The organism is Stenotrophomonas sp. WZN-1 (assembly GCF_002192255.1).
Classification (GTDB): Bacteria; Pseudomonadota; Gammaproteobacteria; order Xanthomonadales; family Xanthomonadaceae; genus Stenotrophomonas.
In genome coordinates, this window is the sequence record NZ_CP021768.1 from 4,120,639 (window position 1) to 4,234,560 (window position 113,922).

Annotated in this window: 101 protein-coding genes, 1 tRNA gene and 1 pseudogene (1 of these 103 only partly in view); 51 read left to right on the forward strand and 52 right to left on the reverse strand. The window is 66.5% G+C overall.

Annotation, left to right across the window (positions count from 1 at the left end):
* Both CCR98_RS19260 and CCR98_RS19265 read right to left on the reverse strand, forming a co-directional pair.
* Window positions 1-475, reverse strand: the start of a protein-coding gene (locus CCR98_RS19260) for an oligopeptide:H+ symporter (protein WP_087923848.1). Its footprint begins 1,025 nt before the window's first position; the window shows 475 of its 1,500 coding nt (coding positions 1-475); the start codon lies at window positions 473-475; its stop codon lies off the left edge, out of view.
* A 181-nt stretch (window positions 476-656) separates the two neighbouring features.
* Window positions 657-1,532 carry a tryptophan 2,3-dioxygenase family protein gene (locus CCR98_RS19265; RefSeq protein ID WP_087923849.1) on the reverse strand — a complete coding sequence of 292 codons (876 nt, stop codon included), beginning with the start codon at window positions 1,530-1,532 and terminating at the stop codon, window positions 657-659.
* Window positions 1,533-1,867: 335 nt separating this feature from the next.
* Here CCR98_RS19265 and pdhA point away from each other — a divergent pair, with 335 nt between their 5' ends.
* Genes pdhA through CCR98_RS19285 form a run of 4 tightly spaced genes read left to right on the forward strand, consistent with a single transcriptional unit; the run spans window position 1,868 to window position 5,750 of the window.
* Window positions 1,868-2,950, forward strand: a complete 1,083-nt coding sequence (gene pdhA, locus CCR98_RS19270; RefSeq protein WP_087923850.1) for a pyruvate dehydrogenase (acetyl-transferring) E1 component subunit alpha — start codon at window positions 1,868-1,870, stop codon at window positions 2,948-2,950.
* Window positions 2,943-4,010, forward strand: a complete 1,068-nt coding sequence (locus CCR98_RS19275) for an alpha-ketoacid dehydrogenase subunit beta (RefSeq protein ID WP_198361036.1) — start codon at window positions 2,943-2,945, stop codon at window positions 4,008-4,010. The genes pdhA and CCR98_RS19275 overlap by 8 nt, the downstream gene beginning before the upstream one ends.
* A 1-nt stretch (window position 4,011) precedes the next feature.
* Entirely contained in the window at window positions 4,012-4,365 is a 354-nt protein-coding gene (locus tag CCR98_RS19280; protein ID WP_005411349.1) for an SH3 domain-containing protein, read from the forward strand.
* On the forward strand, window positions 4,362-5,750 hold the full coding sequence (locus CCR98_RS19285) for a dihydrolipoamide acetyltransferase family protein (protein ID WP_087923851.1): 1,389 nt from the start codon (window positions 4,362-4,364) through the stop codon (window positions 5,748-5,750). Before CCR98_RS19280 ends, CCR98_RS19285 begins: the two co-directional genes overlap by 4 nt.
* A 109-nt stretch (window positions 5,751-5,859) precedes the next feature.
* Here the strand turns inward: CCR98_RS19285 and CCR98_RS19290 are convergent, their stop codons facing one another.
* From CCR98_RS19290 to CCR98_RS19300, 3 genes are all read right to left on the reverse strand, one after another.
* Window positions 5,860-6,246: a VOC family protein gene (locus CCR98_RS19290; RefSeq protein WP_087923852.1), complete on the reverse strand. Its 387-nt coding sequence runs from the start codon at window positions 6,244-6,246 to the stop codon at window positions 5,860-5,862.
* A 325-nt stretch (window positions 6,247-6,571) separates the two neighbouring features.
* Window positions 6,572-7,279 carry a YafY family protein gene (locus CCR98_RS19295; RefSeq protein ID WP_087923853.1) on the reverse strand — a complete coding sequence of 236 codons (708 nt, stop codon included), beginning with the start codon at window positions 7,277-7,279 and terminating at the stop codon, window positions 6,572-6,574.
* The gene (locus CCR98_RS19300) at window positions 7,279-7,914 is read right to left on the reverse strand and encodes an NAD-dependent dehydratase (protein ID WP_198361037.1); all 636 of its coding nucleotides are present in this window, start codon (window positions 7,912-7,914) and stop codon (window positions 7,279-7,281) included. Before CCR98_RS19300 ends, CCR98_RS19295 begins: the two co-directional genes overlap by 1 nt.
* Before the next feature lie 105 nt (window positions 7,915-8,019).
* On the opposite strand from CCR98_RS19300, the gene CCR98_RS19305 reads away from it, so the two are divergent.
* Entirely contained in the window at window positions 8,020-9,558 is a 1,539-nt protein-coding gene (locus CCR98_RS19305) for a GGDEF domain-containing protein (protein WP_087923855.1), read from the forward strand.
* Between the two features lie 103 nt (window positions 9,559-9,661).
* Here the strand turns inward: CCR98_RS19305 and CCR98_RS19310 are convergent, their stop codons facing one another.
* Window positions 9,662-10,588, reverse strand: coding sequence for a DUF808 domain-containing protein (locus tag CCR98_RS19310; RefSeq protein ID WP_087923856.1), 927 nt, complete (start codon window positions 10,586-10,588; stop codon window positions 9,662-9,664).
* A gap of 201 nt (window positions 10,589-10,789) precedes the next feature.
* Between CCR98_RS19310 and CCR98_RS19315 the strand changes: the two are divergent.
* Window positions 10,790-12,445, forward strand: a pseudogene (locus CCR98_RS19315) (AarF/UbiB family protein); the annotation flags it as partial.
* A 244-nt stretch (window positions 12,446-12,689) separates the two neighbouring features.
* Window positions 12,690-14,795, forward strand: coding sequence for a phosphoglycerol transferase I (locus tag CCR98_RS19320; protein WP_087923858.1), 2,106 nt, complete (start codon window positions 12,690-12,692; stop codon window positions 14,793-14,795).
* Between the two features lie 505 nt (window positions 14,796-15,300).
* On the opposite strand, the gene CCR98_RS19325 is transcribed toward CCR98_RS19320, so the two are convergent.
* Window positions 15,301-17,730 carry a DUF3772 domain-containing protein gene (locus CCR98_RS19325; protein ID WP_087923859.1) on the reverse strand — a complete coding sequence of 810 codons (2,430 nt, stop codon included), beginning with the start codon at window positions 17,728-17,730 and terminating at the stop codon, window positions 15,301-15,303.
* An 87-nt stretch (window positions 17,731-17,817) separates the two neighbouring features.
* Complete coding sequence (locus tag CCR98_RS19330) at window positions 17,818-18,066, reverse strand: hypothetical protein (protein ID WP_087923860.1); 249 nt, start codon at window positions 18,064-18,066, stop codon at window positions 17,818-17,820.
* Window positions 18,067-18,247: 181 nt separating this feature from the next.
* Between CCR98_RS19330 and CCR98_RS19335 the strand changes: the two genes are divergently transcribed.
* From CCR98_RS19335 to CCR98_RS19345, 3 genes are all read left to right on the forward strand, one after another.
* On the forward strand, window positions 18,248-18,742 hold the full coding sequence (locus CCR98_RS19335; protein ID WP_087923861.1) for a lipocalin family protein: 495 nt from the start codon (window positions 18,248-18,250) through the stop codon (window positions 18,740-18,742).
* A gap of 12 nt (window positions 18,743-18,754) precedes the next feature.
* On the forward strand, window positions 18,755-19,963 hold the full coding sequence (locus CCR98_RS19340) for an FAD-dependent oxidoreductase (RefSeq protein ID WP_087923862.1): 1,209 nt from the start codon (window positions 18,755-18,757) through the stop codon (window positions 19,961-19,963).
* Window positions 19,964-20,089: 126 nt separating this feature from the next.
* On the forward strand, window positions 20,090-20,569 hold the full coding sequence (locus CCR98_RS19345) for a hypothetical protein (protein WP_087923863.1): 480 nt from the start codon (window positions 20,090-20,092) through the stop codon (window positions 20,567-20,569).
* A 198-nt stretch (window positions 20,570-20,767) separates the two neighbouring features.
* Here the strand turns inward: CCR98_RS19345 and CCR98_RS19350 are convergent, their stop codons facing one another.
* Entirely contained in the window at window positions 20,768-21,202 is a 435-nt protein-coding gene (locus CCR98_RS19350) for a PepSY domain-containing protein (protein WP_087923864.1), read from the reverse strand.
* Between the two features lie 151 nt (window positions 21,203-21,353).
* Here CCR98_RS19350 and CCR98_RS19355 point away from each other — a divergent pair, with 151 nt between their 5' ends.
* The 3 genes from CCR98_RS19355 to CCR98_RS19365 are packed head-to-tail and all read left to right on the forward strand — an operon-like array spanning window position 21,354 to window position 23,619.
* Window positions 21,354-21,644 carry a PepSY domain-containing protein gene (locus tag CCR98_RS19355; RefSeq protein WP_065198236.1) on the forward strand — a complete coding sequence of 97 codons (291 nt, stop codon included), beginning with the start codon at window positions 21,354-21,356 and terminating at the stop codon, window positions 21,642-21,644.
* Entirely contained in the window at window positions 21,644-22,303 is a 660-nt protein-coding gene (locus tag CCR98_RS19360) for a response regulator transcription factor (protein ID WP_087923865.1), read from the forward strand. Before CCR98_RS19355 ends, CCR98_RS19360 begins: the two co-directional genes overlap by 1 nt.
* Window positions 22,300-23,619, forward strand: coding sequence for a sensor histidine kinase (locus CCR98_RS19365; protein ID WP_087923866.1), 1,320 nt, complete (start codon window positions 22,300-22,302; stop codon window positions 23,617-23,619). The genes CCR98_RS19360 and CCR98_RS19365 overlap by 4 nt, the downstream gene beginning before the upstream one ends.
* 88 nt (window positions 23,620-23,707) lie before the next feature.
* Here CCR98_RS19365 and CCR98_RS19370 read toward each other — a convergent pair whose 3' ends face one another.
* Entirely contained in the window at window positions 23,708-24,028 is a 321-nt protein-coding gene (locus tag CCR98_RS19370; RefSeq protein ID WP_049417052.1) for a DUF6122 family protein, read from the reverse strand.
* A 43-nt stretch (window positions 24,029-24,071) separates the two neighbouring features.
* Entirely contained in the window at window positions 24,072-25,961 is a 1,890-nt protein-coding gene (gene speA, locus CCR98_RS19375; RefSeq protein WP_012512349.1) for an arginine decarboxylase, read from the reverse strand.
* Between the two features lie 191 nt (window positions 25,962-26,152).
* On the opposite strand from speA, the gene speE reads away from it, so the two are divergent.
* A complete protein-coding gene (gene speE, locus CCR98_RS19380; protein WP_049400802.1) occupies window positions 26,153-27,007 on the forward strand; it encodes a polyamine aminopropyltransferase in 855 nt (284 codons plus the stop codon).
* 204 nt (window positions 27,008-27,211) lie between these two features.
* Here the strand turns inward: speE and CCR98_RS19385 are convergent, their stop codons facing one another.
* Window positions 27,212-28,117, reverse strand: coding sequence for an aspartyl/asparaginyl beta-hydroxylase domain-containing protein (locus CCR98_RS19385; protein ID WP_024957655.1), 906 nt, complete (start codon window positions 28,115-28,117; stop codon window positions 27,212-27,214).
* 436 nt (window positions 28,118-28,553) lie between these two features.
* Between CCR98_RS19385 and CCR98_RS19390 the strand changes: the two genes are divergently transcribed.
* Window positions 28,554-29,213: an RIO1 family regulatory kinase/ATPase gene (locus tag CCR98_RS19390; RefSeq protein ID WP_087923867.1), complete on the forward strand. Its 660-nt coding sequence runs from the start codon at window positions 28,554-28,556 to the stop codon at window positions 29,211-29,213.
* Window positions 29,214-29,331: 118 nt separating this feature from the next.
* Window positions 29,332-29,979, forward strand: coding sequence for a hypothetical protein (locus CCR98_RS19395; RefSeq protein ID WP_232463050.1), 648 nt, complete (start codon window positions 29,332-29,334; stop codon window positions 29,977-29,979).
* Window positions 29,980-30,163: 184 nt separating this feature from the next.
* On the opposite strand, the gene CCR98_RS19400 is transcribed toward CCR98_RS19395, so the two are convergent.
* Complete coding sequence (locus tag CCR98_RS19400) at window positions 30,164-30,502, reverse strand: P-II family nitrogen regulator (protein ID WP_005411374.1); 339 nt, start codon at window positions 30,500-30,502, stop codon at window positions 30,164-30,166.
* Between the two features lie 155 nt (window positions 30,503-30,657).
* Between CCR98_RS19400 and CCR98_RS19405 the strand changes: the two genes are divergently transcribed.
* Window positions 30,658-30,909 (forward strand): accessory factor UbiK family protein, encoded by a 252-nt coding sequence (locus CCR98_RS19405; RefSeq protein WP_005411375.1) that lies wholly within the window; start codon window positions 30,658-30,660, stop codon window positions 30,907-30,909.
* A 124-nt stretch (window positions 30,910-31,033) separates the two neighbouring features.
* On the forward strand, window positions 31,034-31,468 hold the full coding sequence (gene arr / locus CCR98_RS19410) for an NAD(+)--rifampin ADP-ribosyltransferase (RefSeq protein WP_087923868.1): 435 nt from the start codon (window positions 31,034-31,036) through the stop codon (window positions 31,466-31,468).
* Window positions 31,469-31,506: 38 nt separating this feature from the next.
* On the opposite strand, the gene CCR98_RS19415 is transcribed toward arr, so the two are convergent.
* Window positions 31,507-32,028: a hypothetical protein gene (locus CCR98_RS19415; RefSeq protein ID WP_087923869.1), complete on the reverse strand. Its 522-nt coding sequence runs from the start codon at window positions 32,026-32,028 to the stop codon at window positions 31,507-31,509.
* Window positions 32,029-32,283: 255 nt separating this feature from the next.
* Window positions 32,284-33,249: a helix-turn-helix domain-containing protein gene (locus CCR98_RS19420; protein WP_087923870.1), complete on the reverse strand. Its 966-nt coding sequence runs from the start codon at window positions 33,247-33,249 to the stop codon at window positions 32,284-32,286.
* Between the two features lie 99 nt (window positions 33,250-33,348).
* Here CCR98_RS19420 and CCR98_RS19425 point away from each other — a divergent pair, with 99 nt between their 5' ends.
* Window positions 33,349-34,218 carry an MBL fold metallo-hydrolase gene (locus CCR98_RS19425; protein WP_087923871.1) on the forward strand — a complete coding sequence of 290 codons (870 nt, stop codon included), beginning with the start codon at window positions 33,349-33,351 and terminating at the stop codon, window positions 34,216-34,218.
* Between the two features lie 10 nt (window positions 34,219-34,228).
* Window positions 34,229-34,714, forward strand: a complete 486-nt coding sequence (locus CCR98_RS19430; protein ID WP_087923872.1) for an isochorismatase family protein — start codon at window positions 34,229-34,231, stop codon at window positions 34,712-34,714.
* A gap of 209 nt (window positions 34,715-34,923) precedes the next feature.
* On the opposite strand, the gene CCR98_RS19435 is transcribed toward CCR98_RS19430, so the two are convergent.
* Both CCR98_RS19435 and CCR98_RS19440 read right to left on the reverse strand, forming a co-directional pair.
* Window positions 34,924-35,289 (reverse strand): hypothetical protein, encoded by a 366-nt coding sequence (locus CCR98_RS19435; protein WP_087923873.1) that lies wholly within the window; start codon window positions 35,287-35,289, stop codon window positions 34,924-34,926.
* A gap of 55 nt (window positions 35,290-35,344) precedes the next feature.
* The gene (locus tag CCR98_RS19440; protein WP_087923874.1) at window positions 35,345-35,947 is read right to left on the reverse strand and encodes a DUF998 domain-containing protein; all 603 of its coding nucleotides are present in this window, start codon (window positions 35,945-35,947) and stop codon (window positions 35,345-35,347) included.
* A 644-nt stretch (window positions 35,948-36,591) separates the two neighbouring features.
* Here CCR98_RS19440 and CCR98_RS19445 point away from each other — a divergent pair.
* Both CCR98_RS19445 and CCR98_RS19450 read left to right on the forward strand, forming a co-directional pair.
* Window positions 36,592-36,948 (forward strand): hypothetical protein, encoded by a 357-nt coding sequence (locus tag CCR98_RS19445; RefSeq protein ID WP_087923875.1) that lies wholly within the window; start codon window positions 36,592-36,594, stop codon window positions 36,946-36,948.
* A 46-nt stretch (window positions 36,949-36,994) separates the two neighbouring features.
* Window positions 36,995-37,474 (forward strand): cold-shock protein, encoded by a 480-nt coding sequence (locus tag CCR98_RS19450; protein WP_087923876.1) that lies wholly within the window; start codon window positions 36,995-36,997, stop codon window positions 37,472-37,474.
* A 190-nt stretch (window positions 37,475-37,664) separates the two neighbouring features.
* On the opposite strand, the gene CCR98_RS19455 is transcribed toward CCR98_RS19450, so the two are convergent.
* Complete coding sequence (locus CCR98_RS19455; protein WP_087923877.1) at window positions 37,665-38,405, reverse strand: hypothetical protein; 741 nt, start codon at window positions 38,403-38,405, stop codon at window positions 37,665-37,667.
* A gap of 314 nt (window positions 38,406-38,719) precedes the next feature.
* Here CCR98_RS19455 and CCR98_RS19460 point away from each other — a divergent pair, with 314 nt between their 5' ends.
* Entirely contained in the window at window positions 38,720-40,219 is a 1,500-nt protein-coding gene (locus CCR98_RS19460; protein ID WP_087923878.1) for a YifB family Mg chelatase-like AAA ATPase, read from the forward strand.
* 124 nt (window positions 40,220-40,343) lie between these two features.
* Here the strand turns inward: CCR98_RS19460 and CCR98_RS19465 are convergent, their stop codons facing one another.
* From CCR98_RS19465 to yidA, 3 genes are all read right to left on the reverse strand, one after another.
* Window positions 40,344-40,730: a hypothetical protein gene (locus CCR98_RS19465; RefSeq protein WP_087923879.1), complete on the reverse strand. Its 387-nt coding sequence runs from the start codon at window positions 40,728-40,730 to the stop codon at window positions 40,344-40,346.
* A 119-nt stretch (window positions 40,731-40,849) separates the two neighbouring features.
* Window positions 40,850-43,168, reverse strand: a complete 2,319-nt coding sequence (locus CCR98_RS19470) for a TonB-dependent receptor (RefSeq protein WP_087923880.1) — start codon at window positions 43,166-43,168, stop codon at window positions 40,850-40,852.
* 376 nt (window positions 43,169-43,544) lie between these two features.
* Window positions 43,545-44,378, reverse strand: a complete 834-nt coding sequence (gene yidA, locus CCR98_RS19475; protein WP_087923881.1) for a sugar-phosphatase — start codon at window positions 44,376-44,378, stop codon at window positions 43,545-43,547.
* A gap of 149 nt (window positions 44,379-44,527) precedes the next feature.
* Here yidA and CCR98_RS19480 point away from each other — a divergent pair, with 149 nt between their 5' ends.
* Window positions 44,528-45,190, forward strand: coding sequence for an exopolysaccharide biosynthesis protein (locus CCR98_RS19480; RefSeq protein WP_087923882.1), 663 nt, complete (start codon window positions 44,528-44,530; stop codon window positions 45,188-45,190).
* Window positions 45,191-45,319: 129 nt separating this feature from the next.
* On the opposite strand, the gene CCR98_RS19485 is transcribed toward CCR98_RS19480, so the two are convergent.
* The 3 genes from CCR98_RS19485 to CCR98_RS19495 all read right to left on the reverse strand — a co-directional run bounded on the left by CCR98_RS19485 (window position 45,320) and on the right by CCR98_RS19495 (window position 47,571).
* Window positions 45,320-46,630 carry a sorbosone dehydrogenase family protein gene (locus tag CCR98_RS19485; protein WP_087923883.1) on the reverse strand — a complete coding sequence of 437 codons (1,311 nt, stop codon included), beginning with the start codon at window positions 46,628-46,630 and terminating at the stop codon, window positions 45,320-45,322.
* Window positions 46,623-47,063 (reverse strand): DUF2231 domain-containing protein, encoded by a 441-nt coding sequence (locus CCR98_RS19490; RefSeq protein ID WP_049400823.1) that lies wholly within the window; start codon window positions 47,061-47,063, stop codon window positions 46,623-46,625. Before CCR98_RS19490 ends, CCR98_RS19485 begins: the two co-directional genes overlap by 8 nt.
* Before the next feature lie 97 nt (window positions 47,064-47,160).
* Window positions 47,161-47,571, reverse strand: a complete 411-nt coding sequence (locus CCR98_RS19495) for a hypothetical protein (RefSeq protein ID WP_232463051.1) — start codon at window positions 47,569-47,571, stop codon at window positions 47,161-47,163.
* Between the two features lie 252 nt (window positions 47,572-47,823).
* Between CCR98_RS19495 and CCR98_RS19500 the strand changes: the two genes are divergently transcribed.
* Together CCR98_RS19500 and CCR98_RS19505 are read left to right on the forward strand one after the other, a co-directional pair.
* Window positions 47,824-49,590, forward strand: a complete 1,767-nt coding sequence (locus CCR98_RS19500) for a S8 family serine peptidase (protein ID WP_087923885.1) — start codon at window positions 47,824-47,826, stop codon at window positions 49,588-49,590.
* On the forward strand, window positions 49,590-50,168 hold the full coding sequence (locus CCR98_RS19505) for a DNA breaking-rejoining protein (protein WP_087923886.1): 579 nt from the start codon (window positions 49,590-49,592) through the stop codon (window positions 50,166-50,168). Before CCR98_RS19500 ends, CCR98_RS19505 begins: the two co-directional genes overlap by 1 nt.
* 136 nt (window positions 50,169-50,304) lie before the next feature.
* Here the strand turns inward: CCR98_RS19505 and CCR98_RS19510 are convergent, their stop codons facing one another.
* Genes CCR98_RS19510 through cyoA form a run of 5 tightly spaced genes read right to left on the reverse strand, consistent with a single transcriptional unit; the run spans window position 50,305 to window position 54,850 of the window.
* Window positions 50,305-50,985 (reverse strand): SCO family protein, encoded by a 681-nt coding sequence (locus CCR98_RS19510; protein ID WP_087923887.1) that lies wholly within the window; start codon window positions 50,983-50,985, stop codon window positions 50,305-50,307.
* An 11-nt stretch (window positions 50,986-50,996) separates the two neighbouring features.
* Window positions 50,997-51,329: a cytochrome o ubiquinol oxidase subunit IV gene (gene cyoD / locus CCR98_RS19515; RefSeq protein WP_006399830.1), complete on the reverse strand. Its 333-nt coding sequence runs from the start codon at window positions 51,327-51,329 to the stop codon at window positions 50,997-50,999.
* A 1-nt stretch (window position 51,330) separates the two neighbouring features.
* On the reverse strand, window positions 51,331-51,966 hold the full coding sequence (cyoC, locus tag CCR98_RS19520) for a cytochrome o ubiquinol oxidase subunit III (RefSeq protein WP_087923888.1): 636 nt from the start codon (window positions 51,964-51,966) through the stop codon (window positions 51,331-51,333).
* On the reverse strand, window positions 51,963-53,939 hold the full coding sequence (gene cyoB, locus CCR98_RS19525) for a cytochrome o ubiquinol oxidase subunit I (RefSeq protein WP_087923889.1): 1,977 nt from the start codon (window positions 53,937-53,939) through the stop codon (window positions 51,963-51,965). The genes cyoC and cyoB overlap by 4 nt, the downstream gene beginning before the upstream one ends.
* Before the next feature lie 5 nt (window positions 53,940-53,944).
* Window positions 53,945-54,850, reverse strand: coding sequence for a ubiquinol oxidase subunit II (cyoA, locus tag CCR98_RS19530; protein WP_087923890.1), 906 nt, complete (start codon window positions 54,848-54,850; stop codon window positions 53,945-53,947).
* Between the two features lie 183 nt (window positions 54,851-55,033).
* Between cyoA and CCR98_RS19535 the strand changes: the two genes are divergently transcribed.
* From CCR98_RS19535 to CCR98_RS19550, 4 genes are read left to right on the forward strand one after another with little or no spacing between them, the layout of a single operon-like run.
* Window positions 55,034-56,449, forward strand: a complete 1,416-nt coding sequence (locus tag CCR98_RS19535) for a PLP-dependent aminotransferase family protein (protein WP_087923891.1) — start codon at window positions 55,034-55,036, stop codon at window positions 56,447-56,449.
* 55 nt (window positions 56,450-56,504) lie between these two features.
* Window positions 56,505-56,783 (forward strand): hypothetical protein, encoded by a 279-nt coding sequence (locus tag CCR98_RS19540; RefSeq protein WP_005414763.1) that lies wholly within the window; start codon window positions 56,505-56,507, stop codon window positions 56,781-56,783.
* Entirely contained in the window at window positions 56,783-57,382 is a 600-nt protein-coding gene (locus CCR98_RS19545; RefSeq protein WP_087923892.1) for a DUF6436 domain-containing protein, read from the forward strand. The genes CCR98_RS19540 and CCR98_RS19545 overlap by 1 nt, the downstream gene beginning before the upstream one ends.
* 9 nt (window positions 57,383-57,391) lie before the next feature.
* Complete coding sequence (locus tag CCR98_RS19550) at window positions 57,392-58,906, forward strand: PLP-dependent aminotransferase family protein (RefSeq protein ID WP_087923893.1); 1,515 nt, start codon at window positions 57,392-57,394, stop codon at window positions 58,904-58,906.
* Between the two features lie 47 nt (window positions 58,907-58,953).
* Here the strand turns inward: CCR98_RS19550 and CCR98_RS19555 are convergent, their stop codons facing one another.
* The 3 genes from CCR98_RS19555 to CCR98_RS21360 form a co-directional block, all read right to left on the reverse strand.
* On the reverse strand, window positions 58,954-60,255 hold the full coding sequence (locus CCR98_RS19555; RefSeq protein ID WP_087923894.1) for an aminotransferase class V-fold PLP-dependent enzyme: 1,302 nt from the start codon (window positions 60,253-60,255) through the stop codon (window positions 58,954-58,956).
* Complete coding sequence (locus CCR98_RS19560) at window positions 60,255-62,657, reverse strand: TonB-dependent receptor (RefSeq protein WP_087923895.1); 2,403 nt, start codon at window positions 62,655-62,657, stop codon at window positions 60,255-60,257. The genes CCR98_RS19555 and CCR98_RS19560 overlap by 1 nt, the downstream gene beginning before the upstream one ends.
* Window positions 62,658-62,883: 226 nt before the next feature.
* A complete protein-coding gene (locus CCR98_RS21360) occupies window positions 62,884-63,489 on the reverse strand; it encodes a hypothetical protein (RefSeq protein WP_232463053.1) in 606 nt (201 codons plus the stop codon).
* Between CCR98_RS21360 and CCR98_RS19570 the strand changes: the two genes are divergently transcribed.
* From CCR98_RS19570 to CCR98_RS19580, 3 genes are read left to right on the forward strand one after another with little or no spacing between them, the layout of a single operon-like run.
* Window positions 63,458-64,285, forward strand: coding sequence for an AraC family transcriptional regulator (locus tag CCR98_RS19570; protein ID WP_087923897.1), 828 nt, complete (start codon window positions 63,458-63,460; stop codon window positions 64,283-64,285). The two genes, CCR98_RS21360 and CCR98_RS19570, sit on opposite strands and share 32 nt — an antisense overlap.
* Before the next feature lie 13 nt (window positions 64,286-64,298).
* Window positions 64,299-65,378 carry an alpha/beta fold hydrolase gene (locus CCR98_RS19575; protein WP_087923898.1) on the forward strand — a complete coding sequence of 360 codons (1,080 nt, stop codon included), beginning with the start codon at window positions 64,299-64,301 and terminating at the stop codon, window positions 65,376-65,378.
* Between the two features lie 54 nt (window positions 65,379-65,432).
* The gene (locus CCR98_RS19580) at window positions 65,433-66,104 is read left to right on the forward strand and encodes a VOC family protein (RefSeq protein WP_087923899.1); all 672 of its coding nucleotides are present in this window, start codon (window positions 65,433-65,435) and stop codon (window positions 66,102-66,104) included.
* Between the two features lie 25 nt (window positions 66,105-66,129).
* Here CCR98_RS19580 and CCR98_RS19585 read toward each other — a convergent pair whose 3' ends face one another.
* The gene (locus CCR98_RS19585; RefSeq protein WP_232463054.1) at window positions 66,130-67,962 is read right to left on the reverse strand and encodes a M3 family metallopeptidase; all 1,833 of its coding nucleotides are present in this window, start codon (window positions 67,960-67,962) and stop codon (window positions 66,130-66,132) included.
* Window positions 67,963-68,050: 88 nt separating this feature from the next.
* A complete protein-coding gene (locus CCR98_RS19590) occupies window positions 68,051-68,563 on the reverse strand; it encodes a hypothetical protein (protein ID WP_087923901.1) in 513 nt (170 codons plus the stop codon).
* 82 nt (window positions 68,564-68,645) lie between these two features.
* Between CCR98_RS19590 and CCR98_RS19595 the strand changes: the two genes are divergently transcribed.
* Window positions 68,646-69,272: a YiiX/YebB-like N1pC/P60 family cysteine hydrolase gene (locus CCR98_RS19595; RefSeq protein WP_087923902.1), complete on the forward strand. Its 627-nt coding sequence runs from the start codon at window positions 68,646-68,648 to the stop codon at window positions 69,270-69,272.
* Window positions 69,273-69,326: 54 nt separating this feature from the next.
* Here CCR98_RS19595 and CCR98_RS21365 read toward each other — a convergent pair whose 3' ends face one another.
* The 3 genes from CCR98_RS21365 to ubiA form a co-directional block, all read right to left on the reverse strand.
* Window positions 69,327-69,488 (reverse strand): hypothetical protein, encoded by a 162-nt coding sequence (locus CCR98_RS21365; protein WP_010482135.1) that lies wholly within the window; start codon window positions 69,486-69,488, stop codon window positions 69,327-69,329.
* Between the two features lie 273 nt (window positions 69,489-69,761).
* A complete protein-coding gene (locus CCR98_RS19600; protein WP_014038818.1) occupies window positions 69,762-71,186 on the reverse strand; it encodes a TIGR00366 family protein in 1,425 nt (474 codons plus the stop codon).
* Between the two features lie 168 nt (window positions 71,187-71,354).
* Window positions 71,355-72,248, reverse strand: a complete 894-nt coding sequence (ubiA, locus tag CCR98_RS19605) for a 4-hydroxybenzoate octaprenyltransferase (RefSeq protein WP_087923903.1) — start codon at window positions 72,246-72,248, stop codon at window positions 71,355-71,357.
* A 149-nt stretch (window positions 72,249-72,397) separates the two neighbouring features.
* Here ubiA and CCR98_RS19610 point away from each other — a divergent pair.
* The 3 genes from CCR98_RS19610 to CCR98_RS19620 all read left to right on the forward strand — a co-directional run bounded on the left by CCR98_RS19610 (window position 72,398) and on the right by CCR98_RS19620 (window position 75,637).
* Window positions 72,398-72,474: transfer RNA gene (locus CCR98_RS19610), tRNA-Arg, on the forward strand.
* A 9-nt stretch (window positions 72,475-72,483) separates the two neighbouring features.
* Window positions 72,484-73,677 (forward strand): helix-turn-helix transcriptional regulator, encoded by a 1,194-nt coding sequence (locus tag CCR98_RS19615; RefSeq protein ID WP_232463055.1) that lies wholly within the window; start codon window positions 72,484-72,486, stop codon window positions 73,675-73,677.
* An 82-nt stretch (window positions 73,678-73,759) separates the two neighbouring features.
* Window positions 73,760-75,637 (forward strand): aspartyl protease family protein, encoded by a 1,878-nt coding sequence (locus CCR98_RS19620; protein ID WP_087923904.1) that lies wholly within the window; start codon window positions 73,760-73,762, stop codon window positions 75,635-75,637.
* Between the two features lie 77 nt (window positions 75,638-75,714).
* Here CCR98_RS19620 and CCR98_RS19625 read toward each other — a convergent pair whose 3' ends face one another.
* The 8 genes from CCR98_RS19625 to CCR98_RS19660 form a co-directional block, all read right to left on the reverse strand.
* Window positions 75,715-76,173: a hypothetical protein gene (locus CCR98_RS19625; RefSeq protein ID WP_087923905.1), complete on the reverse strand. Its 459-nt coding sequence runs from the start codon at window positions 76,171-76,173 to the stop codon at window positions 75,715-75,717.
* Between the two features lie 170 nt (window positions 76,174-76,343).
* Entirely contained in the window at window positions 76,344-76,793 is a 450-nt protein-coding gene (locus tag CCR98_RS19630) for an adhesin (protein ID WP_087923906.1), read from the reverse strand.
* The gene (locus CCR98_RS19635) at window positions 76,790-77,287 is read right to left on the reverse strand and encodes a hypothetical protein (RefSeq protein ID WP_232463056.1); all 498 of its coding nucleotides are present in this window, start codon (window positions 77,285-77,287) and stop codon (window positions 76,790-76,792) included. Before CCR98_RS19635 ends, CCR98_RS19630 begins: the two co-directional genes overlap by 4 nt.
* A 645-nt stretch (window positions 77,288-77,932) precedes the next feature.
* Entirely contained in the window at window positions 77,933-78,400 is a 468-nt protein-coding gene (locus tag CCR98_RS19640; protein ID WP_232463057.1) for a hypothetical protein, read from the reverse strand.
* A gap of 14 nt (window positions 78,401-78,414) precedes the next feature.
* Window positions 78,415-83,121, reverse strand: coding sequence for an RHS repeat-associated core domain-containing protein (locus CCR98_RS19645; protein WP_087923908.1), 4,707 nt, complete (start codon window positions 83,119-83,121; stop codon window positions 78,415-78,417).
* A 315-nt stretch (window positions 83,122-83,436) separates the two neighbouring features.
* Window positions 83,437-84,792, reverse strand: a complete 1,356-nt coding sequence (locus CCR98_RS19650; RefSeq protein WP_087924246.1) for a Gfo/Idh/MocA family oxidoreductase — start codon at window positions 84,790-84,792, stop codon at window positions 83,437-83,439.
* A 65-nt stretch (window positions 84,793-84,857) separates the two neighbouring features.
* Window positions 84,858-87,833 carry a TonB-dependent receptor gene (locus CCR98_RS19655; protein WP_087923909.1) on the reverse strand — a complete coding sequence of 992 codons (2,976 nt, stop codon included), beginning with the start codon at window positions 87,831-87,833 and terminating at the stop codon, window positions 84,858-84,860.
* A gap of 133 nt (window positions 87,834-87,966) precedes the next feature.
* Window positions 87,967-91,326 carry a TIM-barrel domain-containing protein gene (locus CCR98_RS19660; protein ID WP_087923910.1) on the reverse strand — a complete coding sequence of 1,120 codons (3,360 nt, stop codon included), beginning with the start codon at window positions 91,324-91,326 and terminating at the stop codon, window positions 87,967-87,969.
* Window positions 91,327-91,648: 322 nt separating this feature from the next.
* On the opposite strand from CCR98_RS19660, the gene CCR98_RS19665 reads away from it, so the two are divergent.
* The 6 genes from CCR98_RS19665 to CCR98_RS19690 all read left to right on the forward strand — a co-directional run bounded on the left by CCR98_RS19665 (window position 91,649) and on the right by CCR98_RS19690 (window position 98,991).
* On the forward strand, window positions 91,649-92,803 hold the full coding sequence (locus tag CCR98_RS19665) for an SIS domain-containing protein (RefSeq protein ID WP_032127084.1): 1,155 nt from the start codon (window positions 91,649-91,651) through the stop codon (window positions 92,801-92,803).
* On the forward strand, window positions 92,796-93,734 hold the full coding sequence (locus tag CCR98_RS19670) for an ROK family protein (RefSeq protein ID WP_087923911.1): 939 nt from the start codon (window positions 92,796-92,798) through the stop codon (window positions 93,732-93,734). The genes CCR98_RS19665 and CCR98_RS19670 overlap by 8 nt, the downstream gene beginning before the upstream one ends.
* Before the next feature lie 16 nt (window positions 93,735-93,750).
* Entirely contained in the window at window positions 93,751-95,085 is a 1,335-nt protein-coding gene (locus tag CCR98_RS19675) for a D-tagatose-bisphosphate aldolase, class II, non-catalytic subunit (RefSeq protein ID WP_087923912.1), read from the forward strand.
* A 33-nt stretch (window positions 95,086-95,118) separates the two neighbouring features.
* Entirely contained in the window at window positions 95,119-95,895 is a 777-nt protein-coding gene (locus CCR98_RS19680; RefSeq protein WP_087924247.1) for a DeoR family transcriptional regulator, read from the forward strand.
* On the forward strand, window positions 95,892-97,019 hold the full coding sequence (nagA, locus tag CCR98_RS19685; protein ID WP_087923913.1) for an N-acetylglucosamine-6-phosphate deacetylase: 1,128 nt from the start codon (window positions 95,892-95,894) through the stop codon (window positions 97,017-97,019). The genes CCR98_RS19680 and nagA overlap by 4 nt, the downstream gene beginning before the upstream one ends.
* 169 nt (window positions 97,020-97,188) lie before the next feature.
* Window positions 97,189-98,991, forward strand: coding sequence for an MFS transporter (locus CCR98_RS19690; protein WP_087923914.1), 1,803 nt, complete (start codon window positions 97,189-97,191; stop codon window positions 98,989-98,991).
* A gap of 52 nt (window positions 98,992-99,043) precedes the next feature.
* On the opposite strand, the gene CCR98_RS19695 is transcribed toward CCR98_RS19690, so the two are convergent.
* The 5 genes from CCR98_RS19695 to CCR98_RS19715 form a co-directional block, all read right to left on the reverse strand.
* Window positions 99,044-99,514: a hypothetical protein gene (locus CCR98_RS19695; RefSeq protein ID WP_087923915.1), complete on the reverse strand. Its 471-nt coding sequence runs from the start codon at window positions 99,512-99,514 to the stop codon at window positions 99,044-99,046.
* Window positions 99,511-100,062, reverse strand: coding sequence for an HdeD family acid-resistance protein (locus tag CCR98_RS19700; RefSeq protein ID WP_087923916.1), 552 nt, complete (start codon window positions 100,060-100,062; stop codon window positions 99,511-99,513). The genes CCR98_RS19695 and CCR98_RS19700 overlap by 4 nt, the downstream gene beginning before the upstream one ends.
* Window positions 100,063-100,120: 58 nt before the next feature.
* Window positions 100,121-100,816, reverse strand: coding sequence for a ComF family protein (locus CCR98_RS19705; RefSeq protein WP_087924248.1), 696 nt, complete (start codon window positions 100,814-100,816; stop codon window positions 100,121-100,123).
* Between the two features lie 84 nt (window positions 100,817-100,900).
* The gene (locus CCR98_RS19710; RefSeq protein WP_087923917.1) at window positions 100,901-102,241 is read right to left on the reverse strand and encodes a chloride channel protein; all 1,341 of its coding nucleotides are present in this window, start codon (window positions 102,239-102,241) and stop codon (window positions 100,901-100,903) included.
* Window positions 102,242-102,482: 241 nt separating this feature from the next.
* Window positions 102,483-103,052 (reverse strand): DUF3658 domain-containing protein, encoded by a 570-nt coding sequence (locus tag CCR98_RS19715; RefSeq protein ID WP_087923918.1) that lies wholly within the window; start codon window positions 103,050-103,052, stop codon window positions 102,483-102,485.
* Between the two features lie 159 nt (window positions 103,053-103,211).
* Here CCR98_RS19715 and bioB point away from each other — a divergent pair, with 159 nt between their 5' ends.
* The 5 genes from bioB (at window position 103,212) to bioC (ending at window position 108,050) form a co-directional block, all read left to right on the forward strand.
* Window positions 103,212-104,255, forward strand: coding sequence for a biotin synthase BioB (bioB, locus tag CCR98_RS19720; protein WP_087923919.1), 1,044 nt, complete (start codon window positions 103,212-103,214; stop codon window positions 104,253-104,255).
* A 67-nt stretch (window positions 104,256-104,322) separates the two neighbouring features.
* Window positions 104,323-105,546, forward strand: a complete 1,224-nt coding sequence (gene bioF / locus CCR98_RS19725; protein ID WP_087923920.1) for an 8-amino-7-oxononanoate synthase — start codon at window positions 104,323-104,325, stop codon at window positions 105,544-105,546.
* Window positions 105,547-105,564: 18 nt separating this feature from the next.
* Window positions 105,565-106,344: a pimeloyl-ACP methyl ester esterase BioH gene (gene bioH / locus CCR98_RS19730; RefSeq protein WP_087923921.1), complete on the forward strand. Its 780-nt coding sequence runs from the start codon at window positions 105,565-105,567 to the stop codon at window positions 106,342-106,344.
* A 29-nt stretch (window positions 106,345-106,373) separates the two neighbouring features.
* Window positions 106,374-107,153, forward strand: coding sequence for an SDR family oxidoreductase (locus tag CCR98_RS19735; protein ID WP_087923922.1), 780 nt, complete (start codon window positions 106,374-106,376; stop codon window positions 107,151-107,153).
* A 12-nt stretch (window positions 107,154-107,165) separates the two neighbouring features.
* Entirely contained in the window at window positions 107,166-108,050 is an 885-nt protein-coding gene (gene bioC / locus CCR98_RS19740; protein WP_049444172.1) for a malonyl-ACP O-methyltransferase BioC, read from the forward strand.
* 121 nt (window positions 108,051-108,171) lie between these two features.
* Here bioC and CCR98_RS19745 read toward each other — a convergent pair whose 3' ends face one another.
* The gene (locus tag CCR98_RS19745) at window positions 108,172-108,816 is read right to left on the reverse strand and encodes a YdcF family protein (RefSeq protein WP_198361039.1); all 645 of its coding nucleotides are present in this window, start codon (window positions 108,814-108,816) and stop codon (window positions 108,172-108,174) included.
* Window positions 108,801-109,763 carry a pyridoxal-phosphate dependent enzyme gene (locus tag CCR98_RS19750; RefSeq protein ID WP_087923923.1) on the reverse strand — a complete coding sequence of 321 codons (963 nt, stop codon included), beginning with the start codon at window positions 109,761-109,763 and terminating at the stop codon, window positions 108,801-108,803. Before CCR98_RS19750 ends, CCR98_RS19745 begins: the two co-directional genes overlap by 16 nt.
* A 160-nt stretch (window positions 109,764-109,923) precedes the next feature.
* On the opposite strand from CCR98_RS19750, the gene CCR98_RS19755 reads away from it, so the two are divergent.
* From CCR98_RS19755 to CCR98_RS19765, 3 genes are all read left to right on the forward strand, one after another.
* Window positions 109,924-110,415, forward strand: coding sequence for a hypothetical protein (locus tag CCR98_RS19755; protein WP_087923924.1), 492 nt, complete (start codon window positions 109,924-109,926; stop codon window positions 110,413-110,415).
* A gap of 547 nt (window positions 110,416-110,962) precedes the next feature.
* Window positions 110,963-112,852: a tRNA uridine-5-carboxymethylaminomethyl(34) synthesis enzyme MnmG gene (gene mnmG / locus CCR98_RS19760; protein WP_087923925.1), complete on the forward strand. Its 1,890-nt coding sequence runs from the start codon at window positions 110,963-110,965 to the stop codon at window positions 112,850-112,852.
* A 179-nt stretch (window positions 112,853-113,031) separates the two neighbouring features.
* A complete protein-coding gene (locus tag CCR98_RS19765) occupies window positions 113,032-113,853 on the forward strand; it encodes a nucleotidyltransferase domain-containing protein (protein ID WP_087923926.1) in 822 nt (273 codons plus the stop codon).
* Window positions 113,854-113,922: the final 69 nt, after the last annotated feature.

A 113,922-nucleotide genomic window follows, 5' to 3' on the forward strand; every position in this document is an offset into this window, starting at 1 on the left:
TGAAGCCCGAGTCGCGGCGCTCATCCTTCAGCCCGTACAGCTTGCCGACCATGGTCGAGATGTTGGGCTTGAACAGGCCGTTGCCGACGATGATCGTGGCCAGGCCGAGCTTGAAGATGTGCTCCTGCGGCAGCGAGATCATGAACAGGCCGGCGGCCATGATGATCGCGCCGGTCAGGATCGAGCGCTGGTAGCCCAGTACCCGGTCGGCCACGTAGCCACCAAAGATCGCCGCGGCATACACCAGGGCCAGGTAGGCGCCGTAGATGCGGCTGGCGTCGCCTTCACCGGCAGCGCTGCCGTTGTAGAACTGGGCGACGATGTACAGCACCAAGGCCCAGCGGATGCCGTAGAACGCAAAGCGCTCCCAGAACTCGGTCATGAACAGCATCCACAACGGGCGCGGGTGGCCCAGCGTGGTCTTGAAGTCCGGCAGCGCCGGCTCTGGGGTGTTCGCAGTGGCGTTTACGCTCATGCGGATTTCCTGGTTCGGTGGATGACGAGCACGTCCGCTGTGCAGTTGGAGCAACGCGCGAGGATCACCGACTTCTGGCGTTCACGTCAAATACACGCCGTTTGAGGCAGGTCACGGCCTGCTCGCTGAACTTGCATCTGAAACGATCCAGCCAATCGCCGGGGCCCAAGCTGAATGGGGGTCAGCCCCGTTCCGCCGGGGGCGCCGCCTGCAGGCTGGTGCGCACCTGGAACAGTTCGGGGAAGAAGGTCAGCTCCAGCGCCTTGGCCAGGAAGCCCACCCCGGACGAGCCGCCGGTGCCGCGCTTGAAGCCGATCACGCGCATCACCGTGCGCATGTGTCGGAATCGCCACAGCTGGAAGGCGGTCTCCAGGTCCACCAGGTCCTCGCACAGCGCGTACTCGCGCCAGTAGCGGTCGGTGTCCTGGTAGATGCGCTCGAAGACCGGCTGCAGTGCGTCGTCGGCCACATGCGGCTGGGTCCAGTCGTGGGATTCATACACCGCCGGCACGGCATGGCCGAAGCGGGCCAGGTACTTCAGGAATTCCTCGTACAGGCTGGGCGCCTCCAGCACGATGCGCAGCTGCGCCTGCCCGGCCGGGTCGTGCTCGAACACCTGCAGCATCTGCGCGTTCTTGTTGCCCAGCAGGAACTCGATGTAGCGGTACTGCAGCGACTGGAAGCCCGAAGACGGGCCCAGCACGTCGCGGAACCCCATGTATTCAGACGGGGTCAGCGTTTCCAGCACCGACCACTGCTCGGTGAGCTGGCGCAACACCTGCTTGCTGCGCGCCAGCACCTTGCGGCACTGCCAGACCTCATCGCGCTGCAGGAAGCCGATCGCCGCGCGCAGTTCGTGGCCAAGCAGCTTCAGCCACAGCTCCGAAGTCTGGTGCTGGATGATGAAGAGCATCTCGTCGTGGTGCGGCGGGCTGGACAGCGGCTGCTGCGCGCTGAGCAGCTGGTCCAGCCGCAGGTAGCCGCCGTAGGTCAGGCGTCCCTGCAGGTCGGTGTGGATGCCGGCTTCGAGATCGCGTTGGTTGTTGTCGACGGACATGGGCGGGACCAGATCGGGGGCGGCAAGGGTAGCGCGTTGCCGCCGCGCTGGCAGCCGCCGGGTCCATACCGGGGCGTGCGGTTGGTCGTGGAGCATCTGCCGGTGCCGGGCCTGCGCGTGGAACCGTCCAGGCCGTTGTGCCGGGGGTCAGCCAGAGGCGTATTCTGATGCTTTGCAGCAACGACTGAATACGTTGTTGTTATTGGCCCCCCACCCGCCGGCAGGGGTAAAACGGGGAATCCCCGTGTTGCGGCGCAGGAAGGCTATTCCGTACGCGTTCCTTAACATGGCGATTCATATCATTTGTAACTTCTCTGTCGAAGGTGCAGTACGCAATGACGGTTGCCGCTGAATTCAAGATCGAATACCTGCAGTACCTGGACGCGGACGGCAAGCTCGTCCGCGATGACCTGCCCGCGTCGCTGCGCGACCCCAAGGTCCTGGTACCGCTGTTCAAGCAGATGCTGTTCGTACGTACGTTCGACAGCAAATCCATTGCGCTGCAGCGCACCGGCAAGCTCGGCACCTATGCCGCCTGCCTGGGCCATGAGGCTGCGCACGTGGGTATCGGCGCTGCGATGAAGAAGGACGACGTGTTCGCGCCTTCGTACCGCGAGTATGGCGCGATGTTCATGCGTGGCGTGCGCCCGCACGACGTGCTGATGTACTGGGGCGGCGACGAGCGCGGCAACGATTACGGCGGCAACGCGGCCAAGGACTTCCCGTTCTGCGTGCCGATCTCCACCCAGTGCCTGCATGCCGCAGGCGCCGCGCTGAAGTTCAAGCTCAACAAGGAACCGCAGATCGCCGTGGCGGTGTGCGGCGACGGCGGCAGCTCCAAGACCGACTTCTACGCGGCACTGAATTCGGCCGGCGCCTACAAGCTTCCGCTGATCCTGTGCATCGTCAACAACGGCTGGGCCATCTCGGTCCCGCGTTCGGCCCAGACCGGTGCCGAGACGCTGGCGCAGAAGGGCCTGGCCGGCGGCCTGCACTGCCTGCAGGTGGACGGCAACGACCTGATCGCGGTGCTGGCCGCCATGGAACAGGCGCGCGAACGTGCGCTGGCCGGCGACGGCGGCACCGTGCTGGAACTGATGACCTACCGCCTGTCCGACCACACCACCGCCGATGACGCGCGCCGCTACCGCGACGACGCCGAAGTGAAGGATGCCTGGCAGCGCGAGCCGATGCTGCGCCTGCGCAAGTACCTGATCAACGCCGGTGTGTGGAGCGAAGAAGAGGAAACCGCCTGGGTCGCCGAGTGCGGCACGCGCGTGGACGAGGAAGTGAACCTGTACCTCAACACGCCGGTGCAGCCGGTCGAGGCGATGTTCGACTTCCTGTATGCCGATCCGCCGCCGGACCTGCTGGCCCAGCGTGCCCAGGCGATCGCCCTGGAGAAGCGCCATGGATGAGATCAAGAACGGCGCGCCCGGCGCGCACACCAACGCCGCCGACAGCGCTGCTGTCGCGCGCGGAGAAGACAGCATGACCACCACCCCCATCACCCTGATCGAAGCCATCACCCAGGCACTGGCCTGGGAGCTGGAGCACGACCCGTCGGTGCTGGTGCTGGGCGAGGACGTGGGCGTCAACGGCGGCGTGTTCCGCGCCACCGCCGGCCTGCAGCAGCGCTTCGGCTCCGAGCGCATCCTAGACACCCCGCTGGATGAAACCACCATCGCCGGCCTGACCATCGGCCTGGCCGCACAGGGCATGAAGCCGGTGGCCGAAGCCCAGTTCGACGGTTTCATGTACCCGATGGTCGACCATATCGTCTGCCACGCCGCCCGCCTGCGTTACCGCACCCGTGGCCGCCTGCACTGCCCGATGGTGCTGCGCGTGCCGTGGGGCGGTGGCATCCGCGCGCCGGAACACCATAGCGAAGCCAACGAGGCGATCTTCACCAACGTGCCGGGCCTGCGCGTGGTGCTGCCGTCGTCGCCGCAGCGTGCCTACGGCCTGCTGCTGGCCGCGATCCGAGAGCCGGATCCGGTGATCTACATGGAACCCAAGCGCATCTACCGCCAGTACAAGGAAGTGGTCGTCAACGACGGCGAAGCCTTGCCGCTGGACGTCTGCTTCGTGCTGCGCGACGGCACCGACGTGACCCTGGTGACCTGGGGCGCGCAGGTGAAGGAAGCGCTGGAAGCGGCCGACAAGCTGGCCGGTGAAGGCATCAGTGCCGAAGTCATCGACGTGGCCACGCTGCGTCCGTTGGACTTCGCCACCATCGCCGAATCGGTGGCCAAGACCGGCCGTTGCGTGATCGTGCAGGAGGCCCCGAAGACCGCGGGCTTCGGCGCCGAGATCGCCGCGCGCCTGGCCGAGGAATCGATCTACGACCTGCTGGCCCCGGTCGAGCGCGTCACTGGTTACGACACCCACATTCCGCTGTTCCGCCTGGAAATGAAGTACCTGCCGAGCGTTGAGCGGATCGTGGCTGCGGCCAAGCGCGCGGTGGCGGCCGGCTGACATGCGGGCCCGCCTTCTGGGGGCTTACCGCAGCCAGTATCCCAACCCGCTCCGGTTCCACACCGGCCAGATCGTCGAAGTAGGTGTCCGTGACGAGGAATGGCCGGCGTTTGCCTGGGTACGCACCAACGATGGGCGCGCTGGATGGGCGCCCATCGCCTGGTTGCAGCTGCTGGACGAGGGTCGCGCCGAAGCGCTGTGCGACTACGACGCCCGCGAGCTGGATGTGGAAAGCGGCGAGATGGTGAAGCTTCATCACGAACACGGCGGGTGGTGGTGGTCCGAGCGCGCCAATGGCGCGACGGGTTGGCTGCCGGCCCGCGAACTGGAACTGCTGGAAGAGAACTGCAAATGAGCCAGACCAAGAACTTCAACCTGCCCGACCTGGGCGAAGGCCTGCCGGACGCGACCATCGTCGAGTGGTTCGTCAAGGAAGGCGATGTGATCAAGCTGGACGAGCCGCTGGTCTCGATGGAGACCGCCAAGGCCGTCGTCGAAGTGCCCTCGCCGTTCTCCGGCAAGGTGCTGAAGCTGTCCGGCGCTGCCGGCGACATCATCCCGACAGGTTCGGTGCTGGCCAGCTTCGAGCTGGACCCGAACCTGCCGCAACGCGCCGATGGCCAGGACACCGGCCACAGCCATGGTCACGCAGCGCCTGCCGCTGCACCGACGCCGCCGCCGCTTCCCGCTGCTGCCGCACCGGTGGCCGCAGAAGAAGCCAAGCCCGCCGCTGCCGAGCGTGATGACGCCGGTACCGTGGTCGGTGCGATGCAGAGCTCCAATGCCGTGCACGCCGAACAGGCGCTGGCCGTCGGTGGCGTCAAGGCCGTGCCGGCCGTGCGTGCGATGGCGCGCAAGCTGGGCGTAGACCTGAGCCGCGTGGCCGCTACCGGTACCGATGGCGCGGTCACCATGGCCGACGTCAAGCAGGCCGCCGCCAACGGCACCGCCAAGCTCGGCGCCGCGCCGGCACCGGTTGCCGCGGCTGCCTATGCCGCGCCGGCCCCGGCGCAGGTGTCGGCCCCGGTGCAGAGCGAAGCGCGCACCCCGCTGTCTGCTGCCGGCAAGCCGATGCGTACCCAGCCGCCAGGCGTGGTCGCCAAGGGCCAGCCGGAACCGCTGAAGGGCGTTCGCCGCAACATGGCGCGCGTGATGGCCGATGCGCACAGCAAGGTCGTGCCGACCACGCTGAACGACGATGCCGACATCCACGCCTGGCTGCCGGGCAACGACGTCACCGCGCGCCTGGTGCGTTCGATCGTGGTCGCCGCGCAGAAGGTGCCGGCGATGAACGCCTGGTTCGACGGTGAAGCGCTGACCCGCACCCTGCACGCGCAGGTGGATATCGGCATTGCCGTTGACACCGACGACGGCCTGTTCGTGCCGGCACTGCGCAATGCCGACATGCTCGACGCACGCGGCATCCGCGAAGGCGTCAACCGCCTGCGCGAGCAGGTGGAAGCGCGTTCGATCGCGGCCTCGGAACTGAGCGGCTACACCATCTCGCTGTCCAACTTCGGCATGTTCGCCGGCCGCTACGCGACCCCGGTCGTGGTGCCGCCGTGCGTGGCCATCGTCGGTGCCGGCCGTGCCCGCCACCAGATGACCCCGGTGATGGGCGGCGTGGAAGCACACAAGGTGATCCCGCTGTCGGTCACCTTCGACCACCGCGCGGCCACCGGTGGCGAAGCGGCCCGCTTCCTGCGCGCGATGATGGACGACCTGGCGCTGGCCAGCTGATCAGGTGGGTGCCAACCTTGGTTGGCACATGAATGGGAAAAACGCCGGGCAGTGCCCGGCGTTTCTTTTCCGCACCCACGCATGGCGTGGATCTACACAATGCGGGCGATCAATCGCGCGCGACCATGCCTTCGGCGCGGCTGTACACACGCAGGCGGTGGCCATCCGGATCGGCACCGACGAAGGTGTGGCCGAATTCCAATGTCACCGGTGCCTGCAGAATCCGCACGCCGAGCCCGCGCCACGCATCGTGCATCCGCTGCACGGCCTCCGGGTTGGCGACCACCATCGCCAGTTCGGCAGCACCGGCCTGTGCGGACACCGGCGGCTGCACGTCGTCGCGTTGCCACAGCCCCAGCGCAGCGCCATCGCCGAGCAGGAACAAGGCAAAGCCGGGCGACTGCTCGACCGGTGGCTTGCCGAGAATGCCGCTGTAGAAAGTGGCGCTGGTGGCGACGTCGCGTACATACTGCAGCAGGGTGCTGGGCGTGAACATGGGGAACCTCCGTTGTTGGGAGGCTTCATGGTGGTACCGGCCTGCTGACAGATTCTGTCAGTAGCGTCGAGCATGATCGACTGCTGTTGCCCTTGCCCTGGTAGATGTCGAGCTTGCTCGACTGCTGTTGCCCTTGCCCTGGTAGATGTCGAGCTTGCTCGACTGCTGTTGCCGTTGCTCTGGTAGATGTCGAGCTTGCTCGACTGCTGTTCGCGAAGATCAAAGGCGTTCGAGCAAGTTCGACCCCTACCAGGAGCAAAGTGCGAAGGCCGACCTCCCCCAGAAGCAGGAAGCGAAGCACAGAAGCAGTCGAGCAAGCTCGACGCTACGAACAGTCCAGCCAGTCCGGTGCGATGCCCTGCGCCTTCTGCCAACGCCGCAGCAGGGTGGCGCGCGGTACGAGATAGTGATCTTCCAGTGCACGCACCTGGCGGATGCGGTCCAGCCGGAAATGGCGGAAGTCCTCGCGGCCTTCGCACCACGCCGCCAGCATCGGAACTTCATCGAAATAGCCCAGCGCGAACGGCCAGACGATGCGCTCGGTACGTTGGCCCTGCGCATCCTGGTAGCCGAACTGCAGTCGTTGTTGTGTGCTCACCGCTTCGCGCACGGCCTGCAGGCGCGCAGCGGGTACCTTGGCTGCCGCACGCGAGGGCCCCACGCGCAGGCCACTGTCACGCAGTGCCTCGCGCCGCGCGGCAGGCAATACATGCGCGATGCGGGCCAGGGCATCGCGTGCGGCCTCGGCCAGCGCGGGTTCGGTGCGGGCCGCAACCCAGCGCAGGCCCAGCACCAATGCATCGATCTCCGCGGGTGGCAGGGTCATCGGCGGCAGGGTATCGCTCGGTGCCAGCTGGTAGCCGACGCCAGCCTCACCACGCAGGTCGGCGCCCTGCTCGCGCAGGGTCTCGATATCGCGGTACAGCGTGCGCAGGCTGATGCCCAGCGCTTCGGCCAGCACCTGCCCGGCTACCGGCCGCCGATGGCGGCGCAGCAGCTGTTGAAGCTGGGTCAGGCGCAGCGCACGCGACATCAGGCGGCCAGTGCCCTGGATGCCACCACGTGCTCACCCGGTTGCGGGGCCAGCGCGGCCTCGACCAGTGCGTTGGCAATCTCGCTGGCCGGATTGATCCGCCACGCGCGTGGCAACACCGGCCCCAGCGCGCCAAGTACTGCCAGGGCCAGGCGCTCGCCACGTCGCACCTCGTTGCGCTCGCCGCCGATCAGCCCCGGGCGAACCAGGGTCAAGGAGGCGAAGCCCAGCCCACGCAGGTCGTGCTCAAGCTCGCCCTTCACCCGGCTGTAGAAGATCGACGATTGCGGGTTGGCACCGGCTGCGGAATTCAGCACGTAGGTCTGCGCACCCCACGCCTGCGCCAGCCGGGCGAATGCCAGCGGGTAGTCGTGGTCGATACGGTGGAAGGCCTCGCGGCTGCTGGCCTGTGCAATGGTGCTGCCGAGCGCGCAGATGACCGCGTCCACACTCGCCCACTCGGGCGAGGCAGGCAACGCATCGAAGGCCAGCACCGGGTTCTCAAGCATCCCCTGGGTCACGCCCAGCGGGCGGCGGGTGGGAGCGACCACGGCGCTGCAGCGCGGGTCATCCAGCAGCCTGCGCAGGGTCAGCCCGCCAACCAGCCCGGTCGCCCCCAGCAACATCACGCGCATCACCACCTCCACTGCGGCATCCTGTCGCCCATCCTAGCCGTTCAAGCCGTCGGCGGCCGCGCCGATATGCTGGAACCAGTCCCTGCCAGCCCCAGGATTTGCTCCATGACGGACCAGCCCGACCACCGCCCTGCCCCCGGTACCGCCCTTGGGCCGCCGGCACGCGTGCGCGCGGTGGTGGATGACGGGCAGGGCGACCGCGTGGTGCTGCAGGGTGGCGGTGGCGTGGCCCTGCAGCAGCTGTTCGCCGGGGCCGACGCGCCGGAGCCGCTGCTGGCCGCGTTCGCCAACGGCATGGCCACCCTGCCCGGCGAACTGGGCGACATGGGCGACCGCCTGCAGTCGGCACAGGCCAGCGCTGACTGGCCGCGCTACGGGCGCGCGATGCGGCAGCTGATCGACAAGTACATCCGCACCATCGAGCAGCATTCGCCGGACGGGCAACCCGAAAGCCTGCGCCTGTCCGAACAGCTGCGGTTGCTGCTGGGTGGCGCAGTGGTGGCCCTGCTGCAGCACGACCCGGACCTGCGCGAGCAGGCGCAGACGCTTGCCATGCAGCTGCGCCAGTGGCAACCGGGCACCGCACTGGAGCCGATCGAACAGGGCGTGCGCGAACTCGGCCACCAGGTCGGCGTGCGCGCCGAGAGCTGGCAGGAGCAGCAGGCGCTGCTGCTGGAGCTGTTCGCACTGCTGCTGGAGAACGTCAGCGAGCTGCTGGACGACCGCAGCTGGCTACAGGGCCAGATTGCCGCAGTGCGCCACCTGCTGGACGGACCGCTGGAAGCCGAAGCGGTGGAACGTACCCGTGCCGAGCTGCGCGAAGTGATCTACAAGCAGGGCCTGCTGCGCCAGGGCATCGACGATTCGAAGGCAGCGATGCGCGGGTTGATGGGCGAGTTCATCGAGCGCATGGATGGCATGGCCACCAGCACCGGCGAATATCACGACCGCATCGGCAGCTACGCACTGCAGCTGCGCGAGGCACGCAGCATCGCCGACCTCAACCAGCTGCTGCAGGACGTGATGCGCGACACCGGCAAGGTGCAGCAGCAGGCCGCGCAGGCGCGCGATCACCTGGCCAACGCACGGCAGGAAGTGGAACGCGCCGAGCAACGCATTACCGAGCTGGAGCAGGAACTGCGCGCGGCCGGTGACCTGGCACGCATCGACCCGCTGACCCAGGCGCTGAACCGCCGTGGCCTGGACGAACTCCTGCAACGCGAGCTGGCCCGCGCCGCGCGCAACAACTCGCCACTGGGCGTGGCGGTGATCGACCTGGATGATTTCCACCAGACCAACGATGCGCATGGCCACGCTGGCGGTGATGCACTGCTGCAGCACCTGGTAGCTGTATGCAAGCTGCTGCTGCGCGCCACCGATGGCATCGCGCGGCTGGGTGGCGACGAGTTCGTGCTGGTGCTGCCGGAGACCCAGGGCGCCGACAGCATGGCCACCGTGCAGCGCCTGCAGCGTTCACTGGCGCACCGCGTGCTGACCGTGCAGGACCAGCGCGTGCCGGTGCATTTCAGTGCCGGGCTGGCGCAATGGCAGCCCGGCGACGATACCGAGACCCTGCTGCGCCGCGCGGACGACGCGCTGTATGCGGCCAAGCGGCAAGGCAAGAACCGGGTACAGGCGGGCTGATCGTCCGCCCCACCGCAATCCGCTTTGGTAGGTGCCAACCTTGGTTGGCACACGCGGAAACAAAGCGCCGACCAAGGTCGGCCTCTACCGGAGAATCCGCCGCCTACTTCCCGCGCAGCTTCTGGAACCCGGTCACCGCCGCCAGCACGATGGCACCGGCGATGATGCCGACCACCATGTTGGCCGCAGCACCGATCAGCCAACCCCACTGCCCCTCGCCGCCCAGCGCCTGCACCGCGTGGTGCAGCGCCGGCACGTTGTGCACCAGGATGCCGCCGCCGACCAGGAACATGGCGATGGTGCCGGCCACCGACAGGAACTTCATCAGCCACGGCGCCGACGCCACCAGGCCGCGACCGAAGGCGGCAATGGCGCCGCCCTTGCGCGACAGATACAGGCCAACGTCATCGAGCTTGACGATGCCTGCCACCAGTCCGTAGACGAACACGGTCATGGCCAGCGCAACCACGCTCAGGGTGAGGATCTGGTTGGTGAACGGCGCGGTGGCGACCACGCCCAGGGTCAGCACGATGATCTCGGCCGAAAGGATGAAGTCGGTGCGGATCGCGCCCTTCACCTTGTCCTTCTCCCACGCAACCATGTCCACCTCGGCATCGGCCAGCGCCTTGCGGCGCTCGGCCTGGCGTTCGGCATCGTCGTCGCTCGAATGCAGGAAGCGATGCGCCAGCTTCTCCACGCCCTCGAAGCAGAGGAAGGCGCCACCGATCATCATCAGCGGCACGATCAGCGGCACGTTCCAGCCACGGCTGTGCAGCCAGGCTTCCAGCGCACTGATCGCCAGCGCCGCCGGCACCAGGATCACCTTGTTCACCAGCGAGCCCTTGGCCACCGCCCACACCACCGGCAGTTCGCGGTTGGCGTTGACCCCGGTCACCTGCTGCGCGTTCAGCGCCAGGTCGTCGCCCAGCACGCCGGCGGTTTTCTTCGCCGCGACCTTGGTCAGCACCGAGACATCGTCGAGCAGGGAGGCGATATCGTCGAGCAGGGCGAACAGGCTGGCACCGGCCATGGGGCATCCAAGAAAGGGAATGAGCGGATTCTGACCGATCCGGCATGGACTGCGGAAGATATCGGGTTCACCACGTGACGACCCCGCCCCGGCCAGACTGGGGCGTGATCCCGTTCCGCCGGGCATGGCCCGCCGCTACCGGCCGTCGTCTGCAAGGAGTTCCGCTTGAGCAATCCGCCCACCGCCAATGGCAACCCTCCGCTGGTCAAAGGAATGAACCGGCGCAGCCAGATCCTGCGCCTGCTGATGCGCTACCGCCATTCGGGCGTGTTCTCGGGCATGAACCTGGACGCCGCCAGCAACCAGGCCGACGTGCCCGCCGATGGCAACCCGGAACAGTTCGTCAGCGACCTGGAAGCGCTGGGGCCGACGTTCGTCAAGCTGGGCCAGATGCTGTCCACCCGCCCGGACATGGTGCCGGTGGAATTCGCCACCGCGCTGGAGCGCATGCAGGAAAAGGTGGCCGAGATCCCGGTCGAGCGCATTCACGCCATCGTCGAGCAGGAACTGGGCGCGCCGGTGAACAAGCTGTTCGCCGCGTTCGATCCCGAGCCGCTGGGCTGTGCCTCGATCGCGCAGGTGCATCGCGCGGTGCTGCACGATGGCCGCCAGGTGGCGGTAAAGGTGCAGAAGCCCGAGGTGGCCGCACAGCTTCGTTCAGACCTGGAGGCGCTGCGCAGCTTCGCACTGGCCGCCGACCACCTGACCCAGGTCGGCCGACGCGTGCGCCTGCGCGACTGGCTCAACGAGTTCGCCAAGACCCTGATGCAGGAGCTGGACTATCACGCCGAGGCCGAGAACCTGGCCCGTTTCGGCCGGCACCTGAAGCCTTTCCGCCGCCTATGGATACCGCAGCCGCTGTGGGATTACAGCAGCCAACGCGTGCTGACCATGGAACTGGCCACCGGCGTGCGCGTGGATGCGATTCCCGATGTGCGCCGCACCGAACAATCGATGGACCCGCTGGCGGCGGCGCTGATCCGCGGCTACCTGGACCAGATCTTCGTGCATGGCGAGATCCATGCCGACCCGCACCCGGGCAACCTGCGGGTGATGCCCGACGGACGGCTGGCGATCTTCGACCTGGGCATGGTCGCGCACATGCCGCCACGCCTGCGCGAGCGGCTGCTGAAGATCCTGTTCGCTGCCGTCGATGGCCGCGGCGAAGAGGTGGCCGACGACCTGATCAGCATCAGCACGCGGCTGGAGGCATTCGATGAAGAGCGCTACCTGCGCGAGACCGGCCAGCTGATTGCGCGCTATGCCGCCAGCGGCAGTTTCTCCGAAGGCCGCGTGGTGCTGGACATGGTGCGCATCGCCACCGCCTGCGGCTTGCGCACCCCGCCGGAGCTGAGCCTGCTGGGCAAGGCCCTGCTCAACCTGGAAACCGTATGCCGGCTGCTGGCGCCCGAACTGGACACCCGCCGCATCGTCGAGCGCCAGCTGCAGCACGTGATGCGCGCACGCCTGAAGAAATCGCTGTCGGCCGCCAACATCGCCAGCGAGGCGATGGAGCTGCAGCAGCTGCTGCGCGATGGACCACGCAAGCTGTCGGACATCATGGCGCTGCTGGCCGAGAACCGCCTGCAGATGAAGGTCACCGGCCTGGAAGAATCGCGGCTGATGGAGAACCTGCAGAAGATCGCCAACCGCGTGGCGGCCGGCATCATCAGTGCGGCATTGATCATGGCCGCCGCGATGATGATGAAGATCGACACCGGCTGGCACCTGTTCGGCTACCCGCTCATCGCCCTGATCCTGTTGTTCATCGGCGTGGTGCTCGGCCTGGGCATTGTGACCAGCGCATTGCTGTTCGACCGTCGTGCGCGGGCACGCGAAGAACGCGGGCACCGTTAGTACATCGACGAAAACATCCGTATTCATGCGGTTTTTAATGCAATCCAACGAAGCCTTTCACGCTCGTTTTACCTTCTGAGCGCGATTGCGCGCGCGTCATTTCAACAAACATTTCAGTCAGGTTCGTGCATGCACTATCGGGTCATCGGCCTGTCATGTGCATGTGCTTGTGGCAGCGCCGGTCGGATGGACACGCGTCGGTACGACGTCCATCACCACCACCCCGTCACTGCCGAAGCTGCCTATGCTCTGGATACTGCTGCTGTCGTTGTTGCTGTTGTGCTGGTTGTTCCTCGCGTCCGACAAGTGGGTGTGGTGGAAGGCCGGTGCGTTCTCGCTGCTGCTGCTGATGCTCAGCGCGTGGTGGCTGATCGACAAGTTGTCCGGTGATGGGCTCAATGCCGCCACCCTGTACCACCTGGGCGCCGACATGGAAGGCGCCGGTGTCTCCGATTTCAAGGGCTATATCGCCGGCTTCATCGTGCTGGCGCTGGTCTCGCTGCTGCCGCTGTTCGCCACGCGGGTGAAGCGCTGGCGCCGGCCCAGCCACGGTGGCGCGTTGTTCGCCGGCTTCGCGGCCGTGTGGGTGGCCACGATCATGATCAGCCCGCTGGCCCGCGACGGCCAGCGCCTGTACCAGCAACTGCGTCCGGTCGACTTCGCCCGCATCGCCCCCGAGTACCAGGTGCCGACGCAGCCGCTGCAGCGTCCGCGCAACATCGTCTGGATCTACGGCGAAAGCCTGGAACGCACTTACCTGGACGACAACGTGTTCCCGGGCCTGATGCCCAACCTCAATCGCCTCGCCAGCCAGTCGCTGGACGTGCGCGGGCTGGCCTCGGCCGAAGGCAGCGGCTGGACCATCGCCGGCCTGGTGTCGTCGATGTGTGGCGTGCCGCTGACCACTTCGCAGGGCGATGAGAACAGCATGGACCGCATGGGCAGCTTCCTGCCCAAGGCGGTGTGCCTGGGCGATTACCTGAAGCAGCAGGGCTACACCAACCATTACCTGGGTGGTGCCAACGGCCAGTTCGCCGGCAAGGGCCAGTTCCTGGCCAGCCACGGCTTCGACGAAGTGCATGACCTGGCGTGGTTCAAGCAGCAGAACAAGATCGGCCGCATCCACTACTCGGCCTGGGGCGTGCACGACGACGTGCTGCTGGACACCGCCTACCAGCGCTTCGAACAGCTCTCGCGTGCGGGCTCACCGTTCATGCTGACCACGCTGACCATGGACACCCACCACCCGGCCGGCCACCTGCCGGTGTCGTGCAAGGGCGAGCGCTACCAGAGCGAGTACGGCAACATCAACATGCTCAATGCGCTCAAGTGCAGCGACCGGCTGATCTCGCAGCTGGTGCAGCGCATCCAGGCCAGCCCGTACGCCAAGGACACGCTGATCGTGATCGCCTCCGACCACCTGGCGATGCCCAACGATCTGACCCACATCCTGACCCGGCAGAAGCGCGAGAACCTGCTGCTGTTCCTGGGCGATGGCATTGCCCCCCAGCAGCTCAGCGCCGACGCCGGTACCACCCTGGATTCGGGTGCGACCCTGCTCAGCCTGCTGGACCCGAACCTGAAGACGATGGGCTTTGGCCGTTCGCTGATCGATACCCAGCGCGCGCCCAGCGCCAGCGTGGCCACCCAGCGCGATGGTGGCCGCGATTACCCGCAGTACCTGGCCTTCGCCCGTTCACTGTGGCTGGGCGAACCGACACGCGAACTGAAGATCGATGGCGATGACCAGGTGGTGGTCGGCCTGCAGCACGTGCAGCCACCGGTCTTGCTGGAGTACGACAAGGACTGGGGGTTGAAGTCGGTGTACCTGGAGAACACCTCGCGCCAGTTCGATGATGCCAATCCGGACAACACCCTGGCCTACGTCGACCGCTGCACCGCATTCGAGGATGGCTCGGCCGACGGCGACTGGTGCGCCCTGCTCGTCAACCGCGACAACGGCATCAAGCTGTACCGTGACAACGACCTGCGCGGCGGCATCGCGGTGGATGCACCGCTGGACGCATTCCAGGGCCCGCGCCCGAGCGTGCGCCAAGCGCACATGATCACCCAGAAGGGCCGCCGCACCCGTGCCGGCCAGTACATGCTGCAGCTGGTGGCGAGCACGCGCCCGGATCGTGGGTTCTGGATCGAGGCGGTGTCCTCGCAGCGCAAGGTGGTGCTGGCCCAGCAGTGGGTGCAGCCCGATGCCAACGGCAAGATCAACGTGTCGTTCGGGCTGGACCACGAAGTGGATGATCTGGAGATCCGCGCGTGGTTGAACCACGCCGAGAAGCTGGCGGTGGATACGTTCGCACTGGTGCCCTCGCGCAGCCGACCACGGGGGTAGGGTTCTTTGCAGGGCTGCGCCCTGCACCTGCCGAAGCAACAGCCAAAGCACAAGCAACGGCAACGGCAACGGCGTGCATTCCGTGGTTTGGCGGGACGGTGTCGGAGTGCGGGGTGTCAGCCGCATCCATGCGGCTGACACCCCGCACTCCGACACCGCCCCGCCTCTGACAGATTTCGTGTGCTGTTGGTGGGTGTCGACCTTGGTCGAAACAATCTGTCAGATATCGAAAATCAAAATGGGGTCAGATCCGTTTTCCTCCGGAAAACGGATCTGACCCCGAGAGCAATTCCGACAGACCGCAGCAAACTGTCGAAGGCGGGGTGGGTCCGGTTGCGGGAGTGTCCGCGGCATGGATGCCGCGGCCAAGCCCCCAGGGATGGGTTTACGGCGTCTCCCGCAACCGGACCCACCCCGCCATCCCACGGAATGCCCGCTGTTGCTGTCGCTGTTGCCTTTGCCCCGGCTCGTAGCGGGTGCAGGGCGCAGCCCTGCAAAGAAACCCCTACTCCTGCGGATCGCGGGTGATGTGGATGTCGGTCGGGGTCGACAGCTGGATGCTCCGCTCGGCCAGGATCTGCAGCAGGCTGAAGTACAGATCGCTGCGGGTTCCGTACACCTGCCGCGGGCTGGCCACGTACGCGAAGCTGTTGATGGTGATCTGGCCACCGGCGATGCTGTCGATGTAGACCGTCGGTGCCGGCTGCTGCAGCACGTTGGTGTGCGCGGTGTACGCATCCAGCAGCGCCTGGCGCAGGCTGCCGACATCGGTGCTGGGCGGCACCGCGAACTGGATCTGGATGCGGCCCTGGTTGTTGCCCATCGTCATGTTGCGCACGGTCTTGGTGACCAGCTCGGAGTTGGGCACGATCAGGGTGGACTTGTCGCCCACCTGGATCTCGGTCGAGCGCAGGCTGATGCGGCGGATGTCGCCTTCCTGGTCACCCAGCTTCACCCAGTCGCCGATCTTCACAGGACGCTCGGCCAGCAGGATCAGGCCGGAGACGAAGTTCTGCGTGATCACCTGCAGGCCGAAGCCGATACCCACCGACAGCGCGCTGACCAGCAACGCCAGCTTGCTCAGCTGCAGGCCCATCGCCGACAGCGCCCAGATCACCGCGATGATGATGCCCACATAGCGGGCAACCGTACTCACCGAGTTGCGTGCGCCCAGGTCCAGCTCGGTCTTGGGCAGGTAGGTGTCGGTCAGCCAGCGCTGCACCAGCTGGGTGATCGCCAGGCCGGCCAGCAGCACCAGCACCGCCAGCACGATCCGCACCGGTTCCAGCTTCGTTCCACCGACATCGAATCCTGAGGTGAACAGCGAAGAGAAGCGCTCCACCACCGCACCGATGTTGCCAAACGGCGCCACCAGCGCCAGCAGTGCGAGCAGCACGACAATCGTGCGCAATGCCGCCGACAGCAGCACGCCTGCCTGCTCCAGCCGCGACACGCTCAGGCCGGTGCTGAGCAGGATGGTCTGGCCGACCTTGCTTTCGGCGTTGAGCATCCACGTGCTCAGGTCATCGACGAACTTGAACAACAACGTCGCGGCCAACACCACGATGCTGCCGCCGATCAACTGCTGGTTCACGAACTTGGCGAAATTCAGATAGCCCAGCAACGTGGCAACGATGGCCGCCACCACCGCGATGTTGCCCGCCACGCGTGCCAGTACCAGCCAGCTGCTGCGGCGCACTGGCGTACTCACGCCAAGGCCATCGGCCTGTGCTTCCAGCTTGGCCTCGGCCTCGGCGGTCTGCCGCCGATGCAGGCGCGCCAGGGTCACCAGCATGGCCATGATCAGGCCGAGGTAGGTCAGCGCAATCAGGCCATCCAGCGCCACCGTGGTGACATCGCTGGTGCGCGTGGCCTGGTCGAGGGCCACCAGCACCGTGCTCAGCCAGGCCAGCGCCGCCGCGCCCCACGCGTACTTGCGCAGCTTCAGCGCGGCGGTGTCGTCCAGGTTCAGCAGCCGCCACGACGGGCGCTTGGGCACCAGCAGGCAGGCGCTGAGCGCTGCAATGAAGGCTGCACGGAACGTGGCGGTCTCCAGCCCGTCGGCCACCACCTGCAGGCGCGGCGCGATCGCATCGATGGCATCCAGCGCCGCCATCAGCACCACCACCGCATAACCGGGCAGCAGCGTACCCACCAGCAGCAGCCACATGGCCAGGCCAGACCGGCGCAGTCGACCGTCAGGCGCGCGCTCGGACGCGGCGAACCTGCGTCCCAGCGCGCGCAGCCACAGCCGCAGCGGGAACATCATCACCAACGCGGCCAGCAGGCCCAGCAACGGTGTGCCCCAGCCATTGGCCCGGACACCAGCGACCAGCGCGTCGCGCCCCTGCTGGGCCAACGGCGCAACGCGCGCGATATCGATCGGCAGGCGCTCGGCCACCTTGCTCCACAGCGCAGGCGACAGCGGCGAGGCGACCTTCTGGCCCAGTTCTTCCGTGCGTTGTGCGGTGCGCTGCTGCTCGATGTCGGTCGCCAGCTGCTGCGCACGCACGGCGCTGGCCTTGGCCTGCGCCACCGAAGCGGCCAGGCCGTCGCGCTGTTTGGTGAGGGCGCGCCGTTGCGTTGCCAGTTCCGGCGGTTCGGTCGTGCCTTCTGCCGGCGTCCCCAGCTGCGCCAGCTGTTCGTTGAGGCGATCCAGCTGTGGCTGCAGCGCCTTTTCCAGCGCCTCGGCATCGCGCCGTGCCTGCGAGGCATTCTCGGACAGCATCGCCAGCGTCTCGATGGCTTCCGCATCGCCACGCTTGCGCTCCACATCCTTCAGGCTGGAATCGATATCCGCCAGCTGCTGCTTGGGCGTAGGGTCCTCGTCCTGCGCCAGCACCGGCGCGGACAGCAGGAAGGCAGTGCACAGCAGCAGGACCCACCAAGGCCCCCGTGCACGGATCGATCGCAGGAAAGAAGACACGCCAGCCACACCGGTTCGCGCGGACCACCGCGCCTGCGCGCGACTATACGGCAGAGCCGGTCAAGGCCGGATGGGCGACCCCACCAGCGTCGCGCATCAGTACTTCAGGCGCAGCTCTTCCACCATCGGCTGCTGCAGCGCGTACCAGTCCTGGAACTCTTCCTCGGTGATCTCATCGGGCGCATACACCGCCACCGGGTGCCAGTCGTGGTCGGTCGGCAGCGGCTGCCGCGGGCCGGCGCGCAGGCTGTAACTCACGCCCTCGTAGTCGACCAGGTCGTCGACCTGCGGCCACTGTTCGCGCGCGAACGCGGATTCACTCTTCAACAGGATCACCTGGTACATCGGCACCTCCACCTCGGTTGGATCAGGAAAACACGGCGCTGGCGGCAGGATACCGCCATGCCGGTGACAACGGGCGCTCCGCAGGGGCGACGGAACGTTCTGGACACGGCCATCGCCCCGGCTTCACCCGCCCATGGCAAGGCCATCGGCATCGTGGAGGCCCCCCCTGCCACGACCGCCGATGACCGACCATCCGCCGCTGAAGACCGTCGCCGACCTCAAGCTGCCCCGCTACCTGGGCACCTGGTACGAGATCGCGCGCCTGCCCATGCGCCACGAGCCAGAGGGCTGCACCGACGTGTCGGCGCACTACACCCTGCTCGACAACGGCAACGTCGGCGTCACCAACCGCTGCCGCATGGACGGCGAGATCGAGGAAGCCAGCGGCGAGGCTTGTGCCGTCGACAACGACAGCGCGCGCCTGGAAGTGAGCTTCCTGCCCAAGGGCCTGCGCTGGCTGCCGTTCGCCAAGGGCGACTACTGGGTGATCCAGATCGCCCCGGACTACAGCGTCTCGCTGGTCGGCAGCCCGGATCGCAAGTACATGTGGCTGCTGGCGCGCGAGCCGCGCCTGGACGCGACCGTGCAGGACCATTATCTGGCCGCAGCCCGCCTGCAGGGCTTCGATCTGTCCGAACTGATCCAGACCCCGCATACCGGCCACCCGACCGCCTGAGCAGCACACTTCATGGACCTGAAAAGTGGCTACCCGTGGTGGGCCATACGCAACGGACTGATCCAGGCGTTCCCGCCGCTGGAAAAGGACCTGCGCTGCGACGTGCTGGTGGTCGGTGGCGGCATCACCGGTGCGCTGATCGCCGACGAGCTGTCCCGGCACGGCCACGACGTTGCAGTGATCGAACAGCGCGACATCGGCTGGGGCAGCACCGCTGCCAGCACCGCGCTGCTGCAGTACGAGATCGATACCCATCTGCTGGAACTGACCGAGCGCTACGGGCAGGACGCCGCTGCACTGGCGTACCGGGCCTGTGCGGAGGCAATCCCGGCACTGGCCGAGGTGGCGCGCGGGGTGAAGGACGTGGATTTCCAGCGCATGGACAGCCTGTACCTGGCCAGCCGCCATCGCGACGTGCCGCGCCTGATGGCCGAAGGTGACGCACGGCGCGGCATCGGCCTGGATGCCCGCTGGCTGGGCCCGGAGGCACTGCGGGAGCGCTTCGACGTGGACGCCGGCGGTGCCCTGCTCACGCGCCAGGCGGCGCGGGTCGATCCCTATCGCCTGACCTATGCGCTGCTGCAACGCGTGCGCCGGCGCGGCGGCAATGTGCATGACCGTACGGTGCTGCACACGCTCACGCGCAGCGCGCGCGGTGTAACCGCAGACACCGAAGGTGGTGCCACGGTCCACGCCCGCCACGTCGTGCTGGCGATGGGCTACGCCAACCAGGCATGGCTGCAGCAGCGCGTCGCACGCAACCGCAGCAGCTACGCTTTCATCACCGATCCCATCGATGCGGACGTGCTCGGCCGCCTGCGCAACACGATGGTGTGGGAAAGCGCACGCCCCTACCTGTACCTGCGTGCGACCGGCGACCGCCGCCTGCTGGTGGGTGGGCTGGACGACGCCATCGATATCCCGGCCCGCCGCGACCGGCGCGTACAGCGCAAGGCCGACAAGCTGATGAAACAGCTGCTGCACTGGTTCCCACGGCTGGACCCGGTGCCGGCCTTCTCCTGGGCCGGGACCTTCGCCGAAACTGCCGACGGCCTGCCGTTCTTCGGCCCCCACGCGCAGTGGGGCCCACGGGTGCATTTCGCCATGGCCTACGGCGGCAACGGCATCACCTATTCGATGATCGGCGCCCAGGTGCTGCGGGCCCGGATCGAGCGGCGCAAGCATGCGCTGGAGGGGCTGTTCGGGTTCGGCCGGTTGTAGCGCGCGGCCCGGAATGGCCCGGCTCTACCCCAATCCGGCACCGACAGGCATCATTCAAGCAACCCCTGCTAGCGTCGGCCTGTACCGCCGCGTGTTGCGCGGCCACCTGTCCGCTGGAGCGCCGTCATGATCCGCCCCCTGACCCTGCTGCTGTGCCTGGCCCTGCCGGGAACCGTGCTGGCCCAGTCCGCCGCTGGCGCCACCGCGCCGCAGGCCGCTGGCCTGGACCTGACGCTGCCGCAGGCGCCGATGCGCTACCTCAACGACCCGGCCCTGCAGCAGGACCCGCCCGGCACCTATTACGGTGACAAGAGTGGCCCGCGCGTGCATGACGACGCCAGGATCGCCGACGTGACCGACGACAAGGTCAAGGTGTCAGGCAGCTTCACCACCGGCATCGGCTATTCGAAGAACGGTGGCAACAGCCACTACAACGCGGCCACGCTGAACCTGAGCAAGAACTACACCACCGATGAAGGCAAGACCCACGGGGTCAACCTCAACATCCACGTGAGTGAAGGCAAGGGCCCGGGCTTCTTCGGCCCGTATGGCGGCTACTACGGCCGCGGCCCGGGCTGGGATTACCCGCCGCCCTACGGCTGGTAAGCCCCACGCCGGGCCTGGGCCGACCAAGGTCGGCCGCTACCGCTGCATGTGCGGGTGGGTGTCGACCTGGCATGTGCGGGTGGGTGTTGACCTGGCATGTGCGGGTGGGTGTCGACCTCGCATGTGCGGGTGGGTGTCGACCTTGGTCGACACGCTTCTCCATATGCCGACCAAGGTCGGCACCTACCGGCACGCGAATCAATCCAGCCAGCCATCGCGCTCGCTGTGCAGGATGCGGCCGTCATAACCGCTCAGGCGCACTTCCACCTTCTGGTTGCGGGCATTGCGCGCTTCCAGCGACCAGGTCGCACCATCGCGTTCCAGCGAATGGATCTCACGCAGGCCATGCGCCTGCGCCCGGGCCAGCACCTGCTCGGTGGTCAACAGTGCGCGCTTGCTGTGCTCATCGAAGATCTCGCCGGTCTTCGGGTCCACGTAGACCTCACTGAAGCGACCGTTGGCGCGGCTCACGTCGGCTTCCCACAGGCCGTCATCGCGTTCGATCTCGTGGATCTGGGTGTAACCGGCCTTGCGCAGGGTCTGTTCGACCTGGGCCATGCCCAGCGGTGCGGCCTGTGCGGCGGGAGCAATCACAAGGGCGACGACGGTGGCGAGGGTGAGCGACTTCAACATGGGGGTTCTCCTGTTCGTGTTCGTGGCCGGACCATTCCGGCAACGCCACGATGCACCCCATGGTTAACAACTCCTTAGCCGGCACTGTTAGCCAGCTGTTAGTCACCACCTGCACACTCACGCCTGTTCCTACAGCCCTCCCCACGCCCCGATGCTCTCCACCCTGCCCCTGCTGCTGGCCCTGGCCAACGCCCCGATCGCCGCCGCGCCCGTCCAGGACCCGGCGCAGCAGGTCGCGCGCCGCGCTGTGCAGCAGGGCCGCTACGTGCCGCTGGAAAGCGTGGTGCGCGATGCACTCAAGCGCTACCCGGGCCAGCTGCTGGAAGTGGAACTGGACGACGGCGTCTACGAAGTGGAAATCCTGCGCGGCGACGGCGTAGTGGTGGAGCTGGACTATGATGCGCGCAGCGGAAAGCTGCTGAAGACGGAGCTCGACGACTGATGCGCATCCTGTTGGCCGAAGACGATGCCGCACTGGCACAGCGCCTGGTTCCCCTGCTGGAACAGGCGGGTTACGTAGTGCACGTGGTTGCCGACGGTCGCCAGGCCGAGGAGATCGGCCAGATCGAAGACCTGCAGGCGGCTATCGTCGATCTGGGCCTGCCCGGGCTGGACGGATTGAGCGTGATCGAGCGCTGGCGCGGCAATGGCCGCAGCTTTCCGGTGCTGGTGCTGACCGCACGCGGGCGCTGGCACGACAAGCTGGCCGGCTTCGATGCCGGTGCCGACGATTACCTCACCAAACCCTTCCAGGCCGACGAACTGGTGCTGCGCCTGCGGGCCCTGATCCGCCGCAGCCATGGCCACGCCAGCCCGCGCCTGCACTGCGGCCCGCTGCAGCTGGACGTCAACGCCGGCCGCTTCGAGCTGGATGGGCAGGCGCTGCCGCTTAGCCCGCAGGAGTTCCGCCTGCTCAGCTACTTCATCCATCACAGCGGCCAGGTGATCGGTCGCGATCGCTTGGGCGAACAGGTGTTCGAGGGCGGCCACGACCCGGACTCCAATGCACTGGACGTGCTGCTCGGACGCGTGCGCCGCAAGCTCGGCATCGACCTGATCCAGACCGTGCGCGGCCAGGGCTGGCGGCTGGCCGCGCCATGAACCGGCAACCCTCACTGCGGCGGCGCCTGCTGCTGGCGGGCGGCGTCGGCCTGCTGCTGGTCTCGCTGCTGGCCAGTGCGCTGCTGGGCGAACTGTTCAAGCGCAGCGCGCGCGACCGCCTCGACCACGAACTGCAGCAGGACATGCTGACCCTGCTGGCGCAGGCCGAAGTAGACCCGGAGGGGCAGCTGCGGCTGCGCCAGGAACCGAATGACGCGCGCTTCCAGCGCGTGTTCTCCGGGGCCTATTGGCAGATCGCCGGCGCCGATGGCCGCGTGCTGCTGCAGTCGCGCTCGCTGTGGGATGAAACCCTGCCGGCGCCGGCTGCCGGGCCGGCTACGCGCAATCTGCCCGGACCGCTGCAGCAATCCCTGCGTGCACGCGTGCAGCAGGTTCGGCTGCCACGCGCCAGCGAACCGTTCGTGGCGGTGGTCGCCACCGACCGCAGCGCGCTGGATGCGGATGTTGCCGCGTTCCGTAAGCGCACCGCCATCGCCCTGGGCGTACTGGTTGCGGCGTGGCTGGCGGTGCTGGCCAGCCAGGTGCACTTCGGCCTGCGTCCATTGCATCGCCTCGGTGCACAGCTGGAACGGGTGCGGCGCGGCGACGCGCAGCGCATCGATACACAGGGGCTGGGTGCGGAGGTCGCACCGCTGGGCGAGGAGCTCAACGCGCTGCTGGAGCATCAGCAACGCATGGTCGCGCGCGCTCGCACCAGTGCACAGGATCTGGCGCATGCGCTGAAAACCCCGCTGAGCGTGCTGGCCACTGAGGCCGACGGCGACGGCGCGGACTGGCGCGTCACCGTACGCGAGCAGAGTGCGCGCATGCAGGCCAGTGTCGACCGTTACCTGGCCGCAGGGCTGGCCGCCGACCATCGCCAGCGCACCAACGTGTTGGCAGTCGCACAGTCGATGTGCCGGCTGATGGAACGCGTGCATGGCGAACGTGGCATTGCGTTCACGGCCGCGGATATCGATCCGGCGTTGCAGTTCGCCGGTGCCAGTGCGGATCTGGAAGAGATGCTGGGCAACCTGCTGGACAACGCCGGGCGCTGGGCGCAACAGCAGGCCACTGTCGAAGCGGAAACCAGCGAAGGGCAGTTGCGCATCGAAGTGCGCGACGACGGCCCCGGGCTGGCCGCCGACGCGCTGGAGCGGGTCACCCAGCGTGGTGTGCGGCTGGATGAGCGCGAGGGCAGCAGTGGGCTGGGGCTGGCGATCATAGGTGATATCGCCGCCAGTTATGGTGGACGCGTGGCGCTGGAGAATGCGCAGCCGGGCCTGCGCGCAACGTTGTGGTTGCCGGTGGCGTAAAGCGCCGCTGCGCTCGCCGGGCATGGCCCGGCGCTACCGGTTCACGCGCCCCCGGTAGGTGTCGGCCTTGGTCGACACGCACCCAGCATCACCGGTGATGCATCCACCAGCAGTCAATCGCGTCCAGCACGATGTGGATGATCAAACCGATGCCTACCAACCGCGTCTTCTTCGGCACGCACAGCCCGGCATAGACCGCGATGGCCGGTGCGGTGTGCAGCGGGTGGAACCCGATGCTGCAGCGGTTCGGTGCATAGATCGGATCGGCCAGCAGGTGGTCCAGGTCGATGATCCACCCCAGCAGCATCAGCAGCCAGGCCGAGGCGAAGCGCTTGCGCCAGAACAGCCATGCCAGCAGCGCTGGCACGGCGGCATGCAGGAACAGGTGGAAGATCGCGCGCGCGCTCATCGGGGCCGGTAGCGCCGGGCCATGCCCGGCGTTCCCGTTGACCTCAGACCAGCGGTTCGTCGGACAGGTAGGTGTAACCGGTCAGGCCGGCCTCCAGCGCCTCCGACAACTCCTGCGCGCGTTCCGGCGACAGTTGCGCCTCGGCCACGCGCTGCGCATAGGTGGCGCGCAGCTCGTCCAGGCGGTAACCCACGTAATCCAGCATCACGTCGGTGGTGTCGCCGCGGCGCTGCTGGGTGATGGCATAACCATCGGCATCGGCCAGCACTTCCACCGCGTCGGTATCGCCGAACAGGTTGTGGATGTCGCCCAGGATTTCCTGGTAGGCGCCGACCATGAAGAAGCCGATGCGGTAGCTCTCGCCCGGCTTCATCTTGTGCAGCGGCAGCGAGCTGTCCAGGCTCTCGTTCTCGACATAGGTTTCCACCATGCCGTCCGAGTCGCAGGTCATGTCGGCGATGATGCCGCGACGGTCCGGGGTTTCGTCCAGGCGCTCGATCGGCACGATCGGGAACACCTGGTCTATCGCCCACACGTCCGGGATCGATTCGAACACGCTGAAGTTGACGAAGTACTTGTCGACCAGGCGCTCGTTCAGTTCGTCCAGCACCGGGCGATGGCTCTTCTCGTCGTAGCTCAGGCGCGCACGCACGCCGTGGGCGATGGCGTAGAACAGATCGTCGATGCGCGCACGCTGCGGCAGGTCGATCTGGCCCAGCGCGTAGCTGGCCAGGCCTTCGGCGTGGAAATGCTGTGCTTCCTGGAACAGCTCCACCGCCGGGCGCACGTCCAGCTCGTCGTGGATCTCGCGCAGGTGGCGGATCGCCGCCGGCTCGTCGTCGTGCTGGTCCGGCACGCGGCCTTCCTGCGCCTCCTCCACTTCCGAGACATTGGCGATCAGCACCGCGTGGTGCGCGGTCATCGCGCGGCCGCACTCGGTGACGATGCGCGGCGGGGTCAGGCCGAACTCTTCGCAGGCATTGGCCAGCGGCTGCACGATGTTGCTGGCATAGGAATGCAGGCCGTAGTTGATCGAGCAGAAGCTGCGCGAACGGGTGCCTTCGTAATCCACGCCCAGGCCACCGCCCACATCGACGTGGGTGATCTTCGCGCCCAGGCGCGACAGCTCCACGAAGTAGCGGGTCGCTTCGCGCATGCCATTGGCGATGTCGCGTACGTTGGAGATCTGCGAGCCCATGTGGAAGTGCAGCAGGTTCAGGCAGTCGGCGTACTCGGTGTCACGCAGCGACTTCCACAGGTCCAGCAGCTGGCGCGGCGACAGGCCGAACTTGGCCTTGTCGCCACCGCTGTTCTGCCACTTGCCGGCGCCCAGCGAGGCCAGGCGCATGCGCACGCCCAGGCCCGGCTTCACGTCCAGCGCCTTGGACTCTTCCAGCACCAGCTTCAGCTCGGACGGCTTCTCGATGACGATGAAGGTCTGCAGGCCCAGCTTGCGGCCGATCAGGGCCAGGCGGATGTACTCGCGGTCCTTGTAGCCGTTGCAGACGATCAGGCCACCGGGGCGCGACAGCGCCAGCACGGCCATCAGCTCGGGCTTGCTGCCCGCTTCCAGGCCGAAGCCCTCGCCGTGGTGGCTGGCCAGGGTGCCGGCCACGCCGCGGGTCTGGTTGACCTTGATCGGGTACACGGCGGTGTAGCCGCCGCTGTACTCCCAGTCCTGCTGGGCCTGGCCGAAGGCCGCCTGCAGCTTGCCCAGGCGCTGGCCGAGGATGTCCGGGAAGCGCACCAGCAGCGGCAGCTTGGCGCCGGCCGCACGGGCCGCGTCCACCACCTTGGGCAGCGATACCACCGGGCCGTCCGCCCCGGTCGGTCTCACCACCATGTGCCCGGCCTGATCCACGTCGAAGTAACCGTCCGCCCAATGCGGGATCGAGTAGGTCTTGCGGGCTTGGTCGAGGGACCAATCGGTCATTTCAGTCGGCCTTGTTGGCAATAAAAGGGGGGGCATGATAACGCCTATATGCCCACAGGTTCGTTATCATGCGCGCCCGCGCCCGTGACAGGTTCCAACCTGAACGGGCCGATCCGTCCGGATGTGGCATCTGTGCCACGCGGCCCCGCCCGCCAGCCCGGCTCCACCCCTCCGAACAGGACTGTTTTCCAATGACTGACAGCAACAACTGGTACATCGAACACTTCGAGCGCACCGGCTCGGCCATCGGCTACCGCATCACCGGCAAGCTGGACGAGGTGCAGTCGCCGTTCCAGAAGATCGAGATCTTCCAGACCACCGACTGGGGCAACCTGATGACCATCGATGGGGCCATCATGCTGACCAGCAAGGACAACTTCTTCTACCACGAGATGATCAGCCACCCGGTGCTGTTCACCCACGCCGCGCCCAAGCGCGTGGTGATCATCGGTGGCGGCGACTGCGGCACCCTGCGCGAAGTGCTCAAGCACACCGGCGTGGAGAGCGTGACCCAGTGCGATATCGACGAGCAGGTCACCGTGATGGCGCGCAAGCACTTCCCGGAACTGTGCGACTCCAACGACGACGCCCGCGCCGAGCTGCTGTTCGACGACGGCGTGGCCTACATGGCCAACTGCCCGGCGGGCAGCGTGGACGTGGTGATCGTCGATTCGACCGACCCGGTCGGCCCGGGCGAAGGCCTGTTCAACAAGGCCTTCTACGAGAGCTGCTTCAAGGCCCTGAAGGACGACGGCATCCTGGTGCAGCAGTCCGAATCGCCGCTGATGCAGCTGGACCTGATCAACGAGATGCGCACCGAGATGGGCAAGGCCGGCTTCGGCTCGTTCAAGACCCTGCCGTTCCCGCAGCCGTGCTACCCCACCGGCTGGTGGAGCGTGACCATGGCGCGCAAGGGCGACAGCAGCTTCGACTTCCGCCAGGCCGACTCGGCCGCCAAGACCTTCAACACCCTGTACTACACCGCCGCGCTGCACACCGGCGTGCTGGTGACCCCGCCGTTCGTGCAGGCGGCGCTGAAGGGCTGATCGGAAAGCGTGCCAACCAAGGTTGGCACCCACCCAAAAGAAAACCCGCGCTGGCGACAGCGCGGGTTTTTGCATTCTGTAGAGCCGAGCCCATGCTCGGCTGCTCTTCGGACAGGTTGCGGCAAACCCAGCCGAGCACAGGCTCGGCTCTACAACTTCCCCGCGGATTCCGGTAGCGCCGGGCCATGCCCGGCGGCGGTTCGCTCAAAGCGCCCAGATACCCGCAATCACCGCCACCACCAGGCCCCACTTGATCAGCTGGTAGGCAACCACGCTGCGCTCGCGCAGTGCCTTGGCCTTCAGGCGCACCTTGTAGACGCTGCCGAAGGCCTTGTTGACGCCACCGGTCGGGTCACCCGGCAGGTTCGGCGAGGCACCACCGGCCAGCAGCGTGGCCGCCACTGCACGATTGAACAGCCCCGGCAGGCCGAAGCGCAGCGGGCGGGCGATGTCGCAGAACAGGATCACGCGATCATCCGGCGTCTCGTTGTGCGCGTGGTGGATGTAGGTCTCGTCGAACATCATCCACTCACCATCGCGCCAGCTCTTCTTGATGCCGTCCACTTCGATGTAGCACCCGTCGTTGTTGGGCGTGGCCAGGCCCAGGTGCAGGCGCAGCGAACCGGCGAACGGGTCGCGGTGCGGGCGCAGTTCGCTGCCCGACGGCAGCTGCGCGAACATCGCCGCGCGCACGTCCGGCAGCGACTCCAGCAGCGCGGTGGTCTTGGGGCACATCGCCTTCGCCGACGGGTGCGACGGGCCATACCACTTCAGGTAGAAGCGCTTCCAGCCACGACGGAAGAACGAATTGAAGCCGGCATCGTTGAACGTGCTGGAGGCGGCGATCTTCTGCGCATCGCGCAGCGCCAGCGCCTCGTCGCGGATCATCTGCCAGTTCTGGCGCAGCGGCTCCAGCTGCGGGAACTCCTTGGCTGGGTCCAGGAACGGCGTGGTCGGCACCTTCGAGAACATGTACATGACCACGTTGATCGGGGCCATGAAACTGGAGTGGTCCAGCAGCTGGCGCGACCAGCGCGCGCGGACCTTGCCACGGAAGTGGATGTACAGCACGCAGGCCACGAACAGCGCTGCAATGACGATTTTGATGATCAAAGCACTTTCCTCCAGCCGCGGCCGGAACGGGAAACGGGGCGATGCACGGCCAGGCGGCCAGCACCGGTTGGGAACGCGGCAGGGGACGGGGACGTGCCGGAGGGGGGCGGCCGCCGATGTCGCGGGTTAACAGCTTATGGTCGGCAGGCCGTGCGCCGGGGTCAAGCCGGACGTGCGTCGCGTTCAGCGCGGCGCCGATGAATGGGCCGGGAGCGCGCCCAACCCCTTGATTCAACAAGGCAAGCCTTATAAGTGAGACAGAATTGTCCGATTCTGCGTGACGAACTGTTCCAGCCACGACCCCGACATTTCTCCGACAAATCGTGGAATAGCGAACTGGCGAGTACTAAAATTAACGAAAACTTAGTAACTCCCTGTAACACCGGTTCGCTTGACGCTTTGCGCCACCCACCGGGTCGTCCGAGACCCCGACATGTATCTTCCTGCCCTGCCCCCCTCCTCCTGCGGCAATGACGCCGCCTCCCCGCTGCTGCTCAAGCGCGGCGAGCGTTTCCTGGCCCCCGACGTCTACCGCACCTGCCTGGACGGGCGCGAGGCGGTCATCAAGGACTATTCCCGCTATCGCGGCACTCCCGTTTCGCTGATCGCGCGGCTGATGGTGCGCCGTGAAGCACGCATTCTGCAGCGCCTGGGCGGCTGGAAGCATGCTCCCGCGCTGCTCGGCACCCTGGGCGGCCTGGCACTGGGCATGGAATTCATTCCCGGCCAGACGCTCAGCAGCGCACAGGCCGTCGGCAATGAGGTGTTCGAGCAGCTACAGCACGCGCTCAGCCGCCTGCATGCCGCCGGCATCACCCACAACGACCTGCATGGCACCAACGTGGTGGTCAGTGGCGGCGTGCCGGTACTGCTGGACTTCACCTCCGCCTGGCGCGCCCCGCGCTGGCTACGCCGCAACCCACTGAGCCGGCAGATGCGCCGCAGCGACATGAAGAACCTGCTGAAGATCCGCCAGCGCGTGACCGGCCAGGCGCCGAGTGCCGCGCAGGCCGCACTGGTGGCCGACCCGGGCTGGGTCGCCGCCGTGCGGCAGGGCTGGAAGCGGTTCTATAAGTGGGCGAAGCGTCGTTAAGCGCTGTTCGCCCCTGCATTGCTTGCGCGACTGCCGTTTGCCCCTGCATTTGCCCGGGGTCACACGCCCGATTTGCTCTGCGATACTCGTCGGCACGCCACTCGCAAGGACGCTGGGGATGCCGACACCTGAACACACCCGCCTGCTGACTGCAGCCGCAAGATCCATACTGCGCCCCTTGGGCTGCGTGCAAAAGGGCCGTTCGCGCACCTGGCTTGACGACCAGGGCTGGTGGGTCGGAGTGGTCGAGTTCCAGCCTTCGGCATGGGACAGGGGCAGCTACCTCAATGTCGGCGCCTGCTGGCTCTGGGAAGAAAAGGACTACCTGTCCTTCGACGTGGGCGGCCGCGTTGCCGGATTCGAACGCTTCACCGAAACCGCCGAGTTTGCCTCGGCCGCACAGGCACTGGCTGAGCAGGCAGCCGCCGAGGTACTGGCCCTGCGTGACCGTTTCCCCACCCCGGGGCATGTGCGTGCATTGATGAGCCGCCACCCCAAACCGGGCATCCGCGAACACATCCATGCGGGCATCACTGCCGGGCTGGCGGGCGCTTACGACGAGGGTCGCAGGCACTTGGCACTGGCCGCTACGGAGACCCACCCAGCGCCATGGGTCGATGTGCTGAAGCAACGCTGTGCCGAACTCATGCCGCTGCTGCAACGTGATGGCGGCTTCGAGGCAGAGATCGCCGCCACCGTGACGCGCACCCGCCGCGCGCTCGGTCTACCGGAGTGGCGGTCGTCCCCCCTCATTCCGCCGGGTTGATCACACTGGGAGGGCACTTCGTCGAACACGGGTGTTCGCGCCGCCCGATTCCGGTCGTAGAGTCGAGCTTGCTCGACCGCTTTGCCGCTCATTGTAGAGCCGAGCCCACGCTCGGCTGCTGTTCCTGCATCGCGCGAAATGCAGCCGAGCATCGGCTCGGCTCTACAACATCCCGCCAAACGGGTTACAGCGCGTCCGCGTCCAGCTCACCGGTACGAATACGCACCACGCTGCCCAGGTCGTACACGAACACCTTGCCGTCACCAATCTTCCCGGTGCCGGCGGCCTTCACGATCGCCTCAACCACGGCCTCAACCTGGTCATCGGTCACCGCCACTTCCAGCTTCACCTTCGGCAGGAAATCGACCACATACTCGGCGCCACGGTACAGCTCGGTATGGCCCTTCTGGCGACCAAAGCCCTTCACTTCCGTCACCGTGATCCCAGTGACCCCACGCTCGGCCAGCGCTTCGCGCACGTCGTCGAGCTTGAACGGCTTGATCACCGCCATGACCATCTTCATCGTCTATCTCCTGTCTTCCGGCGTGGAGGATAGCGCCTGAACGCGGCCCGTGCGAAGCCGCTGCGACCTGTCCGGGCGATGGGTGCCAGCAGTATCCTTGTGCCCGAATGGCCTGCCCGCGCCGGATGCACGGGCCCACCCCCACGGAGCACCCCATGATCGACCTGAACCAAATCGATGACCTCGCCCGTCGCCTCAGCGACCTGGTGCCGCCGGGCCTGCGCGAATCGCGCGAGGAACTGCAGGCCACCTTCAAGAGCGCGCTGCAGGCCGGCCTGGCCAAGCTCGACCTGGTCACCCGCGAGGAGTTCGAAGTGCAGCGCGCCGTGCTGCTGAAAACCCGCGAGAAGCTGGATGCGCTGGAAACCGCCGTGCGCGAACTTGAAGGGCGCGGCGCCGCAGAATAGAAAAGGAGGCGCACCGCGCCTCCCACTACAGAGTATTTCCCGAATGGGGCCTTGCAGCAAGGCCCACCGGGCGCCCTAGACTCGCCGGCCTGTCGATCCGGCAGGACACGCAGGGGCAGTGCCGATGGCGCAGGACACCGAATGGACACCCGTTTCGCATGACACCTGCCACCAGGTTGCCGGGCCGTTCTACCACGGCACCCGCGCTGATCTGGCGGTGGGCGAGTTGCTGAGTGCGGGCTTCCGCTCCAACTATCGCCACAGCGTGGTGATGAACCACATCTACTTCACCACGATTGCCAAGGGCGCCGGGCTGGCTGCGGAGATGGCCAAAGGTGAGGGGCGGCCGCGCGTGTATGTGGTGGAGCCGACCGGGCCGTTTGAAGACGACCCGAACGTGACCAACAAGAAGTTTCCCGGGAACCCGACGCGGTCGTATCGGAGTGCGCAGCCGTTGCGTGTGGTTGGGGAGATTGTGGAGTGGGAGCTGTATGACGCGGAATTCGTTCGGCAGTTGAGGGCGTTTGTTGCTTCGGGGAGTGGGGAGATCATCAACTGATACTGATAAGGAGGAAGATCAGCGCTTCCCCGCGGCCGTTACTTGCAGGGCGTGCTACCCGGTAGCTCGCCCTTCAGCCGTCGCATCGTGGAGTCGAGCGCTCCAAGGAATGACGCGTCGTCGTCCGTCACAAGCCCGCGCGCGCGCACCAGCATCACCTCAGCCCGGCGGCAATTCTCGCTTCCCCCCAAGGAAATGAGATGGGAAGCGAGGCGCTGCATCGCCGCAGGATCTCCTCTCGAAACCCCCTCCTCCATCCATTGCCTGTAGAGGGCTGCATCGCCCATCTCGCGGTAGTGATTTTCCGCCAACGCCTGAGCGTGCCCATCGCCAGAGCGGGCCTTGGCTTCCATCTGTGCTGCGGATTCGGGGCCGTAGCTTTCGCTTCTGCTCCCAGCGATCACATCGCTGGCGGTGCCACCGGGATTGGTGCAAGCCAGAAGGCATAGCGCCATGCTCGTGAACAAGACCAGTCTCACACAAGCGTTCATCCTGCATCGCCACATGGTTGGGCCGCTCCCCTGATACAGCGCGATGCTAGAGCGGCCGAGTTCAGCCATCAAGCCGGCGCATGGCCGGACCAACGCATGGGATCAGGGGCCCCGCCAGATCCACGTTCAAGGCACACGGCCAAGTCCGCTACGGGTTGCTGGCTGGCCACTGATCAACAGGAAATGCCCTGCGCGAGCCAATGTCCGCTTCCGGCCAGAAGCGGACGTCCGGGAAGCGTGCGCCCGTGCCTGGAAGAGCTCGATCTGGCGTAGCTCCGTCTACTGTCAACTGAGACGAATCCAGTGCTCCTTCATCTGAGCGCGTCACTGCCCGAAAGTCTTTCTCCAATCCGAGGGACTCACGTGCATTGCCCGCTTGAAACTCTGACGAAATGAAACCGCGCTCTGAAATCCGGCCTTCTCCGCCACCACATCGATCGCCAGCGCTGAACTCTCAAGCAGCTCCTTCGCACGGCGAAGTCGTTCCGCCTGAACCCAGTCACCAACGGTCATGCCGGTGACCTTTGCAAACCTGCGAGTGAAGGTTCTCCGGCTCATCGCCACTTTTGACGCCAGACTGTCGATGGAATGATCGTCACCGAGGTTGCGCCGGACCTCGTCCATCAGACTACTGAGGGCGGCATCCCGCGAGTTGTCTGGGACGGGTTGATCAATGTACTGGGCCTGCCCACCCTCCCGGTGCGGCGGCAGCACCATCACCCGCGCCACGCGATTGGCCTCTTTCGATCCATAGAGCTTTCGCACCAGGTAGATGCAGCAGTCCAGTCCTGCGCCGGTGCCGGCCGAAGTGACGAGCCTGTCCTCGTCTACATAGAGTGCGTCCACGTCCAGCTTTACGTTTGGGAATCTACCCTGGAAGTCAGATTCACCTGCCCAGTGGGTCGCGGCGCGCTTTCCATCCAGAAGGCCTGAATAGGCCAGTGCGTAGGTGCCATAGCAGAGGCCAACGACGTATGCGCCGCGCTCATGGGCGGCGCGCAGTCCATGCTGAAGCGCCTCGGCGGGCGCCTGCCCCAGCTCCGGCCAACCTGCGATCACAACGACGTCGGCCTCGTCGAGGAGCTCCAGTCCGCCGTCCCCCCTGATCATCAAGCAGTGCGAAGTCGGCCCGCCGCTGCCCTCAACGGCGACCCGCACCCGGAACTCTGTTCGCCCCTCAAAACACATGCCGAAGATCGCCAGCGGGACCGACAGGTGAAACGCGCTGACGCCCGGCTGTGCCAGCAGGACGACCTCGGTCGTACGAACAGAGTCTGAGTGGATGGTCATTGTGGCCCGATCCCATCGCTATTTGACATATGGGCCAGTATCTCACGGAAGGCGCCACGCCCACACTTTCCCCATCACATAAGCCTTCAAGGAACTTCAATGAGCAAGCCACTTCCCGTCGCACTGGGCCTGATGCTGGCCATGGGTGCCCCACTCCACGCATTCGGTGCCGAGGCCAGCCCCAAGGTCTCGATCCAGCAGATCCGCAATGCCACCATCAAGGTGACGTATGGCGGCCAGGTCTTCCTGGTCGATCCGATGCTTGCACGCAAGGGAACCTACCCGGGTTTTGCCGGCACTTACCGCAGCCACCTGCGCAACCCGCTCGTGGAGCTTCCGGAATCCGTTGAGTCCGTGCTGGCCGGTGTCGACGCAGTGCTGGTCAGCCACACCCACCTCGACCACTGGGATGATGCTGCCCAGAAGGAAATCCCCAAGTCGCTGCCCATGTTCGTCCAGGACGAAGCGGATGCGGCCCTGCTGCGCAAGCAGGGCTTCAAGGATGTTCGAATTCTTGGCGCCAACACCGCATTCAACGGCGTCAGGATCAGCAAGGCCGGCGCCCGTCACGGCTCGGAGGAGATGTACGCCATTCCCGACGTGGCCAAGCGGCTCGGTGCAACCATGGGCTTTGTTTTCCAGCAGGCGGGTTTGAAGACGGTGTATGTTGCCGGCGATACCGTCTGGGAAGCCGAGGTCCGCAGCACGCTGGAGGCCTTCAAGCCTGACGTGGTGGTTCTCAACACGGGCGATGCGCGGCTCGATGGATTTAATACCGGCATCATCATGGGCAAGGAAGATACGTTGCGCGTTCACCAGATGTCTCCCAACGCCAAGATCGTGGCGGTGCACATGGATGCGGTCAATCACATGAGCGTCAGCCGCTATGACCTGCAGGACTACGTCATCGAAAATGGCATCGAGAGCAGTGTCGTCATTCCGCAGGATGGCGAAGTCATCGACTTCTAAAGGAGGATGTATGAAAGCGCTTGTTGTGATTGATATCCAGAATGACTACTTTGCTGGCGGCCGCTTCCCGCTGGAAGGCGCAGAGGAAGCACTCCAGAACGCGCTGGTACTGATCCAGACCGCGCACGACAACAACGATCTGGTCGTGGTAGTACAGCATCAGGCACCCGCTGGCGCGCCCTTCTTCGAGACCGGCAGCGTCGGCGCCGATCTGCATCCGTCCATTCAATCGGCGATGCGGAACTCCCCTTTGGTGGTCAAGCATGAGGCGGATAGCTTTCTGCGAACCAACCTCGCCGAGCTGCTCCGGCAGTACAAGGTGGACACCATCGATCTGGTCGGCATGATGACCCAGCATTGCGTCACTCACACAGCCCTTTCACCGGAGGCAGTGGGCTACCCGGTGACGATCCACGCTGACGCGTGCGCCGCCCCAACCCGTGCACTGAGTGCGTTGGCCCTGAGCGGGCTGAAGGCCCGCCACTCGGTCGTCTGATAGGCATCAAGCGCCCTGGCACGTCACCGTCCAGGGCGCGTGCAGAGGAGACAAGCACCTAGGGCTTCACGGAGTGGCATCGAATGGATTCACCACTCTGGAGAACGAACTTCCCATGTCCGCTTCCGGCCAGAAGCGGACGCTCGCAATATCTTCACCAGGCCCAATCACGAAGCGGTCTTGCCCTCAAATAATTTTCGTGCCGGTCCCTACTTGAACATCTCCAGCAAATCCTTGTCTTCATGCCGCTGCTCCCACGTGGAGAGAAAGCAGAAGCTCACACCACCTTGCATGGCAGCCTTCTGGAACCCCGCCAGTTCCTCCTTTGTAACCGGGTACTCAACCGGATCAAAGTGCAGAATCCCCCACGGCTTGACGAAAGAGAACCCAGGCATGAGTTCCGAGAAGATCGCCTTGAGCTGGGGCCGGAGAATGGAGAAGTCCTTGATCGGACCCGCGCGATTGCCAAGCGCGTGACACTGGCGACGAATGGTTCTGTCTCCACCGACCAAGCGCGCAATGAAATGGTCCTGGTGTACTTGGACGTAGATCAGCTGGCGGCGAAAAATCCTCATCCCTTTCTCAACTCCACGCCCTCAGTCGTCGCCCATGTGTCTGCATATCCTTCCATCAATGCGCTGGCTGCGTCCATAGCGCGCTTGAACCGCGGCGCACCAGATATAGCGCAACCAGGAATGGCCACAGCGAGTTGATCGACGAGAACAGCCGCTGGGTCAGCCCTCTGAAGCCGTCCGGGTCCGCGCCCACCACGTTCAACCAGAGATAGACGATGCCCGCGATGCTCACCAAAGCGGTCACGGCGTACGCCCTTCGGTTGGAAGACCACGCGCTCAATTCGATGTGCGACATCGCCGGTGCAATGATGTTTGCGATACCGATGGTGTAGAAACCGTGCATCGGATGGCCCATGGGCCAGAGCCCTTTGGTCAGCATCGAGATGCCAAAGACCAACCAGCAGATTGCACCTACGGCAATCCGGCGGCCGGACTCCCGCCATACCCCGATGGAGAACGTCACGAAGCCGACACCGGAGCCGATGGCGGCGATCCTGCCGCAGATGCTTGCGAGCGTCGGCGCCTGCAGCAGCTCGCTGGCGTGCTGTGCAAGCGGGTTGTAGCCCGGCGCGAACACGGCGGCAACGCTGGTCCAGAACAGGAACCATGGAAGCGGGACCAGACCCGCGCAGAGAAGCAGTCGGCTGCGGCGTGACACGTACGGTGGTCCTTGTTTGGCCTGCGCCAGTGGGTGGAATCCAGACGAACGCTGCAGAACCTTCCTACTGCGGGCAGGACGATCGTGAGTGACTACAGCAGTAGTCAGATTGCGCGCGGCACTCGGTAGGTTCAATAGGCAGGAAGTCATTTAAACCATCCAGCCGGTGTCGCAGCGGTTCGGTTGCATGAGCGATCACACATGCCCGATGGGCGAGTGCTGTCGCATTTGCCGCACCTCACATCTCTGACGGAAGGTTCTGACGACTCCGTTCCAGAAGTGCCGTTCCGCCTAGCAGGCCAAGGCTCTCGCCGCTTCCGGCGCTATGCGACAATGCCAAAAGCGTCTCGGGTTTTGGCGGCATTGACCCCTACCCGTTGGCATTCCGCACAACAGCAGGTAATCGTTACTGCGCCACCGTGCATCGGTGGCCGGGACTCGAAAACCCGTTGTTGTGATGAAGTTTGCGCTTGCCAGCCGGCATCACCTTGCGTGGTGCCGGCTGGCAATCCGTCTGCCGGCTATGGCGGGCGGGGCGTGGGGGCCTCGTGCCCACCGGCGATCATCACACACCGGTTTTCGAGCCACGCTCTGCCCGCCACCTTTATCGGTGGCGGCGTCCGCCTGCATGCACGGAGCCCGCCATGACCACGCCACACTCCCCGCCCCCGCGCCCCATCCAGGAAGCGCCCTCGGCCGCTCCGGCCCTGGCCCCCAACAGCCTCATCGCCATCCTGCACGCCATCGGCGCGGGCGCTGCGGCCGACGGCCAGCCCTGGCCCGAGCGGCACCATCTACGCAGCCGGCAGATGGCGTTGTCCGACGCTGACTGCGCACTTACCGGCCAGCGCATCGTGCAGGAGATCCTGCTGGCGGCCGAGCGCACGCGCCAGAACGGCGAACCAGAGCAGTACGTGGGCGACCGGGTGATGGAGGGGCTGGTGATGGCCGATCTGGCGCTGACCGCCTTCATCCACGAGCGGATGCGACCCAAGGACTGAGCGCGCTTATGGCGATGGGTTTTCTGCCTGTGTGCGGGGGTGACGAATGAAGATGCACGGCCTGGCCGCTGCGGTGGTGTGCATCGCGGTGATTGGCGCGATGTGGGTGGAGTGGCCCGAGCCAGCGGGCGATCAGGTGTGGGCCTACCAGAAGCTACGACCGGCCGATTACCGCCAGCTGCACGGTGATGCGCTCGGCTTCGTTACCGCGAAGGCATACGAGGGCTTTGAACTGCACGCGCGCCATGCCGGGGCAACGTCCTTCGAGATCCGGTGCAAGGGCGTTGTGGTGATGGACGTAGAGAACGCGCCCTCGCGCGTGCTGATCCGGATGCCTGCCGATGCACGGTGGCGGGCACCGGATATTGAGCGCCTGCGCAGCAACTTCGAGCGCTGGCTGGATCTGCACCAGAGCCAGGGGCGGTTGCTGGTGGAAAGCGCGGGGCCTTCGTGGGTTGAGGCGCGGTTTGGGCGCTTCAATGGGTTGGTGCCTGATGAGCAGCGGTGTCTGCTTGGGGGCGAGTAAGACACGCTAGGCAAGCAGACTGTTGCGGATTGCGAATCTGGACACTGCCATCAGTCACTGGCCAGAACTCCCTTAGCCACTTTGCCAGCAATCCGAGGTAGATACCCACAGGGCGCCTGTGCATGATGCTGAACTTGGATTCCCTCGCCTCCGTAACCTTGCTCACCGCGCCGCTGGCATGGGCTGCGGTCTAACCCTCACTTGACTCGGATGCCTGACTCTTCGAAAGCTCATGTCCTGTAGCCGCAGCTGAAGTCCGCAGGGCACGCTCAAAAGCCTCTAGAAGGCCGCCAAAGTTTGTGGGCACCAAGACGACGGGCTTACCCGAGCTCGGAGTAAAGCCCAACAGTGCGTTGACTTCTACGCCGGGGTCCACGTTGTGATCGTGCGCGGCAAGCACCGCCGCCAGATACTTCCGCATGCCCTCGCCGGTTACACCTGTTCCGTGCGAGAAAAGGTCTTCGGATCTGTGCGGGAAAGGAGTCGAATCGGCTTCGGTGAGATACTCGTACGCCCGGACAAAGCCCAGTGAGCCCCTGACAAAGGGCATCCTGTGGGGCGGATAACCGTCTACTCGAGCATCGTCAGTGGCCACCACGTACTGTTGGATTGTAATGTCGTCACCTTGTAACCAGCACGCAAAGTGGGCATAGGCAGACAGCTCGGCGAGATCATGATTGGCCCATAGTGCATCCATCAGATTTTTTCGAGCCGGCTTCTTATGGGCCTCCTCGAAGAACCCGCGCCTTTCACGCTTGAACTCCATCAGAAACCATCGACCTTCCTCTCCCTGACCGATCAAATCACCGATGAGGTGGTCAAGGAAAGATTGTGCTGTTGCGAGCAACCGTGCGCCGACCCGACCAACCTCAGCGTCTTTGTAGCCCCAGGCATACAGGAACAGCCCAAGTGCGTTGTTCTCGTGAAGCATCTGGTCATGCCCTCCTTGGTCGCGGCTTTGTCACGACTCTAGCAAGGAGGCGATGAAAATGCGCGTCGCAATGCTGCCGCCGGCGCGAACCCGCCATCGCTTATCACCGGGATACCCTCAGTTAAGCAGGCCGCACTGGATCCAGGTGCGGTTTGGACGCGTCAAAGACCCGGGGGCCGCTGAACCGCGATGTCTATTCAAGACGCCGGGCAACCCTTGACCAGAATCCCCCTAGCCGTTTCACCCGCAATACCCGATGGTTCCCTGCGGAACGCCTGCCGCACCATCAAGCGTCTCTCTGCAGGAAACCACACATGAGCCTGGCGCTGGTCCACAGCCGTGCCCGCGCCGGGGTCGACGCCCCGCTGGTGCGGGTGGAAGTGCACCTCTCTGGCGGCCTGCCTGCCACCCAGATTGTCGGCCTGGCCGAGACCAGCGTGCGCGAATCGCGCGAGCGCGTGCGTGCCGCCCTGCTCTGCGCGCGCTTCGACTTTCCGCAGCGGCGCATCACCCTGAACCTCGCGCCCGCCGACCTGCCCAAAGAAGGTGGGCGTTACGACCTGGCGATCGCACTGGGCATTCTGGCGGCCAGCGGCCAGGTCGATCCGCAGTCGCTGCTGCAGTACGAATTCCTGGGCGAGTTGGGCCTGACCGGTGAGCTGCGCCCGGTGGCCGGCGCGCTGCCGGCGGCGATTGCGGCGGCCGAAGCCGGGCGCATCCTGGTGGTGCCGCCGGGCAATGCCGCCGAGGCTGCGTTGGCCGAGCACGCTGATGTGCGGGTAGCGCGTACGTTGCTGGAGTGCTGCGCTGGGTTGGGGAACCCACGCCTGCTGCCGCCAGTAGAGCGTGTGGACACAACGCCGTTGCCACTGCCGGATCTGGCCGACGTGCGCGGGCAGGCGCATGCACGGCGTGCATTGGAGGTCGCCGCAGCGGGTGGGCACCATCTATTGCTGATCGGTAGCCCTGGCTGCGGCAAGACGCTGTTGGCTTCGCGCCTGCCCAGCCTGCTGCCGGACACCGAGGAAGCCGAGGCGTTACAGCTGGCCGCGATTGCCTCGGTGAGTGGTGAAGGGCTGGACCCACGGCGCTGGCGGCAACGGCCTTTCCGATCCCCACATCACAGTGCCAGTGCGACGGCGCTGGTGGGTGGCGGCAATCCTCCCTGCCCCGGCGAAATCTCGCTGGCCCATCATGGCGTGCTGTTCCTGGACGAGCTTCCGGAGTGGAACCGCAGCGCGTTGGAAACCCTGCGCGAGCCGCTGGAATCCGGCCACATCCGCATCGCCCGCGCGGCGCGGAGCGTGCAGTATCCCGCGCGGTTCCAGCTGGTGGCGGCGATGAACCCTTGCCCGTGTGGCTGGGCCGGTGACCGCAGCAACCGCTGCCTGTGCAGTGACGAGCGTATCAACCGCTACCGCGCGCGCGTGTCCGGTCCGTTGCTGGACCGTATCGACCTGCATATCAGCGTGGCGCGCATGGACGCGATGGAGCTACGGGAGAGCACGCCGCTGGGTGAGCCCAGTGCTGCGGTACGTGCACGGGTGGAAGCCGCGCATGCCCGGCAGCGGGCGCGTGGCGGGCTCAACGCACATCTACCGCCGGCTGCGCTGCGCGCGTGCACAAAATTGAGTGAGGCCGATCAGGATCTGCTGGAGCAGGCGATTGAGCGGCTGCAGCTTTCCGCACGGGCGATGCACCGGATTCTACGGGTCGCTCGCACCATTGCTGATCTGGCGGGTTGTAAAGCGATCCAGACGGCGCATCTGGCTGAGGCGATTGGTTACCGGCAGTTGGATCGGGGAAAGCCTTAGAAATGCCGGTCGGGTTGGCTATTGGTAGAGTCGACCGTTGGTCGACTCTCGCGCGAAGCGCGGCCTTCTGAGAGGTAGATGCGAAGAGCGGTCGACTAACAGTCGACCCTACCAAGGGCAGGCTTCAAGCCACGGAATCCATCCGCCCACGCTTCGCCAGCAACGCCACCCGACGGCTGACCAGCGCGTGGAGCTCCGCCAGCTCCGACGCCCGGCCAGCCGTCATGTTGTCGCCGAACAGCACCCGCGACAGCCCCGCCGCCTCGCTGTCCTCCGGGTGCTGCCACCGGTCGCGATAGACCTTCTGGCAGACCAGCCACGCCTGCGGCAGCCCACCACCGGGCAGCGGGCGGACCACGCGTTCGTAGACCTGCCAGAACTGGTATTCGGCCCGCAGGTCGATTGCAGGCGCCACGGACAGCGCCTGCCGGGGCCGTCCTGGGCCCCGGATGCCGAACAGCGGGGTTCGCGGGTTGTGCTGTGCCATGCCGACAGCATGACCCAGCAACATTGTGGGAACCTTGCGTCGCCGCCAGAAAATCCCTGTTGATTGCGCAAGGCGGGTTTGTGGACGGATCTGGGCACCTGCCTGGGGACCGCCAGGTGCATCCACGCATGGCGTGGATCTACTTAGAAGGTCATTAAGGTGCTGAACATCAGCTGCCGGGGGGCGCTGCGCTGCAGGGTCTGGTAATCCCCCGAGAACGACGAGCCGGCGATGGTGGCGGTGCCGATGTTGTGGCGGTTGAACAGGTTGCTCACGTCCAGCCGCAGCTCCAGGCCGGGCACCACGCTGTCCGCACCGAAGCGGTAGGCGGCATAGGTGTTGACCTGCCAGAAGGTCGGCACGCGGATGTCATTCTCGTAGGTGAAAGGCTGGCGCAGGTAGGAGATGCTGGTGGCACCGAAGCGCCAGTCACCGAAGTGCGCGGAAAGATCACTCACCAGCGAGATCTGCGGGTAACCCGGCTGGGCGTTGCCCTTGATCGGGTACACCGTGTCACCCACCACGAAATCGCTGTCATAGTACGAACGGGCCACGGCCACGCCCTGGTAGAACTGCAGGTGGTCGGTCAGGTCGGCGGTGATGCCGAGGTCGGCACCAATCACGTGCATCTTCGGCATCAACCGCACGGTATTGATCTGCGCGAACTGGGTGCCGATGGCGGCCGACAGCAGTCGGTTGCGGATGTCGTTGTAGAACACATCGCCGGTGATCGTCAGCCGGTCGAAGCGATGCGACGCGCCTACAGTGAGGTTCCAGTTCTTTTCCGGGCGCAGCGTGCCCGCCACGCGTTCGAACTCTTCCTGGTCGGTGATGGTCCACGCCGAGGCGGTGTAGCCGATGTTGCCGCGCTGGGCGACGCGATAGCCGTTCATGGTATTGGCCAGGTCGATGAAGGCATCAGTGGATTCGGTCGGGCTCCAGAACAGCGAGACATGCGGCAGGAAGTTGCTCTTCGCGCGCAGCGTGCCGTTCACCGGCCGGTCCTTGGCATCACCCAGGCCGCCGCCACTGGTGCGGAAGTCCACGGCCTTGAAGCCGACACCCAGCTTCAGCGTGTCATTCAACACGATATCGTCCTGCAGGTAGAACTGGCGCGAGCGGGTCACCCAGCTCGATGCGTTGTCGGTCTTGAACGCGGGACCGTACACATCGAACGGACCGATAGCCTTCAGCGGCGGGCCCCCGCCCAGCAGCGGCTGCTGGTACCACTCGGTCTTGGCCGCGGCCTTGCTCTTCTCCTGCCAGAAGCCAGCAGTGAAGGTGTGCGCGCCGGTCTCGAACTGCAGGTTGAGCATGCCGCCCAGCCGATTCACGCGCGGCGTCTGCACCTGTTCGGAGAACGGTGCGCCGTTGGGCGACGGCACGGTCGGATCGGTCAGCGTGGCCTGGGTGTGGCTGTTGGCGTTGTACAGCTGCACGTTGCCACTCAGCGCCGGGCTGATCTGGAAGCGGTGGTTGATCGAGGACACGCGATCGCGGGTGATCTGGCCGGTGTCGTACGGGATCAGTTCGGACAGCTCACCGCAGGTATAGGCGCCGCAGGACTTGTCCGCATTCTCCGGCGAGGCCACGTACCACGCCCACGCATAATCGGGATAGAAGATGTCGGCCTTCCAGCCCAGCTTGCGGATCATGTCGAAGGAGATGTTGTTGTAACCCCAGACCTTGGCCTTGCTGTCGGACAGGAACACGGTGAAGTCGCCCCAGGCAACCTCCTGCTGCAGCTTCAGGTCGCCGCGCAGGAAGTTCTGGGTGCCCTCGCCCTGGTACTTGTCGGCGGACACGCGCTGCAGGTCGACCAGCACCTTCGGGCCATGCTCACCGAGCTGGCCGCTCTGCCCGGATACGGTGGTGACCAACGTGCTGTTGCTGCCCACGCCCTGCTTCGCGCGCAGGCTGGGCGTGTCCTGCAGCTCGCGCAGGCGGTATTCCAGGCTGCCGCCGTTGACGCTGCTGGAGAACACGCTGACCGGTGCGCCGCCGGGGCTGACCGTGATCGCGCCGATGCCATCGGGCACGCCCACGTTCACCACGCTGGTGCCGGTGAGCGAGAGGAAGCCGTTGTCATTCAGTGGCACGCCCTCGAAGGTGATGCCCATTTCATTCATGCGGAAGCCGCGCACGAACAGGCTGGTGGCGGAGATATCCAGGCCGAGCCCGTCGGTAGCGGTGTAGCTGGCGCCCGGCACCTGCTTGAGCATGGCCAGGCCATTGTTGCCGGTGACCATCGCGTCGAGGTCCTCGGCCTTGATGATGTAGCGGTTGGGGCCGACCACCTGGGTCGGTGCAACGGCGGCACCGCGCGGCGTGGCGATGACCTGCAGGGCGTTGAGCGTGGTGGGCGTGTCGAGCGCGGCGTCGCGCGTGTCTGCGGCGTACGCAGGTGCAGTGATGGCCGCGATGATGGCCAGGGCGAGGCGCGTCGTGGGTGGGGTGTTCATCGGCAGATCCAGGTGCAGGGAGAAAGCGGCGCAGGCGAACGCCCAGCGCGTTGCAGCACCGGTATCGGCGCCCTGGCTGGCGATGCGATTGCGTTGAGGGAGTGACGGCGCGGTGCGCGCCGGTCAGCAGACGAAGGCAATCATCTGCCGTGGGATTCGGTGGGGTGATTTCGACGTGCGAAATTCTTGCATCGCGCTGCCGCATCCGCCATTGCACCGTGGTACAGCGCAGATGGCGATGGGGATGGGTGGGTTATACGTGGGTATAGCCCCGGCATGGTGGAGGCCGACCTTGGTCGGCGCTCGTGTGCCAACCAAGGTTGGCACCCACCGGGGCGGATGAGGTTGGCACCTACCGGGGCATAGGGACGCGCGGTTACTGCAGGACGAAACGCTCAATGGCGCGCGCCACGCCTTCGTCGGCATTGCTGCTGGTCTCAAACCGCGCCACCGCCTTCACCGCGTCGATGGCATTGCCCATCGCCACGCTCGTACCGACGTACTGCAGCATGGTCAGGTCGTTCTCCTGGTCACCGATGGCCATCACGTTGGCGCGGTCGATGCCCAGGTGCTCGGCCAGCTTCTGCAGGCTCGGGCCCTTGCCGGCGCGGTGGTCGAACACTTCCAGGAAGAACGGCGCACTCTTCAGCACCGCGAAACGTTCGGTCAGCGCGCTGGGCAGGCGCGCGATGGCGGCATCCAGCACGTCAGGCGCGTCGATCATCATCAGCTTGATGAAGGACATCGACGGGTCCATGTCCTCCACGCGGCGATAAGACAGCGGCATCCGCGAGAGATGCGAGTCGGCCACGGTGTAGTAGCTGATGTCCTGGTTGGGCGTGTACATGCGCTGGCTGTCCAGCGCCTGGAAGTGCACGCCCAGGTCGCGGGCGACCTGCTCGCAGAACAGGAAATCGTCGAAGCTGAGCGGATACTCGACCACGGTTTCGCGGGTGCCGATGCGCTGCACCAGGCCGCCATTGCAGGCGATGCAGTAGTCGTCGTTGCCGTTGATGCCGAGCTCGTGCAGGTACGGCGCCAGGCCCGGAACCGGGCGGCCACTGGTCAGCACGATGTGCACGCCCAGTGCGCGCGCCTGCGCGATGGCCTTCCTGGCGCGGGGGGTGAGCTGGTGCGACGGGTCCAGCAGGGTGCCATCCATGTCGATGGCGACCAGTTCGATGGTCGATTGCCTGCGGCCCATGTCCATTGCGTTCAACTCGTGCGGGGCACGCCAGTTTAACCCCTCATGCCCGGTTCACCTCTTTGCCCACGTTGGCCGGGATACTGCGGGAGCCTGTGCGTCCCCCACCGCAGGACGGCCCGCTGACCGCCCTTCCCTGGAGAACCTTGCGACGCATGACCTATCGTGCCCCCGAAACCAATGACAGCGCGCCCCTGGCCCAGCAGATCGAGCAGATGATCGACGAGCTGCCCGGCGACCAGGTGAGCGTCGGCACCCTGCTCAGCGCGCTGGGCGATGAGGGCCTGCTGCTGATCGTGATCCTGCTCTCGGCCATCTTCATCATCCCGGTGTCGATTCCCGGGCTGAGTACGGTGTTTGGCGCCTCTATCCTGCTGATCGGCCTGAGCCGGGTGCGCAACCGCCCGCTGTGGGTGCCGCAGAAGCTGGCGCGCCGCGAGATCGCTACCGACAAGCTGAAGGCCAACCTCGGCCGTGCGCTGAAGTGGGTGCACCGCATGGAGCGGCTGTCGCGGCCGATGCGGCTGGCGGTGATGGTGCGCTCGAAGAAGATGATGCGCCTGAACAACCTGATGCTGGTGTTCGCGACCCTGCTGCTGATGGCGCCGGCCGGGCCGATTCCGTTCAGCAATACGCTGCCGGCGCTGGCGCTGATGTCCTTTGCGATTGGCTTCATCCAGCGCGATGGCGCGGCGGTGGCGGCTGGGTACGGTTTCGTGGTGGCCACGGTGGTGTATTTCGGCGTGCTGCTGGGTGGCGTGGGGTTTGCTGCCGAGTCGGTGTTCAGCGGGCTGCGCAGCAGTACCGCGGAACTGTAGAGCCGAGCCCATGCTCGGCTGCTCTTCGGCCCGTGCGCGCAACTCCTGCGCTGCGCGCGTAAGCCGAGCATGGGCTCGGCTCTACAAAGCCGGATCCACAGCTTTCGAGCGTGGCTCGACGCTACAGAGTTACTTGGCCGATACCCGCCACACAACGTCGCCCACGTCGTCGGCGACCAGCAATGCACCCTCGGCATCCATCGCCATGCCCACCGGTGCGCCCATCAGGGTCTTCTCGTCCTTCGAGGCGAAGCCGCTGACCACGGTCTGCGGACGCCCGGTCGGCTTGCCGTCCTTGAACGGCACGTAGACCACTTCGTAGCCGCTCAGCGGCGAGCGGTCCCAGCTGCCGTGCTCGCCGATGAAGGCGCCACCGTGGTACTGCGCCGGCAGCGCCTGGCCGGTGTAGAACAGCAGGCCCAGCGGTGCCACGTGCGAGCCGATGGCATAGTCCGGCACGATCGCCTTGGCCACCAGATCCGGCCGCTGCGGCTGCACGCGCTCGTCCACGTGCTGGCCGTAGTAGCTGTAGGGCCACCCGTAGAAGCCATCTTCCTTCACCGAGGTGAGGTAATCCGGCACCAGGTCGGCACCGATCTCGTCGCGTTCGTTTGCTACCGCCCACAGCTTCCCGGTACTCGGCTCCCAGTCCAGTCCGGTCGGATTGCGGATGCCCGACGCAAAGATACGGCTGCCACGGGTGGCCACGTCCACTTCCAGCACCACTGCGCGGCGGTACTCGACGGCCAAACCATTTTCGGTGATGTTGCTGTTGGAGCCCACGCCCACGTACAGCTTGCTGCCATCACGGCTGGCCAGCAGTTCCTTGGTCCAGTGGTGGTTGATGGTGCTGGGCAGGTCGGTGAACTCGCGGCCCCTGTCGGACATGCGGGTTTCACCGGGCACGTAGTGGTACTGCATGATGTTGCCGGTGTTGGCCACGTACAGCGTGTCGCCGATCAGCTGGATGCCGAACGGCGAATGCAGGCCTTCGATGTAGACGTGTTGGGACCAGGTGTTCGTGCCCGGCGTGCGGCGCAGCAGGGTGACCCGGTTGCCGCCCTTGCCGGCCTTGCCCGAGCGCGCCTTCACCTTGCCGGCGATCCATTGCTTGGGCGTGGTGACCGGTTCTTCACCGGGGCCATTGCCTTCCACCACAAGCACATCGCCATTGGGCAGGGTCAGCAGCCGCCGCGGATGCTGCAGGTTGGCGGCGATGCGTTCGATCTTCAGGCCCTCGGCCACCGTGGGTGACTGGCCCTCGGCCCAGCCGACGCCCTTGGGTACCTGCATCGGCGGCATCAGGAAGTTGGCCGGCTTGGGCAGCGGCGGCTGCGGGCCCGACTGGTCGGCCGGATGGTATTCAGCCTTGCCGGCGCAGGCCGACAGGGTAACGGCCAGTGCCAAGGCGGCCACGGTGGGCAGGATGTGCTTAGCCATGACGACCTCCCTGCAGCACCGGCGGCTGCAATGACAGCAGGATCAGGCCCAGTGCGATCAGGGCCACGGTCAGCGCCGACAGGATCGTGCCCGGCACCGCGACGGCATAGGCATCGCGGCTGTGCACGAAGGCGTTCCAGATGGCCAGCACGACCGCGACCAGGTTGAGGAAGAAGTCGATGCGGTCGATGCGGGTGGCGGTGCCGTTGCGGCGCCAGACCGCAAACAGGTTGATCAGGCGCGGAATGATGGCGATCAGCAGGCCGAAGGTGATCAGCCAGGCGGCGGCCTTGCCCCACATGACCTCGGCGCTGTTGAGATAGATCGCGTCGAAGATCAGCGCGCCGACGAAGAAGCCGAAGGGTATCGGGTTCAACAGGCTGAACAGCGTGGTGCCGAGGCCGCGATGGGCCTGGGCGAGCGGATTGACCATCATCGTGCTCCGTGCGGAAGGGTGCACGGGCTGTAGTAGCACAGCGCGACGTGAGGATGCGCGATGATGCCCCGGCGGGGCTGCCATACCCACCGCGCTAGGCGGACTCGTCCTCGCGCACCTCGTGGAAGGGCAGCATCGTCTCGAAGCCGAATTCGTGTTCCATGCTGGTGCGGACCAGGCCGCCGATGGCGTAGCGGCTGGTGTTGGCATGCACGTCTATGCTACCGGGCCGCCATTCGGTGCGCAGATGCAGCGTCTCTGCGCGTCGCATGACGATCCGTTCCTCCTGCAGCAGCGCGCGACGGTGCTTCTTCATCAACAGGCGCAGCGGTTTCACCGTGGTGATGCCGAATGCTGCCAGTTCGGGCAGCAACTCGGCGATATCGGCATCGTCGCCATAGTCGTGGCTGCGCGTATGCACGGCCAGCACCACCTTGCGGATGGCGGCAACCGAGAGCGGGGTCTGGTCCGCGCGCGCACGGCCGCGCTGCCGTTCGTTCTTCATGTGTGTGGTCATCTGCAAGTAGTTCTCCCTGTTTCCCACGACTCAAATTCAACCGCGCGAAGATGGCGTGAAGATGTTTGTGTGCACTGTCATAACCAGACGTACTAAGTGTTTGTGACGCAATTGGCACATCTGCTGATTGCTTGTGTGAAGAGGTAGGGGGTTGTTCGTTGTGTCGCGTTTGGCTCGTTGCGATGGGGCAGTTCCGCCCCGCCGTCCTGCCATGCCGATTCACAACAGAAGGATTCGTGTATGAAGCGACACACGCAACGCTCCGCGCCACCGCGCTCCGCGCGCCTGGCCCTTGCCACTGCCCTGGTGCTGGGCAGCCTGGCCGCCACCGTCCAGGCCCAACAGGCCGATCCATTGGCGGGCATCCAGTGGCACCTGCTCAACACCGGGCAGACGGTACCGGCCGACACGCTGCCGGTGGCCGGCAACGATCTGAACGTGGATGGCCTGTTCCGCAACGGCATCCGCGGCCAGGGCGTCACCATCGCCATTGTCGATGACGGCCTGCAGATCGCGCACCCGGACCTGGCCGCCAACGTGGCGGCGGTGGCCGGCAAGAACTTCACCAACGGTTCGAACAACCCCACCCCGACCAACCCGGATGTCGACAACCACGGCACCATGGTCGGCGGCATTGCTGGCGCGGTGGGCGCCAACAACCTGGGCGTGCGCGGCGTGGCTCCGGCGGCAACGCTGAAGGGCTTCAACCCGATTTCGCGCTCAGCGTTGGGCAACCAGCAGAGCAACATCGAGTACGCCTGGTGGGATGGCGCAGAATCGGCCGACGTGCAGGTGTTCAACAACAGCTGGGGCGCCGGCCCGGGCAATCCGAACCTGCCGCTGGCGTACAGCGAGAACACGATTCGTTCGTACGAGCAGGCCCTGTCGGGCACGCGTGGTGGCCGCGGCGGCATCTACGTGAAGTCGGCCGGCAACAACTTCAACAATGCCTCGATCAGCCAGACCCAGGATGTCTGCACCACCGACACCAAGAACCGCAACACCGGCTGCGTGCCGGCCGGCCGCGATCCGCGCAACAACCTGTTCAACGTGATCACCGTAGGCGCGGTGCGCGCCGATGGCGTGCGCTCGTCGTACTCCTCCACCGGCTCGGCCCTGTGGGTGTCGGCTTTTGGCGGCGAGTACGGCCTGCAGGCGCAGTACGCCCCCGGCCTGGTGGCACGCGCCTACGATCCGGCCATCGTCACCACCGACGTGACCGGGTGCGCGCAGGGCAGCAACAAGAACACCAACCGCCAGAACACGCTGGACAGCAACCTGTCGGCCATCGACAGCACCTGCAACTACACCGCCAAGATGAACGGCACCTCGGCGTCGGCGCCGATGGTCTCGGGCGTGGCGGCACTGGTGCTGGAAGCCAATCCGAACCTGTCCTATCGCGATGTGAAGTACATCCTGGCCACCACCGCCACCCGCAACCACCCGAACCAGCCCGCGGTGACGCTGGCCGACGGGCGCACGCTGGTGCCGGGCTGGACGGTGAATGCGGCCAACCGTGCCTACAGCAACTGGTACGGCTTCGGTGTGGTCAACGCTGCGCGTGCAGTGCAGGTCGCCGAGAACTTCCAGTCGCTGGGACCGCTGGTCGACAGCGGCTGGCGCAACACGACGCGTACCGTGGCCATCGGCAACACCTCGGCCGCCGCCGCACGCCTGACCTTCCAGTTGGCCAACGGCGCGCGCAACATCGAAAGCGTGCAGCTGGGCTTCCGGGTCAACCACCGCAACACGCGCCAGCTGCAGTTCGTGCTGGTGTCGCCCAGCGGTACCCGCAGCGTGGTGCAACCGGCGTTCACCGCGATCGGTTCGGGCACGGGGGGCGCGCAGAGCAACTTCACCAGTTGGGACCTGCTGTCCAGCAATGCCTTCCTGGATGAGAATGCCAGCGGCACCTGGACGCTGGAAGTGACCGACATGGGGCAGGCCGCGACCGCAGCTTCGCGCGGCAACCTCGAATTCTTCAAGATCCGCGTTCTGGGGCACTGATGATGAAGACGACCATTCTGTTGAGCACGCTCGCCTTCGCGGCGATGACCTCCCCTGCCTGGGCACAGAGCTCCGGGCAGACTCCTCCGGCCAGGACCCTGTCGACCGTGGATGCGCAGGAACTGAAGGCGTCCGCTACCGGTCGCTCGTTCGATGTGGGCGGCACGCGCTTCCAGCTGTCTCCCTCGACCACCGTGAAGCAGGCCAGCGGCGGCCAGTTCACGATCACCCCGCAGGCGGCGGCGACCACCGGCTCGCGAACCAAGCGTTCGCTGGATAGCGCAGCGGCCGCGCCTGCTGATGCCGGTGCCGGCAAGTTCGCGGCAGCGGTCTCCCGTGACGGAGCGCCGGTGGTGGCGACATCGCGGGTCAAGGTGTTCTTCACCGATGCAGCATCGGCCCAGCGCGCGGCAACCGCCACCGGTGGCACCGTGGTGAAGGTGTCCAAGGCTTCGGGCCAGGCCATCGTGGAGTACCCGTCGGTGAACGCGGCGCTGGATGCGACCACCAAGCTGCTGTCCACCGCCGGTATCCGTGCGACCGAGCCGGACGTGGTGCAGTGGGAAGAAACGAAGTAAGGCGTTGAGTGGTGCCCCTGGCCGGTTGGCTCTCCTGGCCGGCCGGGGGATTGGTGTGTGGGGGTGTGCCGACCAACGGTCGGCACCCACCAGCAGCAGATCCAGACGTGCCAACCAAGGTTGGCACCCACCAGCGTCAGCGGGCGGCGAGTGTGTCGCTGTGCCTTGGGCTGCAGCTGGCCAGCGGACCGTTGCCGGCGGCCGGGTGGCCGGGCTCGAGCAGCAGGCGCTGCACGTCCGAGAACAGCTTGTCCACGGGCATGCCGTAGGGCGCGAACAGGCGCAGGCGGCCCTGGCGGTCGAACACGTAGCCACCGGCGATGTGGCTCATGGTGTAGGTATCCGGTACCTGGCCGGGCTCTTTCTCGTAGAACGCCTTGAAGTCGCTGGCCATCGCAGCCAGCTGCGCCTCGTTGCCGACCAGCGCGATCGCCTTGGGGTCGAACGCTTCCACATAGGTGCGCGCCACCTCCGGCGTGTCGCGGGCCGGATCGACGCTGACGAACACCACCTGCAGCTGATCGGCATCCCTGCCCATCAGGTGCTTCACCTGGCTGAGCTCGACCATCGTGGTCGGGCACACGTCCGGGCAGCTGGTGAAGCCGAAGAACAGATAGGTCACCTGCCCCTGCAGGTCGTTCGGGCCACGCACGGTGCCGTGGCTGTCGGGCATCGACCAGTGCTGGCCGAGTTCTTCGCAGGCGATGTCCTTGGAGTAGAAATCCATGCGCGACTGCGCGCTGCAGCCTGCCAGCAGGCCGAGCAGCAGGCCTGCGGCCAGGCGCAGGCCACGATGGGGGAACGCAATGCCTTTCACGGTTCGCAGGCTCAGTTGATCATCATGTGGTAGTGCATGCTCCAGATGATCCAGACCGACAGTGCGACGACGATGAACAGGATCACCAGAGTGAACACGAAGCTGGCCAGGTTCCAGCCGCCTTCGGACTTGCGGTCCATGTGCAGGAAATAGACCAGCTGCACCAGGATCTGCGCTACCGCGAAGCCGACCAGCAGGAACAGCGTGAGCGGCCGCGACAGCACCGGGTTCATCACCAGCGCGAACGGCACCACGGTCAGCAGCGCGCACAGCACGAAGCCGATCAGGTAGGACTTGGTGGAGCCGTGCGCATTGCCGGCGCGCGAGGTTTCGACGTGGGCCATGTCAGAAGGCTCCGATCAGGTAGACGAAGGTGAAGACGCAGATCCACACCAGGTCCAGGAAGTGCCAGAACAGGCTCAGGCACGACACGCGGGTGATGTTGGTCGGGGTCAGGCCACGGCGGTAGACCTGGTGCATGACCACCGCCATCCAGATCAGGCCACTGGCCACGTGCAGGCCGTGGGTGGCCACCAGCGCGAAGAACGCCGACAGGTAGGCACTGGTGCTGGGACCGGCGCCTTCGTGGATCAGGTGCGAGAACTCGTAGATCTCCATGCCAATGAACGAGGCACCGAGCACGAAAGTCACGGCCAGCCAGCGCAGCACCGCCGAGGTGTCGTGGCGATGCATCGCCAGCACGGCCTGGCCGTAGGTGATGCTGGAGACCAGCAGCAGGAAGGTCTCGGCCATCACGAACGGCAGCGAGAACAGGTCCTTGCCGGTGGGGCCGCCGGCGTAGGCGGTGCTGAGCACCGCATACGAGGCGAACAGCGAACCGAACAGCACCAGGTCGGACATGAGGTAGACCCACATGCCGAACACCTTCATGCCGCCCTGTTCGTGGCCATGGTCGTGTTCGTGGTGGTCCTCGTGCGCCAGGGTGTCGCTGGCCAGCTCGGGGCGGGTCAACAGGTTCATGCGCGTACCTCCTTCAACTTGGCCAGGCTGGCCGCTTCGGTGCGCGCCACCTCTTCGGAACTGACGTAGTAGTCCACGTCCTCGTCGTAGGACCGCACGATCAGGGTGACGATCATCGCGATGAAGCTGGCCGCAGCCATCCACCAGATGTGCCAGACCAGGGCGAAGCACAGCACCAGGATCCAGATGTTGAGGATCAGTGGCACGCCGGTGTTCTTCGGCATGTGGATCGCTGCGTACTTCTTCGGCGGCGGCGGCAGGCCGCGCTTCTTCGCTTCGTGGAAGGCATCCAGCTCATCGGCCTTGGGCACCACGGCGAAGTTGTAGAACGGCGGCGGCGACGGCGTGGCCCATTCCAGCGTGCGTGCATTCCACGGGTCGCCGGTCAGGTCCAGGTTGCGCCTGCGGTCGCGCACGCTCACGTAGATCTGCACCAGCATCAGGATGATGCCCGCGAACACAAACAGTGCACCGATGAAGGCGGCGATCAGGTACGGCGTCCACGCCGGGTTGTCGTACTGGTTCATGCGGCGGGTCATGCCCATGAAGCCGAGCATGTACAGCGGCATGAAGGCCAGGTAGAAGCCGATCACCCAGCAGGCGAACGACCACTTGCCCAGACGCTCGTTGAGGGTGAAGCCGAACACCTTCGGGAACCAGTAAGCGAAGCCGGCCAGGTAGCCGAACAGTGCGCCGCCGATGATGGTGTTGTGGAAGTGCGCGACCAGGAACAGGCTGTTGTGCAGCAGGAAGTCCGCGCCCGGGATGGCCAGCAGCACGCCGGTCATGCCACCGATGGTGAAGGTGACCAGGAACGCGATGGTCCACAACATCGGCACGCTGAACTCGACGCGGCCACCGTACATGGTGAACAGCCAGGTAAAGATCTTCACGCCGGTGGGAATGGCGATGATCATCGTCATGATGCCGAAGAAGGCATTGACGCTGGCACCGGAGCCCATGGTGAAGAAGTGGTGCAGCCAGACGACGAACGACAGGATGCCGATCGCCAGCGTGGCGCCGACCATCGACTTGTAGCCGAACAGCTTCTTGCGCGCGAACGTGGCGGTGACTTCGGAGAAGATGCCGAACGCCGGCAGCACCAGGATGTACACCTCCGGATGGCCCCAGGCCCACACCAGGTTCACGTACATCATCGGGTTGCCACCCAACGTGTTGGTGTAGAAGTTGAAGTCCAGGTAGCGGTCCAGGGTGAGCGCACCCAGCGCCACGGTCAGGATCGGGAAGGCGGCGATGATGATCACGCTGGTGACCAGCACGGTCCAGGTGAACACCGGCATCTTCATCAAGGTCATGCCCGGCGCACGCATGCGCAGGATGGTGATGAACAGGTTGACGCCGGTCAGCAACGTGCCGATGCCCGAGGCCTGCAATGCCCAGATGTAGTAGTCCACGCCCACGCCTGGACTGAACTCGATGCCCGACAGCGGCGGATAGGCGACCCAGCCGGTCATGGCGAATTCGCCAACGCCCAGCGAGATCATCATCAGCGCAGCGCCGACCACGAAGATCCAGAAGCTGAAGGCGTTGAGGAACGGGAACGCCATGTCGCGTGCGCCGATCTGCAGCGGCACGATGATGTTCATCAGGCCGACCACGAACGGGGTGGCCACGAAGAAGATCATGATCACGCCGTGCGCGGTGAAGATCTGGTCGTAGTGCTCCGGTGGCAGGAAGCCATCGCTGCCCGGCCCGGCCGCGGCCAGCTGCGCGCGCATCATCAGCGCGTCGGCGAAGCCACGCACCAGCATGACCAGCGCCACCACCACATACATGATGCCGATCTTCTTGTGGTCCACGGTGGTGAACCAGTCACGCCACAGCGGGCCCCACAGCTTGAAGTACGTCACCGCGCCGAGCAGCGCGAGGCCACCCAGCACCATGGCCGCCAGTGTGACCACGACGATCGGCTCGTGCAGCGGCACGGCCTCCCACGTCAATTTACCCAACATGTTCGTTACTCCTGGGAAACCTGGGCACCACCGGCAGCACCCACCGGGGTAGCAGCAGTGGTGTTCTCACCGACGCCGATGAACTGGTCGATGACCTTCTTGAACAGCAGCGGTTCGACGCTGGAGAAGTGCTGCACCGGCGCGTTCTTCGACGGTGCGGCCAGCGCCTTGAACTGGTTGAAATCCAGTGCCTGCGGTGCGCTGCGCACCTCGGCCACCCAGCGCTCGAACGCCTCGTTGCTGCTGGCGGTGGCGATGAACTTCATGTTCGAGAAGCCATGGCCGCTGTAGTTGCCGGACATGCCGCGGAACTGGCCGGGCTCGTTGGCAATCAGGTGCAGCTGCGTGCGCATGCCGGCCATCGCGTAGATCTGCCCACCCAGCTGCGGGATGAAGAAGGTATTCATCGTCGAGTTGGAGGTGATGTTGAACGCCAGCGGGCGGTTGGCCGGGAAGTTGAGCTGGTTGACCGTGGCGATGCCCAGGTCCGGGTACACGAACACCCACTTCCAGTCGGTGGCGATCACGTCCACGTGCAGCGGTTCACCGGCCACGTCCAGCGGCTTGTACGGGTCCAGCTCGTGGGTCGACTTCCACACGATCACCGCCAGCCCGGCGATGATCAGCAGCGGCACGCCCCAGACCACGATCTCCACCTTGGTGGAGTGCGACCAGTCCGGCGTGTATTTCGCTTTGGTGTTGCCGGCGCGGAAGCGCCAGGCGAATACGAAGGTCAGCACGATGGCCGGTATCACCACGATCAGCATCAGGCCGATGCAGATCAGGATCAGGTCGCGCTGGGCGAGCCCGACCATGCCCTTCGAATCCAGCAGCACCCAGTCACAGCCCGACAGGCCGACGCAGGCCAGGGCGACCAGCGCCAGGCGGATGCGGTTCCAGCAGATATTCATTGGAGGTCAACCCTGTTGAAGAAGCGCGCTTGACCGGCTCGCCTGCGCGCAGCGCCCGGGCGTGGAGCGGCTACACTGTGGGTACGAGGTCGCCTACAAGCAGGCGAACCACTCCAATCAAGCCCATACAAGATACATCATTGTATGGACTTGTGCATCTGCACGTATGGAAAAAACTGACCGATGACGCCACCTGCCGCCGGCCGCCGCCTGAAACATCCCAATCGCACCTGGGTTCGCCCCTTCCGCGAGGGCGCCGGCCCGCTGTACCTGCAGATTGCCCAGCAGGTCCGCGAGGCGGTGGATGACGGGGTGCTGCGCCCGGGCGACCGCCTGCCGCCGCAGCGCGACGTGGCCCAGCAGGTGGGCGTGGACCTGACCACAGTCACCCGCGCCTTCGCCGAGCTGCGCCAGGCCGGGCTGCTCGACGCGCAGGGCGCTGGCGGTACCTTCATCGCGCTGTCGGCCGGCAACCGCAGCACCTCGGTCGACCTGAGCATGAACATCCCGCCGCTGCTGGGCAGCGCGCCGTTCGCACAGGGCATGGAGGCCGGTTTCCAGCACGTGGGCCAGCAGCTGGGCCAGGGCGAACTGATGAGCTACCACGTCGGCGCCGGCACCCGCGAGGACCGCGCCGCCGCGGTGCAGTGGCTGGCGCCGATGCTGGGCACGGTGGGTGCCGACCAGGTGGTGATCTGCCCCGGCGCGCAGACCGCGCTGTGCGCGCTGATCCTGGCCCGCACCCAGCCGGGCGAGCTGATTGCCGCCGAGCAGCTGACCTATCCGGGCCTGCTGGCCGCCGCACGCGTGCTGCAGCGGGGCGTGGTGCCAGTGGCGATGGACGCCGAAGGCATGCTGCCCGAAGCGCTGGAAGAGGCCTGCCAGCTGCGTCGCCCGCGCCTGCTGTATCTGGTACCGACCATCCAGAACCCGACCACGGCGACGATGTCGGCACGGCGCCGGCAGGCACTGCTGGCGGTCGCGAAGCGCCACGATCTAACCGTGATCGAAGACGATCCCTACTGGTTGCTGGCCGGGGACGCCGCACCGCCGCTGGCCGCACACCGCGATGCGGGCTGTCCGGTCTATTACATCTCCACCCTGTCCAAGTGCCTGGCCCCGGGCCTGCGCACCGCCTACCTGGTGGTGCCGGCCGGCGAGCCGATGGAACCGGTGCTGGACGCCCTGCGCGCGATCGCGCTGATGCCAACCCAGCCGATGGTGGCGGTGGCCTCGCAGTGGATCCGCAGCGGCCAGGCCGAGGACATGGTGCAGCGCTTCCAGCAGGAGCTGCGCGAGCGCCAGGCGATTGCCGCGCAGTACCTGCCGTCCCGCGCGCGGGCGCACCCGGCCGGCCTGCACGTATGGCTGCCGCTGCCGCCGCGGCTGGACCAGTACCGGCTGATCCAGGCCGCACAGGAACAGGGGCTGGGCATCGCCAGCTCGGATGCCTTCAGTGTGGAAGAGCCGCCACCGGGCAATGCGATCCGCCTGTCGCTGGGCGGCGCGGTCGACCAGGGCGCGCTGGCCGGGGCACTGGCCAAGCTGAACGAGATCCTGTCCGAGGCCCCCGAGGCACGGCACAACGCCATCGTCTGAACGGGGCGCATGGCGCTTCATCCATACAAGATGATATTTTGTATGCAATGTATGGATGAAGGGACGTGCCTCGATGCGCGCCGAGAAACTGAAGTTCCACCTGGTGATGGCCGGCTGTGGCGGCTTTGTGGTGTTGATGCTAGCCGCGCTGGCCTGGGTCTGCCTGCAGCCACAGACCGTGGACGTACAGGCCGCCGAACGCCACGCCATCGAGCAATGCGTGCAGCGCAGCGAGGATCCGTCGCGTAGCGAGATCCAGCGCCGCGCGCAGGCCGATTCCTGCCGCGAGATGCGCAAGCAGTACGTGCACAAGTTCGGCCGGGAAGATTCCTGATGGGCGCAGCCGCGCCGCGTCGCCGCTGGCTGCTGCCGACGATGATCGCCCTCGCCTGCCTGTTCATGGCCGGCGTCGCGGCTGCACTGTGGCAGTACTTCGGCTACAGCGCGCAGTCGACGTTCACCGAACAGGCCATCGTCTTCGACGACTCGCAGCTGCGCCTGCCGGCCGATCTGGCTGGTGACACCGGCCGCATCCGCGTAGTGCATTTCTGGGACCCGGCCTGCGGCGTGTGCAACCGGGAAACCGGCGCGCACCTGAGCTACCTGATCAGCATGTACCGCCGCGCTGGCATCGACTTCTATGCGATCCGCCGCCCCGGCACCCAGGGCGAACTGCCCGAGCCGCTGCGCAACAAGGTGATCAACCTGCCGACCATCGGCGGCATCGAGCACATTCCGGCCAGCCCTGCTGTCGCTATCTGGGACCGGCAGGGCCATCTGGCCTACGCCGGCCCGTACAGCATCGGCATGGTCTGCAACTCGGCCAACAGCTTCGTCGAACCGCTGCTGGACAAACTGGTACGCGGCGAAACCGTGCGCCCGAAAGGACTGCTTGCCGTGGGCTGCTACTGCCCCTGGCCGGCCAAGCGCTGAGGACGCGCAATGACATCACTGACGCTGGCCGGTGCGGCCGCCGCAAACAACAACGGCGGTCACCTGTCCGAACCGACCGATGGTTATGGACAGGCTCCCGCCGTTGGAAGCAACGATACGCCCCGACATGTTCCGTACATGCCGCGACCGGATGTCGCAGCCCGCGAATGGGTGCAGGACGTGCTCGCGCACAACGGGCCGATCTACCTGCGCATCGTCAATTCGCTGGAACGCACGGTGCGCCGCGGTGGCCTCGCACCGGGCCAGCGCCTGCCCTCGCAGCGCGCGTTGGCGCAGCAGCTCGGCGTCGACCTGACCACGGTGACGCGGGCATTTGATGAAGCACGCAAGCGCGGCCTGATCGAGGCGCGCGGGCCACAAGGCAGTTTCATCGCACCGCCCAAGGCCGGCTTCGACCAGGTGGTGGACCTGAGCATGAACGTGCCGCCGGTGCCCGATGCAGATGCATTGGCCGAGACGCTGCGTCGCGGTGCAGCCGCCGTGCTTGCGCGCAGCAATGCACCGAACCTGATGACCTACCACCTGGGCGGCGGCAACCCGACCGACCGCCATGCGGCAGCGCGCTGGCTGCAACCGATGCTGGGCGCGGTGGACGATGCCTGCCTGCTGCTGACCGAAGGTGCGCAGGTGGCGTTGGCCGCCATCCTGGTCAGCCAGGGACGCGATGGCGACGCAATCCTGTGCGACACGCTGGTCTACCCGGGCCTGCTGCAGGCCGCGGCCGCGCTGGGCCGGCGACTGCTGCCGGTGGACAGCGACGAGCACGGCATGTGCCCCGAGGCGCTGGCGCGGTTGGCACGCGAAAGCGGTGCGCGGCTGGTCTATCTCAATTCCACCTGCCAGAATCCGACCGCACTGACCCTGCCGCTGCATCGGCGCGAAGCGCTGGCGCGCGTGCTGGAAAGCGAAGGCCTGCTGGCGATCGAAGACGATCCTTACTGGCACCTCGCCGAAGAGGCACCGACACCGCTGGCAACGCTGGCACCGCGTCAAGTGTTCCATGTGGCGACGCTGTCGAAGGTGATCAGCCCCGGCCTGCGCACCGCCTTCGTGCGCTGCCCGAGTGCCGCGCACGCCGAGGCGATGGCGTCGGCCCTGCGGGCCACCCGGTTGATGGGGCATCCGCTGGTGGCGGCGCTGGCGAGCCAGCTGCTGCTGGATGGTTCGGCACAGTCACTGCTGGCGCAGGTCCGCACCGAGGCGCGCGAGCGCATGCGCATGGCGCGGTATCTGCTGGCGCCGTCGCTGCTGCAGCGTGCCGAGGGCCTGCATGCCTGGTGCCGGGTACCGGCGCCGTGGACCGACGCCACGCTGGTGCGTACCGCGCAGCTGCAGGGTCTGGCGATCGCACCGTCATCGGCATTCTGCCCGCCCGGGGTGCTGCATCAGAACGGCGTGCGGCTGTCGCTGGGATTGGCAGCGGATCGCCGGCAGCTGGAAAGTGCGCTGCGACGGATCGATCGGTTGTTGTTGTCGGATGCGTTGCCGGCGATCGAGCGGTAGGCGTGGATGGGGTGTGCCAACCAAGGTTGGCACCCACCAGAGCAGGGTCAGGCCAGGGCAGAGAGCGCCTGCACCAACGCATCCATCTGCTCCGGCCGGGTGAACACCGACGGCGTCACCCGCACGCAGGCGCCGGAGTCCAAACCGTCGCGATGGGTGGTGAACACGCGATGCTCGTCCAGCAGGCGCTTCTGCAGCGCGATGTTGTCCGCCACGCTGGCGCGCCCGCGCAGGCGGAAGCTGGCCAGCGCACTGGCCAGCGCAGGATCCGGCGAGGACAGCACTTCGATATGCGCCATCTGCCGCGCCGGCACGGTCCAGCGCTCACGCAGGTAGCGCAGGCGCGCCTGCTTGTTGGCCGCACCGATGCGTTGATGCAGGGCAATCGCCTCCGGGAGTGCCAGATAGGCGGCGAAGTTGACCGTACCGGTATGCACACGGCTGCCCACGCGACCATCGTCGGTCTCGCCCATGTAGGGGTCCAGGTCGGTTACGCGCCCCTTGCGCACGTACATCGCGCCGACACCGACCGGCGCACCGATCCACTTGTGCAGGTTGATGCCGACGAAATCGGCCTTCAGCTGCGGCACCGCGTAGTCGATCTGGCCAAACCCATGGGCCGCATCGACGATCACATCGATGCCGTGCGCACGCGCGCGTTCGGCGATCTCGGCCACCGGCAGCACCAGCCCATGGCGGTGGCTGACCTGGGTCAGCAGCACCAGCTTCAGACGCGGCAACCGCGCGAATGCGTCCTCATACGCCTGCAGGATCTGCGCGTGGTCAGGCACCGCCGGCAGCGCGATACGCTCGACCTGCACGCCACGCCGCTGCTGCAGCCAGCGCATCGCGCCGATCATGCTGTCGTAGTCGATGTCGGCGTAGAGCACCTGGTCGCCAGGCTGCAGGCGGTTGTAGCCGCCGATCAGCGCCAGCATCGCCTCGGTGGCACCACGGGTCAGTGCGATCTCGTCGGCACCCACGCCCAGCAACTCGGCCACCTGCCGCTGCACCGCCATGTACTGCGCCGGAAACTCGCGACGGCCATACCACGCGTTGCCACGGTTCACCTCGGCGGTGTGGCGCTGGTAGCTGGCCAGCGTCTCTCGGCCCATCGCCCCCCAGTAGCCGTTCTCCAGGTGGTTCACTTCATCGGTGATGTCGAAGTGGCTGGCCACGGTGGCCCAGTAGCCTTCATCGCGGGCCAGCACGTCCGGCGCCACGGTCGTTGCGGGAATCTGCATGGGCGAAGCGTAACCCGCGGCAGCCATGGCCGGCAGTGAAGACAGCGCGGCTGCAGCCGGCAGCAGTGCACCGGCACGCAACAGGGAGCGGCGGGTCGGGTCCATCAGAAGCTCAGCCGGTACTGTGCATACAGGTTGGCGCCGTCGGTGTCGTATGGCGCGTTGCGCGAGTAGACCAGGCCGCGACTGGCCTGGAAGGTCGCTTCGTCCGGATAGCGGTCGAACACGTTGTCCGCGCCCACGCGCAGGCTGTGGTGCTCGTTGATGCGGTAGCCCACGGCCAGGTCGAGGAAGCTCATCGCGCCGAAACGCTGGTAGATGTCGCCCACCGCATTGCCGCTGGAGTCGGTCCAGGCACCGTAGTAGCGCATGCGCGCCATCAGCGACCAGGCTCCGATGTCCCAGCTGCCGGTCAGGCTGCCCTTGTGCTCGGGCAGGCGATCTTCGAACAGCACGCGCTGGGTTTCGTTGGTGGCCACCGAGGTGCTGCCGTTGTCCACCCGGGTGCGGTTGTAGTTGTAGGCCAGGGTCAGCGTCATGCGGCCCGCGCCGAGGTCGCGCAGGTAGTTGCCGACCACGTCCACGCCGGTGGTGGTGGTATCGAAATCGTTGGTGAAGTAGTTCACCGAGGTATAGCCCAGCGGATTCGGTGTGCCGGCCGGAATGGCGAAGCTGGCCGACTGGCTGAAGCGGTCGGTGAGCTTGATCTGGTAGACATCCACCGAGCCGGAGAGGCCCAGGTCGGTGCGCCAGGTCAGGCCCAGCGACGCGGTACGCGATTCTTCCGGCTTCAGTGGCCTGGCACCGAGCATCTGCGCCAGCGGATCGTTCGGCGACAGGCGGCCACTGGTGAAGATCTGCAGGGTGCGCGTATCCAGGCCCTGGGTGGTGCTGGTGGTGTTGAGCTGCGCCGGGGTCGGTGCGCGGAAGCCGGTGGACACCGTGCCGCGCAGGGCCACGTCCGGGGTGATCGCGAAACGTGCGGACAGCTTGCCGTCCAGGGTGCTGCCGAAGCTTGAGAAGTCCTCGTAACGGCTGGCAGCACCGATGCTCCAGCGCTCGCCCAGCGGCACTTCCATATCCACATAGGCCGCCTTGCTGCGCTGGCTCCACTGCCCGGCCTGGCTGGCCGAGAAGCCCGGCGCGCCGTTGGAATTGGCTTCCAGCCCTGCCGCCGCGCCCGGGCCCACCGCGTACGAAGCCGGATCGCCTGCGCGCACCTGGTAGGTCTCCTGGCGGAACTCGCCACCGAAGGCGACGTTGATCGGCTTGGACAGCGCGGCCACGTCCCACTCGTAATTGAAGTCGGCGTTGGCATTCTTCTCGGTCTGGGTCAGGCGGCCGAGATCGAACGCGGTCGGGCTGGCCGGGCCGAGCGAGGCGTTGATCGAGTTCTTCAGGCTGTAGTCGATGGCGTTGCGGCCATGCGAGGCGCTGACATCCCAGCGCAGCTTCGGCGTGATCTCGCCACGCAGGCCACCGACCAGTTGCAGGTCGTTCTGGACGTTGCCGTACTGCGGGCTGAAGCCCACCGGATAGATCGAACGCAGGTTCCAGCCGGGGAAGATCACCGTAGTGCGGTAGGCACCGGTGGTGGTATCCGGGTTGCGCCAGTTGAAATCGCTGACGCCATCGCTGTGGCTGTACAGGCCGAACGCATACAGCTCCAGCGTGTCGCTGGCATTGGCCTTTACGTTGAAGCCGACGCGGCGACTTTCCAGTTCCGGCTGGCCCCAGCGCTGTACCGGGTTGGGCACGTCCAGATCCGGATGCGCGGCCTGGAAGGCGATCGCATCCGGGCGCTGGCGGGTGCGCGAGGTGGCATCCGAGTTCGAGGATTCGGCGAACAGCACCAGGCTGCCGTAGTCACCCAGCGCCCAGCCGGTGCGTGCGCTGAAATCGCGAGACGCGCCATCGCCCTGTGCGTACTGCGAGTAGCCGGCGGTGATCTCGGCACCGGGGCCATCCTCGAGAATGATGTTGATGACGCCGGCGATGGCGTCCGAGCCGTACTGCGCCGACGCACCATCGCGCAGCACTTCGATGCGCTTGATCGCACTGGTTGGAATCTGTGCCAGATCGGCCGCCTGCGCGCCACGGTTGCCGAGCAGCGCGCTGCGGTGGAAGCGACGACCGTTGACCAGCACCAGGGTCTGGTCCGGCGACAGGCCACGCAGCGTGGCCGGGCGCACGAACACCTGGCCGTCCGCCATCGGCAGGCGCTGCACCACGAACGACGGCACCAGCTGCGCCAGCACGTCCTTCAGATCGGTGGATTCAACGGACTTGATGTCTTCCTTGGTGAACACGTCCACCGGCGCCAGTGTTTCGAACTGGGTGCGGTTGGAGGCGCGGGTACCGGTGACCAGCATCGCATCGAGCTGGGTGGGTGCGGCGCGGCTGCCGCCGGCGGCATCGACCGCTTGGGCTTCCGCTGCGATCGCGCCTCCTGCGCTGGCCATGGAAAGGGCAAGGAGGATGGAACGCGAAAGCTTCGAACGATGCACGGCAGGGCTCCGGGAGGACGCGACAGGGCCAGCACCTGTGCGCACACAACAGGCCTGGACAAGGCGCGCAGTCTCGGCGCGATGTGTGAAGGAGGCATGACGTCAGTACGACAGCTTGATGCGCCAACCATGGTTAACCGCTGCCAGAGCCCATCCCTAGATCCACGCCGTGCGTGGATGGGCAACGCCGACGCACACCCGGTCCCTCATGGCCACGCACACGGCCTCAGCCGTTGCTGTCGTCGTCGAAACCGAAGCGGGCCGGCCGTGCCGTTCGCAGCGGAACAAACATCGCGAGGGCGAACACCACCAGGAAGGGAGCGGACAGGAACCCGAAGTCTTTGCTGCCAAACCCGATGAAGCTGGCACGCAGGTCACCGATCCATTCCAACCGCGTCAGCACCATCACCAGCCCACCGATGGTCGGGCCAGGAAGCCCACCGTGACCGCCCATCAGCAACGTGGGTGACAGCAACCCGGCCAGGAACGCGAAGCCGGCGCGATAAAGCCAGGGATTGCCCTTCCAGCGCGGCGCGCGGTACGCCATCAGCACCAGCAAGGCCAGCGTCAGCACCGCGGGCAGCACCAGGTAGACAAGCACCAATTCCATCATGCGCCTGGCTCCGCTGGCCTGGCATCCCACGTCGTCGATCGCATCTCCCTGCCCTCCCTCACATCCATGAAGCGCACATTGTTGCCGGTACGCCGGCAGACGCAAGGCCTCGGCAGCGCAAGAACTGCTAAACGCCCTGCCCGAGGATCCGCTACTGTGCCCGGCATTGGACTCGGGGAACGGCAGGATGAGCGCGGCAGGCAAGGCGTTGTGGTACATCGAAACCCATGCGGACCAGCCATTGGCACTGGCCGATATTGCCGCCGCAGCGGGGCTTTCGCCGTTCCATCTGTCACGCCTGTTCCAGGCCCGCACCGGCACCTCGGTGGTGCGCTACCTGCGGGGACGGCGCCTGACCGCTGCCGCGCAGCGGCTGGCCAACGGGGCGGGCGACATCCTGCAGGTGGCACTGGGCGCGGGCTACACCACCCATGCCGCGTTCACCCGTGCCTTCAGCGAACAGTTCGGGCAGACGCCGGAGCGCGTACGCGAACAGGGCGCCGATGGACTGGCGCTGGTGCAGGCGATCCGCGTGGATGAAGCACCGGCGCCCTGCGGTGAAGCGCCGCGACTGCTCGACACGCCCGCTTTCCAGGTCGCGGGCATCGGCATGCGACACACCCGTGACAGTGGCGGCGCGATTCCCGGCCAGTGGGCGCAGCTCAACCGCGAATGGCCGACGCCGGCACCGATCAGTTTCGGCGTGTGCTGCAACAGCGATGATGACGGCGGCTTCGACTACGTCGCTGCGCTGCCCGCCAGCGCGCTGTCCACCGTGCCCGCGCATTGGCAGCGGATCGACGTGCCGGCGCGCCGCTATCTGGTGGCCTGGCACGGCGGCCATATCTCGACCATCCGCTCGACCTGGTTCTGGCTGCTGGACCACTACCTGCCCGGCTCCGGCCTCAGCCTGGCCGATGCACCAGACCTGGAACGCTACGACACGCGCTTCGATGAGCACACCGGCAACGGCGGCGTGGAGATCTGGCTGCCGGTGGACGAACGCCCACGCTGACAAGGAGCCGAGGATGCGCATGAAAGCCACTGTGATGGGAATGATGCTGATGGCCTCGGCGGGGGGCGCCAGCGCTGGCGAGCCTTGGAAAGCAGGCGAACGCCACGGCACCACCACGGTGGCCAGCGCCGTGGTGCGCGATGCGCAATACCGCGACGCCCTGCGCTACACGGTCTGGTATCCGGCGCCCGCTGGCAGCAGGGAAGTCGCCCTGACCATCGGTCCGCCCGATGCACCGCTGTTCGACGTCGGCCGCGCGGCACTGGATGCGCCGGTCGCGGGTGCACGCCTGCCAACCCTGCTGCTCTCCCACGGCAACGGCGGCAGCGCGCGCATGATGGGTTGGCTGGGTACGGCATTGGCACGCGCCGGATACCTGGTGATCGCGGTCGATCATCCCGGCAACAACGGTGCCGATACGATGACCCTGCCGGGCAGCATGCTGAGCTGGCTGCGTGCGGATGATCTGCGCGCCGCGCTGGCGGCGGTGCAGGCCGATCCCGTGCTCGGCCCGCACGTCGATGCCGAACGGCTGGGTGTGGCCGGGTTCTCCGCGGGTGGCTACACCGCACTGCTGGCCGCCGGTGCACGCCCCGACCTGCAGCGGCTTCTAGCCTTCTGCCAAGCGCATCCGGATGACGGCGTCTGCCGGCCCCAGCAGGAAGCCGTCACGCACACGATGGATGCCCGAATTGCCGCCGCGAGCTCGCCGGAACTGTCACCGTGGATCTCCCACGCCAACGAATCTCGCGCGATCCCCGGCGTGCGCGCCGTGTTCCTGCTGGCACCGGCGATCGTGCAGGCATTCGCGCCGGAACAGCTGTCCTCGCTGAGGCAGCCGGTGTCGATCGTGCTGGGCGAGGCTGACACGGTTGCGCCACCGCAGAGCAATGGCGAGGCTGCGCAGGCACTGATTACGGGCGCCGCGCTGCAACGTCTGCCGGATGTGGGCCACTACGACTTCCTGGCGGCCTGTACGGCGGCCGGCGTGCAGAGGCTTCCCGAGCTGTGCAGCACGTCGGTTCCCAGGACGAACACCCACCAGCAGGCAGTGGATGCGGCGGTGCGATTCTTCGCCGACGCAATGCGATAGTGGCCGCCGAGCTGGCCCCGGCGCTACAGTGGGCGCGTCCATGGAGGTTCGGTCATGCGCCTGCTTCACCTCACCCTGCCGGTGTCCGACGTCGCCACCGCCGCCACGTATTTCCACGATGTGCTGCAGCAGCGCGTGGTCGGCAACCATGTGCACATCGGCTGGAGCACGATCGAACTGCAGCCGGCGGGTGACCACCCGGTCGGTGGCGTGCACCTGGCCTTCAACGTACCGGACAACCGCTTCAGCGAGGCGATGACCTGGCTGCGTGAGCGCACGCCGCTGCAGCGCAATCCGGCGGGGCTGGATTACTTCGCGCTGGAGAGCAGCTGGCAGTCGCAGTCGGTGTACTTCACCGGCCCTGACAGCCTGATCCTGGAACTGATCGGCCGCCGCCGCCTGCCGGCCAGCGCACATGAAGGCGTGTTCCATGGCAGCGAGCTGACCTGCCTGAGCGAAGTCGGCCTGCCCAGCCACGATGTCGACGCCGTACGCGAACGGTCCAACCAACGTTTCGGCCTGCAACCGATCAGCCCGGCTTCGCCGCAGTTCGCGCCGATGGGCGACGACGAAGGCCTGCTGATCGTGGTCGCCGCCGATCGCCGCTGGTTCCCCGAGCAGAAGGACCTGCCCAATGCGCAGGGGCTGTTGCTGCAGGTGGGTGACGTCGCCGGCACCGGCGAACTCCGCGACGATGCCTTGGGCTGGCGGGTTTTCTCGACCTGACCTGCCGTTCCAGACAGGATGCGCGCTACTGCGTGCGCTCACCCTGCCCCGCTTCAACCTGCGCATGCAGCGCCTGCAGCCGCGCCGCCGTCTGGTTGAACACCTGCAGGTCGGCATCGACCAGTGCCGGCCAGTCGGGCAGGTGCCCCAGCAACTGCGCCACCTGCTCACTCGGTGCACGGTCGAAGCCCTCGCCAAGCACAGCGAGATAGCGCTCACGGAACGCTTCCGGGTCGCGCTGGTCCTGCACGTACAGCTGCACGGCCAGCAGCCCTGCAAAGAGGTAGTTCACCAGATAGTTCGGGTCTTCATACATCAGGCGCTTGCCGATCCAGCCGTTGCGCAACTGCGGATAGCGCTCCGGATCCTGACCGAAGCGCGCCAGCACCCGGCCGGTCAACGCGTCCAGGTCATCGGCGGTACCCAGCGTGTTGTCGGCCACGCCCCGATAGATCGACTGCTCCAGCTGCGCTTCCTCGGACGAGGTGAACAGCTGCAGCACCATGTCATCCAGCAGCGATTTCAGGTAGTAGGCCTTGGCACGCGGATCCTGTGCCTGCTGGTACAGCTGGTCGCGGAAGCGCAGTTCGTTGTAGATCGCGAACGCCTCGGTCAGCCACTGGCTGCCGTTGCGCTGCAGCGGCGATGCATGGCCGCGCTGCATCCACTCACCGTGCATGGCATGACCGGCTTCATGGGCGATTTCAACATCACTTTCCAGATCGCCCCTGCGCACCCCGACGTACAGCATCGCCGGCGCGCCCGGAGCATTCACTGCGAATGCATCCTGGCTGCGATTGCCTTGCCCGGTGGCCAGGTCCATGCGCTGGTTGGACGGATCAAGCAGCGCGCGCAGCTCGGCGACATATGCCGGGCCCAGGTGTTGCATGGCGTCGGCGGCATTGTCGCGCAACTGCACCAGCGTCAGTACCGGCGGTGTGTAGCCGGCATCTGGCAGCGTGGTATCCCAGAGCTGCGGCGCATCGATGCCTGAGCGCGCGGCGTGGCGCAGCAGCATGTCCTGGTAGGCGCGACGGTCCCCTGCATGGCGTTCGATCGCCTGCAGCGTAGCATCCACCGCCGATGCATCCAGGCCCATGCGCTGGTATCTCCGCGCCGGTGCGGAGCCATCGCCCTGCAGGCGCGCGGCGGCATCGTTCACCTGCACCAGGCCCAGCAGCACCGAGGCCATCGGCTCACGGCGCGAGTGCAGGCCCTGCCAGTAACCCTTCCAGCCCGCTTCCCGCAACGCGCGTTCCTGCTGCTGGGCCAGTGCCTGCTTGTCGTGCCCGGTGTCCCAGTGCCGACCATCACGCTCGATCTGCGGGTACTCGGCACTACGCAGGATCTGCCCACGCAGCCGCGCGAAACTGTCCAGCGCCGGATCGGCCAGCGCCTCGACGGCCTCGTCCAGTGCGGCATCGGCCGGGGCCGCAGCTTCCTTCAGCGCACGCGCGCGCAGGAAGGCATACGGTGCTGCCCACGCCGCGTCTGCGGGTGCTTCGCGCAGCGCCGCGCGACCGGCGTGGGCGATGCGGCTGCACAGCCCCATCACCTGATCCAGCGCCTGTGCCGGGCGAAGATCGCGCGCGTTGCGTGCTGCCTGCAGATGCAGATAGCTGTGATGGCGCAGGCACTGCGCCTGCAGTTCCTCGGCCTGCTGGAAGCGTTGCGCAGGCGCAAGCGCGGAAGCCTGCTGCAGGGCCTGGACACGCTTGCCCAGCTCGCCACGCGCAGCCTGTTCGGCTGCCGCACTGGCGAAGTAGGCGCGATCGTCGGCCCGCAACGACTGCGCCTGGGCGCCGATGAAAGGTGCCATCGCCAGCATGACGGCCATGGTGGCGGTTATGGTGCGCATCCTGCGAGCCTGCATCGGCGTCTCCCTGCCTGGACCAGGCTCCGAGCCTAACAGTCGCCGCCCGGCCGCGCCTGTGCCGGAACAGGCGTCAGATCGACTCATCCTCGCGCTTGACCAGCGTCCAGCAGGGCGACTGCGCGAAAGTGTAGGTCTGCTGGTCGCTGCTGTCCGGCGTGCGGATCTGTACCTGTCGTTGCCCATCGGCCAGCGTGCTGACCTGCATTTCGCGGCCCTGCCCAGCCAACGCGGCGGGATCGGGCATCACCGGCCACTCGACATCGGCCAGCGCGAGGCGGCTTTCCACCTTGCGCGGTTCCGGCTCGGCCTCGGCATCGATGTAGCTGTCCAGCAGCGGATCGGCAGTGGCCTTTTCCTGCAGCGTGATCTCGTTGCCGAAGTGCTTCAGGAACGCATCGAACTGCGGGTAGGGGCATTCACTGCTGGCAAGCACTGGTGTGGGTTGGACCGCTGCCGCCGTGGACGACGGCGCGGGACGCGCGGGCGCGGCTTCCGTGGGCGTCGCCTGCGGTTCGGGCGTGCAGGCAACCAGCGCCACGCCACAGGCAAGTACCAGCACGGCAGCGGAACGGTTTCGACGCATGGGCTCATCCTGAATCCGGTTCGGTCGCCCCATGCTACCGCGCGCCCTACAATTCCGGCATTCCGCCTGCCCGAGACACCCCATGCGTCGCCTCCTGCTCATGATCGGCCTGCTGCTGCCCGCCCTGTGGCCAGCGGTGGCGATGGCCGTCGATGTCCACGAAGGCGACCTGCTGTTCGTCACCGCCGGCCGCAGCGGCCTCAGTGCCGCCATCGACGATGCCACAGGCAAGCAGGGCGTACCCAGCTTCGATCACGTGGCCCTGGTCGCCCCGGCACCAAAGGGCTGGGACGTGCTGCATGCGGACGAGAAGGGATCGCGCCGGCAATCACTGGTCGAGTTCCGCCAGGACGCCCGGGCCAAGCAGCGGCAGATCGTGGTCTATCGCCTGCGCGCACCGCAGCAGGCGGCGATCAAGGACGCGGTTGCCACCGCGCGCACGATGCTCGGCAAGCCCTACAACACGTCGTATGTGTTGAACGAAGACAGCTACTACTGCTCGGACTTCATCGAGCGTGCGTTCCGTGCGCACCACGTGTTCGCGTTGCAGCCGATGAACTTCCGCAACCCGCAGACCGGGCAGATCGCCCAGCACTGGGTGGATCTGTACCGCGGCATGGGCATGGAGGTGCCACAGGACCAGCCCGGCACCAATCCGAACGACATGTCGGCGGCGCCGGTGCTGCAGCGTATAGGCGTGCTGGAATAAGCGAAGCCCCGCGCAGGGCGGGGCTTCGCTGGTCACACCGGCTGCGCGGCGCGGTCATTCTTCTTCGTCGTGGCCGCCCTGCTGCTGGTTCTGGTTGCGCTTCTGCTGTTCCTGCTGCTGTTGCTGCTGCTGGTCGCGGCCTCGGCCCTGCTGCTGATCCTGCTGGTTCTGCTGGCCCTGCTGCTTCTGGTTCGGGTTCTGGTTCTGCTGTGCCATGTCCGATCTCCAAAGCCACTCGCGGAATGCGGTGGACGGGACCATCGTCTGCAGCGAATGGTTAATCACGCGTGGGTGGGCGGCTACATCTGTGTGTACGCCTGTGAATGAACGCGCAGAAGTCCTTGTGGCACAAGCAGCTGAAGGATTCATGCGGGTTCGGCATGTGTTCATGCCATCGCTGGCGTTGCACGCATTCATGGTGTTCGCAGCCGGAAACACGCGCTGAACGAGGTTGGCTTCCCGGCTCACGCAGGGACGCCAACGCTGCATTCAGGGCATCACCGGTGGCACATACGCCAGGGTCATGCCCAGCAGCCACAGCAGGCCCAGCACCAGCGGGATGTGCACCAGCAGCTGGATGAAGGTGAAGCCCACGATGTCGCGTGCCTTCAGCCCCAGCACGCCCAGCAACGGCAGCATCCAGAACGGATTGATCAGGTTTGGCAGCGCTTCGGCCGCGTTGTAGACCTGAACCGCCCAGCCCAGGTGCGCCTTCAGTTCGTTGGCAGCCTGCATCACGTACGGCGCCTCGATGATCCACTTGCCGCCACCGGACGGCACGAAGAAGCCCAGCACCGCCGAATAGACGCCCATCACCAGCGCGAACGAATCGGTGCTGGCCACGTGTACGAACAGGCTCGACAGCCGGTGCGCCAGGGTCTGCCCGTCACCACCGGCGGCGTGGGTGAGGATCATCGCGATGCCACCGTACAGCGGGAACTGGATCAGCACGCCGGTGGTGCTGGGCACCGCCTTGGCCACCGCGTTGAGGAAACTGCGCGGGCGCCAATGCAGCAGCAGGCCCAGCGAAATGAACAGGAAGTTGTAGGTGTTGAGGTTGGCGATCGCCGTGATCACCGGCTTGTTGGCGAACTCGTTGAACAGCCAGCCGAACGCCAGCAGCGAGAGCAGCACGGTCAGCAGCGGGCTGTACTCCAGCCATTCGCCTGGGCGCGTGCGTCGCTGCAGCGGTTCCGGCTCGGCCTGTGCAGCGCCAGGGAACTCCTCGGCGGTGCGGGCGCTGCCGGCGGCGGGTGCGGTCAGCCAGGCGATCAGCAGCGAGACCAGGATCAGTACCGAGGTCAGCGCGATCGACTGCCACAGGAAGATGGTTTCGGTGAACGGCAATACGCCGGTGATCTCCACCAGCCCCGGCGGCATGCTGGCCGGGTTGGCCTGCAGCTGTGCGGCCGACGAACTCAGCCCCATCGCCCACACCGCACCCAGGCCAAGATACGCCGACGCACCGGCCGCGCGGTAGTCCATGCGCAGTTCGGTACGGCGGGCCAGCGCGCGCACCAGCAGGCCGCCGAACACCAGCGAGAAACCCCAGCTGAGCAGCGAGGCCAACATGCTGACCAGGCCCACGTACACCACCGCGCCACGACCGGTGCGCGGCACCCGGGCCAGGAAGTCGATGAAGCGTGCGACCACCGGCGCGGTCGCCACCGCGTAGCCACCGATGACCACGAAGGCCATCTGCATGGTGAAGGGAATCAGGCTCCAGAAGCCGTCGCCGAAGGCGCTGGCGGTGGCCTGCGGAGTCGAGCCGAAGCCCATCGCGGCCAGTGCGACGATGACCACGCCCAGCACCGCGAACACGTACGCGTCGGGGAACCACTTTTCCGCCCAGGCGGCCGAGCGCAATGCTGCGCGCGCCATCCAGCCGTCCTGTACTGCTGCCGTCGAGGCCATCGCCTACCCTCCCAGGTTCGATGGACCGATTCTGGGCGGTGGGGTGCGGGCTGTCAGCCACCTATTGGTCGTAGGCGGGAGGACGGTAGTGCCGGCCGCTGGCCGGCAATCTCGGGACCGCATACGGCTGCAGCCGGCCAGCGGCCGGCTCTACCAGACCCCGGGCGATCAGCGCAGCGCCAGGTCCACGGCGATGCCGGCAAACAGCGCAGCGCCCACCCAGTTGTTGTGCAGGAACGCCTTGAAGCACGGGCCGCGTTCGCGGTGGCGGCAGATCCAGAACTCGTACACCACCAGCGCGGTAGCCACGGCCACGCCGGCCAGGTAGTACCCGCCCAGCCCGCCGCGCACGCCGACCAGCGCCATCGTGGCCAGGAACAGCGCGTACAGCACGCCCTGGATGACCAGGTCGAGATCACCGAACAGGATCGCGGTGGAGTGCGAGCCCATCTTCAGGTCGTCCTCGCGGTCGACCATGGCATACCAGGTATCGTAAGCGGTGGACCACAGGATGTTGCCGGCATACAGCAGCCAGCCCAGCATCGGCACCTCGCCCTGCACGGCGGCGAACGCCATCGGGATGCCCCAACCGAACGACATGCCCAGGTAAACCTGCGGCAGATGGGTGTAGCGCTTCAGGTAGGGGTAGCTGGCGGCCAGGAACACGCCGATGAAGCTCAGGCCGATGGTCAGCCCGTTCATGGTCAGCACCAGGCCGAATGCCACCAGCATCAACACCGCGAACAACACCAGCGCAGCGCGGCCACTGATCGCACCGGTGGCCAGCGGACGCGCCTTGGTGCGCTCCACATGCGGGTCAAGCCAGCGGTCGGCGTAGTCGTTGATGACGCAACCGGCCGAGCGGGTCAGCCACACGCCGGCGGTGAACACGAACAGCGTCCACAGCGGCGGCAGGCCGCCCGCGGCCAGCCACAACGCCCACCAGGTGGGCCACAGCAGCAGCAGCGTGCCGATCGGGCGATCAGCGCGCATCAGACTCCAGTAATGCCGCCAACGCGGCGTCGCCGGCGACTGCGGCGAAGTGAGGGGGGTATCAGCCATGGCGATAGGATACTCCTGCCCCTCTGGCAGGGCTTTGCCCGTGGGGGGAGATTTGTTCGGCGAAACTGGATAGAATGCCGGTCCCGCACCGCTTCATGGCGCTGCGATGCCCGCCCCGGCACTGGCCGACGGCGCGGCGGTTCTACAACGCGCCCGTAGCTCAGCCGGATAGAGTAGTGGCTTCCGAAGCCATTGGTCGGGGGTTCGAATCCCTCCGGGCGCGCCATCTCCCCCTGTGTTGCCTGCACGCCGCCAGCCCGCGCTGGACGTTGCCGCGCGCTTCATCAACACTGCGCGCATGACGCCACCGGATCTGCTGCAGCTGGCGGCAGGCGCTGCGATTCTGGGCCTGGCCGCCTTGTCCACCGGAGTGAGCTTCGGCCGCGCTCGGCATGGCAGCCACCTGCTCACCATCTTCTTCGCCTGTTTCGCCGCCGCCAATCTGTTCGGACTGGTGCTGTTGGGTGGCCAGGCCTGGCTGTCGGCCGACGCGGTGCGCTGGCTGCGGGCCATCGAGGTGCCGCTGGTCTATCTGCTCGGTCCGCTGCTGTATGGCCATGCGCGTGCGCTGCTGTCGCCCGCACCGGGCCACACTTCGTTGCTGCCGCTCGCGCATCTGCTGCCGGCCATGCTCGCGTTCGTCATTTCCCTGTTGAACGCCGTTGCGCCTTTCGACGTCTCGCCGCTGGGCAAGGCGCTGTTCCAGCTCAGCTTCCATGGCTGGCTGCTGCAGGGCGCGCCCTACCTGCTGGCCACGCTGTGGCTGTCGCTGCGTACGTCTTCGGCCCCGCGCGGAACCGCCATCCAACGCAGCGGGCTGCGCGGGCTGGCGATCGTGATGACAGGCTGCTGGCTTGCCAGCGCGATGAACCGGTGGCCGCCGGACGCCGCTCCGCTGCTGGCCAGCATCGGGCTCAGCCTGCTGACCACCGCCGGCATGTATCTGCTGGCCTGCTGCGTGGTGCGGCAGCAGCTGCGCGCGCCTGTGAGTGCCGCCGCACCGGGCGCGGGGAATCTCATCCCCGCGCCCATCGAGGACGTCGCCGTCGCACGCTACGAGCGCTCGGGCATCGACGCAGCGCAGTGCGCGGCCATCGCCAGCGCGCTGACCGCATTGATGCAGGACGAACGCCTGCATGAGGCCCCGGGGCTCGATCTCCAGGGCTTGAGCCAGCACAGCGGCTGGTCACCCAACCAGGTCTCGCAGGCGCTCAACCAGGGCCTGGGCCAGAGCTTCTCCGAGTTCGTGACCGGTTTCCGCATCACGGCCGCGAAGTCCTTCCTCTCCGACCCCGCCGACCCACGCAGCGTGCTGGACATCGGCCTGGCCGCCGGCTTCGGCAGCAAGTCCACCTTCAACAGCGCATTCAAGCGCGCCACCGGGCAGACGCCGAGCGAGTACCGCCGCAGCCGCGCCACCTCCGGCTGAACGTCCAATCCTTCACGCCCGGTCGAACGGCGCCCGCCGCTGCGTTGCCATCAGCGCTCGACCCGATGAACAAGGTGATGCGATGCGATGGCAACGGATGATGTTCGGCCTGCTGTGGATGCTGGCGGTTCCTGTGCAGGCTGCGGTAGGGGATGCGGCGAGCGTGCTGGCCCGGGCCCGTGCAGCCAGTGGCGGCGAGCCGTGGCTGTCGGTACAGCGCCTGCAGGCTGAGGGCGAGCAGTCGCTCGGTGGCTTGCAGGGCCGCTGGCAGCTCAACCAGGACCTGCACGCCGGGCGCTATGCCGAACAGGCCCAGCTGGGAGCCTTCGCCGTCGCCCAAGGGTTCGACGGCCAGCGGTCCTGGCGGCGTGACTACGGCGGCGAGGTCGGCCTACTGGACGGCACCGTGCCACGCCGCACCGCGCACACTCAGGCGTGGCTGGCCACCCGCGCCTACTGGTCCAGCGCCTATCCGGCCTCGCGCTTTGCAGGCCCACGCACCGAGGGCCACGACGGGAAGCGCTATGACGTGCTGGCGACGACGCCGGATGGCGCGGACCCGATCGAACTCTGGTTCGACACCCGCAGTGGCCTGCTCGGCCGGGTGGTCATCGCCTCCGCGCGCACACCCACCGCCACCACGCTGGAAGACTACCGGGCGGTCGATGGCCTGCTGCTGCCCCATCGCATCATCACCGATACGCTCGATGCCCAGGGCCGTGCTGATCCGCGACTGCGCAGCGACGTGCAGGTGCAGCGCTACCGGGTGGATTTCCCCGTGCCGGATGTACTGTATGCACCACCAGCGATGGCCGACGACAGCTACATCGAGGATGCCAGCGGCACCACCCGCGTCCCGTTCGACCTGATCAACAACCATGTCTACATCGAGGCCGAGGTGGACGGCCAGCCGGCGCGCTTCCTGGTGGACACCGGCGCCATCAACCTGCTGACACCGATCGCCGCCAAACGCCTGGGGCTGACCACAGCGGGCCGCCTGAGCGTGCATGGTGCCGGCGACAACGCCAGCGACCTGGGCCTGGCGCAGGCCCGCCACCTGCGCATCGGTGGCGCGCACCTTGCAAACCCGGTATTCCACATCATCGACCTCGGCCAGCAGATCAACTCGATGGGCGTGCCACACGATGGCTTCATCGGCTACGAGACCTTCCTGCGCTTCGTCACCACCTTCGACTACGGCGCGCGCGTGCTCAGCTTCACCCGACCGGGCCACTACCAGCCACCCGCCAACGCGGTGGTGCTGCCGTTCGAACAGGATGACCGCGCACCGGTACTGAATGGCGAACTGGACGGCATCCCGCTGCGCTTGTGGCTGGACACCGGCTCACGCAACTCGCTGAGCCTGAGCAGCCCGTTCGTGCGTACCCATGGTCTGTTGGAGAAGTACCACGCCAGCGAGGAAGCGGTACTTGGATGGGGCCTCGGTGGCCCGGGCCGCGCGCGACCGGCCCGGCTTGGTGTGCTGCGCATGGGCAGCATCGAGGTCACCGGCCTGGTCGGTGACCTGTCCAGCACGGACAAGGGTGCGCTGGCCCTGGCCGACTACGGTGCGATCCTGGGTGGCGGCGTGCTGCGGCGCTTTTCCATGGGCATCGACTACGAAGCCAAGCGTCTGTACCTGGTGCCCAACGCTGAAAGCACGCAGGCCGATGCCTTCGACCGCAGCGGATTGTGGCTGCAGGCCGAGGACGGTGCACTGCGTGTGGCCGATGTGGCGTCGTCCAGCGCTGGTGCACGCGCGGGGCTGCACAGGGATGATCGCATTGTCATGATTTCAGGCGAGCCGATTGCCACGCGGAAGCTGGCGGACTGGCGTGCGCTGCTGCGTGAGCGCCCGGTTGGGACGCGCGTGGGCATCCGTTATCTGCGCGATGGCCGGCAGGTGGATACCGAGCTGGTGCTGGCGGACCGGGTGGCTGCGGGATGGCGTGCCGATTGAGTCAGTACTGGCGCTATCCCTGCGGAGCACCCGCCACTCACGTGGCGGATGCTCACGCACCACAAAGGCAGTGCCAACTATTTGTCTCTTAAGAAGTTCCTCGGCCGAGCGCCAAGTCTGATGATTTTTCGCGCGGCACCAAGATAGAAGTCACTGAATACAAATGAGAAGGCGGCAGCTGTATAGAAAACAAGTAGTGCCCCAGGAATGGGAATCGCGCGAACGAAGCTATCGCATTCGAGGTTGCGGGCGACCAGCAACCCAATCATGAACATCTCGGCCAGGAAAGCCATGGCGAACGCGAATCGCACTCGCCTAACCTCAACCGACAGAATTCCCCTTCTCGCCAGTTCGAACTTGGAATACACAAACAGCACCAGCAATGCCACAAAAAGAGCAAACATAACTGATGGAGAGTATCCAACGACTGGACAACCCATACTCATCATGGACGCAATCAGCGCGCAGCAGATCGCCAACGCTCCAACTGCAGCTGCGCCCTTCATGCACCTTATGAAGATCAGTTCGCCGGACATTGGCATTTATTGTAGTTTGACCTCAGATACCGAGCTGGCGCTGGCGGACCGGGTGGCTGCGGGATGGCCTGCCAATTGAGCTCGCACTGCCCGCTGTGGGGCACCCGCTGCGCATGCGGCGGGTGCCACTGAACGAGGGTGACCGTGAATCTCGCACACCGGCGGGAGCGTCAGGGAATGAACGACGCGGAGCGATGCTCGCAACCGGCTGTATCCCGTACCACGATGGAGTACTCCGCCTCCGCGCTGGATTGGCCGGGCAGGAACACGCCATCACCATCGAACAGAACGCTCTGCTGTTCACCCGGCGCGATCGACAGCCCGATCGCTCCCGGTGTGATTTCCTCAAGGATCACGTTGTAAGGCCGCCAGGCATCCTCGCCTGCACGTCTCATCTCTGCGCGAGCGGTCCTTGAGTTCAACCTGCGTCTTTCATCCACCCACAGCTGAAGTGGCTGATCAGCGTTGTGGGTGATCTGGAAGCGCCCGTAGGTCAACCCGTCGACTCTCTCGGTGCCAACATAGGTGAAATATGCCGGCGGACACTTCGTGGTGCGGTTCGGATGCGCCGCACAGGATGTCAGTGCAACCACGAGGCAAAAGGCAGTCAGGCGCTTCATGGGTTCGAGGCCTGATGTGGGTTGTTGTCGCGGCGGCATGCGGCGGTGAGGGCAACCAGCACTACGCCCCAGAGCGGCGTGAGCAGCACGACGCTCATCACCATCAGCGAAACCGGTACCTGCCAGAGCAGCGATGACCTGAACCCGCTGAATCTATAGGCTTCCAGTGCAAGCACCACGACCTGGGCCAGAAGGCCAGCGAGCAACCCCAAGCCAGCCCCCTTGGCAAGCCGCCTGATCGTCAGGCGATCAGCGGCGGGAACCCGTGCGCCAATTCCCAGCAACAGAAGGCTGACGGCATACAGCCAGAAGAAAACTTGATGTGAGTCGAAGGCGTAAAGCGCCCTGCCCACAAAGTGCAGGAACAGCCAGAGCGCTCCACACGACACCGCGTAGGCCAACCCGTACCGAAGAATCTGCCTGGCTTTCATCTTGTACCTCTCCGAGGCGTACAGGCCGATCGCGTACTTTTGTGGAGGAGTGCGGGAGCTCATGCACCTTGCCTCCTGCTTGGCGGCCTACTCACGCAGCCCATCGCGCAGCGCTCGAGAGTACCTGCCTGCCCGAAGTCACTGTCGACACCGAACCGGGAAAGCAGTTCGCTGAGTACAGGATCCATGATGTTCATCGAGCTGCACGCACGGTAGAGCCCATTGCGTTGGCCCGATGGTGATCCGTCCTGTAATCCATCCCTTCGTCAGCTCCCTGCCGGCCTACATGCCCCGCAACCTGCCCCAGCTCAAGCCAAGCGGTGCGTGCGCCGTGGGGTGATGCCCTCAATCGATCAATGCGCCACAACGGCCAATCGCTCCGCACCCACCATGGATTCGCATGAAAAAGAACAGCCCGTCCCCATCTGGCCTAGCGGTCTGCTGTTACGCCTGTGATCGATAGCTCGATCGTCCCGGGAAGCTCTGCTCAAGAATCATGATTTGACAGGAATCAACCGGCCTTCCCAAGCGCCCTCTACTAGAAGTGCAATCTTCTGCGCCGACAGAGGCCTCAATGAAGACCACGGTGTCGCCAAGCCGCTCAACAGCTGCAATCTATGCCCCCGCCCGCAAACACACCAACAGAGCGCTCGCAAATGAAATTCCCACTTCCCTATTCCCACCTCAGACCCACACACATAAGAATCTTCAAAGCGCTCCTGAGCACCCTCCGAAGACCTTGGCAGGCCTCTTACTCAGGCTCACAGCAACCACTCGATGCACTTGCTCCCCACAACTTCCCATTACCCCGTACAAGATGAGAATTCCATTGTCATTTATGTAGCCGACAAAACTCCCGCCTCCTGCACCCGAGGCCGCTCTGACGAGATAAACAGTCTCCCCCTCTGCCGGCACTAACCCATTCAACTGTAGTGGCGCGAATTTCTCAGCAGCATCCGATGCTTGGATGATGCTCAAGTTCTGATCGAGCATCCACTGAGCAATCAATTTTTCGCTCTGCGGATTCAAGGTGGCCAAGCGGTCACTTCGAAGTGTCGTCGAGTTCCCAGGAATGATCTCATCCGATGAAACGTCCACCCAATCTGAGTTCCATTCAATGTGTTTGATCTGGCTAGTGCCACAGCCTCCGAGCAATGGAAGAAGGAGCGCAGCCACGCGTAGACTCACCATCATTTGCACCCCAACCGCTTCTTGATAGCGTCCCGAACCCTATCGTCTGGAACGCCAAGATGCTCTGCCATGATGTTTCCCTCCCACCCCGGAACGGGCTTAGTAGAACGAGATGGCGCCTGCGACACCACATCGTACATATCAAAACGACCATCGTACTTGAATTTCATCAAATGCCCTGCTTCGTGCGCAGCCGTCCACTCAGTGTTTCCTGCATACCATTTACCGACACTGCCTCCAGTTACGGTCGAAACCCCCCTCCCCAGCGGAACCTCAACACGGTTTAACCGACCTTTCTCCGGCTGGCTAACAGTCACTGTAAATCCGGGCGCAGACCAGGTCGATTCAATTGCATTTATCATTTTTCTCAAAGTCTCAGGAGTAGCTCCCTCACCACTGAAGCGAATAGGGATGTCGATATGAACTCCACCGTCCACGCAAGTGCAATTGGCCAGCAGTCCGAGCGGATCAACCGCCTGCACTGGATCAGCTGATACATAGGAGAAGGTAGATACCCCCCCGTCGAATCCCATCGGATCACTCTGCGAATAGCGCCCCGCTGCCGGGTCATACTCCCGCTGGTAGTTGTAGAACAACCCACTCGCATCCGTGGCCTGCTGGCCCGGGAATCGCAGCGCCAGCTCGAACGCCACACCATCGCCATCCGGATCAGCACTCGGAATCTGGTTACCGAACACCTCACTCTTGTTGCTCCACTCCCAGATCGCGACGTCCCGTACCGGATCGATCACCACGCGCGGCGTGCCCAGATGATCTGGTTGGACGTAGGCAAGTTCCGGCACGCCGGTGCCCGGCACGTTGATCAGCGCCACCGGGTAGTTATCCAGCCAGATGGCCTGCTGCTGCGCCTGCCCCGTGGCCGAGTAGTTGCCCAGCCACTGCCCTGCTTCGTCGTACAAGGTGATCCGTGCTGCGCCACCGGCCGGGGTACGCAGAACGCGTTCACCGCGGTGGTTGTAACCGTAGCTTTCCAGTACGGCATTGCCCTGCTTCACCGCGTTCATGCGGTTGGCATCGTTGTAGATGAACGTCTTGCCGCCGATGCTGGTGGTGTTGCCCACCGCGTCATGGTTGCGCGCTTCGCCGTCCACGGCGGTCAGCCGGTGGCTGGTTGCGGGGTAGGTGTAGCTGGCGGTGCCTGCCGAGGTGGTCAGCGCGGTGCGATTGCCGGTGGCGTCGTAGGCATAGGTTTCAATCGGCGTGCCGGTCGCGCCGTCCTGGGTCTGGGTCAGGCGGCCCAGCGTGTCGTAGGCGTACTTGGCCAGCACCGTCGAACCTGCGCCCTTCTTCAGCTCGGTGATCGAACCGACCGGGTCGTAGCCGTAGCCCAGCGACAGGCCGCCTGCGGCCGGGTCATGCACCGCCTGCGGGCGGTAATCCAGATCCAGCGGACGCTGCAGCTGGCGGCCGTTGCCGTAGGTCCAGCCGGTCGCCGGGCCGAAGGCCGCATAGGTCACGTTGTTCACCACGATCTGGCGCGCCTGGCCGGGGCGGGTCAGGCCGATCTGGCTGATGCGGCCCTGGGTATCGCGCACGTAGTCGGCCACGCTGCCGTCGGGGTAGGTCAACGCAGTCAGGCGACCCGACTTGCTGTAGGCATAGCGCAGTGTGCTGGCCACACCATTGACGGTCTGCACCTTGCGGGTGACCTGGCCGAAGCGGTCATGGCAGTACTGGGTGCTGCCATTGGCATGCAGCACCTGCCCCAGTCGCCCCTTCGCAAAGCGCTCGTCGGTGGCACAGGCAGTCGGTGCCACGTCATAGCTGTAGCCCACGTCCAGATTGGGGTCCGGGTAGGCGATGCCGATCAGGCGGTTGAGTGCATCGTAGTGATAGGTGGCAGTGATGCCGCGTGCATCGGTGGCCGTCTTGCGGTTGCCGGCGGCGTCCACGGTGAAGCTGCTGGCGCCACTGTCCGGGCTGACCTGCCCGGTCAGGTCACCGAATCCGTTGTAGGCGTAGGTGGTATGCAGGCCCTTCGGGTCAGTGACCTGCGTGACCTGGTCCAGCGCGTTGTACTGGCTGCGGATCTCGGCGGCCACGCCACCCACGTCCTGCAGGGTCTGGGCCAGGCGGTTCAGCGGGTCGTACTGCTGGCTGGTCACGCGCTGCAGGGCGTCGGTCACGGTCTGCGGGTTGCCGTTGGCATCGTAGGCAAAGCCGGTAGCGTGGTTGCCTGCGTCCTTCAGTGCGGTCAGCTGGCCGAGCGTGTTGAACGTCCGTGCCAGGGTACGGCGCAGCGTCCCGCCTGCATCGAGCGTGTCTTCCTTGAGGCGATTGCCGGCATTGTCCAGCGTGTAGTGGATGGTGTTGCCAGCGCTGTCGGCGATGTCCGTCAGCCGCTGCGCGGCGTCGTAGACGTAGGTGACGCTGTTGCCGTCGGGCTCTGTGACCTGCTGCACTTGGCCGGTCGGCCAGTAGCTGATCTGGGTAGCCCGGTCCTCGGCTGTGGTTGCGCCGCGCACGGTGACCGAGGTCGGCCAGCCGCGGGCATGGTAGGTGTAGTCGGTGACCACGCCGTTGGCGTCCTTTATCGACAGCGGCCTTCCGAGTGCGTCGTAGGCCAAGGTCTCGACCGTCTGGCCGAGCGCATTGGTCACACTGCGCAGGTCGCCCTTGCGATAACTGCAGGCACCATTGGCCGCGCATCCCGCGTCGTCCGCGGTGTAGTAGGCGTAGGTGGAGACATCCGCCACATCACTGCGCGGGCCATCCACGCTACGCAGCAGTCCCACCAGCGGGCACTCTGGGCCCTCGGCCTCACAGTAGGTCTGCGTGGTGACGCGGGTGTCACCGGTCACCATGTCGCGCACGGCGATGGTGGTCGGCTGGAGGCGCGCATTACGCGCGATGCGGATCTCACGGTTACCGACGGCCTGCTGCACCAGCCGATTGCTGTCCATGGCCACGCGCGTCTCGCTGACACGCTGATCCGGAGTGCCGGCCGCTTCGGTGGTAGTGGTCACGCTGACGGCGCCAGCGGCAGCATCGCTGGCCTCCGCATAGGCGTACTGGGTGACGACGCCTCGGCGATCGGTCACCGACTGCAGGCGACGCCGGAAATCGGTGCCCTCGGGCAGATAGGTGCGGCTGATGCTGCCATTGCTCTCGGTGATGCCATTGACCTTGCGCGGAAGGCCACTGCTGCCGCTGGCGGTCAATGCGTAGGCACTCTGCTTGCCCAGTGCGTCGGTGACGATGGTGGTGCCTGCCGGGGTGTACTCCAGACGCACGCCATCAATGCCTACGTCGGCCTGACTGCAATCGCCGGAATGGCGGCTGCAGGTAACCCGCCCCTTGGCGTCGTAGCCGAACCAGCTGTAGCGCCGGGTGTCTTCGGCGGTCACGCCGGTCAGGTAGCCCGGGAAGCGGGTGTCCTCATAGTGATACGTACGGCTAGCACCGTCTGCATAGGTCGCAGTGATCAATTCCCCGGCCGGGGAGTAGGCGTAGCTCACCACAGGCTGGCCGGCGATCACCAGGGCCGAGATCAGTGAATCGTCGCCCGGCGCGAGGTACTGGACATCCACGCGCCGACCGGTTGAATGGGTGATGCTGAGCAGGCGGCCGCGGCTGTCGTGTGCATAGGTCAGCGAAGTACCGTCTTCGAGATCACGGCGCTGCATCAAGCCATCAGCATCAAAATAAATGCGCTCTCCGGCACGTGAAAGTTGCCAGTTGGTGCCCTGCTGGACCGCGCGGTCGCCGCTTCCGTCCATGGCTTCGTAGCTGGCCCCCACTTTCTGGAATGCGGTCTGCCCGCCATCGGCGCCGATCAGCCCAACTTTCAGTTCGGAGCTGGGAGGGAAGGTGGAATCGTCTACGCCTGTGGTAAGCCGCAGATTGTGGGAATGGGTCCAGCCCGTACCCAACGCGCCGCCCGCCGTGCTTGTCAGGGAGTGATAGTGGCGTTGGAAGCTCACCCATCCAAGGTTGAAATCCGGCTCAGGCTGGGATTTATCGCCAGTGGTCGGATCACACGGGTTACCAACAGGACACTGCTGCGGCGGCAGCGGCCCGCTTGTGTAGGAGAGCATGGGCGACATGTGCGGCTCGTCCTGCTGGACCAGAGAGCACATCTGCAGGGCCTCATTCCACGTCAGGGACGGTCGATTCGGGCAAAGCGCCGTTCTGGCCCGGCGCACATGCTCCCACCCCACTATCGACGAGCATTCTTGAGTGCTCTGGTGATAGAAGTTCAAGGTGTAATGGAAATTTTTCTCCTCGTTGGTGACGCTACCGTCGTCGCCCCTGCCAAGTCCAAGGAGCTCCACCCAAGGATCCTCCGTGAGTGAAGTCGCCGGGCACTGCGGGTCGCTGACGCGGGTAGCGAGGATCACGCTACGAATCTGATCTTCGGATGAGTACTCCTGCCCTGAGTGGGTGTAGACCCAGTCAGTAGTAACGATCTTCTCGGGTCTCACCCGGTAATCGTAGATGACCTTCTTTCCAAGGACGCGTTGGCGTTTGACATGCCAATCGAAGGGTTTGTCCTTCTCGTACTGGGAAAAGAGCGACTTGATGTCCTTCTGCACCGCCGCTTCCGTGGCTCGCGGCTGGCCCATCGACAGGTAGCTCTCCCACTTCTTCTGCACCTCCTGCGCCTGCGCAGCCCAAGGAGCCAAGCTCCCCAGCGCGATCATCGCCAGTGCGGCACACGAAATGGTCTTCAGTCGTTCCAACATCCCTGTTCTCCTTCCTGGACGAACACAGCACCGGCGGGAACGAGAACGTGGGGCGGTTGCCTCACCACGTCATGCTTCGGATCGTCCCTGGTCCGGAATGCGGCCTGACCGCACGGGGAACGTTATCTCCGATGTGGTTTACACATTCAAGTCAGAAACTGTGGAATGGGTCGGATTTCAGAGTTTTCTGATAAAGCGGGCGGTCGACCGAACAAGCAGCCGAGCGCGGGCTCGGCGCTACAGGGGCCAGTACGCCATATACAGCAACGCCGGGCATGGCCCGGCGTTTCCGTCACCGCATGGAAGAGGTAAACCTCAGTACTTCCCGTCGAACGCGAAGATCGGCTTGCGCTGCTTCCACGCACCGGCGGTGAAGTCCGGGAACTCCAGCGTCTGGAAGCTGTTGGCGATCGACTGCTCGCTCAACGGGGTGATCGCACTCCAGGTCACCGCATCGTAGATGTCGATCGGCATCGGTGCCTTGGCCTTCAGTGCCTCGACGAATGCATGGATGACGAACCAGTCCATGCCGCCGTGGCCGGCGCTGGCGGCGGTGTCGGCATTCTGCTTCCACAGCGGGTGCTCGTACTCGTCCTGGTACTTCTTGAACTCTTCCCACTGGTGCGGCGGGCTGCGGCCTTCGATGTGGATCGAATGGTTTACATCCATCCACAGGCCCTTGGTGCCCTGCACGCGGAAGCCCATCGAGTACGGGCGCGGCAGCGAGGTATCGTGCTGCAGCAGGATGGTCTCGCCGTTCTCGCAGGCCAGCGTGGTGGTGACGATGTCGCCCAGCTTGAACTTCACCTTGGTGCTGGGATGGGTGGTGCCGCCACTCTTGGCCACGGTGTATTCGTGCAGGCCGCGCGCCTTGGTCGCGAAGGCGTTGATGTGGGTGAAGCGGTTGCCACGGTTGATGCCGGTGTACATCGCGCACGGGCCGATGCCGTGGCTGGGGTACAGCTCGCCGTTGCGCTCCACCGAATGCTCGGTGCGCCAGCGTGCTTCGCTCCAGCCCTTGGGACCGAATTCCACGCCGCTGTCGTAGGGCTGGTTCGGGTCGCCGGAATTGAACTTCACCCCGCGCAGGTCGTGCTGGTAGCCGGCCTGCAGATGCACCAGTTCGCCGAACAGGCCCTGGCGCACCATCTGCAACGCGGCCATCACGTCGCGGCGGTAGCAGACGTTCTCCAGCAGCATGTATGGGGTGCCTGTGCTCAGTTGGGTCTTCAGCACGTCCCAGTGGTCCTGCAGGGTGATGCCGGCCACCACTTCACAGCCCACGGCCACGCCGGCCTGCATCGCGGCAATCGCCATCGGTGCGTGGTATTCCCACGGCGTGGCGATGATCACGCCATCGATGCCCTTCTGTTCCAGCAGTCGCTTCCACGCATTGGTGTCGCGGTCCTGGCCATAGGTCTTCGGCGCTGGCTTGCCGGCCTTGGCCACCATGTCCACGGCGCGGCCGAGCATGATCGGCTCGATATCGCAGACGGCAACCACTTCGACGTCGTCGCGACGCACCAGTTCCTTCAGCAGCACCAGGCCGCGCATGCCGGTGCCGATCATGGCCAGGCGCACCTTGCGCCCGCGTGCCCAGGCCGGGGTCTGCGGCAGCAGGCTGCTGGCGGCGACAGCGGCACTGGCCGCGATGAATTCCCTACGCTTCATGGCAAACATCTCTCCTCTTGGCAGCATGCCGGCCGCAGCCGGCACGCCAGGTCACGCAAACGGAATTACTTGAACCGGTAGCCGATGGTCACACTGTAACCACGGCCGAAGATGGTTGCGTAGTCACTGGAGTCACCCAGGAAGCTGTTCGGGTCGTAGAACGGCAGGCGGTTGAACAGGTTCTTGACGGTGAAGCTCAGGTTCCACGCATCATCCGGGCGCCAGGTGACGCTCATGTTGGCGGTCCACCACGACGGTGCGCCGTCGCACTTGCTCTTCTGCAGGGCCAGGTAGCCGCCGGTGCAGGTTTCCTTGTTGTTGCTCACCTCGTCGACCTGGTCGGTGGCCCACTTGGTGCCGCCCACGTAGTTGACGAACATGCTGGTGGTCACCTGCTTGTAGGTCCAGTCGGCATTGAGCGTGGCACGCAGGCGCGGGTTGTTGTAGTAGCCCACCACGTCGCCGTAGTACCAGCCGTTCTCCGCGTCCATGTAGAAGCGGTTGCGGTTGGCGATGGTGGCGGCCAGGCCGATGTTCAGGTTGCCCCAGTCGCCCAGCGAGAAGCGGCTGCGCGCATCGATGTCGAAGCCGTCGATCAGGGTCTTGCCGCGGTTCTTGTACTGGCCCACCACGCTGGCGACGTTGCCGGCCGAGTAGCCCGGCAGGTTCGCCGGGCAGCTCACGCCGCTGGCCGGGTCGGCGCACATCGCCGCCAGCTGGGCCAGGTTGGCACGGTCGCTGTCGGTGACCGGCGAGCGCGACATCGAGATGATGTCTTCCATGCGGCGGTAGTCCGGCGCAACGATTTCATTGTCGCGGTAGATGAACCAATAGTCGGCCGACACCGACAGCCAGGTCGCCGGCTCATAGACGAAACCGAGGGTGGCGATCTTCGCCTTCTCCGGCTTCAGGTCCTTGTTCGGCTGGGTCATGCGTGCCACGGTGCGGCTGCAGTCGACGTTCAGCAGGGTCTTGCCGAGATCGACGTCACCCGGGCGCTGCGACTTCAGCAGCAGGTTGGCGATGGCATTGGTCTCGTTGCAGCGCAGCTCGTCACGGAAGCCACCCAGCTGTGCGAACACGCCGCCGTTGCCGGACTCGGCCAGGCTCGGTGCACGGAAGCCGGTGGAGTAGGTACCGCGCAGCATCAGCTGGTCGAACGCCTGGTACTTGAAGCCGATCTTCGGCGCGACGTTGGCGCTGAAGTTCGGGTACTTGTCCACGCGCACTGCTGCATCCAGCTCCAGCTTGTCGGTGATCGGTGCCACGGTCTCGGCGAACAGCGCGTAGGTGTTGCGCTTGCCGTCGAACCACGAGCCGCCCTGCTGGGTGATCAGGCCGTTGGCTGCGTCGGCGTTGCCCGGGGTGTAGAAGGTTTCGCGGCTGGCGTTGAAGCCGAACGCGGCGCGCATTTCACCGGCCGGCAGCTGGAACAGCGGGCCTTCGATCTTGCCGTCCAGGGTGTGCAGGCGGGTCCACGACTGGATGTCGAAGGTCGGGAACGCTTCACGGATCAACGCAGCGTTGGCTTCGCTGATCTCGCCGAACTTGTACGCCGGGTGGTCGGAGATGATCACGCGGCCGGTGCCCGGATCGATCGTGTAAGGGCCGAAGGCCTTCTCGAAGCCCTTGGTGTTGACGTTGATCGTCTGGTACGTGGTGGAGTGGGTACCGGCGCTGGCGAAGGCGGTCTCCCAGTTCCAGTCACCCCGGTTGCCACGCGCACCGGCCAGCACGCGGTAGCTCTTGTCGGTGTTGCGCTGGCCGAAGTAGTTCGGGCCGGCATCCTGCAGCAGGTAGTTCAGGCCGACCACACCGCCCATCATCGCCTTCATTTCCGGGCTGGCGTGGTTGTACTCGTTGTTCGGGCCCAGGAACGGGTACAGGAACTGGTTGACGGTGTTGCCGGTGTTGCGCGAGAACCAGCTGGTCGGGTTGCCGGTGGTGGTGCCGTAGGTGCGCGGCGTGCCGCCGTTGGCGCGCAGGTCGATGTCGGTGTAGGTCGCCTCGGCGAAGATCTCGGTGCTGTCACCCACCAGGAAGGTGCCGTTGAGGTAGGCGGTGTTGCGCTCGGACTTGGCGCCGGCATCGATCTCGTTGTTCATCCAGGTTTCCCAGACGCAACGCGGACCGGCCGCTTCACTGGTCAGCACGTTCTTGCAGCCCGGCGCAGCTTCCTGCACGCGGCGGCCGGTGACCGGATCGAACGCGAAGTAGCTGCCCGGGTTGAACTCGCCCGGCTTGCTGCCCACGCCCAGGCGCAGGTTGTTGAGGTAGTTCGGGTTGTTGACGTAGTACTGGTCGGGCCGCTTGTCGTAGAAATCGCTGAGCGGAATCGCGTCGCGGCGGTACATGTTGACCGCGCCGTAGATGTTGAAGCGGTTCTCGGCCAGGTCACCGAAGCCGGCGGTGATGCTGGCCTGGCGCTCGCCGTAGGAATCGATGCGCGAGGACGTATCGTTGGTGAAGCTGACCTCGGCGCCCTGGAAGTTGCGCTTGGTGATCACGTTGATCACGCCGGCCACCGCATCGGTGCCGTACACCGCCGAGGCGCCGTCGGTCAGCACTTCCATACGCTCGATGGCCGCGGCCGGGATCGCATCGATGTTGACGAACTGGGTCTGGAAACCGGCCGGCGCACCGTAGTACGACAGGCGACGACCGTTCAGCAGCACCAGCGTGCCCTGTGCGCCGAGGCCACGCAGGTTGGCCTGCGAGGCACCGTCGGAGCCGGTGAACAGCGAACGCGCGTCCTGCTGCGCCGGGCGTGCGGCCGGCAGGTTGTCGAGCACCTGCAGCAGCGTGCGCGCCCCCATGTTCTGGATGTCCTGCTTGCTGATCACCTGCACCGGCGAGGCGGTTTCAACGTCGGTGCGGCGGATGTTGGAGCCGGTGACCTCGATGCGGGCCAGGTCGGTGGCCTTGTCCTTGCTCTCCTGGGCGAAGGCAGGAACGGCGACCGACAGCAGCACGCCGGCGATGGCCAGCGACAGCGGAGCGATCGAACGACAGGGGGGGCGGTGGTGGCGTGCGGGCAACATCGGGGTTCTCTCCTGGCAGGGGTGCGGCGCAAAAAGTGAGCGCGTGGGCGTTCGGCGGGCAAAACGCTCCCGGGCCACGGCCGTGAGGGCCGTAGTCGGAATGGGCGGGGGGAGGAGCGGTGTTACGAGGGAGTCATGGGGCGACGATGCTGGCGGAGTCGCCCTCCTGGCCGATCAGCACGGCGTTGGCCCAGTTGGCACAGACCTGGGCGGGTTGGCTGCCCTGCGCACCCAGCGTGCGCAGGCTCAGGGTGGAAAGGCCTCGGATGTCCAGCTCCGGCTTGACCACGCCGGGCGCCTTCACCAGGCCGCTGTCGTACAGCAGGCGGTTGTCACCCCAGACCTGGAACTGCAGGCCACCGGCGTTGCGGCAGGCGTCGTCGATGCCGAGGTCGGCGCGCAGCAGGTGCCAGCCGCCCTGCAGGCGCAGGTCGATGCGGCTGTTGGCGCCGACGCCCAGGCCACGGCGGAACTGCAGCCCGTTCATGCGCATGCCGGCGTCGCCACGGAAGGACTGGTCGGTGCGCACCTGGCTGGCCAGCGCGGCCGGCACCGGCAGCTCGGAGAGATAGCGCTGCCGGGCCGGTCGCTCCGGTTCCTGGTGTTCAAGAATGTGGAAGGTGGACAGTGCGATCGGGCCGACATCGCGCGGCTGCAATGCATCGAACGCGCGGGCGCTGCCCTGTGCGGCGGTCACCATCGGGTCGGTGCTGCTGGCGCCGTCGCCCTCGGGGTTCTGCACGCTCAGCACGCGGAAGCGCAGCAGGCGACCGGCGTGGGCCGGGAAGTCGATGCGCTGCACGCCTTCCTTCAGCTGCAGGCGGCCACGGGCGATCGGCTCGCCCCACTCGCCATTGCTGTCACCCAGGTACACCTCGTAGTCGCGGACCTGGCCGTGCTTCCAGTTCTTGTCGTTGCGCGGCGCGATGTCGATGCCATCGATCATCTTCCGCTCGCCGAAGCCGATCACCCACTCGTGCGCACCGGTGCGCACGGCCTGGTTGCGCACACTGCGGAACCAGGTGGCCGGATCGTCGTCGAAGGCGTCCTCCAGCGCATGGCCGGGCTCTTCGGCCGGGCGGTTGACCACCAGCAGGCTGTCGGCCGGCAGTTCGCGGCCCAGCACCGGTGCGGCCGGGTAGGCATCATCGGCGGCCGCTGCTGCCACCGCGAAGTCCAGCTGCAGCTGCAGTGGCTGACGGATGTCCTGCGCGGCCGTGCGCACATGCAGCGTGCCGCGGCGCTCCTGGGCATCGAAGTACCAGCCTTCGTTGGCGCTGTTGAAGGCGGCGGCATCGGCCAGCGCCGGCAGCGCGCGACCACCGGCCTGCACCGCGCGCGGCGCCTGGCGGCTGAGCACGCGCAGGCCGTAGCGGCGCTGCGCCAGCTGGCCGTTGTACTGGCCCTGCACGGCGTCGATCTGCACCTGCACCGGGCCACTGCCCTGTGTCGGCGCCTGCACGCGGATCTGCTGCGTGCTCGATTCGCCCTGCTGGTAGCGGCGGGTGTTGCCGTCGTCTTCGTACAGCGTGTACTGCGAATCGCCCTGCGGGTACAGGTCGAACGTCACCTCATCGAGTGGCTTTTCGCCATCGAAAAGCATCGACGGGTACATCGGCAGGATCGCACCGGCACGCACGAACACCGGCAGCGTGGCCAGGTCCACCTGGCGGTCCAGCTGGCGGCCATCGGCGGCGGCCTGCACGCGGCGGCCGTCCCAGTAGTCGATCCAGCCACCGGCCGGCAGATGGATGTCGCGGCGCCAGCCACGGCTGGCCGCCTGGCTGCGGTACACCGGCGCCACCAGCAGGTCGCGGCCGAGCAGGAACTGGTACTTGTAGGTTTCATCCTGCGCATGCGGGTCGCGCGGGTTGTCCCACATCAGGCCACGCACCGGCGGTGCACCGGTCTGCGCGGCCTCGTGCACCAGCCCGTACATGTACGGGGTCAGGCGCATCTTCAACTTCAGGTAGTCGCGGTTGATGCTGCGGTAAGGCTCGTCGTACCACCACGGGTGCTTGCGCGCATTCGACGACCAGCCGCTCATGCCCATCAGCACCGGGGTGAACGCCTTCCACTGCAGGTCGCGGGTGAAGGTCTCGGCGCTGCCGCCGAAGATCGCATCGACATCGCCGCTGGCGTAGGCCATGCCGGACAGGCCCGAACCGACCAGGGTCGGCACGTGCCAGCGGATGTAGTCCCAGCTGCTGCTCTGGTCACCGGTCCACGCTACGGCGTAACGCTGGATGCCGGCCCAGCCCATCACCGTCCACAGGAACGGGCGCGAATCGGAGTTGTCGAGGATGCCGTTGAACGCCTGGCGGTTGGCATCCATCGCGAACTGGTAGCCCTTGCCGGTCCAGGCCACGTCCAGCTTCTGCACGCGGCTGCCGGCCTTGCCCACTTCCCAGGCGATCTTGTCGACACCGTTCTCGGTCCACAGGCCGGTGCGGAAACCGTACGTGGCCAGGCCCTTCACCGTTTCCGGCAACTGCTTGTAGCCGCAGCCGTAACCATCATTGGGCAGTATCCAGCCACCGGGCATGTCGTGGGCGCGGTACTGCCTGGCCACGCTGTCGATCACATCCGGCGTGGTGCCGGTCGGGCCGTCGCTCCAGCCTTCAGGCACGGTGCCGGGCTTCTTGCTGTTGTCGCCGTCGTTGTAGCAATCGGCATCGCCGTAGGACAGCGCCCAGCGCGCAACCATGTTGGGGCGGCCGGTCAGCTGTGTATAGCGTTCGATCAGCTTCGGCAGGTCCGCGCCGACGAAGTAGTACGCATCGAAGCGGTCTTCGCGATGCAGCAGCGTGGCCTGGTCGGCCTCGCGCAGATCGTAGCTGCCATCGCTCCAGGTGTTGCGCAGCATGCCCCAGCCGCGGCTGCTCAGCAGCATCGGTGCCGGGCTGGGGCGGTCGCCCTCTTCCCAGCCGCCGGAGTAGGACACTTCCAGCTCGCGGCCCTTGAACTGGTAGCGGCCGTTCTGCTGGCCGCCGCCGTAATAGCCTTCATCGGCCTGCGAGGACAATACCTGCACGCTCTGCGTAGCATCCAGGTCCAGTGGCTGCAGTTCCTGCCAGAGGGCGGTGGGCTGGCCGTTGTCCAGGCGCTCCAGGCGCAGGCGCAGCGGCTGCCGTTGTACGTGCAGCACCAGCGCATCGGTGCGCACGCGGATTTCCTGCGCGTCTTCTTCCAGCTGCGCCTGCACGTTCGCCTTGGGCTGCGGCAGCACGATCGGCGCGGCCTTGTCACCTGCACCGGTGAGCTTGCCGTTGCGGCCGGCCTGCACGCGGATGATGTCGGTGGCCGGCAGCTCGATGCGGATGCGCGCGCCCTTGTCGGTCTGCAGGTCCCAGCCCTGCACGCCGTCGCGGCTGTCGCTGGCGGCCACCGAACGCAGGTTGCCGACCGGCTCGGCGCTGGCCGGCATGGACGCCAGCATCAATGCCGGCAACAGGGCCAGCATCAGCGGCGAGCGACGAACGCAGTTTTCCACGCGGACTCCCAACCCGTTCACCGGGCGTTTCGAAAGCGGTTGGGCCGACTCTAGGGCAGCGATTCGAAAGATGTCAACAAATTGAAAGGAAAAAGGAAGATATATTCCTTTGAAACGAAAGTTGTTGCGCCGCAATACTTTGTGTAAGCGCTTGCAGGCGCCTGTTAAGCGTTGTGCGATACGGCATTTCGTCGGTCCTTTCGTTTTCCCGGGCACCTCGCGACGCGGAAAGTCACTCACCCATTTTCTTTCCTTTTACTTTCGATGTTTGACATTTCGAAAGAAAACGCAGATGGTGCGCTGGCCCAACTGGAACCTCCGAATGGACGTCACCCTGCTTTCCGATGTGTCCGCCTGGCAGCGCCTTGGCGGAGCCGATACCGCTACCGAAATCGCCCAGCAGCCTGCGCTGTGGGACGCCCTCGCACAGGACCTGTCGCGTGCCCGCGACCGCCTGCAGGCCTTCCTTGGCGACAGCCTCAACGATCCCAACCAGCGCGTGCTGTTCACCGGCGCCGGCAGCTCCGGCTTCATTGCCGAAATGGTGGCCGATGCGATCAACGCGCAGTGGCCGGCCGATGTGCGCGTGGTGCACACCACCAGCCTGCTGACCCACCCGGCGCTGTACTTGCAGCGCGACCGCCCGACCCTGCTGGTCTCGTTCGGCCGCAGCGGCTCCAGCCCGGAAAGCGTGGCGGCAGTCGACCGCGTGCGCAGCGACGTGGATGACGCGCGCTTCCTCGACATCACCTGCAACGCCGATGGCGAACTGGCCCGACGTGGCGCCGGCCGTGCCGATACCTGCACCCTGCTGATGCCCTCGGCCAGCTGCGACCGCGCCTTCGCCATGACCAGCAGCCTGACCTGCATGCTGCTGGCCGCCTTGACCGTGTTCGATCGTTCGCCGTGGGATGCGCGCGTGGCGCGCCTGAAGCAGATCGCCGCGCTGGCCCGCGAAGGCCAGGCGCAGTGGGATGCACCGGTGGCGGCGCTGGCGCAACGCCCGTTCAACCGCATCATCTACCTCGGCAGCGGCCCGCTGGAAGCGCTGGCACGCGAGTGTGCGCTGAAGGTGCTGGAACTGACCGCCGGCCGCGTGCTGGCGCTGGCCAACACGCCGCTGGGCTTCCGCCACGGCCCGAAGTCGACGCTGGACGGCAACACCCTGGTGGTGGTGCTGCGCAGCGTGCAGCCACTGGCGCGCCGCTACGAACAGGACCTGCTGGAAGAGCTGCGCCGCGACGGCGTGGCCGGCCAGGTACTGGCGATCGGCCCGCATTCGGACATCGGCGCCGATGACGAGTACACCCTCACCGTACCGGCACTGGATGATCCGTGGCTGGCACCGGTGTGGCTGGGCTTCGCGCAGCTGTTCGCGCTGCAGCGTTCGGCCGCGCTCGGGCTGACCCCGGACAACCCGTTCCCGGACGGCACCGTCAACCGCGTCGTCAAGGGCGTTACCATCCACCATGGCTGAGCTGATCGCGCACGCCTGCTACGGCATCGACATCGGCGGCACCAAGATCGAGCTGGTGGCGTGCGATGCGGCGATGCAGGTCACCTGGCGCCGCCGCGTGGCCACGCCGCAGGGCGACTACAACGGTTTCCTGCAGGCGGTCGCGGAACTGGTGGCCGAGGCCGATGCCGCCCTGGGCCGCAGTGATGCGGCGATCGGCATCGCCCTGCCCGGCGTGCGCGACCGCCACAGCGGCCGCCAGCTGAGCGCGAATGTTCCGGCATTGACCGGCCACAGCGTGGCGGCCGACCTGCAGGCGCGCCTGCAGCGGCCGCTACATTTCGGCAACGACCTGCAGTGTTTTGCCCTGTCTGAAGCACACGGCGGTGCCGCCGACGGCTATCCCAGCATGTTCGGCGCCATCCTCGGCACCGGCGCTGGCGGTGGTTTCTGCGTGCAGGGCCGCCTGCTGTCCGGTTTCAACGGGCTGGCCGGCGAATGGGGCCACTGGAGCGTGCCCGGGCATCTGCTGCAGCGCCACGGCCTGCCGCTGATCGTCTGCGCCTGTGGCCTGCAGGGCTGCGTGGAGCGCTATGTGTCCGGCAGTGGCGTGGCGATGATCGAACGCCACCTTGGTGGCAGCGCCGCCGACGCCAGCGCGGTGATCGCACTGGCCGAAGCCGGTGATGCCCGCGCACGCAAGGCGCTGGACATCCATCGCGACCTGCTCGGCCACAGCCTGGCCGCGCTGGTGCTGGCGCTGGACCCGCACGTGATCGTACTCGGCGGCGGCCTGTCGCAGTATGCGCCGCTGTACCAGCAGCTGCCGGCGGCCATCGCCGCCCATCTGTTCAAGGGTGTGCAGGTGCCACCGATCGTGCCGCCACGCTTCGGCGATGCCGGTGGCGCACGTGGTGCTGCCCTGCTCGCCTGCCAACCCTCGTTTTCCTGATGTCCGGAGCCTGACCATGTCCCCGTTGCAGACCCTGCTTGCCTCCCACCGCGCCGGTGCCAACGTCGGCCTGTACAGCGTCTGCTGCAGCAACGAGCAGGTGCTGCGCGCGGCCATGCACGTCGCACAGGCACATGGCACCGTGCTGCTGGTCGAGGCCACCTCCAACCAGGTCGACCAGTTCGGCGGCTACACCGGCATGACCCCGCCGCAGTACCGCGATTACGTGGGCACGCTGGCCGATGAGGAAGGCTTCCCGCGCGAACGGCTGATCCTGGGCGGTGACCACCTTGGCCCGAATGCCTGGCAGACGCGTCCGGCCGCCGAAGCGATGACCCACGCGCGCGTGCTGATCGAAGCCTACGTCGCCGCCGGCTTCCACAAGATCCACCTGGACTGCAGCATGTCCTGCGCCGATGATCCGGTGCCGCTGCCCGATGCCATCGTTGCCGCGCGCTCGGCCGAGCTGGCCGAGATCGCCGAACGCACCGCCGCCGAACACGGCCTGCCGCCGCCGGTCTACGTGATCGGTACCGAGGTGCCGATTCCCGGTGGCGAAGCCTCGCTGGCCGAAGGCCTGCAGGTGACCACGCCGGCCGCCGCCGCGCAGACCCTGGCCATCCACCAGCAGGCGTTCGATACGCCGCAGCTTCGCGATGCGTGGCAGCGCGTGATCGCGATGGTGGTGCAGCCGGGCGTGGACTTCGACCACAGCAGCGTGCACGAGTACGACGCGGCCGCCGCCAGCACGCTGGCCGGCTTCCTCGAACAGCAGCCGCGCATCGTGTTCGAAGCGCATTCCACCGACTACCAGCGCGAGAGCGGCCTGCACGCGCTGGTGCGCGACCACTTCGCCATCCTCAAGGTCGGCCCGGCCGCCACCTTCGCCTATCGCGAGGCGCTGTTCGCGCTGGCCGCGATCGAGGCCGAGCTGCTGCCAGCCGCGCAGTGCTCGCGCCTGCCGCAGGTGCTGGACGAGGTGATGGTGGCGCAGCCGAAGTACTGGCAGTCCTACTACCAGGGCGATGAGGCGGCGCTGCGCCTGCTGCGCAGCTACTCCTTCAGCGACCGCTGCCGCTACTACTGGGGCGAGCCGGCACTGGTACAGGCGGTGCAGACTCTGCTCGCCAACCTGGAGCAGCACGCGCCGCCGCTGGTGCTGCTCAGCCAGTACCTGCCGGAGCAGTACCGCGCCGTGCGTGAGGGCACGCTCGCCAACACCCCCACCGCACTGGTGCAGCACCGCATCGGCCTGTGCCTGGGCGAATACGCCCGTGCCTGCAGCGCCAACCAGGCCGGAACCCGCGCGCACCACGCAGGCTCGGCTCCCGCCGTTGCTGCGAACGGCTAATCTCTACCTTTTCCCGCGAAACCGAGAATGGCCATGCGCAACACCCGCTCCCGCCGGCAACAGATCCTGCAGCTGCTGATCGAGCACGGCTCGGTGCAGGTGGCCGATCTGGTCGAGCGCTTTGGCGTGTCGGCGGTGACCATCCGTGCCGACCTGACCCACTTCGAGTCGCAGGGCCTGGCCACCCGTACCCACGGCGGCGCCACCCTGGTGCGTACGCCGCCGCAGGAACAGGACATCCACGAGAAGGACGCGCTGAACCTCCCGCTGAAGGAATCGATCGGTGCGCGCGCCGCGCGCCTGGTGCAGCCCGGCGACAACATCATCATCGACTCCGGCTCGACCACGATGACCCTGGCCCGCCACCTGCGCGCGCATCGCGACGTGACGGTGATGACCAACGGCCTGAACATCGCCTGGGAACTGGCCAATGCCGCAGGCATCACCGTACTGCTGACCGGTGGCCTGCTGCGCCAGCAGTCGCTGTCGCTGCAGGGCAGCCAGGCCGAAGCCAGCCTCAACTCGTACAGCTTCGACACCCTGTTCCTGGGCGTGGACGGCCTGGACCTGCAGTTCGGCCTGACCACCCACGACGAGGCCGAAGCCCGCCTCAACCACCGCATGGTCGAGCGTGCGCGCCGCATCGTGGTGCTGACCGACGCCTCCAAGTTCGGCCGCGTCAGCCTGCACCGCATCGCCCTGCTGGATCAGATCCACGCCATCATCACCGACGCCGGCATCGACGACGCAACCCGTGAAGGGCTGCAGCGGCTGGGCATCGAAGTGATCATCGCCGAGCCCGCCGCATGACCGACACCCGCACCCTGCATGGCCGCATCCTCACCCCGCTGGGCTGGCGGCGCGGGCACGTCCACTTCGATTCACGCGTACGCCGGCTGCAGGTGGATGACCACAGCGGTGCCGACGACCTGCAGCTGCCGGTGATCCTGCCCGGCTTCATCGACCTGCATGTGCATGGCGCGGCCGGCGTGGACCTGATGCAGGGTGGCGATGTCGCCCGCACCATCGCCCGTACCCATCTGCGCTTCGGCACTACCACCCTGCTTGCGACCACCATGACCGCCGGGCTCGACGAGATCGAGCACGCGCTGCAGGGCGTGGCCGCCACCATGGCGGCGCCCGATGCCGATGCCGCCTGCATTGCCGGCGTGCATCTGGAAGGCCCGTTCATCAGCCCGCAGCGGCTGGGCGCGCAACCCAACCGCACCATCGAGGCGACGCTGGCGCTGGTGCAGCAGCTGCATGCGCTGGCGCCGATCCGGGTGATGACGCTGGCACCGGAGATCGGCAAGCACACCGCGCTGATTCCCGCGCTTTCGGCAATGGGCATCCGTGTGCAGCTCGGCCACAGCGCCGGCACTTACGAAGAGGGCGTTGCAGCACTGCAGGCCGGGGCCTCCGGCTTCACCCATCTGTTCAACGGCATGACCGGCGTCGATCACTATCGCCCGGGCATCGCCGCAGCGGCGCTGGCACATGCGCAGTACGCCGAGATCATTCCCGACCTGCAGCACATCCATCCCGGCGTGATCCGCCTGGCCGCACGCGCGATCCCGCGCCTGTACGCGGTGACCGACGCCACCGCCGCCACCGGCATGCCCGATGGCGAGTACGCGCTGGGCGAGCAGCGCGTGCACAAGTGCGGCGGCTGCGTACGCCTGGCGACCGGTTCGCTGGCCGGCAGCGCGCTGACCATGGACCAGGCGCTGCGCAACCTGGTGCGGGTCGGCCTGGAGCTGGCCGACGCGTCGCGTCGGGTTTCCACGTTCCCGGCGGACTACCTGGGCCTGGACGATCGAGGCCGCATCGCGCCCGACGCACGCGCCGACCTGGTGGTGCTCGACGCCGAACTGCGCCTGCAGCAGGTGGTGGTAGGCGGGCGGGTGGTCGATTTGACCGCCGCAAACGCCTGATATCTGCGTTTTTGTAGAGCCGAGCCATGCTCGGCTGCTTTTCATACCGACATCGATGACGTCCGTGCCGCGCTTCGCGCGGCAAGCCGAGCATGGCTCGGCTCTACATGAAGCGCGCAAGCGCAATGCCTCAGCCACGCACCATCCCCGTTATTCCAGGAATACGCCGATGACCGCAGCCGCCGCACCTGCCGTACCCGCTTCCACCGCCCCGCGCTGGCCCGTACGCTACCTGCTCTTCATCGGCGGTCTCGGTGGCCTGCTGTACGGCATCGACATCGGCATCATCGCCGGCGCCCTGCCCTACCTGGAGGCAACGGCCAGCCACGCCTGGCAGCTCAGCAGCCAGCAACTCGGCTTCGTCGTCGCGGCAGTGCTGCTGGGCAGTGTGTTGTCTTCGCTGTTCGCCGGCATGGTCGCCGACCTGATCGGCCGCCGCGGCGCGATGCTGCTGGCCGGCCTGCTGTTCACCGCGTCGATTCCGATCATGGCGCTGGCGTCGGGCTACACGCCGCTGCTGCTCGGCCGGCTGCTGCAGGGCATCAGTGGCGGCCTGATCGGTGTGGTGATTCCGCTGTACCTGGCCGAAGTGCTCAGCCCCGAACGACGCGGCCGCGGCGCGGCCATGTTCCAGTTGCTGCTGACTGTTGGCCTGGTGCTGGCAGCCCTGATCGGCCTGTACCACGCCCACGCAGTGGACGCAGCCGCTGAAGCCGTGCGCTCACTGCCGGTGGCGCAGCAGGCGCAGGAGCTGTTCACGGTGAAGGACCATGCCTGGCGCACCATCTTCTGGACCTGCCTGGCACCGGGCCTGCTGTTCTGCGCCTGCATCTTCTGGCTGTCCGAATCGCCGCGCTGGCTGGTGCGCCGCGGCCGCATCGATGATGCCCGCCGCAGCCTGCAGCGCGTGCTGCCCGCTTCGGAGGTGGAGCCGACGCTTGCGCAGATCCAGGCACCGGAATCAAGCAGCAGCAGTGGCAAGCGCGACCCGCTGCTAAGCCGCCGCTACGTGGTGCCGTTCCTGCTCGCCTGCGTGGTGCTGGCCTGCACCCAGGCCACCGGCATCAACTCGGTGCTGGCCTATGCGGTGAACATCCTCAACCAGGCGGGCCTGTCCGGCTCGGTGGCCAATGGCGCCGATGTGGCGATCAAGCTGCTCAATGCGGTGATGACCGTGGTCGCACTGCTGCTGGTCGACCGCAAGGGCCGCAAGTTCCTGCTGATGCTCGGCAGCGGCGGCATCTGCGTGGCCCTGCTGGCCGCCGCCACCCTGTTCTTCCAGGCCGAGCGCGGCCGTACCGACGTGCAGCCACAGCTGCAGGCGGCGGTCAGCGGCGATGGCCTGCAACTCGCACTGGATGACACGCAATGGCAGCGCTTGGGCGCTGGCATCGACAGCGAAGGCAGGCCGCTGCAGCTGACCGTCTCCTACGCCTACGGTGACTTCACCAATGTGCGCGCCCTGCGCAGCGACAACCTGACCGACCGCGAACTGCGCATCGAGCGTGCCGGCACCGTGCAGCCGGACAGCGTGATCGGCGCGTTCTTCCGCAAACTGCATCTGAATCCGTTCGCCGATCCGGCCAGTGCCGCGCAGGCGCCGCTGCGCATCGAGCAGGCCCGCATCGGCCCGGTGCCGCCGCCGGCCCATGGCTGGGCAGTGGCCACCTGCATCCTGGTGTTCGTCGCGTTCTTCGCGGTCGGCCCCGGCGTCTGCGTGTGGCTGGCACTGTCGGAGCTGATGCCCAACCGCATCCGCTCCAACGGCATGAGCATCGCGCTGCTGATCAACCAGTTCGTGTCGACCACCATCGCCGCCATCTTCCTGCCCACGGTGGGCCACTACGGCTACGCCAGCATGTTCGTGTTCTGGGCGGCGTGCACCTTTGTGTTCTTCCTGGTGGCTGCGTTCTGGCTGCCGGAAACCAAGGGCAAGTCGCTGGAAGAAATCGAGGCCCGGTTCGCCCGGTAACCGTCGACCTGGATCGACCTCCGCGCGCAGCGCGGGGTCGCAGGCGCGCCGGTCATTCGCCGGTGATGTGCCTGGCCAGATCCCGCGCCTCGGCAACGCTGGACAGCCCGCTCAGCATCATCGATTCGCCGAACGGCCCCTGCACGGTCGCCACCATCAACACGCGGCCGTCCACGCTGAGCGCCGCACGCTGGCCCACCAGGGCCGCAGTACCATCGTGGATGCGCTGGTGCGCCTCCGGCCGATAGCGGATCTGCAGGCCGGGCTGCTTGCCTTCATCCAGCACATAGCGCACATCGGCGATGTCCGCGCTGCCGGCAATCGGCGGCTCGCGCAGGGCCAGGGTCTCGCCCTGCCACTGCGCCGGCGTGCCCTTGCCCGCCGCATCGACCGCGCTCAGACGGACATCGACACCGGCGCGTGGCGCATGATCCCTCCCTGCCAGGGCACCGGGCGTGGCACCCGGTATGCATGCGGTCAAGGTCAAGGCGACACCCAGCAACAGCGGAAGCGCCGCCCTCACTTCAGCTTCCGCAGCTTGAATGCCACCAGCACCTGCAGCAGCCCATACAGCAGGCTGCCGATACCGATCCACAGCGTGGTCACCGCTACGCCTGCATACGGATTGGCAGCGAACAGCAGGCCCAGCACCACCGCCAGCACGCCACTGAGAATCAGCAGCCACTCGCCCTGGATCTGCTTGCGTACGCGGATCGCGAACACGATGCGATAGATGCCGGCCACCAGCAGCCACGCCGCCAGGAACAGCACCAGCACGCTGGCGGTGGCCAGCGGATTGATCACCGCCAGGATGCCGAAACCCAGCGAGGCGATGGCATACAGTGCCAGCCAGCCACGCGACGCGCCGCTGCCGCCACTGACCAGTGCGAACAGGCTGATGACACCCTCGACGATGGCGACTATGCCCAGCGTCCACGCCAGTGCCATCGCCGCCGACAGCGGCCAGCCGATGGCGATGATGCCGAAGCCCAGCGCGACCAGCCCATACAACAGCAGGATCCACCAGCTGCGACCCACCGCCGACAACAGGGGAGACAAGGGGGAATTCATGGCCACTCCTTCGATCCGGAACCGGCCTCATCCTAGCCCCTCGCGATGAAGAGGACGATCACGGCACCCGCGCGCACACCCATACCCGCACCTCTTCAGCGCCCACGCAGCGCAGCGTTTCGGCAATCTCCATCACCGTACTGCCGGTGGTCATCACGTCGTCGACCACGGTCAGTCGCGGTGGCACCGGACCGCGTACATCGAACGCATCGAACAGGTTCTCCCGGCGCTGTTCGGCCGTGCGTTCGGACTGTGGCGCCGTATGCCGCCGCCGGTACAGCCCGTGCCAGACCGGCATCGGCAGCAACCGGCACAGCTCACCCGCCTGGTTGTAGCCCCGCTGGCGCAACCGACGATTGTGCAGCGGCACCGGCACCAGCGGTGGGCATGACCAGGGCGGCGGCGAACGCTGCATCAACTGCGCGAGCAGGCGACCGGCGGCGAGGTCCTGATGGAACTTGTAGCGCACCAGCAGCTGGTCGACCGGCGGCAGGTACAACAGGCTGGCATGGGTGGCGGCCTGCGGCGGTGCTTCCTCGCGGCAGCTGCCGCAGACGATCAGCGCGTTGTCGGGCAGCGGCAGCGCACAACGCAGGCAGGCGCGGCCAGACCAAGGCAGATCGGCAAGGCAGGCGCGGCACAGGTCAAGATCATCGTGGCCCGGGTCGCCGCAGACCAGGCACCGCAGTGGCAACAGAACGCGAAGCAGCGCACGGGGGGCGGTGCTTGCCAGGTGCAGGACGTTGATGCGCATGCGCCAGCCTTCCATCGCTGCGCTGGCTTCGCCATCGGCGAAGCACGTGCTGCGGCGTCGGCGCTATCCGTCATCGCGTCCCCATCAGGAAGGACGTTCGCGATGCCCAGCATCCGACGGCGGCGCAGCCGGCATCATCAACAACTCCGCCAGCCCGCGATAGATCGGCACCCGGCACACCAACCCGGACACACCGCGCGCGATCAACACCGTGGCCAGGATCGGCAGCAGCAGATCGCCACTGTCGGTCAGCTCCAGCGAAATCACCGCCGAGGTCAGCGGTGCCTGGGTGACGCCGGTCAGGTAGGCGCACATGCCCAGCAGCACGAACGCACGCGGATCCACACCCGGCATCAGCACCGCCAGGTTATGCCCAAGACCGGCACCGACCGCCAGCGCCGGCGAGAACAGGCCACCGGGGATACCCGCCACGTAGGACGCCAGATTCGCGAGCAGCTTCATCAGACCGAATTCATGGCCGACCATCGCCTGCCCCTGCACCAGGCTGCGCGCCTGCTCGTAGCCGGTGCCGAACGCGCCTTCGCCGAACGTCAACGCCAGCGCCACCACCACCAGGCCGCAGCCTGCGGCCAGCAGCACGGGATGCCGCTGCCGCAGCTGGCCCAGCCAGCGTGGGCGGCCCGCCGCACTCGCCAGCACCGCGCGCGCGAACAGCCCACCCAGCAACCCGGCCACCACGCCGCACAGCAGGATCGCCAGCCAGCCCTGTCCCAGCGGCAGCCGCGCGCTCACATGACCGAAGTAGGTGTAGTTGCCGAGCAGGCCCAGCGACACCACGCCGCCGACAATCACTGCGGTCAGCAGGGTGCCGGAAAACCGATGCTCGAAACGGCCGCTGAGCTCCTCGATGGCGAAGACGATGCCGGCCAGTGGCGTGTTGAACGCCGCAGCAATGCCCGCCGCGCCGCCCGCCAGCAGGAAGTGCGAGAGCTCGCGTGGATCCTTGAAGCCGAACCAGCGGCCGAAGAGGTACATCAGGCTGGCACCCACATGCACGGTGGGCCCTTCGCGCCCGACCGACGCGCCTCCGAGCAGCGACAACGAGGTCAGCAGCAGCTTGCCCGCCGAGACAGCAGGCGAAAGATTGGTCCTGCGGAACGACTCATCCGGCTTGTCCAGTGCGGCGATGACCTGCGGAATACCGCTGCCCCGCGTGGGCTTCAGCACGCCCGAGGTCAGCCAGGCCAGCAGCGCGAAGATGCCCGGTGTGAGCAGCAGGGCCCACCACGGCGAGTGCGAGGTGATGCGCTGGAACAGGTGAAATGCCGCGTCGCTGGCCTTGGCGAACAGGATGGCCACCAGTGCCACGGCCACGGCGCCGCCCCAGAGTGCGGCGCGGCGGCGCCAGGCCTCACTGAGAACCAGCGCGGTGATGCGGCCGCGGAGGCGATGGAGATCGGTCATGCAGGGCAGTCTGGACGCTGCGGAGGAAGGCGGACAGCGGCTACTGTGGCTGAAGGCCTTGCAGGATGCGGTGAAATGCCCGGCCATGGATCCTGCTGACAGCCTGCCCCGTGCGTGCACCGCTAGACGGGCAGGCGCTCCCGCCACCGGCGCTTTTCCACGCTGCGCACGTTGGGCTGCTGCCGCAGCCACTCCAGGTAGCGCGGCAGATGTGCCAACTCATCATCATTCGCATCACCGGTCAGGGCTGCTGCCGGATGCGTACCTCGCCATGGCGCATGCGCGCCAGGTCGCCCTGCGCTTCCAGTACGCCGCGCGCGACCAGTTTGCGCACGCGCTGAGCGTAGAAGACATAGGCAATGCCGACGCAGCGCTGCGGGTCCAGCGACATCGCGCTGCCCACGATGAAGGCGATTTTTCGGAACTGCCCATCGCAGTGGGAAAGCAGTTGCGCATCGATCCAGGCGATGTCCTCGTCGGTCAGCGCGGCGATGTTCTGTCGCTGCTGCTCGGTAAGGTGGGCATCGCTGTCGGGCTCCTCCCCGGTGTCGCGCAGGCAGCCATTGATGGCCAACAGGCGAACCAGCACGTACAGGCCGAACGCCTGCAACTCCTCGTCCGGCAGCGTCGACGGATCGAGCTGCCCCGCCGCGTAGTCCTTGAAGGTCACGAAGATGCGGTTCTGCCAGCGCCCGGGTTCACCCGTCTGGCGCAGATCATCCATCACCACGCGCAGGCCGCCGTCAGGCAGTTCGGCCAGGCTGCACAGCACCGCATCGGGGCGGATCGGGTAGGGCTGGTAGCTATCCATGGCTCATGCTCGCGAGTCCGTATGCAGCAATGAACTTACACCGTAGCGCGCATTCCTGGCGGTCGATTTCTGTAAACCAAACCGGATTATTTAAGTTGACAGGCCTCGCCGACCCACCCACACTGCCGCCCTCGCTCCATTCGTACCCAAGGTCCCGCCATGGCTGCTGCCATCCGCCACGACTGGCAACACGACGAACTGCAGGCGCTGTTCGATCTGCCGTTCCCCGAGCTGCTGTTCCGCGCCGCAGCGGTCCACCGCGAGCATTTCGACCCGTCGCAGGTGCAGGTCTCCACGTTGCTGTCGGTGAAGACCGGCGGCTGCCCGGAAGACTGCGCTTACTGCCCGCAAGCGCAGCGCTACAACACCGGGGTGAACGCGCAGAAGCTGATGGAGACCGACGCAGTGCTGGCCAAGGCACGCCAGGCCAAGGCCGCCGGTGCCTCGCGCTTCTGCATGGGTGCCGCGTGGCGTTCGCCGAAGGACCGCGACATTCCGAAGGTGGCGGCAATGATCGCCGGGGTGAAGGCACTGGGCCTGGAGACCTGCGCCACGCTGGGCATGCTCAGTGGCGAGCAGGCGCGTGCGCTGAAGGACGCCGGCCTGGACTACTACAACCACAACCTCGACACCGCGCCGGACTACTACGATTCGATCATCCACACGCGCCAGTACCAGGACCGCCTGGACACGCTGGAGCACGTGCGCGATGCCGGCCTGAAGACCTGCTGCGGTGGCATCGTCGGCATGGGCGAGACGCGCGCGCAGCGCGTCGGCCTGCTGCTGGCGCTGGCCACGCTGCCGGCACATCCCGATTCGGTGCCGATCAACAAGCTGGTGCAGGTGGCGGGCACGCCGCTGCACGGCAGTGCCGAACTGGACCCGTTCGAGTTCGTGCGCATGATCGCGGTAGCACGCATCGCCATGCCGCGCTCGATGGTGCGGCTGTCGGCCGGGCGCGAGGCGATGAGCGACGAACTGCAGGCGCTGTGCTTCGTGGCCGGTGCCAACTCGATCTTCTACGGCGACAAGCTGCTGACCACCGGCAACCCGGAGAGCGAGCGCGACCTGGCCCTGTTCGCTCGGCTGGGGCTGCAACCGATGGCGGTGCAGGTGGATGCCGAGGGTCATGACCACGGGGGCACCGTGCACGCTGATATCAGCGCCGATGCGCCGGCCTGTGGCTGCGCTCACGCGGCCTGAGACGGGCCGCAAGCAGGCGCCGCGGCAACGCGCTACCCTAGCCGCCCCGTCGCCGCATTCAGCCGCCATGGCCCGCCCCGACCTGACCGCCCGCCTCCACGCCCAACGCGCCCTGCGCGATGCCCAAGGCCGTCGCCGCACGCGGCGCACGGTCACCCGTCGTGACGGCGTCCGCCTGGAAGTGGACGGCCAGTGGCTGACCGGCTTCTGCAGCAACGATTACCTGGGCCTGGCCCAGCAGTTCAGCGTGGTCAACGCACTGCAGGACGCGGCCGCACGCGAAGGCACCGGCGCGGGTGCCTCGCATCTGGTCTGCGGCCACCACGCCCTGCATGAGGCGCTGGAGCGCGAAGTGGCGGAATGGCTGGGCTACCCGCGCGCGCTGCTGTTCGGCAGCGGCTTCGCCGCCAACCTGGCCGTGCAGCAGGCGCTGCTGAGCGAAGAGAACGATGTGTGCGTGCAGGACAAGCTCAACCACGCCAGCCTGCTCGATGCGACGCGGCTGGCCGGTGCGCGCCTGCGCCGTTATCCGCACCTTGATGCCGAAGGCGCGATGCGCCAGCTCAAGCACGCGCCCGATGGCGCGGCGATGCTGGCCACCGATGGTGTCTTCAGCATGGATGGTGACATCGCACCGCTGCGTGCATTGTCGCTTGTGGCACGCCTGCAGCAGGCGCTGTTCTATGTGGACGATGCGCATGGCGTGGGCGTGGTGGGCGATGGCCGCGGCGCGGTCGCCGCCGCCGGGCTGGGCGTGGACGATGTGCCGCTGCAGCTGGTCACGCTGGGCAAGGCACTGGGCGGTTCCGGCGCGCTGGTGCTGGGCCGCGACGACCTGGTCGAGCACCTGGCCGAAACCGCGCGCCCCTACATCTACACCACCGCGATGCCGCCGCCGCTGGCCGCAGCAGCACTGGAAGCGGTGCGCCTGGCCCGCCGTGACAACTGGCGGCGCACGAAACTGACCGACCTGATCGCGCTGTTCCGCGGCGAAGCCCGCCGCCATGGCCTGGACCTGATGGCCTCGGAAACGCCGATCCAGCCGCTGCTGTGTGGCGACGACCACCGCGCCGTGGCGATGTCCAAGGTACTGGAGCAGGCCGGTTGGCTGGTCGGCGCGATCCGCCCGCCCACGGTGCCCGAAGGCAAGGCGCGCCTGCGCGTCACCCTGTCCGCGTTGCACACCCCCGAGCAGGTGCGTGGGTTGGTCGAAGCCATCGCCAGCGCGCGCGATCGCGTCGACCTGGCCGCGCGTGAGGCCGCGCCACCGCCGCTGCCTGTCTTTGCCTGAGCCTGTTGCCGTTTTCCCATGCATATCGACGTCACCGGCCGGGGGCCGGACCTGATACTGATCCATGGCTGGGCCCTGCAGGGCGGCGTGTTCGCGCCGCTGGTGCAACACCTGGCCGATCGCTTCACCCTGCATCTGGTTGATCTGCCAGGCCATGGCCACAGCCGCGAGGACACCACGCCGCTGCGCCTGCCGTTCGTGGTCAACGCCATCGCCGCAGCCACGCCACCGGCGGTGTGGTGCGGTTGGTCGCTGGGCGGCCTGTTCGCGCTGCACGCCGCCGCAACGCTGCCGAAGGTGCGCGGGCTGGCGATGATCGCGGCCACGCCGCGCTTCGTGCGTGGCGAAGACTGGCCGTATGCAGTGGAACCGGCGGTGTTCGAACAGTTCGGGCGCGAGCTGGCCAGCGATTTCGGTGGCACCCTGGAGCGCTTCCTGGCGCTGGATGTGATGGGCTCGGCACACGCCCGCGAGGAGCTGCGCACGCTGCGCCAGCGCCTGGTCGAGCGTGGTGCACCCACCGAACGCGCCCTGCTGGAAGGCCTGCGCCTGCTGGAAAGCACCGACCTGCGCGGCGCACTGCCGACGCTGGGCAAACCCAGCCTGTGGATCGCCGGCCAGCGTGACAGGCTGGTGTCTCCTGCGGCGATGCAGGCCGCCGCGGCACTGGCCCCGGGCGGGCAGGCGCTGACCATCGCCCACGGCGGCCATGCGCCCTTCCTCGGCCATGCCGACGAGGTCGCCGCGGCCCTGCAACACTTCGTTGCCGGCCTGTCACCGGCCGATGGCGGACAATGAGCGCCTTCCTCATTCCGCGGGATTGACGCATGGATCTGGGTATCAACGGCCGCTGGGCACTGGTCTGCGGCGCAAGCAAGGGGTTGGGCCTGGGCTGCGGGCGTGCGCTGGTGCGCGAGGGCGTCAACGTGGTGATCGTGGCCCGGGGCGAAGCCGCCCTGCAGGCTGCCGCTGAAGAACTCCGTGCCCTGCCCGGCGCTGCCGACGTCCGCGTGGTCGCCGCCGACGTCACCACCGAGGCCGGCCGTGCCGCGGCGCTGGCCGCATGCCCGCAGGTGGACATCCTGGTCACCAATGCCGGTGGTCCGCCGCCTGGTGATTTCCGCAGCTTCGAGCGCGACGACTGGATCGCCGCACTGGACGCCAACATGCTGGCGCCGATCGCGCTGATCCGCGCCACCGTGGACGCGATGATCGCGCGTGGCTTCGGCCGCATCGTCAACATCACGTCCTCGGCGGTGAAAGCCCCGATCGACATCCTGGCGCTGTCCAACGGCGCGCGCAGCGGCCTGACCGGCTTCGTCGCCGGGCTGTCGCGCCGCACCGTGGCGCACAACGTCACCATCAACAACCTGCTGCCCGGCCAGTTCGACACCGACCGCCTGCGCGCCAACTTCGCCCACTCTGCGGGCAAGGACGGCGATGCTGCGGAAGTGGCCGAACACCGCCGCCAGCAGATTCCGGCCGGCCGCTTCGGCACCGCGGATGAATTCGGCGCCGCCTGCGCCTTCCTGTGCAGCGCACAGGCCGGTTACCTCACCGGGCAGAACCTGCTGATCGACGGCGGCGCCTACCCCGGTACGTTCTAAGAGACTCTCGCAATGCCGTCCCACTTCGATGCCCGCCATGTCCGCCGCGCGTTCGCCCGCGCCGCCAACAGCTATGACGCCGCCGCCGCCCTGCAGCGCGAGGTGCAGGCGCGGCTGATCGAATCGCTGGACTACCTGGAGGCGCGCAAGCCGGAGGTGGTACTGGACATCGGTGCCGGCACCGGTCATGCCAGCGCGCTGATGAAGAAGCGCTGGCCAAAGGCGCAGGTGATCGCGCTGGACGTGGCGCTGCCGATGCTGGACCAGGCCAAGCGCCAGGCTGGCTGGTGGAAGCCGTTCCAGCGCCTGTGCGGCGACGCCGCCGCGCTGCCGCTGGCCGACAACAGCGTGGACGTGATCTTCAGCAACCTGTGCCTGCAGTGGGTGGACGACCTGCCGGCGGTATTTGCCGGGTTCCGTCGCGTGCTCAAGCCCGGTGGCCTGCTGTTGTGCTCCACCTTCGGCCCGGACACGCTGGTCGAACTCAACGAAGCCTTCGCGGCTGCCGATGACCGCCCGCACGTGAGCCGCTTCGCGCAGATCGCCCAGTTCGGCGATGCGCTGATGATGGCCGGCTTCCGCGACCCGGTGCTGGACCGCGATCTGTTCACTCTGACCTACGACGACCTGCCCTCGCTGATGCGCGAGCTGCGCGCGATGGGCGCGACCAATGCGCGGGTGGACCGCCGCCACACGCTGACCGGGCGTGGTCGTTTCGCCGCTGCAGCGGCGGCGTATGAACCGATGCGGCGCGCCGACGGCAAGCTGCCCAGCAGCTGGGAAGTGATCTATGCCCACGCCTGGGCTCCGGACCCGGGCGCACCGATCCGCGAAGGCGGGCACGACGTGGCCTCGGTGCCGGTGTCGGCGATTCCGATCCGGCGCAAGCAGACCTGATCACGCGACCGCGCACCTGCTTCTGGTAGGTGCCAACCTTGGTTGGCACAACCCATCAGATCGCGGTGCCGCCGGCATTGTGCCGACCAAGGTCGGCACCTGCCCAAGGCAGGCTTCTGCCTCAGGTATTGGCCGGCGAACTCAGCGGCGGGCGCACCAGGTCGCGGTGGAAGAAATAGATTTCCTGCACCAGGAAGCGCCAGCTGGTGTGGAAGCTGCGGAAGCGCGTGCTGGGCGTGGACGAGGCCAGTGCGTCGATGCCCAGCGCCTTGCTCAGGCGCAGCGCGCGCGCCATGTGCAACGGGTCGCTGACGATGATCACCCGGTGCAGGTCGCGCTGGTCCATCAGCCGCTTGGCTTCGACCAGGTTCTGCACGGTGTTGCGCGAGGCAGTCTCGATCAGGATCGCGTCGTCGGGCACGCCATGCTTGAGCGCATAACGCCGCGCCACCTGCGATTCGGAGAAGCGCGCACCGGTGCCGCCATAGCCACCGGTGAAGATCAGCAGTGGCGCGTACTGGGCTTCATAGAGATCCAGGCCATGACGGATGCGTTCTTCGAACACCGGTGACGGCTTGGCGTCATAGGCCGCCGCGCCGAGCACGATGATGGCGTCGGCCTTGGCCGCCTGGTCGCGCTCACCCACCCAGACGATCCAGGCGGTCACCCCCAGCAGCCAGATCACCAGCAGCACGAACAGCCGCCACAGCCAGCCCAGCAGGCCGGTGCGAGGCCGGTGCCGGTCGCGGCTCAAGGCGCCCCCCAACGCAGCGCAGGCAGGTCGACATTGCCACCGGACAGCACCAGGCCCACGCGCAGGCCGGCGAACCGCTGCGGCTGTGCCAGCACCGCGGCCAGCACGGTGGCCGAGGACGGCTCGACCACCTGCTTGGGCACCTCCCACAGCAGGCGCATCGCGGCCGTGGTGGCAGCGTCGTCAACCACGATCACCTCGGCGCCGGCCGCACGCAGCAGCGCGAAGTTGGGGGCGCCGATCAGGGTACGCAGGCCATCGCAGATCGTGTCCGGGGTGAAAGCCCCCTGGCGCTCGCCTGCGGCCAGCGAACGTGCGGTGTCATCGGCGCCGGCCGGTTCGGCCAGTACCAGCCGGGTCTGCGGGCTGGCGAGCTGCAGGGCCAGCGCGGTACCGCTGGCGAGGCCACCGCCCCCCACCGGTACCACCAGCACATCGAACGGGCCGTCGCTGTGCAGCAGTTCCAGGGCCGCGGTGCCCTGTCCGGCCATCACCGCCGGGTCCGCATACGGATGGACCAGGGTCGCGCCGGTATCGGCCTGCACCTTGCCGCAGGTGGCCTCACGATCGGCGACGGTCGGCGGGCAGCGCCAGAGGGTGGCACCGTGCCGGGCGATGTTGGCCAGCTTGGCCGCCACCGCACCTTCGGGTACCACCACGTGGCAGGGAATGCCACGGGTGCGCGCGGCCAGGGCCAGAGCGGCGCCGTGGTTGCCGGAGGAATGGGTGACCACGCCGGCACCGGCGCGATCGGCATCCAGCGACCACACCGCGTTGCAGGCACCACGGAACTTGAATGCGCCGCCGCGCTGCAGGTGTTCGGCCTTGAACGCCAGCTGCGCGCCGGCCAGCGCATCAAGCGTGCGCGAGCGCAGCACCGGGGTCACGCTGGCGTGCGGCGCGATCCGCGCAGCGGCAGCCAGGACATCGTCGGCACGGGGCAACAGTGAATCGCTCATGACGCAAGATTAACGTATGGCTCCGCGCTGGCGACCCCGGCACAGGTCATGCCAGCATGAGGGCCTTCACCTTCATTCATCCTGGCCAGTGAAGTTAAGGGCCGATTCAACGCCTGCGCACGAAGCTGACTGCACTACCCGTCCTCTGGGGGGACCCACCATGAAAACGCGCCTGATGCTTGCCGGTGGCCTGTTGCTGGCCCTGACCGGCTGCACCACCTACGACTACGTCGGCGGTGGCCGCAGTGGCGGCTACTACCACGGTGCGCCGTCGGTGGAATACCGCTACCCGGCCGGCTATCCCTACGACTACGGCTACCCGTACTACGGCGGCTATGGCGGGTACTACGGCGGCTACGGCAATCCGTACTACTCGCGCCCGATCTACCGCCCGCCGCACAACCACCGTCCGCCGCCGCGCCCGCCCGGCAACGGTGGCGAGAACCGTCCGCCGCCCCCGTCGCGGCCGTCGTACAACGGCGGTTCGCCATGGCGGAACATGGACTCGATGCGTCGCCCGCCGCAGTCGAACGTCCAGCCGTCGGCGCCCCCGCCGCAGGCCCGTCCGGCACCAGCGCCCAGCGCGCCAAGGATGAACGGTTCCCCCTGGCGCAACATGGATCGTGGGACGCAGCGCACAGTTGAGCGCTGAACCGTCTTGCATTTCACACGGTCCAAGCCGCACTCTACGGGACCAGTGACGGCCCGCGTCACAAAGTGACAAAAACGACACGGGCCGCCGCAAAAAGCTCTACGTCGATATCCGACAGGAACATCTGGATCCCCCCTGTTCCGGCCCTGTCGGATGTCGGCACCTCTGAAGGCAAACGGCCCCGCAATGCGGGGCCGTTTGCTTTGCCGGGTCGCCAACCGGCGAGCGCCCCCGCGTCGGCAGATCCACGCCATGCGCGGCTGGGGCTTCCCGACAGCCCCAAAAAACAGGGCCGGACAGTCCCCCGACTGCCGGCCCCCTGCTCCCCCACCGTGCGCCTGTACCGGCCCCTGTTCCAATTCCGGTCACGGGCGCCTACGGCGCCAGCCACGGTGGGTGCTATTGGGTTATCTGCAAAAATCCTGCCAACTTTAGGGCTGATTTCGACGCCGCCCGGCCGGCGCCGACGTCCCGGCCCCGAATGGCGCTAAAATCGCCACCCCGGCGCCGCCCCCGGTCCGCGCCCGCCCCCAGCCGAACAGCCCCCATGAACCCGTCCTTCCATCGTTACGACGTCATCGTCATCGGCGGTGGCCACGCCGGCACCGAAGCCGCGCTGGCCGCGGCCCGCACCGGCGTGCGCACCCTGCTGCTGACCCAGAACATCGAGACGGTGGGCGCGATGAGCTGCAACCCGGCCATCGGCGGCATCGGCAAGGGCCACCTGGTCAAGGAGATCGACGCCCTCGGCGGTGCGATGGCGCATGCCGCCGACCGCGCCGGTATCCAGTGGCGCACGCTCAACGCCTCAAAGGGCCCGGCCGTGCGCGCCACCCGCTGTCAGGCCGACCGTAACCTGTATCGCATGGCGATCCGCGCCATCGTCGAAGGCCAGGCCAACCTGACCGTGTTCCAGGCCGCCGTGGACGACCTGGTCATCGAAGGCGACGCCGTGCGCGGAGTGATCACCCAGACCGGCCTGCGCTTCGACGCCGAGGCCGTGGTGCTGACCGCCGGCACCTTCCTGGCCGGCAAGATCCATGTCGGCCCGACCCAGTACGCCGCCGGCCGCATGGGCGACCCGCCGGCCACCACGCTGGCCGCGCGCCTGCGCGAGCGCCCGTTCCAGGTCGATCGCCTGAAGACCGGCACGCCGCCGCGCATCGACGGCCGCTCGCTGGACTACAGCGTGATGGACGAGCAGCCCGGCGATTCGCCGCGCCCGGTGATGTCCTTCCTCGGCTCGGTGGACGAGCATCCGCAGCAGGTCAGCTGCTGGATCACCCACACTACCGAACAGACCCACCAGATCATCCGTGACGCGCTGCACCGCTCGCCGCTGTACAGCGGCCAGATCGAAGGCATCGGCCCGCGCTACTGCCCGTCCATCGAGGACAAGGTGGTGCGCTTTGCCGAGAAGGCCAGCCATCAGATCTTCGTCGAACCCGAAGGCCTGGGCATCGTCGAGATCTACCCCAACGGCATTTCCACCTCGCTGCCGTTCGACGTGCAGCTGGAGATGGTGCGCAGCATCCGCGGTTTCGGCAACGCGCACATCACCCGCCCCGGCTACGCGATCGAATACGACTTCTTCGACCCGCGCGGGCTGAAGGCTTCGCTGGAAACCAAGCTGGTCAACGGCCTGTTCTTCGCCGGCCAGATCAACGGCACCACCGGCTATGAAGAAGCCGCCGCGCAGGGCCTGTTGGCCGGCCTCAACGCCGCACGCCAGGTGCGTGGGCTGGACGGCTGGTGCCCGCGCCGCGACGAGGCCTACCTGGGCGTGCTGGTGGATGACCTGATCACCCACGGCACCAACGAGCCGTACCGCATGTTCACCAGCCGCGCCGAATACCGCCTGCAGCTGCGCGAGGACAACGCCGACCAGCGCCTGACCCCGGCCGGCCGCGAAATGGGCCTGGTGGATGACCGTCGCTGGAACGCATTCGAGACCAAGCAGGCTGCCGTCGCCGCCGAGCGCGCACGCCTGGGTGCGCTGTGGGCAACCCCGGCCAATGCGCTGGGCCGCGAAGTGCAGGACACGCTGGGCGTGGCGGTCAGCCGCGAAACCAACGTGCTGGACCTGATCAAGCGCCCTGAGCTCGATTACGCACAGCTGATGCAGGTGCCGTCGCTGGGCCCGGCCGTGGCCGACGGCAAGGTGGCCGAGCAGGTCGAGATCGGCGTGAAGTACGCCGGCTACCTGGACCGCCAGCGCGAGGAGATCGAGCGCCAGCAGCGGCATGAAGCCACGCCGATCGCTGAAGCCTTCGACTACGCGACGGTGCGCGGGCTGTCGGCCGAAGCGCTGCAGAAGCTGGAGCGCGTGCGCCCGCAGACCATCGGCCAGGCGCAGCGCATCCCAGGCATGACCCCGGCTGCGATCTCGCTGCTGCTGGTGCACCTGGAGCGTGCACGCCGCGGCCGCGTGGCGTAACCCACCGCTTCGCTCGCCGGGCATGGCCCGGCGATACCTGCTCTGGGTAGGTGCCGACCTTGGCCAACACGCATGCATGAGCCACGCCGGCTCTGGTAGGTGCCGACCGTTGGTCGGCACGACCGGGTGGGCCAAACGTGCGTTACAGTCGAGCAAGCTCGACTACGGAACTGAACTGCATGGACGACCTCCACCCGATCGCACCGGACAAGCGCGCCGCCATCCTCGCCACCCTGGCCGACATCGAGCGCACGCACGATGTGCGCGTGCTCCTGGCTTGCGAATCGGGCAGCCGCGGCTGGGGCTTCTCCTCGCCGGACAGTGACTACGACGCGCGCTTCATCTACGTGCATCGCCAGCCGTGGTACCTCAGCGTCAACGAATCCACCGGCCCCGGCGAAGCACAGCGCGATGTGATCGAACTTCCGATCGACGATGAGCTTGATGTCAGCGGCTGGGACCTGCGCAAGGCACTGCGGCTGGTCTCCAAGTCCAACCCGACGCTGATCGAGTGGCTGCGTTCGCCGATCGTGTACCGGCAGGAGGACGCTGCGGTGGCGCAGCTGTGGGAGGCGGCGAAGGGGTTCTATTCGCCGCTTGGCAGCTGGTGGCACTACATGAGCATGGCGAAGACCACGTACAGCCGCCACCTGGGCGAGCCCACCATCAGTACCAAGAAGTACCTGTACGTACTGCGTGCCCTGCTTGCCTGCCAGTGGATCGAGAGCGAGCCCACGCCGCCGCCCATGGCCTTCGAGGATCTACTGGACCGGCTGCTGCCGGACGGCCCCGTGCGCGACGCCATCGACGCCCTGCTGGTGGTCAAGCGAGCCAGCGCCGAAGTCACCGCCCGTCCACGCGTCGTCATCATCAGCGACTACATCGATCACGCAATGGCCGTGCGCACGGCGCAGGCCCCACCGCTGCCGGCTGGACAGGGCGACAGCGCGTGGCTGGACGCGCTGTTCCGGGAAATGCTGGCCGAACACGCGCCTGCATGAAGCGCCGCAGCTGCGCCTGGTAGTGCCGGTCGCTGGCCGGCAACCGCAGATATCCAGGTGCGCCCATGA

Coding starts and splice junctions, on each gene's coding strand:
- CCR98_RS19320 (WP_087923858.1), top strand. CDS start 12,690: ATGCTCTGGATACTGCTGCTGTCGTTGTTGCTGTTGTGCTGGTTGTTC.
- CCR98_RS19735 (WP_087923922.1), top strand. CDS start 106,374: ATGGATCTGGGTATCAACGGCCGCTGGGCACTGGTCTGCGGCGCAAGC.
- CCR98_RS19635 (WP_232463056.1), bottom strand. CDS start 77,287: ATGAGCTCCCGCACTCCTCCACAAAAGTACGCGATCGGCCTGTACGCC.
- CCR98_RS19690 (WP_087923914.1), top strand. CDS start 97,189: ATGACCGCAGCCGCCGCACCTGCCGTACCCGCTTCCACCGCCCCGCGC.
- CCR98_RS19345 (WP_087923863.1), top strand. CDS start 20,090: ATGATCCGCCCCCTGACCCTGCTGCTGTGCCTGGCCCTGCCGGGAACC.
- yidA (WP_087923881.1), bottom strand. CDS start 44,378: ATGGACATGGGCCGCAGGCAATCGACCATCGAACTGGTCGCCATCGAC.
- CCR98_RS19470 (WP_087923880.1), bottom strand. CDS start 43,168: ATGAACACCCCACCCACGACGCGCCTCGCCCTGGCCATCATCGCGGCC.
- CCR98_RS19665 (WP_032127084.1), top strand. CDS start 91,649: ATGGACGTCACCCTGCTTTCCGATGTGTCCGCCTGGCAGCGCCTTGGC.
- CCR98_RS19350 (WP_087923864.1), bottom strand. CDS start 21,202: ATGTTGAAGTCGCTCACCCTCGCCACCGTCGTCGCCCTTGTGATTGCT.
- CCR98_RS19750 (WP_087923923.1), bottom strand. CDS start 109,763: ATGAGCGATTCACTGTTGCCCCGTGCCGACGATGTCCTGGCTGCCGCT.
- pdhA (WP_087923850.1), top strand. CDS start 1,868: ATGACGGTTGCCGCTGAATTCAAGATCGAATACCTGCAGTACCTGGAC.
- CCR98_RS19465 (WP_087923879.1), bottom strand. CDS start 40,730: ATGTTGCTGGGTCATGCTGTCGGCATGGCACAGCACAACCCGCGAACC.
- CCR98_RS19335 (WP_087923861.1), top strand. CDS start 18,248: ATGACCGACCATCCGCCGCTGAAGACCGTCGCCGACCTCAAGCTGCCC.
- CCR98_RS19670 (WP_087923911.1), top strand. CDS start 92,796: ATGGCTGAGCTGATCGCGCACGCCTGCTACGGCATCGACATCGGCGGC.
- CCR98_RS19645 (WP_087923908.1), bottom strand. CDS start 83,121: ATGTTGGAACGACTGAAGACCATTTCGTGTGCCGCACTGGCGATGATC.
- mnmG (WP_087923925.1), top strand. CDS start 110,963: ATGAACCCGTCCTTCCATCGTTACGACGTCATCGTCATCGGCGGTGGC.
- CCR98_RS19435 (WP_087923873.1), bottom strand. CDS start 35,289: ATGAGGATTTTTCGCCGCCAGCTGATCTACGTCCAAGTACACCAGGAC.
- CCR98_RS19310 (WP_087923856.1), bottom strand. CDS start 10,588: ATGGCCGGTGCCAGCCTGTTCGCCCTGCTCGACGATATCGCCTCCCTG.
- CCR98_RS19540 (WP_005414763.1), top strand. CDS start 56,505: ATGAAGGGACGTGCCTCGATGCGCGCCGAGAAACTGAAGTTCCACCTG.
- CCR98_RS19495 (WP_232463051.1), bottom strand. CDS start 47,571: ATGAAGAACGAACGGCAGCGCGGCCGTGCGCGCGCGGACCAGACCCCG.
- CCR98_RS19505 (WP_087923886.1), top strand. CDS start 49,590: ATGATGAAGACGACCATTCTGTTGAGCACGCTCGCCTTCGCGGCGATG.
- CCR98_RS19590 (WP_087923901.1), bottom strand. CDS start 68,563: ATGCGTCGAAACCGTTCCGCTGCCGTGCTGGTACTTGCCTGTGGCGTG.
- CCR98_RS19715 (WP_087923918.1), bottom strand. CDS start 103,052: ATGGATAGCTACCAGCCCTACCCGATCCGCCCCGATGCGGTGCTGTGC.
- ubiA (WP_087923903.1), bottom strand. CDS start 72,248: ATGGCTGATACCCCCCTCACTTCGCCGCAGTCGCCGGCGACGCCGCGT.
- CCR98_RS19295 (WP_087923853.1), bottom strand. CDS start 7,279: ATGTCGCGTGCGCTGCGCCTGACCCAGCTTCAACAGCTGCTGCGCCGC.
- CCR98_RS19490 (WP_049400823.1), bottom strand. CDS start 47,063: ATGGTCAATCCGCTCGCCCAGGCCCATCGCGGCCTCGGCACCACGCTG.
- CCR98_RS19275 (WP_198361036.1), top strand. CDS start 2,943: ATGGATGAGATCAAGAACGGCGCGCCCGGCGCGCACACCAACGCCGCC.
- CCR98_RS19575 (WP_087923898.1), top strand. CDS start 64,299: ATGCGCATGAAAGCCACTGTGATGGGAATGATGCTGATGGCCTCGGCG.
- CCR98_RS19545 (WP_087923892.1), top strand. CDS start 56,783: ATGGGCGCAGCCGCGCCGCGTCGCCGCTGGCTGCTGCCGACGATGATC.
- CCR98_RS19450 (WP_087923876.1), top strand. CDS start 36,995: ATGAAGATGCACGGCCTGGCCGCTGCGGTGGTGTGCATCGCGGTGATT.
- CCR98_RS19330 (WP_087923860.1), bottom strand. CDS start 18,066: ATGTACCAGGTGATCCTGTTGAAGAGTGAATCCGCGTTCGCGCGCGAA.
- CCR98_RS19595 (WP_087923902.1), top strand. CDS start 68,646: ATGCGTCGCCTCCTGCTCATGATCGGCCTGCTGCTGCCCGCCCTGTGG.
- CCR98_RS19630 (WP_087923906.1), bottom strand. CDS start 76,793: ATGAAGCGCCTGACTGCCTTTTGCCTCGTGGTTGCACTGACATCCTGT.
- CCR98_RS19355 (WP_065198236.1), top strand. CDS start 21,354: ATGCTCTCCACCCTGCCCCTGCTGCTGGCCCTGGCCAACGCCCCGATC.
- CCR98_RS19705 (WP_087924248.1), bottom strand. CDS start 100,816: ATGCGCATCAACGTCCTGCACCTGGCAAGCACCGCCCCCCGTGCGCTG.
- CCR98_RS19405 (WP_005411375.1), top strand. CDS start 30,658: ATGATCGACCTGAACCAAATCGATGACCTCGCCCGTCGCCTCAGCGAC.
- CCR98_RS19765 (WP_087923926.1), top strand. CDS start 113,032: ATGGACGACCTCCACCCGATCGCACCGGACAAGCGCGCCGCCATCCTC.
- CCR98_RS19755 (WP_087923924.1), top strand. CDS start 109,924: ATGAAAACGCGCCTGATGCTTGCCGGTGGCCTGTTGCTGGCCCTGACC.
- bioH (WP_087923921.1), top strand. CDS start 105,565: ATGCATATCGACGTCACCGGCCGGGGGCCGGACCTGATACTGATCCAT.
- cyoA (WP_087923890.1), bottom strand. CDS start 54,850: ATGAATATCTGCTGGAACCGCATCCGCCTGGCGCTGGTCGCCCTGGCC.
- CCR98_RS19625 (WP_087923905.1), bottom strand. CDS start 76,173: ATGTCCGGCGAACTGATCTTCATAAGGTGCATGAAGGGCGCAGCTGCA.
- cyoD (WP_006399830.1), bottom strand. CDS start 51,329: ATGGCCCACGTCGAAACCTCGCGCGCCGGCAATGCGCACGGCTCCACC.
- CCR98_RS19585 (WP_232463054.1), bottom strand. CDS start 67,962: ATGCGCACCATAACCGCCACCATGGCCGTCATGCTGGCGATGGCACCT.
- CCR98_RS19340 (WP_087923862.1), top strand. CDS start 18,755: ATGGACCTGAAAAGTGGCTACCCGTGGTGGGCCATACGCAACGGACTG.
- CCR98_RS19390 (WP_087923867.1), top strand. CDS start 28,554: ATGTATCTTCCTGCCCTGCCCCCCTCCTCCTGCGGCAATGACGCCGCC.
- CCR98_RS19600 (WP_014038818.1), bottom strand. CDS start 71,186: ATGGCCTCGACGGCAGCAGTACAGGACGGCTGGATGGCGCGCGCAGCA.
- arr (WP_087923868.1), top strand. CDS start 31,034: ATGGCGCAGGACACCGAATGGACACCCGTTTCGCATGACACCTGCCAC.
- CCR98_RS19265 (WP_087923849.1), bottom strand. CDS start 1,532: ATGTCCGTCGACAACAACCAACGCGATCTCGAAGCCGGCATCCACACC.
- nagA (WP_087923913.1), top strand. CDS start 95,892: ATGACCGACACCCGCACCCTGCATGGCCGCATCCTCACCCCGCTGGGC.
- CCR98_RS19500 (WP_087923885.1), top strand. CDS start 47,824: ATGAAGCGACACACGCAACGCTCCGCGCCACCGCGCTCCGCGCGCCTG.
- speE (WP_049400802.1), top strand. CDS start 26,153: ATGACTGACAGCAACAACTGGTACATCGAACACTTCGAGCGCACCGGC.
- CCR98_RS19460 (WP_087923878.1), top strand. CDS start 38,720: ATGAGCCTGGCGCTGGTCCACAGCCGTGCCCGCGCCGGGGTCGACGCC.
- CCR98_RS19415 (WP_087923869.1), bottom strand. CDS start 32,028: ATGGCTGAACTCGGCCGCTCTAGCATCGCGCTGTATCAGGGGAGCGGC.
- bioF (WP_087923920.1), top strand. CDS start 104,323: ATGGCCCGCCCCGACCTGACCGCCCGCCTCCACGCCCAACGCGCCCTG.
- CCR98_RS19680 (WP_087924247.1), top strand. CDS start 95,119: ATGCGCAACACCCGCTCCCGCCGGCAACAGATCCTGCAGCTGCTGATC.
- CCR98_RS19555 (WP_087923894.1), bottom strand. CDS start 60,255: ATGGACCCGACCCGCCGCTCCCTGTTGCGTGCCGGTGCACTGCTGCCG.
- CCR98_RS19570 (WP_087923897.1), top strand. CDS start 63,458: ATGAGCGCGGCAGGCAAGGCGTTGTGGTACATCGAAACCCATGCGGAC.
- CCR98_RS19305 (WP_087923855.1), top strand. CDS start 8,020: ATGACGGACCAGCCCGACCACCGCCCTGCCCCCGGTACCGCCCTTGGG.
- CCR98_RS19400 (WP_005411374.1), bottom strand. CDS start 30,502: ATGAAGATGGTCATGGCGGTGATCAAGCCGTTCAAGCTCGACGACGTG.
- CCR98_RS19425 (WP_087923871.1), top strand. CDS start 33,349: ATGAGCAAGCCACTTCCCGTCGCACTGGGCCTGATGCTGGCCATGGGT.
- CCR98_RS19445 (WP_087923875.1), top strand. CDS start 36,592: ATGACCACGCCACACTCCCCGCCCCCGCGCCCCATCCAGGAAGCGCCC.
- CCR98_RS19360 (WP_087923865.1), top strand. CDS start 21,644: ATGCGCATCCTGTTGGCCGAAGACGATGCCGCACTGGCACAGCGCCTG.
- CCR98_RS19480 (WP_087923882.1), top strand. CDS start 44,528: ATGACCTATCGTGCCCCCGAAACCAATGACAGCGCGCCCCTGGCCCAG.
- CCR98_RS19655 (WP_087923909.1), bottom strand. CDS start 87,833: ATGTTGCCCGCACGCCACCACCGCCCCCCCTGTCGTTCGATCGCTCCG.
- CCR98_RS19650 (WP_087924246.1), bottom strand. CDS start 84,792: ATGAAGCGTAGGGAATTCATCGCGGCCAGTGCCGCTGTCGCCGCCAGC.
- cyoB (WP_087923889.1), bottom strand. CDS start 53,939: ATGTTGGGTAAATTGACGTGGGAGGCCGTGCCGCTGCACGAGCCGATC.
- CCR98_RS19675 (WP_087923912.1), top strand. CDS start 93,751: ATGTCCCCGTTGCAGACCCTGCTTGCCTCCCACCGCGCCGGTGCCAAC.
- CCR98_RS21365 (WP_010482135.1), bottom strand. CDS start 69,488: ATGGCACAGCAGAACCAGAACCCGAACCAGAAGCAGCAGGGCCAGCAG.
- bioB (WP_087923919.1), top strand. CDS start 103,212: ATGGCTGCTGCCATCCGCCACGACTGGCAACACGACGAACTGCAGGCG.
- CCR98_RS21360 (WP_232463053.1), bottom strand. CDS start 63,489: ATGTACCACAACGCCTTGCCTGCCGCGCTCATCCTGCCGTTCCCCGAG.
- CCR98_RS19420 (WP_087923870.1), bottom strand. CDS start 33,249: ATGACCATCCACTCAGACTCTGTTCGTACGACCGAGGTCGTCCTGCTG.
- CCR98_RS19300 (WP_198361037.1), bottom strand. CDS start 7,914: ATGCGCGTGATGTTGCTGGGGGCGACCGGGCTGGTTGGCGGGCTGACC.
- CCR98_RS19535 (WP_087923891.1), top strand. CDS start 55,034: ATGACGCCACCTGCCGCCGGCCGCCGCCTGAAACATCCCAATCGCACC.
- CCR98_RS19430 (WP_087923872.1), top strand. CDS start 34,229: ATGAAAGCGCTTGTTGTGATTGATATCCAGAATGACTACTTTGCTGGC.
- CCR98_RS19280 (WP_005411349.1), top strand. CDS start 4,012: ATGCGGGCCCGCCTTCTGGGGGCTTACCGCAGCCAGTATCCCAACCCG.
- CCR98_RS19700 (WP_087923916.1), bottom strand. CDS start 100,062: ATGAATTCCCCCTTGTCTCCCCTGTTGTCGGCGGTGGGTCGCAGCTGG.
- CCR98_RS19365 (WP_087923866.1), top strand. CDS start 22,300: ATGAACCGGCAACCCTCACTGCGGCGGCGCCTGCTGCTGGCGGGCGGC.
- CCR98_RS19455 (WP_087923877.1), bottom strand. CDS start 38,405: ATGCTTCACGAGAACAACGCACTTGGGCTGTTCCTGTATGCCTGGGGC.
- CCR98_RS19550 (WP_087923893.1), top strand. CDS start 57,392: ATGACATCACTGACGCTGGCCGGTGCGGCCGCCGCAAACAACAACGGC.
- CCR98_RS19370 (WP_049417052.1), bottom strand. CDS start 24,028: ATGAGCGCGCGCGCGATCTTCCACCTGTTCCTGCATGCCGCCGTGCCA.
- CCR98_RS19485 (WP_087923883.1), bottom strand. CDS start 46,630: ATGGCTAAGCACATCCTGCCCACCGTGGCCGCCTTGGCACTGGCCGTT.
- CCR98_RS19580 (WP_087923899.1), top strand. CDS start 65,433: ATGCGCCTGCTTCACCTCACCCTGCCGGTGTCCGACGTCGCCACCGCC.
- CCR98_RS19395 (WP_232463050.1), top strand. CDS start 29,332: ATGCCGACACCTGAACACACCCGCCTGCTGACTGCAGCCGCAAGATCC.
- CCR98_RS19290 (WP_087923852.1), bottom strand. CDS start 6,246: ATGTTCACGCCCAGCACCCTGCTGCAGTATGTACGCGACGTCGCCACC.
- CCR98_RS19285 (WP_087923851.1), top strand. CDS start 4,362: ATGAGCCAGACCAAGAACTTCAACCTGCCCGACCTGGGCGAAGGCCTG.
- cyoC (WP_087923888.1), bottom strand. CDS start 51,966: ATGAACCTGTTGACCCGCCCCGAGCTGGCCAGCGACACCCTGGCGCAC.
- speA (WP_012512349.1), bottom strand. CDS start 25,961: ATGACCGATTGGTCCCTCGACCAAGCCCGCAAGACCTACTCGATCCCG.
- bioC (WP_049444172.1), top strand. CDS start 107,166: ATGCCGTCCCACTTCGATGCCCGCCATGTCCGCCGCGCGTTCGCCCGC.
- CCR98_RS19620 (WP_087923904.1), top strand. CDS start 73,760: ATGCGATGGCAACGGATGATGTTCGGCCTGCTGTGGATGCTGGCGGTT.
- CCR98_RS19710 (WP_087923917.1), bottom strand. CDS start 102,241: ATGACCGATCTCCATCGCCTCCGCGGCCGCATCACCGCGCTGGTTCTC.